Origin of the sequence: Actinomadura decatromicini, assembly GCF_008121305.1 — a bacterium.
Taxonomy (GTDB): Bacteria; Actinomycetota; Actinomycetes; order Streptosporangiales; family Streptosporangiaceae; genus Spirillospora; species Spirillospora syzygii.
Map to the genome: position 1 here is coordinate 56698 of NZ_VSRQ01000014.1, position 82888 is coordinate 139585.

Below are 82888 nucleotides of genomic sequence, written 5' to 3' on the forward strand. Positions count from 1 at the left end.
CGAATCCTCCAGGGCGTCGAGGAGGCGGAACACCTTCTTGGCGTTGTCCTCGTCGAGGGGGACGGTGACGGTCGGCAGGAACTTGCTCTCGGCCGACTCGTAGTCGATCCCCGCGTCCACCAGGGCGGTGCGGACGGCGACCAGGTCACCCGCCTCGCTGACGACCTCGAAGTTGTCCTCGTCGAGCTCGTTGACCTCTTCGGCCCCGGCGTCCAGGACGGCCATCATCACGTCGTCCTCGCTGGTGCCCGACTTCGGGACGATCACGACGCCCTTGCGGTTGAACATGTACGAGACCGAGCCGGGGTCGGCGAGCGACCCGCCGTTGCGGGTGAGCGCCACCCGCACCTCGGATGCCGCGCGGTTGCGGTTGTCGGTCAGGCACTCGATCAGGATCGCGACGCCGCCGGGCGCGTAGCCCTCGTAGGTGATGTTCTGCCAGTCGGCGCCTCCGGCCTCCTCACCGGCGCCGCGCTTGCGCGCGCGCTCGATGTTGTCGTTGGGGACGGAGTTCTTCTTCGCCTTGTAGATGGCGTCGTAGAGCGTCGGGTTGGCGTCGGGATCGCCGCCGCCGGTGCGCGCCGCCACCTCGATGTTCTTGATCAGCTTGGCGAAGAGCTTGCCCCGCTTGGCGTCGAGGGCAGCCTTCTTGTGCTTGGTCGTCGCCCATTTGGAATGGCCGGACATCTGTCATTCCTCCTCTGTCGCCCGGCGCACCAGATCGGCGAAGTAGTGGTGCACGCGGTAGTCGCCTGTCAACTCCGGATGGAACGCGGTCGCGATGAGGCGCCCCTGGCGGACGGCGACGATCCTACCGGCGCTCGGACCGCTCTCGGTGCGTCCGAGGACCTCCACGGCCTCGCCGACCGACTCGACCCACGGCGCGCGGATGAAGACGGCGTGGTACGGCGCGTCCCCCATGCCGGTCAGCTCGACGGCGGACTCGAACGAGTCGACCTGGCGGCCGAACGCGTTCCGCCGCACGGTCATGTCGATGCCGCCGACGGTCTCCTGGCCCGCGACGCCGTCCCGGATGCGGTCCGCGAGCATGATCATCCCGGCGCAGGAGCCGTACGCGGGCAGGCCCGCCTCGATGCGCTTGCGCAGCGGTTCGAGCATCTCGAAGGAGCGGGCGAGCCGCCACATCGTGGTGGACTCCCCGCCCGGCAGGACGATCCCGTCGACGCGCTCCAGCTCGTCGGGCCGGCGCACGCTCAGGGCGCGCGCACCCGCCGCCTCCAGCGCGCGCATGTGCTCTCGCACGTCGCCTTGCAGGGCGAGGACACCGATCGTGGGCACAGCGGTCACGTGGAACCTTCCCGGGGTGTGGAGATCGTCCAACCTTAGACGTTCCGTACAACGTTCCACGACCGCGCGGCTCTTCCCGCCGTCCCGGCGTCCGTCCGCCCGGGAGGGACTCCCCCAGACGCCCGGAAAGGGCGCGTCAGGCGTGCTTGAAGCGGCGGAGCGGCAGTTCCAGCGGGAGGAAGCCGTCCTTGCCCCGGTCGGCGATGCCGCGTCCGAACATGTGCTCCTGGGCGAGCGCGAGCCCGAACTCCTCCGGGTCGAACGGCAGCGGGACGTCGGGCGCGCCCGCGTCGATCGCCCGCCAGAACGGGCGCTCGGCGGGCAGCCGCTCGCCCTGGTCGACGACGACGCCGTCCTCGGCCGTGACGAACACGTCCCGGCGCAGCTCGCCGGACTCGTACCAGCGGAACCAGCAGCCGTGGATCATGTTCTGCAGGACGAGCACCCCGCACCGCGACCCGGGCAGCGCGGCGGCCGCCGTGTCGGCGATCCGGCGCGCGTCGTCGTCGAGGCCGAACAGCCGCCGGTCGCACAGCAGCAGCGCCCGCTCGAACGCGCCGACGAACAGCTCGTCCTCGTACGGCCACAGCGCGAAGTCGAGGACGGTGTCGCCGGTCTCCGTCAGCGTGTCCGCCGGGTACAGGCCGCGCGCGATCGCGGCGGCGGCGTCCGGGTCGGGCACGAGGCCCGGCCGGAACACCTCCGCGGGTTCACCCGCGCTCGCGCACGCCAGCGCGACCGACCAAGCCATGCTCAACCCCTCCCGCGGCCGGGCACCGCCCGAGGAGCCGCGCTCCTCACCGGCCGCGCCGCCAGCGTAAACCCTGTCAGGGGCCGGTGTGGAGAGGGGTCCCCCGATCCGGTTACCAGCCGCGGCCCGCGAACTTCTGGTCGTCGCCGAGGGAGGCCACGTTGATCCCGACCATGGCCTCGCCGAGCCCGCGGGACACCTTGGCGATCACCCCGGGGTCGTCGTGGAAGGTGGTGGCCTTCACGATCGCCTCGGCGCGCTGGGCCGGGTTGCCGGACTTGAAGATGCCGGAGCCGACGAAGACGCCCTCCGCGCCGAGCTGCATCATCATGGCGGCGTCGGCGGGCGTCGCGATGCCGCCTGCGGTGAACAGGACCACGGGCAGCCTCCCGGCCTCGGCGACCTCCTTGACCAGCTCGTACGGGGCCTGGAGCTCCTTCGCGGCGACGTAGAGCTCGTCCTCCGGCAGGTTCTGCAGCCGCCGGATCTCGCCGCGGATCTTGCGCATGTGCGTGGTGGCGTTGGAGACGTCGCCGGTGCCGGCCTCGCCCTTTGAGCGGATCATCGCCGCGCCCTCGGTGATGCGCCGCAGCGCCTCGCCTAGGTTGGTGGCGCCGCACACGAACGGGACGGTGAACGCCCACTTGTCGATGTGGTTCTCGTAGTCGGCCGGGGTGAGCACCTCGGACTCGTCGACGTAGTCGACGCCGAGCGCCTGCAGCACCCGGGCCTCGACGAAGTGGCCGATGCGGGCCTTCGCCATCACCGGGATGGACACCGCGGAGATGATCCCGTCGATCATGTCGGGGTCGCTCATCCGCGAGATGCCGCCCTCGGCGCGGATGTCGGCGGGCACCCGCTCCAGGGCCATCACGGCGACCGCGCCCGCGTCTTCGGCGATCTTCGCCTGGTCGGGCGTGACGACGTCCATGATCACGCCGCCCTTGAGCATCTCCGCCATGCCGCGCTTGACGCGGGCGGTCCCGGTCTCGGGCGCGGCGTTCTCAGGGACGGGAGTGGAAGTGGACACGGGCATTCCTCACTGCACGGACGATAAGTCCCTTCCATGGTATTGCCTGCTCGTCAGGCGTCTCGACCCGCATTGTGTCAGCGCGGGCCCCGCGCCGGTTACGGGATGTACGGTTTCCCGTCGTTGACGAGCACGACCCAGACCTGGCCGGGCGCGAAGTTGACGGGCGTTCCGTCGGCCGTGGTGTAGGTCGTCCCCTGACCCTCGGAGGGGCGCGACCACTTGGCGTTGAACGCCTTGCCGTCCCGCAGGACGACGGCCCGTCCGGTCCCGGTGGTGTGGATCAGGGGCGTGTAGCTGCCAAGGAAATCGTGGAACTTCGACCGGGTCGTCTTGGCGTACTGGACGACGACCGTCCGCCCGCCCAGGACGCCGCCCTCCGCGGCGACGTCGGGCCGTCCGCCCCAGCTCGCGAGCCACCGCTTCTGCTTGGCCGACCACGTGAACCCCATCGTCGCGGCGGGCCACCGCGCCGTGAAGGTCTTGACGGGCCTGCCGCCCGCGGGAGCGTCCCCGAAGCGGAACCCGATGTCGCGCGGCTTGGCGGCCTTCGGAGCCCGCTTCAGCAGGTTCCTCGGGTCGGCGTACAGGTTGTAAGGGATGTGCCGCTCCCCGGAGCGGAAGTACGCGGCGCCCGCCGACTCCTGGGACAGGTCGTACAGCGGCGCCTTGCGCACGTACTTCTTCATCTTGCTCTGGACGCCGGAGAACGCGAAGGCGGGGCGTCCGAACTGCGGCAGGATGTGCAGGTCGGAGATCCGGGCGCTGCGGACCGGTCCAACCCGCTTCGGCAGCCGGGACGAGAACACCGCCATCAGCCGCGTCTCGCCGCCCTCGACCTGCTCGACGTACACGATGTCGGCGGCCGACACCCCGCTCTGCGGCAGCGCCGGGCGGGTGTTCTCGATCTTGACCGCGAGGACGGGGTTGGTCAGCCCCTTGGCGCCTCCGTTGAAGGGGTGCGTCGCGGGGACCGGGGTCGGGCTCTCGCCGGGCGCCTCCGTGCTGCTCGGCGGCGCCGCCGACCTGGGGCCGCCCGAGTCCGAGCAGGCGGACAGCGCGGCGGCGCCGAGCGCGAGCAGGCCGAACCACGCGGCCGCCCGGCCCCTGACGGTGCTGCCCAAGACGGATCGCACGATCTGCCCCTCCCTTGTCCGGTCGCCCAGAGAGTCCTAGAGGGTAGCGAACGCCCGGATGCGTCCGTCCTCGTCCGCGGTACGGGCCCGGACCGGCGGCGGGGTCACGCCCCGGGCGGATCGTCGTCGATCTCGAAGAAGTCGGGCAGCGGGGCGCGCCCGGCGAGCGGCAGCACCCGGATCAGCGGCTTGCGGCGCGCGGCCCGCGCCTGCCGGACGGCGTCGTTGTAGAACCGGCGCGCGTAGGCGACGCGCGCGGCGGACGAGGCCAGCTCGTCCAGCGCCGCCTCCCCGGCGCCGGGGGCCCCGGCGGTGAGCGCGCCGGCGAAGCCGGGCTGGTCGACGACCGCGCGCAGCGCCCGGGACAGGTCGCTCTCGGCGAACTCGCGGTTGTCGGCGTCGGCGGTGCGGGCCTCGTGCGCGGCGGTCGCGAGGACGAGGCTCGCCGCCGGGTCGAGGAGCCGGGACGCGGCGAGCTCCAGCGCGGCGGCGGCGCGCCGGACGAGCGCGGCGTCCAGCGCGGCGCGGGCCGTCTCGACGCGGACGTGCAGCCGGTCGAGCCGGGTGGCGCGCCACGACACGTACACGCCGACCAGGAACACGACGGCGACCCAGAACAGGACGTCGATGATCCAGTCGTAGGACACGGCGTCAGGCCCCGAGGCCGGACTCGACGACGCGGGCGCCCGCACCGGCGAGCGTGACCGTCTCGTACACGCGGAGGACGTCCCTGGCCACGGCCGACCAGTCGTAGGCGCGGACGGCGGCGCGGGCCTCCGCGGACAGCCGCTTGCGGCGCGCCGGGTCGTCCAGCAGGTCGGCCGCCGCGGCGGCGAGGGCGGCGTCGTCGCCCGCCGGGAACAGCGCCCCGGCCCGGCCGCCGAGCAGGACCCGGTCGAACGCCTCGATGTCGCTGGCGAGGATCGGCGCGCCCGCCGACATCGCCTCCGCGAGGACGATCCCGAAGCTCTCCCCGCCGAGGTTCGGCGCGACGAACACGTCCACCGAGTGGTAGGCGCGGACCTTGTCGGCCTCGCTGACCAGCCCGAGGACCACGACCCGGTCGCGCAGCCCCGGCGGGACGCGGGAGAGCGCGTCGTCCGCGTCGCCCGGCCCGGCGATCAGCAGCCGCAGGCCGGGCCGCGCCGGGGCGAGCGCCTCGAACGCGCGCAGCAGCACGTCCAGGCCCTTGCGGGGCTCGTCGATCCGGCCGAGGAAGCCGAGCGCCGCAGGGTCGGCGGGGCCGCGCGGGACGTCCGCGCGGCCGGACCAGCCGGGCAGCGGGTCGGCGAGCGCGTACCGCTCGGTCGCGACGCCGTTCGGGATCAGCACGGCGTCGCCGCCGAGGTGCTCGACGAGGCTGGTCCGGGCGGCCTCCGACACCGCGATCCGGCCGGTGATCTTCTCCAGCGCGCTCTGCAGGATCGGCGACATCACCGACAGCGCCCGGGACCGCTCGTAGGAGGCGTGGAACGTGCCCACGATCGGCCCGTCGGCGGCCCAGCAGGCGAGCAGGCCGAGCGACGGCGCGGTCGGCTCGTGGACGTGCAGGACGTCGAACCCGCCCTCGCGGATCCAGCGCCGCACCCGGCCCGCCGACCGGAACCCGAACGCCAGCCGCGCCACCGACCCGTTGTAGGGCACGGGCACGGCGCGCCCGGCGGACGTCACGTGCGGCGGCAGCCGCGCGCCGTCGTCCGCGGGCGTGATCACCGACACCCGGTGGCCGAGCGCGATCAGCGCCTCGGCGAGGTCGCCGATGTGCTGCTGGACGCCGCCCGGCACATTCCACGTGTACGGGCAGACGATGCCCACCTTCATACGCCGACCTTCATATGCCGCCGACCTTCATGGGCCCCCCTTCGCCGGGCGCCGTCCTCAGCGGTCCTCGTCCGCGAGGTCGGCCACCCAGACCTTCTGCAGCATGTGCCAGTCCTCGGGGTGGGCGGCGATGCCCGCCTCGAAGACCCGCGCGAGGTCCTGCGTCATCGCCTGGATCTTCTCCTGCCTGCCGCCGCCGTCCGGCACCGGGATCTCCGCGTGGACCCGGGCGGCCCAGTACTCCCCCTCGTACCAGAGTGTCACGGGGATGAGGGCGGCGCCGGTCTGGACGGCGAGCGCGGCGGCGACGGCGGGCATCCGGGCGGTCGCGCCGAAGAACTCCACGTCGATGCCGCTGGCGGTGAGGTCGCGGTCGACGACCAGGCACACCGGGCGGCCCGCGCGCAGCCGCTGCGCCATCCGCCCGTAGGCGGACGCGCCCCGGTGGGCGAGCACCTCCATGCCGAGCCCCTCGCGGAACTCGACGAACCGGTCGAACAGCGACTCGGGCCTCAGCCGCTCGGCGACCGTGGTGAACTGGTACCCGCTGTGCACCAGCCACGCGCCCGCGTGCTCGTAGTTGCCCATGTGCGGCAGCGCCAGGATCACGCCGCGCCCCGAGTCGAGGTTGGTGAAGATCTTCTTCTCGCCGGTGACCCGCATCTTGCCGAGGATCCGCGCCCGGTCGTACTCGGGCAGCCGGAACACCTCCAGCCAGTAGCGGAAGTAGGACCGCAGCACCTTCTTGCTGAGGACGCGGACCTCGTCGTCGACGGCGTCCTTGCCGAGGACGCGGCACAGGTTCTTCTCCAGCTGCCGCACCCCGGAGCCGTAGCGGTGCCAGGTCCGGTCGGCGAGCGCGGCGAACGCGACCCTGGCCGCCGTCTCCGGCATCTTCCGGACGACCGTCCAGCCGACCGCGTAGGCGGCGTCGGCCACCTCGTCGCGCAGCGACGGACCGGTCCCGCGCGACGGCGGCCGGGCCGGGGTCACGGGTGCGGCTCCGGCTCCCGCGACGCCGCCGCCGCGGCGTCCCGCGCCTGGGCGTACACGGTGGCGAACCGCTGCCCGACCGTGACCGTGCTGATCCCGGCGAGCACCCACAGCGCGACCGCGAGGATGTAGGGGACGCCGAGCCCGTCGAACCCGGCGGCGACGAGCGCGACGATCAGCCGCTCGGCACGTTCCGCGATGCCCACGTTGCAGGTGTACCCGAGGCCCTCGGCGCGGGCCTTGGCGTAGGACACCACGACCCCGGAGACGAGGCAGTACAGGGCGACTCCGGCGAGCAGGGCCTGGTCGTCGCGGTACAGGCCGATCATCAGCCCGGAGAAGATCGCGGCGTCGGCGACCCGGTCCATCGTGGAGTCGAGGAACGCGCCGAACTTGGAGATCTTCCCGGTGACGCGGGCGACGGCGCCGTCCAGCATGTCGAACAGGACGAACGCGGTGATGACCATCGTGCCCCAGAAGAACTCGCCGCGCGGGAACAGCGCGAGCGCGCCGGCGGCGACGCCGAGCGTGCCGACGACGGTGATGGCGTTGGGCGAGAGCCCGCTCCGCGCGACCGCGTTTCCGACGGGGGTGAGGACGCGTTCAAGCGCGGGCCTGATGTTGTTGAGCATCGCCGTCCGATCTCGTTCTTCCGTGGGGGCGTCGGCCGCGTGACGTCGCGGTCCGCCGCGGCGCGCCCATCGTAGTGCGGAGGCGGGCCCGCGGAGTGCGGAGCCGGAGCGCGGAGGCGAGGGCCGGGCGGCCAGGGCCGGTTCGCCGCCCCGCGCTCCGGACAGATCGCAGTTGATTGCCGTCCACCCCTTGTGATCCCGCCCGTCACGGGAAAAGGTGGTGGTACGGGTGTGACGTCGGTCACGCACGTTGGACGAGGTCGGACGCCGCACTCGGACGTCAGGGCCGGGCCCCAGCGCCGGGGCCGGGCCGGGTACCGCACGCGGGCCTGCCCGCGCGACACGCGCGGAGACCCGTCCGAGGAGGTAGTCATGGCGGACAAGGGAGGCCACCCGGGAGCCCCCGGCAGGGCACCGGAGGCCGGCGGGTGCGACAAGGTGCGCAACGTCGCGTTGGTCGGCCATTCGGGAGCCGGGAAGACGACGCTCGTCGAGGCGCTGCTCGCCGCGACGGGCACGCTGCAGCGGGCGGGCAGGGTCGAGGACGGCACCACCGTCACCGACTACGACGAGGTCGAGGTGCGCCAGCAGCGCTCGGTGAACCTCGCGCTCGCCCCGTTCACGCACGGCGGCGTCAAGATCAATCTCATCGACACCCCCGGCTACGCCGACTTCGTCGGCGACCTGCGGGCCGGGCTGCGCGGCGCGGACGCCGCGCTCTTCGTGATCTCGGCGGTGGACGGCATCGACGGGCTCAGCCGGATGCTGTGGGAGGAGTGCGCGGCGGTCGGGATGCCCCGCGCGGTCGTCATCACGAAGATCGACCAGCAGCGCGGCGACTTCGACGACGTGGTCCTGAGCTGCCAGGACGTCTTCGGCGAGGGCGTCGCCCCGCTGTATTTCCCGGTCGGCTCGGGGGACGGGCCGACCGGCCTGATCGGCCTGCTGACGCAGCGCTGCCTCGACTACGCGACCGGGACGCGCACCGAGTGCGACCCCGATCCGGAGTACCTCGACCAGATCGCCGAGCAGCGCGCGTCGCTGATCGAGGGGATCATCCAGGAGAGCGAGGACGAGTCCCTCATGGACAGGTACCTGTCCGGCGAGGACATCGACGTCAAGGCTCTCATCGAGGACCTGGAGACCGCGGTGGCGCGCGGCAGCTTCTACCCCGTCCTCGCCACGTCCGTCCCGCACGGCGATCACCCCGGCCCGGTGATCGGCATGCAGGAGCTTCTGGAGGTCATCAGCCAGGCGTTCCCGTCGCCCCTCGAACACGGCATCCCGTCCGTGGCCCCGGTGCGGGGCGGCCCCCCGACGGAGGTCGCGTGCGACCCGGACGGGCCGCTCGTCGCCGAGGTGATCAAGACGACGTCCGACCCGTACGTGGGACGGATCTCGCTGGTCAGGGTCTTCTCCGGGACGCTGCGCCCGGACACCACCGTGCACGTCTCCGGGCACGGCATGGCGGACCGCGGCCACGAGGACCACGACGTCGACGAGCGGGTCGGCGCGCTCACGTCCCCGCTCGGCAAGACGCAGCGGACGGCGGCGGCCTGCATCGCGGGCGACATCTGCGCGGTCGCGAAGCTCAGCCGCGCCGAGACGGGCGACACGCTGTCCGATCCCGGCTCCCCGATGGTGATGGCGCCCTGGTCGATGCCCGACCCGCTGCTGCCGGTGGCGATCCGGGCCAAGTCCAAGGCGGACGAGGACAAGCTCAGCCAGGCGCTCGGCCGCCTCGTCGCGGAGGATCCGACGCTCCGGCTGGAGAACAACTCCGAGACGCGGCAGCTCGTCCTGTGGTGCATGGGCGAGGCGCACGCCGACGTGCTGATCGACCGGCTGCGGTCGCGGTACGGCGTCGAGGTCGAGCGCACCGACCTGCGGGTGCCGCTGCGCGAGACGTTCGGCGGGACGGCGAAGGGCCTCGGCCGGCACGTCAAGCAGAGCGGCGGGCACGGCCAGTACGGGATCTGCCACATCGACGTGGAGCCGCTCCCGTCCGGCGAGGGGTTCGAGTTCGTCGACAAGATCGTCGGCGGGGTGGTCCCCCGGCAGTTCATCCCCTCGGTGGAGAAGGGCGTCCGGCAGCAGATGGCGCGCGGCGTGTCCGCCGGATACCCGCTCGTCGACATCAAGGTCACCCTGCACGACGGCAAGGCCCACTCGGTGGACTCGTCCGACATGGCGTTCCAGGCCGCCGGGGCGCTCGCGCTGAAGGACGCGGCGAGCCAGGTGCCGATCCTGCTCCTGGAACCGGTGGACGAGGTCGACGTGCTCATCGCCGACGACTACGTCGGCGCGATCATGTCCGACCTGTCGTCGCGGCGCGGCCGGGTGCTCGGCTCCCAGGCGGTGCCCGGCGGCCGCACCATGATCAAGGCCGAGGTACCGCAGTTGGAGATCATCCGCTACGCGATCGACCTGCGCTCCATGTCGCAGGGAACCGGGACGTTCAGCCGGACGTTCCTCCGCTACGAACCGCTCCCCTCGCACCTCGCCGACAAGGTCGCGGCCGAGTCCAGGGACGGCTGACCCCGCCGGGACGCTCCGGCGCGGGGGCCCCCGCGCCGGAGCGTCATCCCTCAGGCTGACCGCGTTTAGGCCCGGAGGCTGATCGAGAACTCGGCCCGGAGGTTGAGGCCGGGTCCGCGGCGCCGTGGGATCCTTGTTCTCGTCATGAGAAAATCGGGGGACCACGACGCGCCGGGCACGCCCGCCAAGCCCACGCGCCGCAAGGTCATGAAGGGTCTGGGCGTCGCCGCGAGCGGGCTGGCGCTCGGCACCGGGATCAGTGCTGCGCTGCCGCGCAAGGACGACGAGGCCGCCGCGATGGCCATCCCGGAGGCCGGGCCGTGGACGCCCGCCGCGGTCCACGGCCACGTCGACGTCACCTGGTCGGTCGACACGTCGCAGAAGCTGGTGGCGCTGACGTTCGACGACGGGCCCATGCCGAAGTGGACGCCGATGGTCCACGACGTCCTCGACCAGGAGCGGGTCAAGGCGACGTTCTTCCTGGTGGGCGAGCGCCTGGTGCGCAACGCGCGGCTGGTGCACGGGCGGATGGACCGGCACGAGGCGGGCAACCACACCTGGGGGCACGCCGACCTGGCGGTGCTCAGCCACCAGGCCGCCTGCCGGCAGATCCACCGGGCCCACGCGGCCATCGAGCGGATCACCGGCAAGGAGCCGCGGCACCTGCGGCCCCCGTTCGGGCGGCTCGGCGGGACGACGCTGAGCGCCGCCGGGCAGTTCGGCTACAGCCTGACGCTCTGGTCGATCAAGATGCTGGAGAAGACGTACGAGCACGACCCGCCGCAGCTCGTCGACTACATCGTCGACAACACCCATCCGGGGACGATCGTCCTCGCGCACGACACGGGGCAGCCCGACCGGCTGGTGGCGCTGCGGAACCTCGTCCCGATGATCCGGAGGCTGCGCGCCAAGGGCTTCGAGTTCGTCACCGTGTCCGAGCTGATGGCGGCGTCGTCGCCGCCCCCGTCGAAGAAGGGCTCGTCCTGACGGGTCCTCCCGCGCGGGCTCGGCCGGTGGTGAACGGCCGCCGGTGCGGGCCCAGGCTCGCACCGGCGGCGGAATAGGCGGCCGGGGAAAGGCGCGAATTCCGTGCCGACGGACTTCCCCGGCCATTAGAGGAAGCGGTGGATCGCCGCCTTTTCGATTACCGGCGGACGGCGCGGCCCGCTTTCACGGCGTTCCGCGTTTGTCGGGCTCAGCCTCCGCAGGGGTTTCCGAGCTTGTACGAGCTGATCTTGTCATTGAGGCTGTAGCTGCGCAGGTCGCCGATCTTGTTGCGGGGACGCAGCGCCCAGCGCCCGACGCAGACCTTGCGGCCGCGGTAGTTCCGGTTCTCGTAGAAGCGGACCGTCCTGTAGGCGTTGTTGATCACCGAGCTGGCCCGGTCGTTGGCGGCGTCGCCGACGTAGGACCTGTTGCGGTCGCCGCGCCAGGACCACAGCGTGCCGCGAAAATTTGTGTTCCGGTACAGGCACACCCAGTTCTCCGGACACGCGACCTGCATGTTCTGATCCGCCGGGACGACCACGCGCACCGTGCCCGAGTCGTAGACGGCGCTCGCCGTCCGGGCGTTGGCGGGCGCGCCCGGAACCAGCGCGACGAGGGCCGCGGCGGCGGCCGTGGCGGCGAGCGTCAGTCCAGCCTTGCGCATATCTCTCTCCTTTTGGGAGCAGGGATGTGCGATCCATTCAAGTGGCGGGGTCGTCCGGGCGGATATTCGCCGATCCGAACGTCGATCGCGATGTCAGTTTGTCAGGCTTGCGCTCGGCCGATCAACAGACGGAATTCCCGTTCCCGAGCCGGGAGCCGCCGCGTCGGCATTGGACGGCGGCGTCCACATCATGTCCATGCAGTTCCAGGTGATCTTCACTGCGATGACCGCCGGAAATTGAAATGTAACGGACTGACCTGATGCGGTCATTTTCCGCCGCCTTTCGGCGGCGTTTCCAGCGAGGGCGGTTCAGTTGGGGCGTTCCCGGTCCGCAGCGCCGGGACCCCGGTCCGCCGCGCCCGGACGCCGGGCGGCGGGCAGCTCGCACGCCGCCGTTCCGCCGGGCAGCCGGTGCCGGTTCTTCGAGACGGCCCGGTAGACGGCCTCCGCGACCCAGATCACCGGGACCGTCCGCATGGCGACGCCGAGGGCCCGCCAGGGGCCGCCCGCGTCGGTCAGGAGGCGTCCGACGGCCTCGGCGCCGCCGCTGACGCGGCCCGTCCGGTCCACCCAGAGCACCTCGCTGCGGGCGCGCTCGGCGGTCGTGCCGAGCGCCTCCAGGTCGGCGAACTGGTACGCGGTGAGCTCCGCGCGGTGCGGCACGTACCGCTCCAGGAACCGGACGGACGACGTGCAGAAGCCGCAGTCGCCGTCGTACAGCAGCACCGGCCGTTCCCGCCGCGTCACGGCTCGGGCCAGGCGTCGGCGAGGAGCTGCCGGGTGTCGCGCAGCAGTTGCGGCAGCACCTTCGTGTGCCCGACGACCGGCATGAAGTTCGTGTCGCCGCCCCAGCGCGGGACGACGTGCTGGTGCAGGTGCGCCGCGATCCCCGCGCCAGCGACGAGGCCCAGGTTCATCCCGACGTTGAAGCCCTGCGCGCCGCTCGCCTTGCGCAGCGCGGCGAGCGCCCGCTGCGTGAAGACGGCCAGCTCCAGGTACTCGGCCTCGTCGAGGTCGGTGTAGTCGGCGACGTGCCGGTACGGGACGACCATCAGGTGCCCCGAGTTGTACGGGTAGAGGTTCAGCACCGCGAACACCGACCCGCCGCGCGCGACGACGAGGCCCTCCTCGTCGGACATCCGCGGGATCTCGCAGAACGGGCAGCCGTCGCCGGACCCGGCGCCCGTCGGCTTGCCCTCGCCCTTGATGTAGGCCATGCGGTGCGGGGTCCACAGCCGCTGGAAGTTGTCGGGCGCGCCCGCGCCGCCCCGCTCCTCCTCGAAGCGGGGCCCGCGCTCGTCCCCGGCCCCGGACGCGCCCTCGCGCCCCTGCTGCACCACGGACTCCTCCGGCTCTGCGCTCAAGGCGGCGGTCTCCTTTTGTTCACGGCCTGACCAGCAGCATAGAGAGAGACGCCCGGCGCCCTGCAGCCGGGCTCCCTCGCGTGCGCGCGGGCGCGCGCCCGCGGAAAGCGCCCGTCTGCGGCCCCCCGCGTGGCGCAGCGCCGTTCCCTCCGCCACGATGGTCCCCCGACCGAACCGTGGGGAGCGATCATGACCGGGCTTGAGAAGGGCATTACCGGCGACGGCGAGCCGGGACCGGACACCGGCCCCCAGCCGTTCTTCCCCGGACCCAACACCCGCCAGGGAGCGGCGCCGCAGAGCGGGCCGTTGCCCGCGCCGCCCGGCGCCGTCGTCCGGCCGTTCGGCGCGCCGAAGTCCGCCGGCCCGCCGCGGGCGGGCGGGCCGGGACGGCCCGCGCCCGAGTCCAGCGCCCTGACCTCGGGGGCGAACGCGCTGCCGATGACGCTGCAGGGGTCGTCCGGCGACATCACCGCGCCGGTCGAGGGCCGCGTCACGGTCGGGGACGAGGTCATCGGCAAGATCGCCGGGATCGCGGCGCGGGAGGTCGGCGGGATCTCGGCGCTGGTCGAGCGGCCCGGAGCGGGCGGCGTCCGGGTCTCCGTGGCGGGCGAGGAGATCACGCTCGACGTCTCCGTCGCGGTCGAGTACGGCACCGTGATCCAGGACGTCGCGAAGGCCGTCCAGGCGAACGTGGCGCGGGTGACGGGGCTGATGGTCGGGATGCGGGTCGTGGCCGTCAACGTCTCGGTCGAGGACGTCCGCGTGCCGTCCGGTCACGCCGCCGCGCGCGCGTAGCAGGTCTGCATCGCGACTCCCACCGACACGGTCGTGACGGTCACCCGCCGCACGAGCCCCGGCGCGACCCCCCGGAAGTGGAAGGTGTGCGGCCCGCCGCCCTTCACGGTCGTCTGCTGGGACTGCGGCGCGTACCCCTGGAGGGCCAGTTCGGCCCGGACGGCCCCGCTGCCCGCGACGGAGATCGCGACGTCCACCCCGTCGCGGGCGGCCCGGTAGTAGGCCGTCCCGCGCGGGCACCAGCCGAGCGCGGACGACCCGTTCTGCTCGGGGATCTCCGGTCCGCCGCCCCCGCCGCCGGAGCCGCCGTTCTGGCCGCCGGGGTAGGGCGAGCCGCCGTCGCGCCGTGGGACCGCCTTCGTCGGGTCCACCTGGCCGCCCCCGCCCGGCGTCCCGCCGGTCGCCGGGGCGGACGGGCCCGCGCCCGCCGTCCCGGCGCCGCCCTTCGAGCCGTCCAGCAGCGGGAGGAGGAGGACGGCCACGGCGGCGGCCGCGAGCAGCGCCGCGCCGCCGTACCCGGCGATCCGGATCCAGAGGGTCCGGGGGCGCCGCGCCCGTCTCCTCGTCCTCATCACGCCGTCCCTCTCCCACGTGCCGGGCGGCCCGGTCGGATCCGCCGGTCAGATCTGGACGCGGGCCTCGACCGCCTTCACGATCTCCTCGACCGCGTCCGCGATCGGGACGCCGTTCTTCTGCTCGCCGCTGCGGTACCGGAACGACACGGCGTCGCCCGCCACGTCGTCGTCGCCCGCGATCAGCATGTACGGGACCTTCTGCTTCTGCGCGTTGCGGATCTTCTTCTGCATCCGGTCGGACGAGGCGTCGACCTCGACCCGGATCCCGCGCTCGCGCAGCCGCTCGGCGACCTTGCGCAGGTGCGGGACGTGCCCGTCGCCGATCGGGATGCCGACCGCCTGCACCGGCGCGAGCCACGGCGGCATGGCGCCCGCGTAGTGCTCCAGCAGCACGCCGAAGAACCGCTCGATGGAGCCGAACAGGGCGCGGTGCAGCATCATCGGGCGCTGCCTGCTGCCGTCCGACGCCTGGTACTCCAGGCCGAACCGCTCCGGCTGGTTCGGGTCGACCTGGATGGTGGAGAGCTGCCAGGTGCGTCCGATCGCGTCCTTGGCCTGGACGGAGATCTTCGGCCCGTAGAACGCCGCGCCGCCCGGGTCGGGGACGAGGTCGAGCCCGGTGGACTCGGCGGCGTCGCGGAGCGCGGCGGTGGCCTTCTCCCACATCTCGTCCGAGCCGATGAACTTGTCGGAGTCGTCGCGGGTGGACAGCTCGAGGTAGAACTCGTTCAGCCCGTAGTCGCGCAGCAGCCCGAGGACGAAGTTCAGCAGGCGCTTGATCTCGTCGCCCATCTGCTCTTCGGTGCAGTAGATGTGCGCGTCGTCCTGGGTCATGCCGCGGACGCGGGTGAGGCCGTGCACCACGCCCGACTTCTCGTACCGGTACACCGACCCGAACTCGAACAGCCGCAGCGGCAGCTCCCGGTAGGACCGGCCGCGCGCCCGGTAGATCAGGTTGTGCATCGGGCAGTTCATCGGCTTGAGGTAGTACTCGGCCCCGTCCACCTCCATGGGCGGGAAGATGTCCTCCTTGTAGGAGCCGAGGTGCCCGGAGGTCTCGAACAGGCCGCCCTTGGTGATGTGGGGGGTGTTGACGAACTCGTACCCCTCCTCCTCGTGGCGACGGCGGGAGTAGTCCTCCATGACCTTGCGGACGACGCCGCCCTTCGGGTGGAAGACGGCGAGGCCGCTGCCGATCTCGTTCGGGAACGAGAACAGGTCGAGCTCGGCGCCGAGGCGGCGGTGGTCGCGCTTCTCGGCCTCCTCCAGGAACCTCAGGTACTCGTCCTGCTTCTCCCTGGACTCCCACGCGGTGCCGTAGATGCGCTGGAGCTGCGGGTTCTTCTCGCTGCCCCGCCAGTACGCGCCGCCGGAGCGCATCAGCTTGAACGCCGGGATGACGCGGGTGGACGGCAGGTGCGGGCCGCGGCACAGGTCCTTCCAGCGCAGGTCGCCGGACTTGGCGTCGAGGTTGTCGTAGATGGTCAGCTCGCCGCCGCCCACCTCGACGCTCGCGCCCTCGGCCGCCTCCTCGGCGGCGCCCGCGCCCTTGAGGCCGATCAGCTCCAGCTTGTACGGCTCGGCGGACAGCTCGGCGCGGGCCTCGTCGTCGGAGACCGGCCGCCGGGAGAACCGCTGCCCCTGCTTGACGATCTCGCGCATCTTCTTCTCGATGCGCTTGAGGTCGTCGGGGGTGAACGGCTCGGCGACGTCGAAGTCGTAGTAGAAGCCGTTCTCCACGGGCGGGCCGATGCCGAGCCGGGCGTCGGGGAACAGCTCCTGGACGGCCTGCGCCATCACGTGCGCCGCCGAGTGCCGCATGATCGCGCGGCCGTCGGCGGAGCCGATCTCGACCGGCTCGACGGCGTCGCCGTCGCGCAGGCCCGCCGCGAGGTCGCGCAGCTCCCCGTTGACCCGGGCGGCGATCACGGTGCGGCCGTCGGCGTCCAGCGCCTGGCCCGCGGTGGTGCCCGCCGGCACCGCCCGCTCGCCCCCGTCCAAGGTGATGCGCAGCTCGGACACGGATACTCCTCGGGGTGATGGGTAGGGGTCAGCGGGTTCCGATGCTATCGACTCGGGGTGCGCGCCGGACGCATCCGGTTTCATCTGCGGCTCCTCTCGTGGCGGAGGGCCGGGGCGGCGGTCCCGGACGCCGGAAAGGGCCCCGGGATCGCTCCCGGGGCCCTTCCGCGCGTGGTCTGTCGTCCCGTGGTCAGGACATGCCGTCGCGGCGCCGGGAGTGACCCGGCGTCGTCGTCTCGAACGCGTACGGCATGCCTCCACTGTAACCGACGGGCCGCGGCCCCGCCGGGCGTCAGGCGCGGGCGCCCGGGACGGCGAGCTCGTCCATGTCCTCCAGCTCGCGCCCCTTGGTCTCGGGGACGGCCTTGATCACGAACAGGAACGCGAGGACGGAGAACACCGTGTAGATCCCGTAGGCGAGGCCGAGGGAGAACCCGGAGATCCCGGGGAACGTCGTGGTGACCACCCAGTTGGCGAGCCACTGCGCGGCGGCGGCGACGGCCAGCGCGGACGCGCGGATGAAGTTGTTGAACATCTCTCCCAGCATCACCCACACCACCGGGCCCCACGTCGCGGCGAACGAGGCGACGAACACGTTGGCCGAGACGAGCGCGACCGGCCCGGCGAGGCTCCCGAGGTGCGGCTCGCCGTCCACGATGGGGGCGGTCGCGAAGCAGATCGTCAGCAGGCCGAGCGAGACCGCCATCCCGGCGGCGCCGCCGAGCAGCAGCGGACGCCGCCCGACCCGGTCCACCAGCGCGATCGCGACCAGCGTGAACACCACGTTCACCAGCGAGTTGATCACCGAGGTCAGCATCGCGTCGTTCTCCGAGAACCCGACCGCCTGCCACAGCGACGACGAGTAGTAGAAGATCACGTTGATGCCGACGAACTGCTGGAACACCGACAGCAGGATGCCGACCCACACGATCGGCAGCAGGCCGAGCCGGGAACCGCGCAGGTCGCCGAGCCGGACCGGGCGGTCGCTGGCGATCGACCGCTCGATGTCGGCGATCTTGCCGTCCACGTCGCCGTGCCCCATCACCCGGACGAGCACCCGCCGCGCGCGCTCCCTCTGGTGCTTCTTCACGAGGTAGCGCGGGGACTCGGGGATCGACGTGGCGATGAGGGCCCACAGGACGGCGGGCACGATCGCGCTGGCGAACATCCACCGCCAGGCGCCGCCGCCCCACGGGAACGTTCCGGTGGCGCCGCCGTCCGACACGCGGGCGATCACGTAGTCGACGACGAGCGCCGCGAAGATGCCGAGGACGATCGCCATCTGCTGCAGCGAGCCGAGCCGGCCGCGCAGCGCGGCGGGCGCGATCTCGGCGATGTAGGCGGGCGCGATCACCGACGCGGCGCCGATGGCGAGGCCGCCGACCAGCCGCCAGAACGTGAGGTCCACCGGGTTGAACGCGAGCGCCGAGCCGAGCGAGCTGATCACGAACAGCGTCGAGGCGATCAGCATCACCCGGACCCGTCCGATCCGGTCGCTGATCGGCCCGGCGAACCAGGCCCCGACGGCGCAGCCGAGCAGCGCGGCGGACACGACGAACCCGACGACGAACCCGCTCAGGCCGAAGTGCTCCTTCAGCGCGTCGACCGTCCCGTTGATCACCGAGGAGTCGTAGCCGAACAGGAACCCGCCGAGCGCGGCGGCCCCGGCGAGGAGCGCGGCGGTGAAGGATGAGTGGGACGTCCCGTCCCCGTCCCGGCCGGTGTCGCGCGTCCCGCTCTCCTGATCGGTCATGGAAGCGGATCTTCCCCGGCGGCGGGACCTTATGCGAAGGACCTCATGGGCGCCTTCGCGGCGAACGCCGCGCGGCGGCGCGCGAGGTCAGTCGCGGACGGCCGTGCCGAGGACGTGCGGCGACGCCGGGTTGACCCGCGCGGGCGTCGGGAACTCGAAGCGCCGCTCGTCCCGGACGGTGAACCCGGAGCGGGCGATCAGCTCGTCCGTCGGGCGGGACACGTGGCACCCCGCGGCGATGAACGGCCACACCACGTCGGTGCAGCGCTGGACCCGCGTCTTGCCGGGCGTCCAGCCACGCACGTGCTCGTAGTAGCGCAGCTCGCCGCCCGGCCGCAGGGCGCGGCGCAGCTCCGCCAGCGCGCGGACGGGGTCCCGCACCGAGCACAGCACGAGGGACGCGACCGCCACGTCGAACGAGGCGTCGTCGACGTCGAGGTCCTCGGCGACGCCGGGCCGGACCGTCACCGGGACGGGCGCCTCCGCCGCCGCGCGTCCCGCCATGGCGCGCAGCCGCGGCTCCGGCTCGACGGCGACGACCTCGGCGACCTCCGGCGGGTAGTGCGCGAAGTTGGCCCCGTATCCGGCCCCCACCTCCAGCACCCGCCCGGACGCGCCCGCGAGCAGCTCGGCGCGGTGCGCGTCGCCGCCCGCCCTGGCGCACCCGGCGTCGAGCCTCGGGTAGAGCCGGGCGAAGATCGGATGGCTCACGTCGCTCATTCCCGCAGTCTGCGTCGCCCCGCCCGGGACCGCAAGATCACCGAAGTCCGGGCGAGCCGCCGGCCGGCGCTGATACCAGGGGGGCGGGACGGATCTCCCTCCCCGGGGGCAGGCCGGACCGGCGCGCCGCGTTCTAGGCTCGACCGCAAATGAACGACACGAACCGCCGCCCCGCCGCGGACGGCACCGCGCCCGGGGTCCGGCCCCGGCTGGTCGCCGGCGTCCGCGCCGCCCTCGTGCCCGGCCGGGACGACCCGGCGGTCACGCTGCTGCCCGGGTCCCTGGCGCTGCGGATCCCGCTGGTGGCGCTGCTGTTCGCGCTGACGGTCGGCTTCACCGCCGGGTCCATCGCCATCGCGATCGTGGGCTACCGCATGGAGCCGGGGCTCGCCTGGCCGCTCGGCGTGCTGCAGGCGACGCCGCTGATCTTCGCCGTCCGGTGGCCGCTCGCCGCGTGGCGGGTCGCAGCGGCCGGGATGTTCCTGACGGTCCTCGCCCGGCACGGGGAGGGCTTCATGCCCTGGCCGGTCACGGCGATCCTCGCCATGATCGTGATCCTCTTCTTCACCGGGGTGGGCGCCGACCGGCAGACCACGGTCGGCGTCGGCGCGGTGATGATCGTCGGGGTGCTGCTGCCCGCCGTGGTGGCCGGGATGCCCGGCTGGTTCGGGATGATCCTCGCCGGGATCGCGGCCGTCGCGCTGACGTTCGGCGACGCGGTCGGCGGGCGGCACTCGGCGATGGAGGAGCTGCGCAGGCGGGAGGAGCAGCACCGGGAGGACCTCCGCCGCCAGGCCGTGCTGGAGGAGCGCGCCCGCATCGCCCGGGAGCTGCACGACGTGGTGGCGCACCACATGTCGGTGATCGCGATGCAGGCGGAGGCCGCCCCGTACAAGATCCCCGACCTGCCGGACGCGGCCCGGCAGACGTTCGGCGTCGTCCGGGACGCGGCGCGCGAGGCGCTCACCGAGACCCGGCGCGTCGTCGGCCTGCTCCGCAGCGACGACGAGGGCGCCGAGCGGGCCCCGCAGCCCGGCCTGGAGCGGCTGGACGACCTGGTCTCCGCCGCCCGGCAGTCCGGGCTGTCGGTCGCGACGGTCGTGGTGGGGATGCCGCGTCCGCTGACCACGGGCGTCGACCTCTCGGCGTTCCGGATCGTGCAGGAGTCGCTGAGCAACGCGTCCCGGTACGCGCCGGGCGCGCGGGTGCACGTCGAGGTGAAGTACGGCGCCGAGTCGCTGACGGTGTCGGTCGTCGACGACGGGGCGGGCGGCGCGCCGGAGGGGTCGCAGGGCGGCGGGCACGGGCTCGTCGGAATGCGCGAGCGGGTGACGATGCTCGGGGGCAGCCTCGACGTGGGCCCCCTCGACGAGGCGGGCTGGCGCGTCGTCGCCGAGCTTCCCTACGGCGACCCGGACTGATCTGCCTCCCTACGGCGACCCGGACCGATCTTCCGGGGCAATAAAGTGTCCTGGTGACGATTCGGGTGCTGATCGCCGACGACCAGGTGATGATCCGCGACGGGCTCGCGGCGCTGCTGTCCTCCGATCCGGGGATCGAGGTGGTCGGGCAGGCGGGCAACGGCCGGGAGGCCGTGGAGATGGCGCGCGCGCTCGACCCGGACGTGATCGTCATGGACATCCGGATGCCGGAGATGGACGGCCTCGCCGCCACCGCCGAGCTGGTCGGCGAGCCCGCCGCCGAGGCCGACCCCGCGGTCGCAAGGCCGAAGGTGCTCGTGCTCACGACGTTCGACCTGGACGAGTACGTCTACGAGGCGCTCGGCGCGGGCGCCAGCGGCTTCCTGCTGAAGGACGCCTCGGCCGCCGACCTCGTCAGCGGCGTGCGGATCGTCGCGGCCGGGGACGCGCTGCTCGCGCCGTCCATCACCCGGCGGCTGATCGGCGACTTCGCGCGTCGGCGGCGGCACCAGCGGCCGAGCCCGCAGGCGACGGCGGGCCTCACGCCGCGCGAGCTGGACGTGCTGCGGCTGATCGCGCGCGGGCTGTCCAACGCGGAGATCGCGGCGGAGCTGGTGCTGGCCGAGCAGACGGTGAAGACCCACGTCGGGCACGTCCTCACCAAGCTGACCCTGCGCGACCGCACCCAGGCCGTCGTCTACGCCTACGAGAACGGCCTGGTGGGCTAGGGCCGGTCGGCCAGAGCCCGTCGGCTAGCGGGACGGGTCGAGGACGAGCTTGCCGGTCGTCCGGCGGGCGCGCAGGTCCTCGTGGGCGCGGCGGGCGTCGGTGAGGGCGTACTCGCCGCCCGCGACGACGCGGATCCGCCCGGTGGCGGCGAGCCCGAACAGCTCGTCCAGGGCGGTGCGCATCACGTCCCCGGGGAGCTGGAAGACGTGCGCGAGCCACATGCCCGCGATGGTGGCCGAGTGCGTCAGCAGCGTCGCCGGGCGGACGGCCGCCGGCTCCTCCCGCGACGCCATCCCGTAGAAGGCGAGGCGGCCGAAGGGGGCGAGGGCGCGCAGGCTCTGGTCGGTGACGGTCCCGCCGGTCATCTCCAGGACGACGTCGACCCGCCTCCCGCCGTTGGCGTCGACGAGGGCGTCCCTGAGGTCGGGCTCGTTCGCGTCGATCGCGACGTCCGCGCCGAGGTCGAGGGCGAGGGCCCGCTTCTCCTCGGACGAGGCGGTCGCGATGACGCGACCCGCGCCCCACGCCTTCGCGAGCTGGACGGCGAGGCTCCCCACCCCGCCCGCGGCGGCGTGCACGACCACCGACTCCCCCGCCGCCAGGTGGACGCTGCGGCGCAGCAGCACCCACGCCGACGCGCCCTGGATGATCATGCCGAGCGCGGTGACGTCGTCGATGGCGTCCGGGACGTCCCAGGCGAGCGCCTCCGGCGCGACGGCCCGCTCGGCGTAGCCGCCGGTGCCGGTGAGGGCGACGACGCGGCGGCCGTCCGCGACGCCGACGACCTCGCCGCCCGGCACCAGCGGCAGCGCGGACTCCTGGAGGTAGCTGTTCTCGGCCTGGTGGGTGTCGGCGTAGTTGACCCCGGCCCGCGAGACGTCGATGAGCAGGTGCCCCGGCCCGGCGGACGGCTCGGGCAGGTCGGCGACGGTGAGCACCTCCGGCCCCCCGAACTCGGTGATCTGGATCGCTCGCATGTCTCTCCTGTCGCTGTCGGCTCGCGTGTCGGCTCGCGTGTCGGCCGGGACTCTCAGCGGGGCCCGGGGACGCCGCGGAACCGGAACGGCTCGGACTCCCGGCCCGGCACCACGTACCACGCCTCCCCCGTGCCGTCCCCTGCGAGGACGCGCATGAACGCCTCGACGACGTCGGCCACGTCCAGGATCGGGAAGCCGGTCTCCTGGAGGTGCCCCTTCAGCGGGACGAGGATGTCGGTGTCGGCGAAGGACGGGCAGAGCGCGTTCACCCTGATCCCCTCCCCCTCGTAGGCGGGGCCGAGGGCGCGGACGAGCCCGACCACGGCCGCCTTGTTCGCGCCGTAGACGGGGTCGAACGGCGCGGCGGTGAGCCCGGCCATGCTGGCGGTCGCGACGATGTCGCCGCCGCCCCGCGCGCGCAGCGCGGGCAGCGCCGCGTGGACGCCGAACACGACGCCGTCGAGGTTGACGCCCATCGCCCGCCGGTACCCGGCGAGGTCGAACCCGTCGCCGACGCCGCCTCCCGTGGCGACGCCCGCGTTGAGGAACGCGACGTCCAGGCCGCCGAAGCGGTCGACGGCCACCGCGACGGCGGCCTCGCTGTCGGCGGGCTCGCGGACGTCGCAGCGGACGAACGCGCCGTCCAGTTCCGCCGCGAGCACTTCCCCGGCCGCGGCGTCGACGTCGGCGAGGACGACCCGCGCGCCGCCGCCCGCCAGGCGGCGGGCGACCGCCGCCCCGATGCCGTGCGCCCCGCCCGTGATCAGCGCGACCTTGCCGTCCGCCGCGAACGCGGGCATGGGGGCTCCCTCCGGAAGTAACTGACTCGTCAGTTACCCTAGCGGAATGGACTTCGGTTTGAGCGAGCGGGCCCGGGACCACCTCGGCCGCCTCCAGGACTTCATGGCCTCCCACGTCTACCCCGCCGAGCCCGTCTACGCGGCGCAGCGGGCCGAGCTGCGCACGGCGGGACGGGAGCACCACGTCCCGCGGGTCGTCGAGGACCTCAAGGCCGAGGCGCGGAAGCGGGGGCTCTGGAACCTGTTCCTCCCGGACAGCGACGACCCGGCGCACGGCCTGTCCGTCACGGACTACGCGAGCCTCGCCGAGATCACCGGCCGCTCCCCCGAACTGGCGCCCGAGGCCCTCAACTGCGCGGCGCCCGACACCGGGAACATGGAGGTGCTGCACCTGTTCGGCACGCCCGAGCAGAAGGAGAGGTGGCTGACGCCGCTGCTGAACGGCGAGATCCGCAGCGCGTTCGCGATGACCGAGCCGGACGTCGCGAGCTCCGACGCGAAGAACATCTCGACGAGCATCGCGCGCGACGGCGACCACTACGTGATCAACGGCCGGAAGTGGTGGATCACCGGCAGCGCCGACCCGCGCTGCAAGATCATGATCGTGATGGGCAAGACGGACCCGGACGGGCATCCCTACCGGCAGCAGTCGATGGTGCTCGTCCCGATGGACACGCCCGGGGTGGAGGTCGTCCGGCCGCTGCCCGTGTTCGGCTACCAGGACCAGCACGGCCACTGCGAGATCACGTTCACCGACGTCCGGGTGCCGGTGGAGAACCTCGTCGGCGAGGAGGGCGGCGGCTTCGCCATCGCGCAGGCCCGGCTCGGGCCCGGCCGCATCCACCACTGCATGCGCGCGCTCGGCGCCGCCGAGCGGGCGCTCGAGCTGATGTGCGAGCGCGCCTTGACACGCGAGGCGTTCGGCGGGCCGCTCGCCAAGCAGGGCGTGGTGCAGCAGCAGATCGCCGAGGCGCGGATGGCGATCGACCAGGCCCGCCTGCTCACGCTGCGGACCGCGTGGCTGATCGACGAGCGGGGCGCGCAGGCGGCGCGGTCGGAGGTCTCGGCGATCAAGGTGATCGCGCCGCGCGTCGCGCTGGACGTCGTCGACACCGCGATCCAGATCCACGGCGGCGCGGGCGTCAGCGACGTCACCCCGCTCGCCGCCATGTGGGCGGGCCTGCGCACGCTGCGCATCGTGGACGGGCCGGACGAGGTCCACGTCCGCTCCGTGGCCCGCGCCGAACTGGGCAAGTACACCGGGAAATGACCGACGGCGCGAGCAGAACGGCACCGGGCGCGCGGCGGCGGATGCCGCACGCCCGGCGGCGCGAGCAGCTCCTCCGGGTGGCGCTGGAGGAGTTCGGCGCGCGCGGCTACCACCTGACCCAGATGGAGCACGTGGCGGCCGCGGCCGAGGTGTCCAAGGCGCTGCTCTACCAGCACTTCGCCTCGAAGGAGGAGCTGTTCGGCGAGGTCACCGAGTCGATCGTCGCCGAGCTGACCGGACGGCTGAACGCGGCGGTGCTCGCCGAGCACGGCTCCGCCGAGGGCATCCGCGCCATGATCCGGGTGCTGTTCGACTACGCCACCGAGGAGCCCGCCGCGTGGGCCCTGCTGGTCCGGCACATCGACAAGCCGGAGGTCGGGCTGGAGCTGCGCGGGCTCCGCGACCGGCTCGGCGCCGCGTTCGCCGACCTGCTGCTGCGCCGCCGCCGCGCCGACCCGAAGCTGTCGCGGGCCGCGCTGGAGGTGAACGAGCGGCGGGCGCGGCTGCTCGTCCCGCTCATGTACGGGTCGATGCTGTCGATGGTGTCGTGGTGGCTTGAGCACCCGGACACGCCGCGCGAGCGGGCCGAGCAGATGGCGGGCGAGTTCATCTGGCTCGGCCTCGACCGGCTCCGCGCGGGCGAGCGCCTGCCGAAGCCCGGCGGCTAGCCGAACGCTCCGTCAGTCGAACGCTCCGTCAGCCGAAGACGTCGTCGCGGACGAGGTCGAGGGCGGTCAGCACCGCGCCGCGCCGGATCGTGTCGCCCTCGACCGCGCTCGCCCGCACCTCGGTGGGGGCGGGCGAGACGGCGTCGAGCCGGGCGGCGACCAGCCCGGCGAGGCGGTCGCCGCCGTCGCGGCCGATGCCGCCGCCGAGGACGACGAGACCGGGGTCCATGACGGCGACGAGCACGAACACGCTCTCGACGAGCACGTCGGCGAGCGCCTCCGGGCCGAGGTCCCGCGCGACCCCGGCCTCGACCAGGTCGCAGAAGTCCTCGCCGCCGATCTTGAGGAGGCCGACCTCGCCCGCGCCGCCGGACGCGCCGCGCCGCAGCCGCCCGTCCAGGACGATCGCGGCGCCGACGCCGTCGTCCATCCAGAGGAGCGCGAAGTCGTCGCGGCCGGCCGCCGCGCCGCCCCGGTGCTCGGCGATGGCGGCGAGGTTGACCTCGTTCTCCACGATCACCCGCGTGCCGAGCCGGTCGCGCAGCGCCGGGCCGAGGTCGGCCCGGCCGCCGGGGACGTCGCCGCCGGTGGCGAGCCCGGTGCGCGGATGGATGAGGCCCGGCGTGCCGAGGACGAGCGTGTGCGGGACGCGCCCGTCCGCCGCCTCCGAGACCGCTTCGGCGATGAACGTCACGAGGTCCGGCTCCGCCGGGAGGCGGCGGGACACGGCGCCGATCTCGTTCCCGGCGATGTCGGCGACCGTCACGTGGACCGCGTCCCGGCGCAGGTTCACGCCCGCCACGTGCGCGCGGTCCGCGACGAGGCCGTAGAGGCGGGCGTTCGGGCCGCGCCGGTTCGCGCCCGTCTCCCCCGCCACCTCGATCAGCCCGCTCGCGCGCAGCCGCTCGATCAGATCCGCCACGGTCGGCCGGGACAGCCCGGTCAGGTCGCGGAGCTGCGGCGCGGTCAGCGGGCCGCGCTCCAGCAGGAGGTCGAGCGCGAGCCGGTCGTTGATCGCGCGGGCCATCGTCGGGTCGGCGGTCTTCACGGACGCCATATTAGTCAGGGTTCCTGCCTTATACCTCTTTTCATCAGGAAGCCTTCCTGTTAGTTTCCCAGTCATGCATCTCCGTCATTCCGGGGAGACGACCCCCCGGACCCCCCGGAAGAGCCGGGAGCACCGCGCCATCGGCGTGATCTTCATCGCCCACGGAGCCGTCGCCGGGACGCTCGCCACCCGCATCCCCTGGATCCAGGACCGGCTGGACCTCTCCCCCACCGTCCTCGGCCTCGCGCTGCTGTGCCCGTCCATCGGCGCCTTCACCGGCATGCCCACCGCGAGCCGGGTGGCGCACCGGATCGGCGAGCGGCGCGCCGTCCGGCTGCTGATCGCCGCCTGGTGCGCGATCATCGCGCTCCCCGCGCTCGCGCCCGCGCCCGGCTGGCTGTTCGCCGCGATGCTGCTGTACGGCGGCGCCGCCGGGATGAGCGACGTCGTGATGAACTCGCACGCGGTCGCGGTGGAGCGGGCGATCGGACGCCCGGTCATGTCCGGGCTGCACGGGCTGTGGTGCGTCGGCAGCCTCGCGGCGGGCGGCGTCGGGATCCTCGCCGCGCACCACGGGGTGGACGCCCGGCTGCACCTAGGGCTGGTGGCCGCCGTGCTGCTCGGCGTCGGCGTCGCGGGCGGACGCGGGCTGCTCCCCGACCGTCCCGCCGCCGGCGTCCCCGCGCCCCGCCGGTTCGCGTTGCCGAACCGGGCGGTCCTCGCCATCGGGCTCGTCGGGTTCTGCGGGACGTTCGCCGAGGGCGCCAGCGCCGACTGGACCGCCGTCTACCTCACCGAGGTCACCGACGCGGGGCCCGGCCTCGCCGCCGCGAGCTTCACGATCTTCATGACCTGCATGGCGGCGACGCGCCTCGCCGGGGACCGGCTGGTGCGGCGGTTCGGCGCGCCGAAGGTCGTCCGCTGCGGGGGCGGGGTCGCCGTGCTCGGCGGCGTCCTGGTCGTGGCGGCGCGCGCGCCGTGGACCGCGATCACCGGGTTCGCGCTGATCGGCGTCGGGGTCGCGACGGTCGTCCCGCTGGTGTTCGCGGCGGCGGCCGACCGGGGCGCGACGCCCGGCGAGGGTGTGGCGGGCGTCGCGACGATCACCTACCTGTCCGGGCTGACCGCCCCCGCCGTCACCGGCTGGACGGCGGGCACCCTCTCCTACCCGGCGGCCTTCGCCATGATCACCTGCATCGTCGCGGTGATGACGGTGTCGGCGGGCGCGCTCCGCCCCCGTCCGTCCGGCGAGGCCGGGGCACCGGGCGCCCGGCCCGTACCGAGCGAGAGTCCCGCGCTGACCACACAGGACTGCTGACGCCCCTACCGCTCGACGAGGTCGGCGAGGGCCTCGGCGGCGCGGTGGCAGTCGTGGAAGGTGCAGTACAGCGGGACGGGCGCCAGGCGCACGATGTCGGGTTCGCGGGCGTCCGCGATCACGCCGTGCGCCTCCGCGAGCCGCCGCGTCAGGCCGCCCGCGTCCGGGACCCGCAGCGAGAGCTGGGCGCCGCGCGCGGCCGGGTCGGACGGGGTGACGACCTCGGCTCCGGCGACGGGCGCGAGGCGGGACGCCAGGTAGCCGGTGAGGCGCTCGCTCTTGGCGCGCAGCGCGTCCATCCCGACCCGGTCGAAGATCTCCAGCGACGCCAGCACCGGGGCGAGCGCCAGGATCGGCGGGTTGGAGAGCTGCCAGGCGTCGGCGGACGCGGTCGGCGCGATGTCCGGGTCCATCCGGAACCGGACGGACGGGTCCGTGCCCCACCAGCCCGACAGCTTCGGCACGGAGGCGTCCCGGACGTGCCGCTCGTGCACGAAGCATCCGGCGACCGCGCCCGGCCCGCTGTTCAGGTATTTGTAGGTGCACCAGGCGGCGAAGTCGACGTCCCAGTCGTGCAGGCGCAGCGGGACGTTCCCGGCCGCGTGCGCGAGGTCCCAGCCGACCACGGCCCCGGCGGCGCGGCCCGCCTTGGTGATCGCCGGGATGTCCATGAGCTGGCCGGTCAGGTAGTTGACGCCGCCGAGCAGGACGAGCGCGACCGTCCCGCCCTCGCGTTCGAGGTAGGCGAGGACGTCCTCGGTGCGCAGGACGTCCTCGCCGGGGCGGGGCCGCAGCCGGACGACCGTCCCGGCCGGGTCGAGCCCGTGGTGGACGGCCTGGCTCGCGACCGCGTACGAGTCGGACGGGAACGCCGCGTCCTCGATCACGATCCGCGTCCGCGACCCGGCGGGGCGGTAGAAGCTCGCCATCAGCAGGTGCAGGTTCACCGTCAGCGAGTTCATCGCGACGACCTCGTGCGGCAGCGCCCCGACGAGCCGGGCGGCGGGCTCGCGGAGCAGCTCGTGGTACGCCACCCACGGGCGGCGGCCCTGGGTGTGCGCCTCGACGGCGAGCCGCGCCCAGTCGTCCAGCTCCTCGCGGAGCAGGTCGGCGGCGCGGCGCGGCTGGAGGCCGAGGGAGTTCCCGGCGAAGTACGCCGCCTCCGGGTGCGGGCCGCCGGGCGCGGGCGGGACGTGGAACTCGCCGCGCAGCGTCGGCAGCGGGTCGGCCGCGTCGAGCCGCCGCGCCTCCTCTTCGAGACTCACTGCACCGATCCTTCGGTCGTCACGAGGTCGTGGGCCGGGGCGAAGAACGCGTCGGCGTTGCCGCCGAGCAGGAGGGCGCGTTCGGAGTCGTCCAGGCCGGGGCAGGCGCGGATCGCGGCGCCGGGCTCCTGCTCGCCGAGCGGGAACGGGTAGTCGGTGCCGAGCATGACGCGCTCGGGGCCCATGACGTCCACGAGGAGGCGGAGGGCGCGCGGGTCGAACACGGCGGAGTCGACGGAGAACCGGTCCACGTACTCCGACGGCGGGCGCGGCGAGTCGGCGCGGACGAGGTCGCGCCGCCGCCAGGCGTTGTCGGCGCGGCCGAGCAGGAACGCGAAGCTGCCGCCGCCGTGGCAGAAGCACAGCCGCAGCGACTCCGGGATCCGCTCGAACGCGCCGGACAGCATCAGCCCGAGGATGCTGAGCTGCGTCTCGGCGGGCATCCCGCACAGCCACGGCAGCATGTGGCCGCGCATCCGGGACGCGCCGAGCATGTCCCACGGGTGGGCGAGCACGGGCAGCCCGAGCCCGGCGCAGTGCGCGAGGAACGCGACGATCCCCTCGTCGTCGAGGTTGCGGTCGCCGACGTGGTTGCCGATGTGGACGCCGCGGTGCCCGTCCGCCGCCGCCCGCGTCGCGACCTCGCAGGCGAGCGCCGGGTCCTGGAGCGGGACCTGGCAGAGCGGCAGCAGCCGGTCGGGCTCGGCGGCGCAGAACGCGAGGATGCGGTCGTTGACGAGGTCGCACCAGTCGGCGGCGCGGGACGGCTCCGCCGCGTACCCGAACATCAGCGGCGTGGACGACACGGCCTGCGCGTCGACGCCCGCCGCGTCCATGTCGGCGACGCGGCGCGCCGGGTCCCAGAGCGCCTCGCCGACCGGGCGGTACTCGTCGTCGCCGCTCATCATCATCCCGGCGCCGCCGCCGTCGACGCGCAGCCACGGCTCGCCCGCCCCCGCCAGCATCCGGCCCTCGTCCCGGCCGATCGGCGGGAAGACGTGCGCGTGGACGTCGAAGACCCGCCCGCCGGCCGCGCCCCCGGTCAGGCCCCCAGTCACGCCCTCAGTCACGGGGCGCCGTCACCGGGACCATCGCCTGCGGCCACTGCTTCCCCGGGTGGACCGCCCCGCAGTTCGGGCACTTGCGGTCGCCGTCGTAGAAGCCCTGGAACACGGGCGGCAGGTCGTCCACGATCGAGCGGACCTGGAGTTCGGCGCGGTGGACGAGGTGGTGGCACTCGGTGCAGTACCACTCGAACGCCTCGGTCGTGCCCTCCGGGCGCGGGACCTCCACGACCAGGCCGATGGAGCCGGCCTCGGGACGCTGCGGCGAGTGCCGGACGTGCGGCGGCAGCAGGAAGACGTCGCCCTCGTTGATCTGGAGGTCGACGGGCGGGCGGCCGACGTCCTCCATGACGCGGAGGACCATGTTGCCCTTGAGCTGGTAGAAGAACTCCTCCTTCGGGTCGTCGTGGAAGTCGGTCCGCTGGTTCGGGCCGCCGACCACCATGACGATCAGCCCGGCGTCGTCGAACACCTGGACGTTGCCGACCGGCGGCTTCAGCAGGTCGCGGTGCTCGTCGATCCAGGACTCGAAGTTGAACGGCCGTCCGAAGGACAACTGCGGCAGGGTCATGATCCGGTCTCCTTACCAGGGCGGTCAGCGGGGACGTGGGCGACGCACGCCATCTCGATCAGCAGGTGCGGGTGCGGAAGCTGGTGGACGGCGACCGTCGTGCGGGCCGGGCCCGTCTCGTCGAAGTACTCGCCGTAGACCTCGTTGTATCCGCCGAAGTCGTTCATGCTCACCAGGTAGGTGGTCACGTTGACGACGTCGGACAGCCCGCCGCCCGCCGCCTCCAGCAGGTCGCGGACGTTCTCGATGACGGCGCGGGTCTGCGCCCGGATGTCGAGGTCGGTGACGCCCATCGGGTCGGCGGACGCTCCGGCGAACGTCCCGTCCGGGCGGCGGGAGCTGGTGCCGGACACGTACAGGAGGTCTCCGGCGCGCTTGACGTGCGGGAACCGTCCGCGCGGGCGGGCCTTGCCGTCGACGAGGATCGCGTCGCCGCTCAGGTTGCCGGTCACGTGGTCACCTCCACGGAGCCGAGCCCGGCGCCGGTGACGCGGACGTGCGCGTCCTTCGGCAGCGGGACGGCCGCCGTCGCCGCTCCCGCGAGGACGACCCAGCCGGGTTCGAGCGCGATGCCCGCGCCGAGCGCGAGCCGCGCCGCCGCGCGCAGCGACCGCGCCGGGTCCCCGAGGATCGCCGCGGACGACCCCGCCTGCGCCGCGCGCCCGTCGATCTCCAGGAGCAGCCCGACGTTCGACACGTCGCGCGGCGGGTGCCAGGCGCCGAACCCGAACCGGGCGGCGGACGCGTTGTCCGCGATCACGTCCGGGAGGGTGAACTTGAAGTCGCGGTAGCGGGAGTCGAGGACCTCGAAGCCGACCGCGACCCCGGCGACGGCCGACTCGACCTCGGCGGGCGAGCGGACCTCGCGCCCGATCAGGTAGGCGATCTCGGGCTCGACGCGCGGGTGGATCAGCCGGGACACGTCCACGGACGACTCCGCGACCATCGCGTCGGTGAGCAGGCCCCAGATGACGTCGTCCACGCCCATCTGCGCCATCTTCGCGCGGCTGGTGAAGCCCATCTTCACCCCGGCGAGCCGCTCCCCCGCGCGGCGCCGCCGCTCGATCCCGGCCCGCTGCACCGCGTACGCGCCTGAGATGTCGAGCGGCGCCGTGTCGGTGAGCTTCGGAATGGCGGTGAGGTCACGAGCGGCCTCGTCCAGCCGGGCCGCGAGCGCTTCGACATCCACCATCAGCCCTCCTCCTTGCCAAAGGCCACGCGGACGTCGCCGAGCCCGTCGACGCGGGCCTCGAAGACGTCGCCGGGCGCGGCCGGGACGACCGGGCCGAGCGCGCCGGTCAGCACCGTGTCGCCCGCGCGCAGCGGGCGCCCGACGCGGACGAGGGTGTCCGCGAGCCACAGCGCCGCGTTCAGCGGGTGGCCGAGGCAGGCGGCGCCGTTGCCGGTGGAGACCTGCTCGCCGCGCCGTTCCATGACCATCCCGCACAGGCGCAGGTCGACGTCCCTGAGGAGCACCGGACGGTTCCCCAGCACGTACATCCCGGACGAGGCGTTGTCGGCGACGGTGTCGGCGAGCGTGATGTCCCAGTCGCGGACGCGGCTGCCGACCACCTCGATGGCGGGCAGCGCGAACGCGGTCGCGCGGATCAGGTCGGCGGCGGTGTGCCGCTCGTGCGTCAGGTCGTGCTCCAGGACGAGCGCGACCTCCGCCTCGGCGCGCGGCTGGAGCACCGCGCCCGCGGGGATCTCCGCGCCGTCCGGGACGGCCATGTCGGCGAACAGCATCCCGAAGTCGGGGCTGTCCACGCCGAGCTGCTCCTGCACGGCCTTCGACGTCAGGCCGATCTTGCGTCCGGCGAGGCGGCGGCCCTCGGCCAGCCAGCGCTCGGTCAGCCGGTCCTGGACGGCGTACGCGTCGTCCGCCGTCGCGATCAGGTCGCGGACGGGCGCGCACGGGACGCCGCCGGAGTGGGCGCCGCGCAGGCGCTCGGCGGCGGCGTCGATGTTCGTCGTTGTCACTGGGCTCGCTCTCAGATCTGGACGCACACGTTGACGGGCTCGGAGAAGAAGTCCAGGGAGTATTCCCCGCCCTCGCGCCCGATGCCGGAGGCCTTCACGCCGCCGAACGGGGTGCGCAGGTCGCGGAGGTTCCAGCAGTTCACCCAGACGATCCCGGTCTCGACGCGCGGCGCCACCCGGTGGGCGCGGGACAGGTCCCGCGTCCACACCGTGGCGGCGAGGCCGTAGGGGCTGTCGTTGGCGAGCCGGAGCGCCTCGTCCTCGGTGTCGAACGGCGCGACGTGGCAGACCGGCCCGAAGATCTCCTCGCGGACGGCGCGGGCCGTCTCCGGCAGGCCGGTGAGCACGGTCGGCTCGACGTGGAAGCCGCCGTCGCGGGCGTCGCCGAACTCCGGAACGCCGCCGCCCGCGACGACCGTCGCGCCCTCCGCGCGGGCGAGGGCGTAGTAGGACAGGACCTTGTCGCGGTGCTCGGCGGAGATCATCGGGCCGTAGCCGTCGAGCGCGCGGGCGCGGGCCGCGAGCCGGGCGACGAACTCGTCGAAGACCGGGCGCTCGACGTAGACGCGCTCCGTGCACAGGCAGATCTGGCCGGAGTGGGTGAAGCAGGAGCGGACCGTCCCGTCCAGGGCGGCGTCGAGGTCGGCGTCGGCGAAGACGAGCGCCGGGTTCTTGCCGCCCAGCTCGAACGAGACGGGCGTGACGTGGTCGGCGGCGTTCCGCATGATCGCGGCGCCGGTGGCGGACTCGCCGGTGAACGCGATCGCGTCCACGCCCTGGTGGCCGGTGAGGAACTCGCCCGCCGCGCCCGCGCCGTGCCCGTGGACGACGTTGAACACCCCGTCCGGGAGCCCCGCGTCGGCGATCACGTGGGCGAGCAGCGTCGCGGTGGACGGCGTCTCCTCCGACGGCTTGAGCACGACGGCGTTCCCGCAGGCGAGCGCCGGGGCGATCTTCCAGGTGGACAGCAGCAGCGGCAGGTTCCACGGCGAGACGACCGCGACGACGCCGAGCGGGCGGCGCACCGTGTAGTTGAGGGCCTGGCCCGCCCCGACGCTCCAGCCGGGGACCGGCGTCGTGTACGACCGCTCGGGACGCCCGTAGAGCAGGTCGGCGTAGGCGCGGAAGTTGCCCGCGGCGCGCGGGACGTCGACCGTCTCCGCGAACTCGCGGGGCCTGCCCGTGTCCGCGACCTCGGCCTCGACGAACTCCGCGAACCGGGCGTCGATCCCGTCCGCGATGCGGCGCAGGGCCGCGGCCCGCTCCGGTTCGCCGCCCGGCGCGCCCCACGTCCCGGTGAGCGCGGCCCGCGCGGCGGTGACGGCGTCGTCGACGACCTCGCGCGTCGCCTCGGGGACGGCGCCGAGCTCCGTCCCGTCGACGGGCGACACCAGCGGGAACGCCGGGCCGTCCGAACGGAACACCCCGCCGACGTAGTGCTCAGCCTTCATCCGTCCCTCCAGGGAAGCCGTCCGCGATGACCCGATCCTCCGCCCCGGAAGCTATGCCTGGCAAATACCAATCGACCGTGGAGCTATCACGGAATTGAGATAGTCAGGCGCCATGTTCGCGATCGACCCGCTCACCGGGCGCGGCTCAGACCGAGCGGACCAGGTCGACGAGCGCGCCGCCGAGCGCGGAGCGCGCGTCGCCGAGGTCGAGCACGACGTCGAAGTGGTCGCGGTCCGGGACGATCATCAGGTCCCCCGCGTCCCACCGGGCGTGGAATCTCCTGGACTGGTCGAGGAACCCGGCGCCGTCGTGCTCGGCGGCGGCGAACACGGCCGGGCAGCGGCGGCCGGCGGGCAGCAGGGCGGGGCTCAGCGCGGCGGCCCGCGCCTCGTCCAGCCGGACGTGCTCGTTCACGTAGACGCGGGTGATCGGCCGGATGTCGAACAGGCCGGAGATCGGCAGCGCCGCCTTGACGACGTCGCCGGGCAGGCCGAGCGGCTCCTGCCAGCCGCCGACCATCGTCATCCCGGTGAGGTGGCCGCCCGCCGAGCTGCCGCCGACGACGATCCGGGCGGGGTCGAGCCCGTGCTCGGGGCCGTGCCGCCAGACCCACGCGACCGCCGCCCGCACCTGCCGGACGATCTCCTCAAGCGTCGCCTTCGGCGCGAGCGTGTAGTCGGGCACGACGGTCGCGATGCCCTGCTCGTAGAGCGCCCGCGCCATGAAGGTCGACTCGGCGCGGGACAGCGCCATCCAGTAGCCGCCGTGCAGGAACATGAACACCGGCCGGGGTTCGCCGCCACCGGTGCCCCAGACGTCGAGGCGCTCGCCGCTCGCGTCGTCGTAGACGATCCCGGGGCTGCCGGGGAGGCCGTCGACCGCCCGCGCCGACCGGTCCCGGTACTCCTCCATGTACCGCGCGAACAGCTCCTCGCCCGCCTTGCGCCGCACGTTGTAGGCGACGTCCAGTTCCTCGTCGGTCAGTCCGCTGCCCGGCCACCCGCCCATGTCGAACTCCCTCCGGCCTCGGGCACAGCCTCCCGCCCCGGAGTGTCCTGATCAACCATCGGCGGTCCAGACGGGCGCGTCCGACTCGCGGACGCCGCCGTCCGCGCCGAAGACGAGGTAGCGGTCGAAGTCGGCGGCGAACCACCGGTCGTGGGTGACGGCGAGGACCGTCCCCGAGTAGGACGCCAGCCCCTCCTGGAGGGCCTCGGCGCTGGCCAGGTCGAGGTTGTCGGTGGGCTCGTCCAGCAGCAGGAGCGTCGCGCCGGACAGTTCGAGCAGCAGGATCTGGAGCCTCGCCTGCTGCCCGCCGGACAGCGTCTCGAACGGCCGGTTCCCCGCCGGGGCCAGCTCGTAGCGGGCGAGCGCGGCCATGGCGTCGTTGCGGGTCAGCGCGTTCTCCGCCATGACGATCTCGGCGGGCGCGCGGCCGTGCAGGTCGGGCCGCGCGTGCGTCTGGACGAAGTGCCCCGGCACGACCCGCGCGCCGAGCCGGAACCCGCCGTGGTGCGGGACGCCGTCACCGGCCAGCAGGCGCAGGAACGTCGACTTTCCCGAGCCGTTCGAGCCCAGCACCGCGACGCGCTCCCCGTACCAGACCTCGGTGTCGAACGGGCGCGTCAGGCCCGTCAGCTCCAGGGACTCGCAGATGAGGGCGCGCTTGCCGGTCCGGCCGCCGCGCAGGCGCATCCGGACGTTCTGCTCCTTCGGCGCGCTCTGCGGCGGCCCCGCCTCCTCGAAGCGCCGCAACCGCGTCCGCGCCGCCTGGTAGGACGAGGCGACCGCGTCGTTGTTCGTCGCGCGCTGGCGCAGCGTGTGGACGAGCCCTTTCAGGCGCGCGTGCTCGTCGTCCCAGCGGCGGCGCAGCTCGTGCAGGCGCTCGGTCCGGTCGCGGCGGGCCTGCGCGTATCCGGTGAAGCCGCCGCCGTGCACCCAGACGTCACGGGACTCGACGGTGACGATGCGGTCGGCCGCGTCCGCGAGGAGCTGCCGGTCGTGCGACACCAGCAGGACGGTCTTGCTCGTGGCCCGGATCTTCTCCGCGAGCCATTCCTTGGCTGGAACGTCGAGGTAGTTGTCGGGCTCGTCCAGGAGGAGGACCTCGTCCGGGCCGCGCAGGAGCGCCTCCAGGACGAGCCGCTTCTGCTCGCCGCCCGAGAGGGTCGTCACGCCCCGGTCCTTCGCCTCGTCGTAGGGGAGGCCGAGCGCGGCCGTCGTGCAGGCGTCCCAGACGACCTCGATGTCGTAGCCGCCCGCGTCGGTGTAGTCGGTGATGGCCTGCGCGTAGGCGAGCTGGGTCGGCGCGGTGTCGTCGAGCGCCTCCTCCGCCTCGCGCAGGGCGTCGGCCGCCGTCCGCACCCGGCCGGGCGCGACCGACAGCAGCAGGTCGTGGACGGTCCTGCCGTCCCGGACGCCGCCGATGAACTGGCGCATGACGCCGAGGCCGCCGGAGCTCGTCACGACGCCGTCCGACGGCCGGACGTCGCCCGCGACCAGCCGCAGGAGGGTCGTCTTGCCCGCGCCGTTCGGGCCGACCAGCGCCGCCTTGGCGCCGGCTCCGACGCGGAACGAGACGTCGTCCAGCAGGATGCGGCCGTCCGGCAGCGCGTAGGTCAGGCGGCTCACCTCGATGTGCCCCACACAACTCCCTTGAACACTGTTTAGGAAACTGGATCGTTGATCCGGTACCCGCTCAATGTACTAGCCTGGGCGGCATGACGGACAGCGTGTGGCTGCGGGAGGACCGGCCGCGCCGGGAGGCGCCGCCCCTCACCCGCGAGCGGATCGTCGCCGAGGCGGTGGCGCTGCTCGACGCGGAGGGCGCCGGACGGCTGACGATGCGCCGCCTCGCCGAGCGCCTCGGCACCGGGTCCACCACCCTGTACTGGCACGTCACGACGAAGGACGACGTGCTGGAGCTGGCCCTCGACGCGATCTTCGGGGACGTGCCGGTGCCGTCCCCCGGCCCGGACTGGCGCGCCGACGTGATCGCGCTCGTGACGGGCTGGCGGGACGCCATGCTGCGGCATCCGTGGTCGGCGGCCGTCCTCGGCGGGCGCCCGCTGCTCGGCCCCAACGTGCTCGCCCGCACCGACTTCCTCTACGCGGCGCTGGAGCGGGCGAGGCCGGGCGGGCCGTCCCCGGCGGTGGCCGCGTACGCGGTGGCGAACTACACGATCGGGTCGGCGCTGATGCAGGTCGGGGCCCAGGGCGGCGGGCCGGACGCGCGCCGCGCCGCCGACGAGCACCTCGCCCGCGAGCGCGACAGGTACCCGTCCCTCGCCGCCCACGGCCACCTGCCCGGCGACGGCTGGGACGCCGCCTTCGCCGAGGGCCTCGGCTACGTCCTGGACGGCCTGGCCCGCTAACGGACCAGACGCTAGCGGACCAGGCCGGGCAGGTCGCCCGCGTGGTCGCGCAGGTAGGCGCCGAGCATCTCCGGGATCAGGTCGATGGACGCCAGCGCCGCCGCCGTGCACGGCACGAGGTCGGGGTCGTAGCGCCCGTTGGCCGGGTCGGCGAACTCGGGGCCGTGCCTGCGGGACAGGTCCATCGACGTCAGGCGGCACACGTAGAACGTGTTGAGCCGGTGCACTTCGGGCGACTGCTCGGCGCAGGCGAACACCTGCCGGACGGGACCGGCGGTCGCGCCGAGCTCCTCGTCCAGCTCGCGGCGGAGCGCGGCCTCCGGCGAGGCGTCGGTGGGCTCGATCTTGCCGCCGGGGGTCGTCCAGTAGACGGGGCGGCCGGGGCGGGTCCGGCGCAGCAGGACGAGGGCGTCGCCGTCCAGCAGCAGCGCGCGGACGGCCCGCCGCACCCGCGGGGGCCCGGTCACCGGTTCGGGCCGGGTCACCGGTTCGGGCTGGGTCACCGGTTCGGGCTGGGTCACGAGTTCAGGTAGGCGAGGACGGCGAGGACCCGGCGGTGCCCGCTGTCGGTCGGCGGCAGCCCGAGCTTGGCAAACACGGCGCCGATGTGCTTGCTGACCGACCGCTCCGTGATGACGAGCGCGGCGGCGATCGTGGCGTTGTCGAGCCCCTGCGCCATCAGGCCGAGCACCTCCCGCTCGCGCGGCGTCAGCGCCTGGAGCGGGTCGCGGCGGGTCGTCATGAGCTGCGAGACGACCTCCGGGTCGAGCGCGGTGCCGCCCGCCGCGACGCGGGCCAGCGCGTCCAGGAACTCGTCGACCCGGCTCACCCGGTCTTTAAGCAGGTAGCCGACGCCCTCCGCGCCGCCCGCGAGCAGCTCGGCGGCGTACGTCTCCTCGACGTACTGGGAGAGCACGAGCACGGGCAGGCCCGGCAGCCGCTTGCGGGCCTCGACGGCGGCGCGCAGGCCCTCGTCGCGGAACCCGGGCGGCAGCCGGACGTCGAGGACGGCCGCGTCCGGCCGGTGCTCCAGCAGCGCGGGCAGCACGTCGGGGCCGGCGCCGGCGACCGCGACGACCTCGTGGCCGTCGGAGGTGAGCAGCATGACGAGGCCCTCGCGGAGGAGCACGTTGTCCTCGGCGATCACGATCCGCACGGCAGCTCCACGTCGAGCGTCGTCCCTCCACCGTCGGGGCTGTCGATGCGGGTCGTCCCGTCGAGCGCGGCGACCCGGCGGCGGATGCCGGCGAGGCCGCTGCCCCGGGCGGGATCGGCCCCGCCCTTGCCATCATCCCGCACCCCGACCATGAGGCGGCCCGGTTCGCGGCGGACCGTGACCCAGCCGTGCCGGGCGCCGCTGTGCCGCGCGATGTTGGTGAGCGCCTCCGCGACGACGAAGTAGGCGGCGGCCTCGACGGCGGCGGGCGCGCGCGCCGCCGCCTCGCCGTCGCCGAGGTCCAGGTCGATGGGGATCGGCTGCCCCGCGGCGAGCGCGCGGAGCGCCCCGCCGAGGCCCCGGTCGGACAGGATCGGCGGGTAGATCCCGCGGATCACCGTGCGGAGCTGGGTCAGCGCCTCCTCGACGCCCTCCCTGGCCTCCAGGAACAGGGTGCGGGCCGCGTCCGGGTCGGCGTCGAAGCGGCGGTCGGCGAGGCCGAGCCGCAGCGCGGCGGCGACGAGCTGGGCCTGCGTCCCGTCGTGCAGGTCGCGCTCGATGCGGCGCAGCTCGGCGCCGTGCGCCTCCAGCGCCTCGGCGCGGGTCTCGGTCAGCTCCTCGACCCGCTCGGCGAGGCTGCGGCGGGTGGGGCCGAGCAGCACCTCGGCCAGCCGCGCCTGCCAGCGGGCGAGCCGCGGCACCAGCCACAGCAGGAGCAGCACGTCCAAGGCGGCCTGGAGGAACGGCATCGTCAGCGCCCGCGGCCAGCTGTCCAGCGTGATGAACGCGGACGTCGACCCGTCGGGCGCGGCCCACCACCACAGCGGCAGCGACAGCGAGTACGGGATCTGCGGCCACAGCCCCACCGCGAGCACGGCCGCCACCAAGCCGGTGAAGCCGTGCACGGCCATCCAGGCGATGTCGCGCCAGGTGTCCGGGGAGCGGACGAGCCGTACCGCCTCCCCGAGCCCGTCGCCGCGCGGCGGCCGGTACGGCGCGGGGATCTCGCGGCCGAGCACCCGCCCGGCCCGGCGGCGCTCGGCGTTCGCGAGCGCCCGCAGCGGCCGCACCACCGCCGGAAGCCACGGCAGCAGGACGACCATCAGCACCAGCCCGGCCAGCAGCGGGGCGAGCCCCGCCATCGCGGGCAGCGCCGTGCGCAGCGCGCCGACCAACTGCCAGGTCGCGCCCGCGCTGCGCCTTACCGCCCTGCCCACACCGCTGTTCATGTCACCTCCCCGCCACCGTATGCGGCGCCGCCGCGCCGCGCACCCGGGTCAGCCCCCGTGCCGGTGGTGTAGCCCGCTACACCACCGATTCGGGAGCGCGCGCCCATGTGCCGCACCCCCTCCGAAACCTAGGTTCGACCAGGTGAGAGGCGGCATTCCACGGAGGGAACCCATGACGACCTTGACGGCCGAGACCACCCCGGCGACCGGGACGGCCGCGGCGGCGGTGGCGCTGGAGGCGGTCACCAAGGACTACGGCGACGTGCGGGCGCTGCACGGCGTCACCTGGACGTTCCCGCGCGGCGCGGTCACCGCCGTGATGGGCCCCTCCGGGTCGGGCAAGAGCACGTTCCTGCACTGCGCGTCGGGGCTGGACCGTCCGAGCGGGGGCACGGTCCGGATCGGCGGCGTCGACCTCGGGAGGCTCGGCGAGGCGAAGCTGACACGGCTGCGGCGCGAGCGGATCGGGTTCGTGTTCCAGGCGTTCAACCTCGTCCCGTCCATGGACGTGGCGGCGAACATCACGCTGCCGCTCCACCTCGGCGGGACCAAGCCCGACCCGGCCTGGCTGGACGAGGTCGTCCGCCGGGTCGGGCTCGCGGACCGGCTGCGGCACCGCCCGTCCGAGCTGTCGGGCGGGCAGCAGCAGCGCGCCGCGCTCGCCCGCGCGCTGATCACCCGCCCGGAGGTCGTGTTCGCGGACGAGCCGACCGGCGCGCTCGACCCCCGCACCGCGCGGGACGTCCTGCGCCTGCTGCGCGAGGCCGCCGACCTGACCGGGCAAACGGTCGTGCTGGTCACCCACGACCCGGTGGCCGCCGCGTGGGCCGACTCCGTCGTGTTCCTCAGCCGCGGCCGCATCGTCGACGAGCTGGTCGCCCCGACGGTCTCCGCCGTCATGAGCCGCTGGGAGACGCTGTGAGGATCAGGGGAGCCTTCGCCGGGATCTTCGTCGCGCTGGCGTTCGCGGCGACCCTCGTCGGGGCGTGCGGGGTGCTGCTGGAGTCGGCGCTGCGCGCGCACGCGCCGGTCGAGCGGTACGGCGCGGCGGCCGCGGTCGTCACGGGGCCGCACGAGGTCGAGCAGTGGATGAAGCAGCTCGGGTCGGAGCCGGAGCGGCAGAGCCGCCCGCTGACCGAGCGCGCGCCGGTGCCGGTCGCGGCGGCGGCGAAGCTGCGGGCGGTGCCGGGCGTCCGGGACGTGGTCGCGGACGTCTCGTTCCCCGTCCTGCTCGGCTCGGGGCAGGCGGTCACCGGCCACGGCTGGGAGTCGGCCCCGCTCCGCCCGTACCGGCTGGCCGCGGGCCACGCGCCGCAGGCGCCGGACGAGGTCGTGCTGAGCAAGGCATCCGGCGTCCGGCCGGGCGGGACCGTCCAGGTGCAGGTGAACGGGGCGCCTCGTCCGTTCCGGGTCGCGGGCCTCGTCGCGGAGGGGCCGGGCGCCGCGTTCTTCTCGACGGGGACTGCCGCGTCCCTCTACGGGCGCCCCGGCCACGCCGACGCGCTCGCCGTGATCGCCGACGGGGAGGTCGAGGACCGCGCGCTCCGCGCGGCGGCGCCCGGCCTGACCGTCGCGACCGGCGCGGCGCGCGGCGACGCCGAGGACCGGGCGGTCGCGGCGGCGCGTCCCGACATCGTGGAGATCGCCGGCTCGCTCGGCGGCATCGCGATCATGACGGCCCTGGTGGTGGTCGGCGGGCTGATCGTGCTGTCGGTGCGGGATCGGGCGCGCGAGCTGGCGCTGCTCCGCGCGGTCGGCGCGACGCCCTGGCAGGTGCGGGCGCGGATCGTCCGGGAGATCGCGCGGATCGGCGCGCCCGCCGCGCTCGCGGGCGGCGTCCTGTCGCTCAGGCTCGGCGCGGCGATGCACGCCGCGATGGTCCGCCGGGGCGTCCTGCCGGACGGCTTCGGCCTGTCGCTGAGCCCGCTGCCCGCGCTCGCCGGGTTCGCGGTGACGCTGCTCGCCGCCGTCGCGGCCGCGTTCCTCGCCTCGCTCCGGGTGTCCCGGATCCGGCCCGTGCGGGCGCTCGGCGAGACGGCCGCCGAGTCCGCGCGGCTGCCCCGCTGGCGGGTCGTCACCGGCGTGGGATTCCTCGTCCTCGGGGTGAACGCGCTGGGGTTCTCGGCGACCGCGACCGGTCCGGCCGCGAGCGCGTCGGTCGGCGGGCTGGTCATGTCCCTGATCGTCGCGACGGCGCTGCTCGGGCCGCTGGTGGCGCGGGCCGGAAACCGGGTGCTCGGCCGCGCCGCGCGCGCCGTCTCGCCGGTGGCCGGACGGCTCGCGCAGCACTCCGCCGGGGCCGCCGCGCTGCGCGCGGGGTCGATCATCACGCCGGTCGCGCTGGCGGTGGCGTTCGCGGGCGTCCAGCTGTTCGCCCAGTCGACGGTCGCGCACGCGACGCGGGTGCAGGCCGAGGCCGGGGACCGCGCCGACCGGATCATCGTCTCGGCGGGTCCCGGCCTCCCCCGGGACGTCGCCGACGCCGCGCGCCGGGTACCCGGCGTGACCGCCGTGACGCCCGTCAAGCGGACAAGCGTGATCATGTCGGTCAAGGAGCTCGGGGACCGGAACCTCCGCTCGCTGAACGCGCGCGGCGTCGGCCCCGACGCCGCCGCCACCCTGGACCCGGACGTCTCGTCCGGCCGCCTCGCCGACCTGCGGGGCGGCGCCACGGTGGCGCTCAGCCGCGACGTGGCGAGCGGCCTGCACGTCGGGTCGGAGGCGCGGCTGTGGCTCGGCGACGGGACGAGGATCGACGCCCGCGTCGTCGCCGTCTACGACCGGGGGCTCGGCTTCGGCGACGTGCTGCTCCCCCGCGACCTGGTCGCGGCGCACTCGTCCGTCCCGCTGGACGACCACGTCCTCGTCCGCGGGAACGCCGACCTGGGCGCCGTCACCGCCGCCTACGCCGGGACCCGCGTGGTCTCCCCCGGCGACTTCCAGGCGGGCCTGTCGCAGGAGGTCAAGCTCCAGGGCTTCATCAGCTACATCGTCGTCGCCGCGATCGCCGGGTTCATCCTCATCGGGGTCGTCACGACGCTGGCGCTGGCGACGGCGGCCCGGCGCCGCGAGTTCGCGCTGCTGCGGCTGGTCGGCGCGACCCGCCGCCAGGTGCTGCGCATGCTCCGGCTGGAGGCGGCGATCGTGCTCGGCACCGGCGTCGCGGCCGGGACGCTCATCGCCGCCGTCACGCTCCTCGTGTTCGCGACGGCCGTCACGGGGCTGCCGCTGCCGTCCGTCCCGCCGCTGACCGGCGCGGCGATCCTCGGCGGCGTGGCCGGTACCGGCGCCGCCGCGATCATGCTCCCGGCGCGGGCGCTGCTGCGCCGCCGCACGTCCCCGAACCTCACCTGAAAACCGAACCCACCTGAAAATCCATCGCAGAAAGGCATGGGCCATGAGCAACTCCACCCGCTGGACCGTGGTCGGCATCCTCATCGCCGTCAACGCCGTCGCGAACGTGATCCTCGGCAACACGTGGTTCGCGATCGTCGTCAGCTCGGTCACCGGCGTCGGCGTCGTCGCCGTGCTGATCGACTACCTGGCCCGGGGCAGGCGGGAACCCTGAGACCGGCCGCGGGAGCGGGCCCCGCGCCGTTACCATTCCCAGAGCCAAGATCCTGTTGGCCTGCTCTGTACCGGAACGGCGTGAAATGGATGATGTGGAGGTCCGGCCCCTGCCGGGCGACCTGGCGCGGCTGTTCGACCCGGGACCCGCGGGCCCGGGCGACGGCCCGGGCGGCGAGTCCGCCGAGCGGACGCTGGCCGTGCCGCTGCCCGAGGGGGACCTGGTCTGGCCGGACCCCGGCTACCCGCAGCGGCGGCTGCTGATGCGCCCCGCGTTCTGGCTGAGCGAGGAGCCCGTCCAGGGCGAGCTGTGGTGCAGGCTCCGCGCCGAGCACGCCGGCTCGGGCCTCTGGCCGCTGCTGATGGACGAGACCGACCAGCCCTGGGCGTCCGGCCAGATCGCGCCCGAGCCCGTGGACGAGATCGAGAACTACCTCCCGCACGCGTTCATGTCCGAGGTGTGGGCCGACTGGGCGGAGCAGGCGTCCGAGGAGGACCTCGACGACCTCGCCCCCTACGGGCGGCACTGCCCGGGACTCGCCCCGGCGGGCGTCCCGCTGGACGACCCCGACGCCATGGCCGACCGGTACGCCCGCGCCCTCGCCGGGCGCGGGCTGTCCCTCGGCCTCGCCGCCGTCGAGCGGGGCGCGGACGCGATCGCCGCCGTCGGCTGGCAGGGCGCCCTCAACCACAACGAGTGGACGGCGCCGCTCGCCGCCGTCCTGCGCGGCTGGGAGGACAGGTTCGGCGCCCGCGTCGTCGCGCTCGGCTTCAACACGCTGGAGCTGAGCGTCGCGGCGCCGCCGGTCACCGTCCGGCACGCGGTGCACGTCGCGGCCGAGCACTGGACGTTCTGCCCCGACATCCTCTTCCAGGGCCCGGGCACCCTCGCCGGGTACGCCGAGGAGATCCGCGGCAAGACCAACTGGTCGTTCTGGTGGGACTGACCGACCTCCCCAAAAACTGGTCATAAGGCGTAAACGTCCGGGTCACTCGCGGTGGTGCGGGGCTTTTCCACGGTTACGGTGGGACGGGACGAGCACCGGGTGGCGCGCGTGGCACGGACACCCTGGAGCGAGCACCCGGCGACCCGCCGCGGGCGCCGCCCCGTCGCGCGACCGCCGGCAGGACGGGCGGCGGGGACGGGGGGCACCGATGGGACCGCGGGCATGACCGGCGGCGCGGACGACACTCCGATCGCGGAGCTGCTGCGCTCCTGGCGCGAGCCGGTCCTCGGCCGGTGGATCGAGCTGGTCCGCGAGACCGTCCGCGGGCGGCTCTCCGAGGCGGAGGTCCGGTCGGAGCTGACGGAGCTGTACGGGCTCGTCGAACGCGCGCTCGGCGGCGACGCCGCCGCCGGGGACGAGCTGCGGGCCGCGCTCGCGGAGATCTCCCGGGGCCGGGCCCGGCACGGGTTCAGCCCGACCGAGACGGCGATCGGCGTGTTCGCGCTGAAGCAGTCGCTGTACGAGCAGATCCGGCTGACCCGCGACCAGCGGGCCTACTCCGAGCTGATCGACTTCTCGTCCTACGTCGACGAGCTGGGGCTCGCGACGTTCGAGACGTACGCGGCGGCGCGCGAGCAGGTGATCGCCGACCAGGCCGATCAGCTGCTGGAGCTGTCGACGCCCGTGGTGCGGCTGTGGGACCGCGTCCTCGGCGTCCCGCTGGTCGGCACCCTCGACTCCGCCCGCACCCAGATCGCGATGGAGACGCTGCTCCAGGCGCTGGTGACCACCGGCGCCCGGTACGCGCTGATCGACATCACCGGGGTGCCCGCCGTCGACACCGAGGTCGCGCAGCACCTGATGAAGACGGTGATGGCGGCCCGGCTGATGGGCACGCACTGCGTCGTCTCCGGGATCCGGCCGCAGATCGCGCAGACGATCGTGGCGCTCGGCATCGAGTTCGGCGACATCGTGACGAAGGCGACCCTCGCGGACGCGCTGGCGTACGTGCTGGAACGTTCCGGCCTGCGCGTCGTCGGCGAGCCGGAGGGCTGATGGACCGGGTGCCGATTCTCAAGATCGGGGGCGTCCTGCTCGTGTCGATCCAGACCGACCTCCAGGACCAGACGGTCCTCGCGTTGCAGGAGGACCTCTCCGAGCGGATCGTCGCCACCGGCGCCCACGGCGTGATCATCGACATCACGGCGGTGGACATCGTCGACTCCTTCATCGGCCGGATGTTCGCGACGATCGCGTCCATGTCCCGGCTGATGGACGCCGAGACGGTGGTGGTCGGGATGCGCCCGGCGGTGGCGATCACGCTGGTGGAGCTCGGGCTGTCGCTCGGCGGCGTGCGCACCGCGCTGGACCTGGAGGAGGGCATGCGGCTGCTCGGCGCCGGGCTGCCGCAGGCGGGCCCCGCGGGCTCCGCGCGGCCCGCCCGTCCCGGTCCCGCCGTGGCGGACGGGCCGTGACGGCCCCGTCCGGTGGGGAGGTGCCCGTCGCGTCGAGCGACGACGTCGTCCGCGTCCGGCAGGTGGTGCGGGCCGCCGCGGCGGCGGCCGGGCTGTCGCTGGTCGACCAGACCAAGCTGGTCACGGCGGCCAGCGAGCTGGCGCGCAACACCTACGCGCACGGCGGGGGCGGCGCGATGCGGGTGGAGCGCGCGACCGGCGAGGACGGCAGGCGGGGCGTCCGGCTCGTCTTCACCGACGCGGGCCCCGGCATCGCGGACGTGGACCGGGCGCTCAGCGAGGGCTGGTCGAGCGGGACGGGCCTCGGCCTCGGCCTGCCCGGCGCCCGGCGGCTCTGCGACGAGTTCGGGCTGCGGAGCGAGGCGGGCGGCGGGACCACGGTGACGGTGGTCAAATGGACCCGCTGAGCGGCCCCGGATGGACGACCAGCCCGCCCGCGGGCGACTCGCTGCTGGTCCGGGTGGAGGAGCGCAGCGCCGCGGCGGGCGTCCGGCGGCGGATCACCGCGCTCGCCGAGCGGCTCGGGTTCGCCGGGGAGCGGCTGGAGCGGGTGCGGATCGCGGCGACGGAGGCGGCGACGAACCTCGCCGAGCACGCGCGGCAGGGCGAGATGCTGCTGCGCATCGTCCGGACCGGCGGGGCGGCCGCGCTGGAGTTCGTGTGCGTCGACCGGGGGCCGGGCATCGCCGACGTCCCGGTGTCCCGGGTGGACGGCTTCTCGACGCGCGGCACCCTCGGGGTCGGGCTGGGGTCGATCGAGCGGCTCGCCGACCACAGCGGGCTGTATTCGCGTCCGGACGCGGGCACGGTGCTGTTCGCGCGGTTCCAGCCGCCCGGCGAGCCGCCCGTGGAGCCGGCCGGCGCGCCGTTCGCGGGGCTGAACCTGCCGATCGACGGCGAGGAGGAGTGCGGCGACGCCTACACCGCCCGCGTCGTGGACGGCGTCCTCCTCGTCCTGCTCTGCGACGGCCTCGGGCACGGCCCGCTCGCCGCGCGGGCGGCGCGGGCGGCGGTCCGCGCCGCGCACGGCGCGTCCGCCCGGGACCGCCCGGCGGACGTCCTGCGGAGGGTCCACCGGGAGATGGCGGAGACGCGGGGCGGCGCGGTCGCGGTCGCCGCCGTCGACCCGGCCGCCGGGCTGGTCCGGTTCGCCGGGATCGGGAACGTCGCCGCGTGGATCGTCGGACCGGACAGGCGGCAGGGGATGGTGTCCGTGCCCGGGATCGCGGGCGGGCGCGGCGCCCGCGGCGGGCGGATCCGCGAGCACGGCTACGCGCTGCCGCCGGGCGCCGCGGTGGTCCTGCACTCCGACGGCCTCACCGGCCGCTGGCGGCTCGCCGACCATCCGGGCCTGCTCGGCTGCGACCCGCTGCTGATCGCCGCGACGGTGCTGCGCGACGCCGGGGTGCGGCACGACGACCGTTCCGTGCTCGCCGTCGCGGCGTCCGGCGGGGGCGCGCCATGAGCGGGCCCGACGCGACCGCCGAGCTGCTCCGCATCGAGATCACGGACGAGGCGGGCGTGTTCGCCGTCCGGCGGGCGGGCCGGGCGGTCGCCGCCGAGGTCGGCCTCGACCACCAGGACCAGGTGCGCGTCGCGACCGCGCTGAGCGAGGCCGGGCGGGAGCTGCGGTCGTGCGCCGAGACCGTGGCGGTCGCGTTCCGCCTGGACCGGGGGCGGCGGCCCGGCCTCGTCGTCGAGCTGGACCTCGTGCCGCGCACGTCGATGGTGGCCGCGGACGCCTGCCAGGCCGCGGTGGCGCGGCTGATGAGCGTCGTCGAGCGGGAGGACCGGCCGGGCGGCGGCGTCCGCGTCCGGCTCCGCAAGAACATCCCGGCGGGCGCGGCGCCCCCGGCCGAGGAGGATCTGGACGAGCTGCGCGCCCGGCTGCGCCGCCTGGAGCCCGTCCCGGCGCTGGAGGAGCTGCGGACGCAGAACGCCGACCTGATGGCGGCGCTGGAGGACCTCCAGCGGCAGAAGGACGAGATGCGCGACCTCAACGCCGAGCTAGAGCAGACGAACCGGGGCGTGATGGCCCTCTACGGCGAGATCTCCGAGGAGCTGGCGGAGACCAACCGGGGCGTCGTGGCGCTGTACGCGGACCTGGAGGAGAAGTCGGCGCAGCTCCGCGAGGCGGGCGAGGCGAAGAACCGGTTCTGGGCGAACGTGAGCCACGAGCTGCGGACGCCGGTGAACGGCGTCCTCGGGCTGACCCGGCTGCTGCTCGACCCGGCCACCGACCCGCTCACCGCCGAGCAGCGCCACCAGATCACCCTGATCGCCGACACCGGCGGCACCCTGCTCGGGCTGGTCGACGAGCTGCTGGACCTGGCGCGGGCGAAGCGGAGCGCGGCCGCCGCGCACTCGGCGCCGGTGCCCGTCCCCGCGCTGCTGGACGAGCTGGCCGACCTGATGGGCCCGATGGCCGAGGAGGCCGGGCTGGCGCTGGTCGTCGACGCGGCCGCCGCGCCGCCGATCGTCGTCACCGACGCGGAGATGCTGACCCGCATCCTGCGCAACCTCGTCGGCAACGGGCTGAAGTTCACCGAAGAGGGCGAGGTGCGGATCACGGCGCGGTCGGAGCCCCGGCACACCGAGTTCGTCGTGTCCGACACGGGCGTCGGCATCCCGGCCGCCGACCTGGAGCGGGTCTTCGAGGAGTTCTACCGCGTCCCCGGCGGCGCGGCGGGCGGGACGGGCCTCGGCCTGCCGTACGCGCTGCGGCTCGCCCATGCGCTCGGCGGCGACCTGCTGCTGGACAGCGTCCTCGGCGAGGGCACGACCGTCACCCTGCGGCTGCCGCCGTACCGGCGGCTGGCCGAGCTCGACCTCGGGCACGTGCTGATCGCGGACGACGACGCGCCGACCCGGCTCGTCCTGCGCGGGCTGGTCGAGGACGGCGGCGCCCGCGTCACCGAGGCCGCCGACGGCCGCGCCGCCCTGGCCGCGGTCGCCGCCGACCGGCCCGACCTCGTCCTGCTCGACCTGCGGATGCCGGTGCTGGACGGCTACGAGGTCCTCGCCCGGCTGCCGTCCGGGATCCCGGTCGTGCTGGTCACCTCCGCGGACGTGTCGCCCGCCGAGGACCCGCGGCTCGCCCGCGCGGACGCGCTGCTCGGCAAGGACCGCATCAACCCGGAGACGCTCGCCGACGCGATCCGCAGGGCCGGGGACCACGCCGACGGCGGAGGCGGGCGGCCGTGACGCAGACGCTGGTGGTCGACGACAACCACACCAAGCGGTACATCATCGGCAGTTGGCTGCGCCGCGCCGGGCACACCGTGGTCGAGGCGGCGTCGGCGGCGGAGGCGTGGCGGCGGCTCACCGACCACGCCATCGACCTGGTGGTGCTGGACGTCCGGCTGCCCGACATGAGCGGCATCGAGGTCTGCGAGCAGATCAAGACCGCGCCGGACACGAGGTCGCTGCCCGTCATCCACATCTCGGCGCAGGCCGTCGACGTCGAGGACCGCACGCAGGGCCTGCGGCGCGGCGCGGACGCCTACATGGCGGACCCGATCGACCCGGGCGAGTTCATCGCGACCGTCGAGGCGGTGCTGCGCTACTACCAGGCGCGCCGCGCCGCCGAGCGGATGGCGGCCCGGATGGCCGAGCTGACCCGGACGTCCCTCGCCATCAACGCGGCCACCTCGTTCGAGGACATGGCGGCGGTCGCGGCCCGCGGCGCGTTCGCGATCTTCGGGGTGCCGGTCGGGGTGTTCGTGCTGCCGCCGGACGGCCGCTGCCGCCGGACCATCGACTTCGGCGTCGGGCCGTGGCACCGGGGCTGCTCCCCGGAGACGACCGCGCGCCTGGCGGAGGTCGCGAGGCTCGGCGACGACCCCGGCACGGAGGTCACGGAGGTTCCCGAGGACACGTGGCTGGAGCTGCTGCCCGACAGCATGTCGCAGGGCGACATCACGCTCGTGGTGTCCCGGCTCAAGCACGACCGGCCGCCGATCGCCATCGGCGTCACCGCGCGCGGCGCGCGGACGGAGGACGACGTCAACCTGCTCCGCCAGCTCGGGCAGGCGGTGGCGCTCGCGATGGAGGCGCTCCGGTCCTACACCGAGGAGCACTCGATCTCGCTGACGCTGCAGCGCAGCCTGCTCCCGGCGTCGCTGCCCGCGATCCCCGGCTGGTCGCTCGCCGTCCGGTACGAGCCCGCCGGGGACCAGGCCGAGGTGGGCGGCGACTTCTACGAGGTGCTCGACTGCGGCGAGCGGGTCCTCGTCGCCATCGGGGACGTGCAGGGCCACTCGCTGCTCGCCGCGACGGTGATGGCGGAGATCCGGCACGCGCTGCGCGCCTTCGCCGTCGAGGGCCACGACTCCGTCACGATCCTGCGGCTGCTGAACGACGTCATGGAGCGGTACCACGACGAGCAGACCGCGACGATGTGCCTGATGACGCTCGATCCGCGCAGCGGCGCCGCGCACGTCGCGAACGCCGGGCACCTCCCGCCGCTGCACGTGCACGGCGGGCGCGCCCGGTACGGGGGCGGCGGCGGGGTGCTGCTCGGGTTCCCGGCGGGCGGGGTGGCGGTCGAGGAGACGCTGGTGCCGCCGGGCGGCGCGGTCGTCCTGCTCACCGACGGGCTGATCGAGGACCGGGGCATCCCGCTCACCGACAACATGGAGCGGCTCCGCCTCGTCGCCGCCGACGTGGAGGACGAGCTGGAGCGCTTCGGCGACCGCGTCATCGCCGAGTTCGGCCCCCGCGAGGACGACGTCGCCCTCGTCGTCCTGCGCCGCGACGCGGGCTGATGCCGCCGGGCCCTCGGCTCGCCTACTATGCGGCAGACGGCGGCAGGGCGGACGGCGGCGGACGGCGACGACGGATCGGGGCGCGATGCGACGGACCGGAAGGGCGCTCTCCACGGGCATCGCGGCGGGGATCGTCCTCACGCTCGCGGTGGACGGCGCGGTCGCGGTCTCGTGGCGGGCGTCCGGCCGTCCCGAGCGCCGCGACGGCCTCGTGTCGGTGGACCGGGCCGCCGCGCCGCGCGTTCCCGCCGTCGCGCCGCTGACCCGCCGGTACACGCCGCACCTGCTCGTCGCCGGGACGTCCTCGCTGCCGCCCGGCGCCGTCGAGCGGGCGCGCGGGCTAAAGGGCGTCGCGGGCGTCGCCGTCGTGGACGCCGCCCGCGCCATGGTCGGCGGGCAGCGGATGGGCCTGCTCGGCGTCGACCCGTCCGGGTTCCGGGCGTTCGCGCCGGAGCCGACCGCCGAGTCCGACCGGCTCTGGCAGACGATCGCCGCGGGCGGCCTCGCCGTCTCGTTCGAACAGGGCCGCGACGGCGCGTTCCCGCTCGGCACGGTCGTCGAGGCGGGCCGCAGCACCGGGCCGGGACGCGTCCGCGTCGGCGCCCACGCGGCCCTCGGCATCGGCGACGTGGACGCCGTCGTGTCCCGCGAGCAGGCCCGCGCGCTCGGCATGCCGGACGGCAACGCCCTCGTCATCAGCGCCCCGAAGGCCGACACCCGCGCGCTCGCGGCCCGGCTGAAGAAGATCCTCCCGCGCGGCACGAAGGTCGCCGCGCTAGCACCGGCGCGGACGTCGCCGAAGACCGCGAAACGCGCCGGGCCGGAGCTGCCCGGGCGCCCCGACGGCGTGACCGGCGGCCGCTCCCCCATCACCGGCAACATGATGACCCCCACCATGCGGACCGCGCTGCTGGAGATCGCCGGCATGTTCGGCCCGTTCCCGACGATCGGCTGCCACCGCTCCACCGGCGACCCGCAGGACCACGGCGACGGCCGCGCCTGCGACTTCATGGAGAGCACCGGCGGCCGCGCGCCGACCGGGGCCGCCCGCCGGCACGGCGACCAGGTCGCCGCGTACGCGGTCGCGAACGCGCGCCGCCTCGGGATCTCCTACGTCATCTGGCGGCAGCGCATCTGGAACGTGCGGGGCGGCGGCTGGCGGCCCATGGAGGACCGCGGGAGCATCACGCAGAACCACTACGACCACGTGCACGTCTCGGTCCTGAGCTGACCGCGGGAAGGGTCAGCGCGGGAGGCCCTGCTCGCACCAGACGACCTTGCCGTCCGGGGTGCGGCGGACGCCCCAGCGCTGCGCGAGGCGCCCGACGACGTGCAGGCCGCGGCCCGACTCGATCATCTCGTCGGAGTCGTCGTGGTGCCGGATGCGGGGCCGTCCGTCCGAGGAGTCGAAGACCTCGCAGACGAGCCCGCCCTCCCGGACGAGCCGCAGCCTGATCCGCCCGCCCGCGTGCCGGATCGCGTTCGTGACCAGCTCGGACGCCAGCAGCATCGTCGGGTGGACGAGGTCGTCCAGGCCCCAGTGGGCGAGCCGGTCGCGGATCAGGCCGCGCGCCCGGCGGACGGCGGCCGGGTCGGCGGGCAGCTCCCAGGTGGCGTGCCGGTCCTCCGGGATGCGGGCGAGCCGTGCCACGAGCATCGCGATGTCGTCGCGGTGCTGGTCGTCGTAGACGCCGTCGAGCGCGGCCTGGCAGAGGTCCTCCAGCGGGCGCGCGGCGGCGCCGTTCCCGAACGTGCGGCGCAGCCTGTCCAGCCCGTCGTCGATGTCGCGGGCGCGGTTCTCGACGAGGCCGTCGGTGTAGAGGAAGAGGAGCGTGCCGTCCTCGACGGCGAACTCGCGGCTGACGATCGGGCCGTCGCCGCCGACGCCGAGCGGCGGCGCGGGCGGCACCGGCAGGTACTCCGGCTCCGCGCCGGGCGGGACGAGCAGCGGCGGCAGATGCCCGGCGCTCGCCACCTCGCAGCGCCCGCTGACCGCGTCGTACACGACGTAGGCGCAGGTGGCGAAGTGCGGCTCCCGCTCGCCGAGGGTGCGCATCAGCGAGTCGAGCCGCTCCAGCGCCTCGGCGGGCGGCAGTTCGAGGCCGGCGAGGGTGTGGATGGCGGTGCGGAGCCGTCCCATCGTGACGGCGGCCTTCACGCCGTGCCCGGCGACGTCGCCGACGACGAGCGCGACGCGGGCGCCGGGCAGCGCGATCGACTCGTACCAGTCGCCGCCGACCTCGATGAGGCGGCTGCCCGGCAGGTACCGGTGGTGCACCTCGACCGGGGACGGCGCCGACAGCCCGGTCGGCAGCAGGCTGCGCTGCAGGGTGAGCGCGGTCGCGCGCTCCCGCGAGTACTGCCGGGCGCTCTCCACGAAGATCGACGCGCGGTTGGCGAACTCCACCCCGATCTCGACGTCGTAGGCGTCGAACGGGCGGTGCGCGGCGTTGCGGGTGCAGGCGAAGAAGCCGAGGACGCCCGCCGCCGACGTGATCGGCAGCAGCAGCTTCGAGGAGCCCTTCAGCATGTTCCCGACCGGCGGCCGGCCCCAGGCGGCGGCGAGCTCGGCCGACCCGTCGCCGTGCGGCGGGCACAGCACCGCCTCGCCGGTCTCCAGGCACCGCGCGTGCGGCGTGCCGGGCGGGTAGACGAGCGACTCGCCGGTGGGGAACAGCGCGTCCCAGGACGGGTCGTCGTCGTCGAACCCGATCGCCATCCGGCGGAGCTGCGGGCCGTCCGGGCCCTCCGGCTGCTCGTCGGCGTCGAGGTGGCTCTCCAGCAGGAGCAGCGCGCCGGAGTTGCAGAAGTGCGGGACGAGCACGTCCATCAGCCCGCGCGCCAGGATCTCCAGGTCGAGCGTCGAGCCGATGCGCGGGAGGGCGTCGTCCAGCAGGGCGCGGCGGATGACGGCGGGGTCGACGAACCGGTCGGCGAGCGGCACCGGCACCTTGACGACGGCGAGCGCCGCGACGTCCGGCGCGCTCCCGCTCATCGGGTGGACGGTGACGACCGCGTCCAGCGTCACGCCGGACCGGGTCTCCACGGGGAGCATGGCGGTGCGCTCCCGCCCGGCCTTGACCGCCTCCAGGAGCGGCTCCCGCGCGCCGGGGATGACCTCGTCGAGCGGGGCGCCGTCCAGCTCGACGCCATTTCTGGTCAGAACTGCGACGGCGTTGCGGTCGAACTGGAGTATTTTCCCCGACGAATCCGTGCCGAGAATCAGAATTCGGGTGGACGACTCCATCGCTCGATTATGGGACATGGCGGGGTCGCGTGCGGCCGATACGCGACGGTAAAACCGGTCGGCCGCAATCCGGTGCCTCTCGCGGCCCACCCTCCCCTCGGGGAGGGCCGCGGCATTCGTCCAGGTACCGCCGCCGGGTACGGGATTCCGCGGGTTTCGGGTACGGGCTCCGGCGGGTTTCGGGTCAGGGTCTGCCGAACACCTGCGGCGGCGGGACGGGCGCGACGATCTCCTCCCCGTCCATGATCGGCGCGGCGCCCGCGCAGAACGCCGTGAGGTCGCCGCCGTCCAGCAGCCGGGCCCGGACGATCCCGCCCGCCGCGCGGCGGGTCAGCTCGGCGACCGGCAGCGGCTCGCGCGACCCGGCCACGATGAGGTTGCCGAACCGGCGCCCGCGCAGCACGCCGGGGTCGCCCATCAGCAGCGTGTGCCGGAACACCGACCGGACCGTGGCGGCGACGCGGCGCGCGAACGGCAGCCGGAACCCGTCCGCGACGTTGGCGAGGTAGACGCCGCCGGGGCGCAGCACCCGGGCCGCGTCGAGGACGAACTCGCGGGTGGCCAGTTCGAGCGGCATCGACGCCTCGGCGAACGCGTCCATGACGACGAGGTCGTCGGCCTCGTCGGCGAGCGCGGCGACGCCGCTGCGCCCGTCGGTGACCCGGATCCGCAGGCCCGGCACGTTCTTGACGGGCAGTTGCTCCCGGACGAGCCGCACCAGCCCCGCGTCCGGCTCCAGGACGACCTGCCGCGATCCCGGCCGGGTGGCGGCGATGTACCGGGCCAGCGTGCACCCGGCGCCGCCGACGTGGACGGCGTCGAACGCCTGCCCGTCCACGCCGAGCGCGTCGACGACGTCGCCCATCAGCCGCATGTACTCGAAGTCGAGGTAGGTGGGATCGGACAGGTCCACGTAGGACTGCGGCACGCCGCCGATCAGCAGCATCCAGCCGCCGTCGCGGTCGGCGTCGCGGAGCAGCTCGGCCTCCCCGGCGTCGATCCCGTAGAGGTTCGCGCTCGGACCCCGCCTGCCCTTGCGTGCCATGGCCCCACCCTACGGAACCCCTCTCGGGCCGTCAGGTCGGCTCCGGGACGGCGTCCTCGGCGGCGAAGTGGCAGGCGCTCGGGTGGGCCGAGCCGTCCCGCTCCGCCAGCGCGGGCTCGTCGTCCGCGCAGACCGCCTCGGCCTTCCAGCAGCGGGTGCGGAAGCGGCAGCCGGACGGCGGGTCGAGCGGCGACGGCGGCTCCCCTTCGAGCTGGATCCGCCTCGTCCAGCCGGGCGCGTCCGGGTCGGGCACGGGGACGGCCGACAGCAGCGCCTGCGTGTACGGGTGGGTCGGATGCTCGTAGATCTGCTCCTCGTCGCCCGTCTCGATGACCTTGCCGAGGTACATGACGGCGATCCGGTCCGAGATTTGCCGGACGGCCGCCAAATCGTGCGCGATGAACACGTAGGAGAGCCCGAGTTCGCGTTGCAGTTCGGCGAGCAAATTCATCACCTGCGCCTGGACGGACACGTCCAGCGCGGACACCGGCTCGTCGCACACGACGACGTCCGGCCGCAGCGCGAGGGCGCGGGCGATCCCGACGCGCTGCCGCTGCCCGCCCGAGAACTGGTGCGGATACCGGTTGACGTGCCCTGGGTCGAGCCCGACCAGCTCCAGCAGTTCCTGGACGCGCTTCCGCCGCTCTCCCTTGGGGGCGACCTCCGGATGGATCGCGAACGGCTCCCCCACGATGTCCCCGACCGTCATGCGCGGGTTGAGGGACGAGTACGGGTCCTGCAACACCATCTGGATGCGGCGGCGCAGCGCCCGCAACTCCGGCCGGCGCATGGCGAACACGTCGCGGCCGTCGAAGCGGACCGTCCCGGCGGTCGGGCGCTCCGCCGCGAGCAGCAGCCTCGCCAGCGTCGACTTCCCGCAGCCGGACTCGCCGACGACGCCGAGCGTCTCGCCGCGGCGCAGTTCGAGGTCGACGCCGTCCACGGCCCTGACCCGCCCGACCGCGCGTTTCACCACGACGCCGCGGGTCACCGGGTAGTGCTTGGCGAGGCCCTCCACCCGCAGGATCGGGTCGTCACTCGGGTTCGGCACCGTGGACCTCCGCGGCGAAGTGGCAGGCGGCCTCGTGCCCGGGCGCGACCGCGACGAGCGGCGGCCGCTCGGCCGCGCACACCGCCTCGGCGCGCGGGCAGCGCGGGTGGAACGGGCACCCGGACGGCAGCGCGGCCGGGTCCGGCGGCGCCCCCTTGATCGGCAGCAGCGGGCCGCCGCGCCGGTCGAGCCGCGGGACCGACGCCAGCAGCCCCCGCGTGTACGGGTGGGCGGGACGCGCGTACAGCGCGCGGGCGGGCGCCCGCTCCGCGACCGACCCGGCGTACATGACGACGATCCGGTCCGCGACCCCGGCGACGACGCCGAGGTCGTGGGTGATCAGCACCATGCCCATGCGCAGCTCGTCCTGGAGGTCGGCGAGCAGCCGCATGATCTGCGCCTGGACGGTCACGTCGAGCGCGGTGGTCGGCTCGTCCGCGATGAGGACGTCCGGCTCCAGCGCCAGCGCCATCGCGATCATGATGCGCTGCCGCATGCCGCCGGAGAACTGGTGCGGATGGTCGCCGAGCCGCCGCGCGGCGGACGGGATCCGCACCCGCTCCATCAGCTCGATCGCCTTGGCCTTCGACTCCTTGCGGCCGAGGCCGCGCCGCACCCGGTACAGCTCGCGGATCTGGTCCCCGACGGTGAAGACCGGGTTGAGGGCGGTCAGCGCGTCCTGGAAGACCATGGCGACGCGGTCGCCCCGGTACTCGCGTCGCCGCCGCTCCGGCAGGCCGAGCAGTTCCGTGCCGCGCAGTTTCACGGAACCGCGTTCGATCCTCGCGGGCGGGACGTCGAGGATGCCCATCACGGCCTGCGCCGCGACGCTCTTGCCCGACCCCGACTCCCCCAGGATCGCGACCGTCTCGCCCTCGTCGAGGGTGTAGGAGAGGCCGTTCACGGCGTGGACGTCCTGCCCGCGCACCCGGAACCGGACGTGCAGGTCGTCGACCTCCAGGAGCGGGGCGTCCGGGCGCGGCGCCGGGACCGCGGAGCCCTTCGCCGAGCCCTTCGCCGAGCCCTTCGCGCCGGTCGTCGCTTCGGTCATGGGCGTCACCGCAGTCTCGGGTCGAGGGCGTCGCGGACGGCGTCGCCGAGCATCAGGAAGCTGAGCACCGTCGCCGACAGGAACGCCCCCGGGAAGGCCAGCAGGTGCGGGTGGTCGACGACGAAGTCCTTGGCCTGGCCGAGCTGGAGGCCCCAGGACACCTCCGGGTACTGGAGGCCGACGCCGAGGAAGTCGAGCGTCGCCTCCCCCACGATCACGTGGCCGACGTTGAGCGTCGCGACGACGATCACCGGGGCGATCGCGTTCGGCAGCACGTGCCGGGCCATGATCCGCCGGTCGGACGCGCCGAGCAGCCGCGCCGCCTGCACGTAGTCGGCGTCCCGCACGGAGATGACCTGGCCGCGCATGATGCGGATCATCGTCGTCCAGCCGAGCAGGACGAGCACCAGCGTCATCGCCCACATGCCGTGCCCGGGGAACGCGACGAGGATCACCGTGGCGCCGAGCACGAACGGCAGCCCGAAGAACACGTCGGTGAGCCGGGCGATCAGCGCGTCCGCGACGCCGCCGAAGTACCCGGCGAGCGTCCCGAACAGCACGGCGATCAGCAGCGCGACCAGCGTGACGGCGGCGCCGATCAGCAGCGTCGGGCGGGCTCCGTGCACGACCTGCGCGTAGTAGTCGCAGCCCGCGAGGTCGGTGCCGAACCAGTGCGCGCCGGACGGCCCGAGCTTGGACACGTTCGGGTCGCAGCCCTCGTTCGGTCCCTTCGCGGTGAACAACCTGGGCACGGCCGCCATCAGCGTCACCAGCGCGAGGATCGCCGCCGATCCCCAGAACACCCAGCGGCGGCGAAGGTCGCGCCAGGCGTCGTCCCACAGCGAGGCGCGGCCGATCCCGCCGCCCGCGACCGCGACCGCCGCGCCGTCCGGCTCCAGCGCCGTCATCGGGCCCTCACTCATACCGGATCCTCGGGTCGAGGACGCCGTACAGCAGGTCCACGACCAGGTTGACCAGCAGGAAGATCAGGACCAGCACGGTGACCGCGCCGACCACCACCGGCCCCTCCTTGAGCTGGATGGACGTGAACACCTGCTGCCCGATGCCGGGCAGGTTGAAGATCCCCTCGGTCACGATCGCGCCGCCCATCAGGTTCCCGAAGTCGACGCCGAGGTAGGTGACGACCGGGATCAGCGAGTTGCGCAGCGCGTGCCGCCCGACGACCCGCGCCCGCGACAGCCCCTTGGCGTTGGCGGTGCGGACGTAGTCGGCGCGCAGGTTCTCGGCGAGGCTCGTCCGGGTCAGCCGCGCCACGTACGACAGGCCGAGCGAGCCGAGGACGACGCCGGGCAGGATGTAGCTCATCGGCCAGCCGTCGTCCGTCCCGGCGGTCGGGAAGATCTTCCAGTGCAGCCCGAACAGGAGCTGCGCCGTGTACCCGAGGACGAACACCGGCACCGCGATGACGAGGGTCGTCCCGCCGAGGACGAGCGTGTCGGCGAGCCTGCCCCGGCGCAGCCCCGCCCACGTGCCGAGCGCGATCCCGACCGCCATCTCGAAGATCCACGCGGTGAGCGCGAGCTGCGCGGTGACCGTCCAGCGGCCGCCGAGCATCTCCGACACGCTCTGACCCGTGTAGTTCTCGCCGAGGTCGCCGTGCGCGAGCCCCCACATGTACTTGCCGTACTGGATGAGCAGCGGGTCGTTCAGGTTGTACCGCTCGCGGAGCGTCTGCAGGACGTTCTCCGGGACGGGCTTGTCCCCGGCGAGCGCCTGGATCGGGTCGCCGGGCAGCGCGAACACCATCGCGTAGATCAGCAGCGTGGTGCCGATGAACACCGGGACCGCCTGGAGGAGCCGCCGGAGGGCGTAGCGCCACATCGCCGGTTACTTCACCGTCACTTCGTTGACGACCAGGCCGGTCGCCCACGGGGTGATGGTCACGTGGTCGACGCGGTCGGAGCGTCCGCCCTGGCCCGCCCACGTCCACAGCGGGATCATCGGCAGCTCGCGGACGGCGACGTCCTCGGCCCGCTGGTAGAGCCCGAGCGCGGCGGCGCGGTCGGGCGTCCGGTTGGCCTGGGCGATGAGGTCGTCGAACTCCTTGCTCTTCCAGCCCATGCGGTTGCTCCCGGAGCTCCACATGTTCTCCAGGTAGTTCTGGGCGCTCGGGTAGTCGGCCTCCCAGTTCTGCCGGTAGGGGCCCTTCTCCTCGTGCTTGTTCAGCATGGAGAAGTAGTCGGACGCGGGCACCTGCCGGAACTGGATGTCCTTGATCCCGAGGTTCTGCCGCAGCGAGTTCGCGACGATCTGCATCCATTGGGCGTAGGTCGGCTGGGCGTTGGAGAAGTACAGTTCCAGCGTCCCCTTGAACCCTCCGGCCTTCTGGAACAGTTGCTTCGCCTTCGCCGGGTCGAAAGTGCAGGCTTCGCCGCAGGCGTTCGGTCGGTGCCCCTCGATGATGGCGGGGAGGAGCGAGTCGGCGGGGAGGTAGTCGCCGTTGTAGACGGCCTTGTTGATGCCCTGCCTGTCGATCACCATCGAGATGGCCTTGCGCAGATCGGGGCTCGCGAACCGGGGGTCCCAGAGCGGGAATCCGAGGTAGTCCATCGTGCCCATCCTGCGGGGCAGGTACTGCTCGCCGAGCAGCCGCTTCGCCTCGGGCACCTTCGCGGCCGGGATCGTCTGCAGCACGTCGACGCGCCCGGCGCGCAGGTCGGTGTAGGCGGTGTCGGCGCTGGAATAGCTCTTCCAGACGACGCCCTTGTTCTTCGGCTTGCGCGGCCCGGTGTAGCCGTCGAACGGGACGAGCCGCACCTGCCTGTTGCGCTCCCAGTTCCCGTCCATCTTGTACGGGCCGTTGCCGATCGGATGGACGTCGAACGTCTTGAGGTCTTTCAGTCCGGCCTGCGGCATCGGCGCGAAAGCCGGATACGTCAGCAGGAGCGGGAACTGGTTGAACGGGTCGGTCAGCGTGACCTTGAGCGTGCCCTGGTCGACGACCTTCACGCCGGACAGCGTGTCGGCCTTCGGCTTCGCCTTCTCGTCCTCGGGGTTCATGTCGGCGTACCCCTGGAAATGCGAGAAGTAGTCGTTGGCCCCGTAGGCGTTCGGGCCGTAGGCGGCGTTGTTCCAGCCGTCCGCGAAGCTCCGCGCGGTCACCGGCTCGCCGTTGTGGAACTTCTGGCCCGGCCTGATCTTGATCGTCCAGACCTTCTGGTCGTCGCTGATCACCGACTCGGCGGCCAGGTTGTAGGACGTCCCGTCGGGCTTCAACCCGACCAGGTTGTCGAACAGGCCGCTGAGCACGTCGAACGAGTAGCTGCTCGTGGTGTTGCCCGGCACCAGGTGGTCGGGCTCGGGATGGCCCACCGTGAACGTGCCGTCGCTCGCGCCCGCGTCGCCCCCGCCGCACGCCGACAGGCCGAGCGCCGCGGCGAGCGCCGCCGCGGCGAGTCCGGCGGCCGTCCGGCGCGGCCCCCTTCCGGCACCCCTCTGGCTGGTCATGCTCCTCCTCGGTCCCTCGCAGGCCCCTCGCACCGTCGCGCCGCGGGCGCTTGGCCGCCCGCCGCACCTAGATTGCTGGCAGCGTCGTACTCGCGGTGACCGTTTGGATACGCCGCTGACGGAGTCGAAACCGGATCGAGACGTTCTTGATCATTCGTTGACACAGGTCAGCGGCTGAGGAAAATGAAGGTTTGTTCCGAAAGGGGTGGATGGGAGTGGAGGTGCGCGACGATTCACCGGGCGCCGAGCGGGCGGCGTCGGAAGCGGTCGAGATCTGCGCCGACCTGATCAACTTCGACACGACGAACCGGGGCGAGGGCGTGGCGCGGCCGGAGCGCCCGGCCGCCGAGCACGTCGCCGGGCTGCTGGACGAGGTCGGCGTCGCCCCGGTGGTCGTCGAGTCCGCGCCCGGCCGCGCGAGCGTGCTGGCCCGGCTGCCCGGCACCGATCCGACGCATCCGCCGTTCCTCGTCCACGGGCACCTGGACGTGGTGCCCGCCGACCCGGCCGAGTGGACCGTTCCGCCGTTCTCCGGGGAGATCCGCGACGGCTGCGTGTGGGGACGCGGCGCCGTCGACATGAAGGGCGCCCTCGCGATGACGCTGGCGACCGTCCGGCGGCGGCTGCGCGAGGGGCGGCGCACGCGCGGCGACCTGGTGCTGGCGTTCCTCGCCGACGAGGAGTGCACCGGCGAGTACGGCTCCCGGTACGTCGCCCGAGAGCACCGCGAGTTCTTCGCGGACTGCACAGAGGCGATCAGCGAGTCGGGCGGGTTCAGCGTCGAGGCGGGCGGCGCGCGGATCTACCCGATCGCGACCGGCGAGCGCGGCACCGCCTGGATGAAGCTGACCGCGCGCGGGACCGCCGGGCACGGGTCGAAGCCCGCGCCCGACAACCCGGTCGCCGAACTGGCGCACGCCGTGTCGCGGCTGGCCGCGCACGAGTGGCCGGTGCGGCTGACGCCGGGCGTCCGCGCCCTGCTGGACGGCCTGGCCGACGCCCTCGGCACGACCATCGACCACGACCGGCTGGACGCGGAGGCCGCGCGGCTCGGCGGCGTCGGACGCCTGTTCGCCGGGACGGTCCGCAACTCCGCCACCCCGACCCGGCTGGACGCCGGATACAAGGTCAACGTGGTGCCCGGCACGGCGTCCGCGCAGGTCGATGGACGTTTCCTGCCCGGCACCGGCGACGAGTTCCTCGCCACCGTCGACCGGCTCCTCGGCCCGAAGGTCACCCGCGAGTTCGTCAACCACGAGGAGGCCCCGGCGGCCGACCCGGAGGGCCCGACGTTCGCCGCGCTGGCCGCCGCGCTCCGCGCCGAGGACCCGGCCGCCCGCCCCGTCCCGTACGTGATGGCGGGCGGCACGGACGCGAAGTCGTTCCACCGGATCGGCGTCACGAGCTTCGGCTTCACCCCGCTGGCCCTCGGCGCGGACCTCGACTACTCCGGCATGTTCCACGGCGTGGACGAGCGCGTCCCGCTGGACGGGCTGGCGTTCGGCACCCGCGTGCTGGACCGCTTCCTCGACACCCGCTGAGTCACTACCGGCTGAGTCACTACCGGCTGAGTCACTGCGACCTCTGGTAGCTGCGGAACGAGAAGATCGCCAGGCTCACGGCCGCGACGGTCAGGACGAGCAGCCACGTCCCGTGCAGCGCGGCCGAGCCCCAGTCGGGGTCGTCGGACAGCGCGGCGCGGGCGGCGTCCAGCGCCCAGCTCACCGGGTTCGCCGCCGACACGTGCCGGATCCACGGCGGCATCAGGCCCTTCGCCATGAACGCCGACGACAGGAACGTGAGCGGCAGCAGCAGCATCACGTTCAGGCCGATGATCGTGTTCCGGTCGCGCACCAGCAGCGCGAGGGTGTTGGACAGCGCGGCGAGGACGACCCCGACCAGCACGGCCGCCGCGACGAGCACGGGCAGCCCCGCCGCCCCGCCCGGGTAGTGCGCGCCCGCCGCCCATCCCAGCAGGACGATCACCAGCGACTGGAACGCCGTGCTGATCGCCTGCTCGACGACGCCCGCGTTGGCGATCGCGCTGCGCCGCACCGGCGTGACGAGGAACCGGTTCAGGGTGCCGCGCTCGATCTCGTCCATGGTCGCCATCCCGGCGAACGAGTTCAGCGACACCGCGTTCATGATCACGACGCCCGGGACGATGTAGTCGATGTACGACTGAGTCCCGAACCCGGGCAGCTCAACGATCTTCTTGAACAGCTCGCCGAACAGGAACAGCCAGATCATCGGCTGCGCCAGCGTCAGCACGAGGACGGCCGGGTTACGGAGCAGCGCCGTCAGCCGCCGATGGGTCATCCACCAGGTACCGGTCACCAACGCGGTCATCGGGCACCTCCGGCGGCGGGCTCGGGGGTCTGCGCGGCGTCGGCGTGCGCGAACCGGCGTCCGGCGTAGCGGAGGTAGACGTCGTCCAGGGACGGCCGCGCGACGGTCGCCGCCGCCGCCGGGGCGCCCGCCTGGTCGAGCGCGGCGAGCACGGCGGGCACGGCCGCCGCCCCGTCGTCGGCGCGGGCGCTGAGCCGGGGCCCGTCCACGACGACCTCCCGGACGCCGGGCAGGCGGCCGAGCGCCTCGCGGACCAGCGCCTCGGGCGGCGCCTCCGCCCACTCCACGTGGACGGCGTCGCCGCGCAGCTCGCCCTTGAGCCCGTCGGGCGTTCCCTCGGCGACGACGCGCCCACGGTCGACGATCGCGAGCCTCTGCGCCAGCCGGTCGGCCTCCTCCAGGTAGTGGGTGGTGAGCAGGATGGCGAGGGCGTCGTCCCCGGCGAGCCGCGCGATCTCGGCCCACATCGAGGCGCGGGCCTCCGGGTCGAGGCCGGTGGTGGGCTCGTCCAGGAAGAGCACCTGCGGGCGGTGGACGAGCCCGAGCGCGACGTCGAGCCGCCTGCGCATCCCGCCCGAGTAGGTCTTCACCGGCCGGGACGCGGCGTCCTCCAGCCCGAACCGTGCGAGCAGCTCGGCGGCGCGGCGCCGGGCGTCTCCCCCGCCGAGCCCGTAGAGGCGCCCCTGCAGGACGAGGTTCGCGACGCCGCTCGCGTCCGGGTCGGCGCCGGAGCGCTGCGACACCACGCCGATGACGCGCCGCACCCGGTCCGGGCGGCGCAGCACGTCGTGCCCGGCGACGGCGGCGGCGCCCGCGTCCGGCCGGATCAGCGTGGTGAGGATCTTGACGGTGGTGGACTTGCCCGCCCCGTTCGGGCCGAGCAGGCCGAGGATCTCGCCCCGGCCGACGGTGACGGCGAGCCCGTCCAGGGCCCGGACGTCACCAGGATAGGTCTTGACGAGGCCCTCGGCCTCGATGGCGTGCGCCATGGTCGTCTCCGTGATGGTCGTCTCGGTGTTTCGGAAGGCGTGCCGGACGGAGCGACCCGGATAGGCTTGAACTGCGTGCTCGCCGCCCGGGCCGCGCTCCGCGCGGGTTCTCGGCGGTGGGTTCTCCGGCCCGGCGGACGGTGTTGCCGCACCGCCGCCGGGCCTCTCTCGCGCTACTCCCCGGCCGCTCCCCTCTCCGCCAGCTCCCTGAGCTCCGGCGGGAGCTCCCCGGTCTCGTGGAAGGCCCGCCAGAGGTCGAGGTTCGGGAGGGTGCCGTCCTCGATCTCGGCGAGGAAGCCGCGCACCCACGCGATCTCGGCGCGCCTGATCGCGAGGTCGTACTCGGTCTCGATCAGGAAGAGCCGGGGGACGTCGGACGCGGCCGCGAGACCGGCCTCGTCGTCCGCGATCTGCCGCTCCATCAGGTCGAGGCGGCGGCGCAGCAGGGCGGCGGTCTCGTCCGGGCCGAGCGCGCCGAGGACCGACAGCCCGGCCTCGAACCGGGGCCGCTCCCGGACGGGCTCCCCGATCAGCTCCCGGACCCAGTCGGCCAGCTCGTCGCGGCCCGCGTCCGTGATGCGGTAGACGGTCCGCTCCGGGCGGGCGCCCTTGCGGTCGCTGCCCTCCACGGCGAGGAAGCCGTGCTTCTCCAGGTTGCCCACGACGGTGTAGAGCGAGCCCCACTTGATGTCCATGTCGTGCTCCTTGCCGCGAGCGCGCATCAGGGAGGCCATCTCGTACGGGTGCATCGGCCTGGCGGAGACGGTCGACAGCACGGCGAGCCCCAGCAGGTTGCTCACCTTGCGCCGCTTGGCCATCACGCCTCCTCGTGGACGAGTACTCGCAGACGAGTATATGTTCGGCGGACCGGTCCCGTCCAGGCCGGTCGGGGACGGCGCGGGACGGGTAAAGATCGGAACGTGGACTTCACCAGCGCCGCCGGCGAGCTGTACGGCGTCCCGCCCGCCGGGTTCGTGGCCGCACGGACGCGGCTCGCGGGCGAGGCGAAGGCGGCGGGCGACGGGGCGCTCGCCAAGCGGATCGGGGCGCTGCGCCGCCCGACGCTGTCGGCCTGGGCGGTGAACCTGCTCGCCCGCTCGGCCGCCGACGACCTCGCGGACCTCCTCGACGTCGGGGACGAACTGCGCGCCGCCTGGGGAACGGGCGGCGGCCTAGGCGACCTGGAGCAGCGCCGGGCCCGGCTCGTGCGGACGCTGGTCCGCGCGGCGGGCGACCTCGCGGCGGACGCGGGCAACCCGCTGCGCGAGCAGGCGCTCCGCGAGGTGGAGGACACCCTCCAGGCCGCCACCGTGGACGCGGACATCGCCGAGGAGGTCCGCGCGGGACGGCTGGCCCAGCCGCGCAGCCACTCGGGGTTCGTCCCGGCCGGGTTCCCGATGGCCCCGCCGGAGCGCGCCGAGCCGCCCGCCGGAGAGAAGCCGCCGAAGAAGGACAAGAAGAAGAAAAAGGAAAAGGAACGGGAGCAGCCCGCTTCCAACGTCACCCGCACGAGCACCGCCCGCGCCCGGCGGGCCGAGACGCTGGGCAGACGCGCCGAGGAGGCGGAGCGCAAGCTCGCCGAGCGCGAGGCGCGGGCGGACGAGGCGCGGCGGGAGGCCGACGAGGCGTCCGCCAGGGTCGGGCGGCTCCGCCACGAGCTGGACGAGGCCGTCGCCGCCCGGGACGCCGCGATCCGCCGGGCCGAGCGGGCCGAGCAGAACCGGACGCGGGCGGCGGAGGCGGCGCGCGAGGCCCGCGACGCCGCCCGGGACGCCCGCCGCGCCGCCGACCGCGACGCCCGGCACGGCTGACCCGCCGCACCGGCCCCGCTCCGGGCCGGAGGGTCACGATGAAATAAAGTCGGGCCGAACGTCATTCCAGTTACGGAAGATCAGGCGGACGAGGGGAGCGCGCGGTGACGGCACCGGTCGTGGAGCAGCCGACGGACTGGACCGAACCGGGCGCCCATCCCGTGGCGGCGGGCGTGCACCGCGTCCCGCTGCCGCTGCCGATCCCCTCCCTGCACGCCGTCAACGTGTACGTGATCGAGGACGCCGCCGGCCTCGTCGTGATCGACTCCGGCTGGGCGATGCCGGACGCGCGGGCGTCCCTGGCGGACGGCCTCCGCTCCCTCGGCCACCGCCTGGACGACGTGACGCAGTTCCTCGTCACCCACGCCCACTGGGACCACTACTCGCAGGCCCTCGCGCTGCGCGAGTCGTTCGGGACGCGGGTGCGCATCGGGCGGGGCGAGCGTCCGTCCATCGAGGCGTTCGACACGAGCAAGGGCCTGCACCCGCGCCAGGTGGAGCTGCTGCGCCGCTGCGGCGCGGACGCGCTGGCCGCCGAGATCGCCGGGATGGCGGTCCAGCGGTCCGAGCAGGACGTCCCGCACACCCTCCCCGACGCCTGGCTGGACGACGGCGAGCGGGTCGCGCTGGGCGGGCGCGGCCTGGACGTGTTCGCCACGCCCGGCCACACGCGCGGCCACGTCGTCCTGCGGGACGCGGCGGCCGGGCTGCTGTTCGCGGGCGACCACGTCCTGCCGCACATCACGCCGTCCATCGGGCTGGAGACCGAGCCGGAGCGCAAGCCGCTGCGCAGCTACCTGGACTCGCTGCGGCTGGTCCGCGGCATGCCCGACACGCTGCTGCTGCCCGCGCACGGGCCGGTCGCGCCGAGCGTCCACACCCGCGTCGACCAGTTGCTGGAGCACCACGCCGAACGCCTGGACGCCGCCGCCGAGCGGGTCCGCGCGGGCTGCCGGACGGCCTTCGAGGTGGCCGCCGCCATGCCCTGGACGCGCCGCCGCCGCGCCCTGTCCGACCTGGACGCGTTCAGCCGGATGCTGGCCGTCCTGGAGATCGACGCGCACCTGGACGTCCTCACCGACCAGGGCGTCCTGGACGCGCACGAGGACGGCGCGGGGCGCGGCGGGCCCGGCGTCCGCCGCTACGCGCCCCGCGCCTGACCGGCGGGCGCGCTCCGCGTGCCGCCCGGCGTCAGCAGTTCGGCGTGCAGACGCGCCGGGACATCGCCTCCAGGAGCAGCCGCCTGCTCTCCTGGGGCGTCCGCGCGACCTGGACGACGCCGTGGGTGGCCTCGGCGAGCCGCGTCAGCAGGTTCACGTCCACGTCCTCGCCGAAGCCCTGGAGGATCACCTGGACGGGCTGCGTCGGGTCGTACTCGGCTTCGAGGCCGGCGAGGGTCTGCGCGAAGCTCGGCCCGCCCTCGTCGTCGTTGCGGCCGTCGGTGAACACGAGGACGGTGTTCACCATCTCCGGCTTGTAGCCGCGCTTCATCTCGCGGAACGCGGCGAGCAGCGACTCGTACAGCCCGGTGTCGCCGTCGCGCCGCACCCGGAGCGCGCCGAGGTCGGTGAGGATGCGCTGCCGCTGGGTGACCGACCCGACGCGGTCGCCGAGCGGCGCGATCGGCACCCGCTCCGCCCAGTCGCGGGAGCCGCGGAGCCGGGTGGAGAACTCCCAGACGCCGAGTTCGCTGTCGTCGGCGAGCAGTTGCAGCCCGGCCTGCCCGACGTGGGCGGTGGCCTGGAGCCGGTCGAGGCCCGGCGCGACCCGCTCCGCCATCGAGCCGGACACATCGAACAGGACGAGCAGCCGGGTGGGCAGGGCGAGCCGGGCGTACGCCTCCGCGACGCGGCGGACGTCGGCCGTCCCGGGCGGCCGCGCGCCCTCCTGGTCGTCCGGGTCGAATCCCAGTCTCCGCACGTCCTCGCGGGTTTCGCGGGCGAGGAGCACACGTTCGAGCCGTTTCGCCGCCGACACCCGGCCGCGGTCGCGGGTGACGATCGTGAACGGGTAGTCGAGCGACAGCGTGCCCTCGTTCGGGACGCCGCCGTACGCGCGCGGGCCGAGGCCGCGCCGGTTGTGCTCGAACACCGCCTGCTCGGACGCGACCACGACCGCGCCTCCCTCGACGGCGTCCTTCGAGCCGAGCGCCTCGTCCACGGTCGGCGCGGTCGTCTCCCGGACGGCGCGGACGAGCCCGGTGAACACGGCCCGCCCGTCCGGGACGACCGCGAGCAGCCGGTCGGCCATCAGCAGCGCCGCCAGCCCGACCGCGCTCCTCGTCGGGTCCGGGACCTGCGGGCGCGGCCCGGCCGGACCGGTCGGCGGGCGCTCGCTGACGGCGGCGGCGGCCGGTCCGAGCAGCAGCTTCCAGGACGGGTCGGCCGGCGCCGCCGTCGCGAGGACGATCGGGCTGCGCGCCACCGATCCGCCGGTGTACGAGGGCTTGGCGAAGGCCGTCCAGAAGGTCGAGTCGGGGATCCAGGCGTCCGGTCGCGCGCCCTCGTCCCGGCCGGACAGGGACGTGCTCACCGCCGCCGGGTCGACGCCCTGCAGCCGGACCCGCGCGCAGGTGCCGGTGGAGCGTTCGAAGCGGCGGGCCGCGCCGTCCAGGCCGGGCAGGAGCTCCGGGGCGACGGCGACGTCCAGGGTGATGCGGTCCTCGGAGGCGCAGCCCGCGATCTCGGCGAACGCGTAGGCGCCGACACCGGTGAGGACCAGCACGCCCGCGGCGGCGGCGAGGATCGGGACCAGCCGCCGGCGCGGCGAGCGTCCGTTCATCGATGCCTCGTTTCACCCAGGGTCACCATTCACGGAGACGGTCCATTAGATGAAAACGGCGAGAAAGCTGTCAAGATTAGTCAAACTTCTCTTCTGTATCGCTTGAATAACCGCCGATCGCACAGGCACCCGGTTTCGGCGCGAGCGGAATGACAATGGCGTACCGGCTGGAATGTCCGGCGCGGGCCGGACCCCGGGGCGGGACGTCCGAAAGCTGCCCGGTTAGGCTGATCTTCCGATTCTCGGCGGAAGGAGGGGCGATGCCGGTCGCCTCCGAGTTCACTGCGATCACGTCCCCCGGCGAGCTGCGCGAACTGCTCGGCGCGCCGATGCCGCGGGCCGTCACGAAGGAGCGCACGGTGCTGCACGAGCGGGACCGCGACTGGCTCGCGCAGTCGCCGTTCTGCCTCATCGCGACCGCCGACGCCGAGGGGAACTGCGACGTGTCCCCGAAGGGCGACCCGCCGGGGTTCGCGCACGTGCTGGACGACACGACGATCGTCGTCCCGGACCGGCCGGGCAACCGCCGCGCCGACGGCTTCCTCAACATCCTCGCCAACCCGCGCGTCGGACTGATCTTCCTGATCCCGGGACGCGGCGAGACGCTGCGGATCAACGGGCGGGCGACGCTCGTCCGGGACGCGCCGTTCTTCGACGACCTGGTCGTCAAGGGGCACCGGCCGTCCCTCGCGCTGGTCGTGGAGATCGAGCAGATCTTCTTCCACTGCGCGAAGGCGCTGATGCGCTCGAAGCTGTGGAAGCCGGAGACGTGGGAGCCGGACGCATTGCCGTCGCACGCGCGCCTCGTGAAGGAGATGCAGCCCGTCGACGAGACCGTCGAGGAGCTGGAGCACTACTACTCCGAGGCCAACTACTCGAAGAAGCTGTACCAGAGCTGAGCCGGGACGCCTCCCCGCGGCCGGGCGCCCGGCTCCGGGGAGGCGCGCGCCCGCGGAGACGGGCGGACCCCCGCGCCGTCCTCGCGGGGGTCGGCGGCGGGCGGGATCAGCCGCTCTTGCGGCGGAACTGCCGCTGCCGGTCGGCGCGGTCGTGCGTCCCCCGCACCTTCGAGCCGCTCCGGCCGGAGCCGCCGGTGTTCTTGCCCGCTTCCCCGCGCTTGCGCTCCAGGGCCTCCCGGAACCTGCGCTTCACGTCGTCCTCGCCGTTCTCGGGTTCTCCTGACGACTCGGCCATGCGGACCTCCAGCTCTCGGTCATAGGGGCATCCCTAGCCTCACATACCCCGGGCGCCGGGGTCATCCGGGCCCCCGTACGCGCCCGACTTGCAGAGATTCCCGCAGAAACGGTCCGAATGTGAACGTTCTTCTCTAAAGTCTATGCTCGTGGAACCCCCGAACATGCGTGCGGAGTCCCAGGCAGGGACCGCATCCGCCCATCCTCCGTTGGAGTCGCTCGCCGTCCGACCGCTGCTGAACCGCGACTACGAGTCCCGTCCGGCCCTCTTCTACGAGCGGCTGCGCCTGGAGTACGGGCCGGTCGCGCCCGTCGACGTGCTGGGCGTGCCGGTCTGGCTCGTCATCGGCTACGCGCAGACCCTCGACATCCTGCGCGACACCCGCGGCGTCTGGAGCCGCAGGCTGGACTCGTGGCGCGCCTACCGGGAGGGCTCGGTGCCGCCCGACTGGCCGATGCTGCCCCTGGTGGAGACCGGCCACTCGACGTTCATGGACGGCGCCGACTCCACCCGCCTGCGCAGCGCGTGGAGCGCCGGGCTGCGTCCCTTCCAGGACCGCACCCGGCCCGAGGCCAAGGACATGGAGCGGGACGTCCGGCGGCACGCCGACGAGCTGATCACCGTCCTCGCCGAGAACGGCCGGACCGGCTGGGCCGACCTGTCCGCCCAGTATGCGCGCCCGCTGCCGCTGCTCGTCATGGGGCGGCTGCTCGGCGAGACGCCCGGCTACGACGAGCTGATCATGGACCTGTGGCGGGCGATCGACGCGGGCCCGGACTCCGGCGAGGCGTGGGGCCGGGTGCACGCGAAGATGGCCGCCGTGTGCGCGGCCCGGAAGGTCTCCCCCGGCCGCGACCTGCCGTCGTTCATGCTGGCCGCCGTCCCGGACCTGACGGTCGAGGAGCTGACCCGCGAGATGGCGCTGATGGCGGGCGTCGTCGGCGACGTCACCGGCACGCTCATCTGCAACACCATCACCGAGGTGCTGATCGGCGAGACCGGCGCCCGGGACAGCCTGTCGGCGGGCATGATCCAGGAGGCGATCAACCGCGCCGCCGCGGCCCACCCGCCGTTCGCGAACCTGCTGCCCCGCTGGCCCAAGGTCGACGTGCGCGTCGGCCGGTTCCAGATCGCGGCCGGGGACGCGGTGATGGTGTCGCCCGCCGCCGCGCACCTCGACCCGGCGTTCACCGGCGGCGCCGGGCCCGACTCGATCTACAGCTCCCGCGCGCACCTCGCGTGGAGCGCGGGCGGGCACGCCTGCCTCGGCCGCGACCTCGCGACGTCCATCACGACGATCGCGGTGGAGCGGCTGTTCGAGCGGTTCGCCGGGCTTCGGCTCGCGCTGCCGCCCGACCAGCTGCCGTGGCGGTCGTCGCCGATCATGCGGGGGCTGCGGTCGCTTCCGGTCACCTACGAGCTGGGCGCCGACCAGCCCGTGCCGCCCGCCGCGGAGGCGGAGCGGGCCGAGCCCGCCGCCTCCGGCGACGGGACGCGGCAGGAGTCGCTGGTCCGGCGCGTCCTGCGGTTGATCCGCCTGTCCCAGTCCTGACGGCTCGCGCCCGGGCGGATGTTTGGGGGCGTCCGCCCGGGAATGGCCTGTCCCCTACGCGCCACGGAGGACGGACGATGCGAGACCAGAGCGACCAGAGCGACAAGCACAGCCCGAGGCTGGACGACGAGATCGGCCGCGAGACGCAGGGCATGGTCACCGGCGGCCACCCGACGCACGCCGAGGAGTTCAAGGAGACCGAGCCGTACTCCGACGACTACCCCGCCGATCCGGAGACGGCCACCGCGTCCGACCGCGAGGGCTCCCCGCCCGGTATGAGCGCCCAGGACGTGGAGCGCCGCAGCGCCCTCGCCCGGATGCTCACCGGCGTCCGGTATCCGGCGCGGCCGAACGAGCTCGTCCGGCACGCGGCCGAGGCGGGCGCGCCGGGCGACGCCCTCGACGAGCTGCGGGGGCTGCCGAAGCGGGAGTACGAGAACGTCGCCGACGTGGCCGAGGAGCTCGGCTACGGCCGCGAGGAACGCCGCTACTGACGCCCTGAGCGCTTCCTGGCGGCGCGTTCGCGCAGCAGCGGGATCTGGCCTCCGGCGGCGACCAGCTCCCGCTGGCGGGGCGAGAGGCGGTGCCGCGCCCGGTACGCCTCGTCCCGGGTGACGTTGCGGACCTCGATCTCCGCGCCGGACTCCAGCGCGTCGCGGACGCCCGCCACGCGCAGCACGTCCCCCTGCCCGACCCGGCCGTAGTCGCCCTCGTCGGCGAACTCCAGCGGCAGGACGCCGAAGTTGACGAGGTTCTGCCAGTGGATCCGCGCGTAGGCGCGGGCGAGGACGAGCCGCAGCCCCAGGTGGCGGGGCGCGATCGCGGCGTGCTCCCGCGACGACCCCTGCCCGTAGTTGCGCCCGCCGACGACGGCGTGCGGCCCGGCCTCCCGCGCCCGGCGCGGGTAGTCCTCGTCGAGCCGGGTGAACGCGAAGTCGGCGAGCCGCGCGATGTCGCTGCGGAACGGCAGGGCGCGGGCGCCCGCCTGGAGGATCTCGTCGGTCGACACGTCGTCCCCGACCTTGATGACGACGGGGACCTCGAGGTCGTCGGGCAGCGGGTCCAGCTCGGGCAGGACGCCGATGCTCGGCGCCCGCTCCAGCTCGACGCGGCGCGCCTCGTCCTCCGGCGGCGGGGCCTCCAGCAGGTCGCGGCCGGGACTCGACCGCTCCGGCAGGTCCACGGCGGGCGGGGCCGCGCCGAGGTCGCGCGGGTCGGTGATCCGGCCCGTGAGCGCGGCGGCCGCGGCGGTCTCCGGCGAGCAGAGCCAGACCCGGTCGTCGGCGGTGCCGGAGCGTCCGGGGAAGTTGCGCGGGAACGTCCGCAGGCTGTTGCGGCCGATCGCGGGCGCCTGGCCCATGCCGATGCAGCCGAGGCACCCGGCCTGGTGGATGCGGGCGCCCGCCTGGATCAGGTCGGCGGACGCGCCCATCCGGGTCAGGTCGAGCAGGATCTGCCGGGACGTCGGGTTCACGTCCAGCGACACCTCCGGGACCACCTGGCGGCCCCGGACGATCGCGGCGACGGCGGCGAAGTCGCGCAGCCCCGGGTTCGCCGACGACCCGACGACCACCTGGTGGACGTCCTCGCCCGCCACGTCCCGGACCGGCACCACGTCGCCCGGCGAGCCGGGACGCGCGATCAGCGGCACCAGCTCCGACAGGTCGATCTCGTCCTCGACGTCGTAGGACGCGCCCGGATCGGCGGTGATCTCGGTGAAGTCGTCGGCGCGCCCCTCGCCGCGCAGGAAGTCGAGCACCCGCCCGTCGGCCGGGAACACCGACGTCGTCGCGCCCAGCTCGGCGCCCATGTTCGCGATGACGTGCCGGTCCATCGCGGTCAGGGACGCGAGCCCCGGCCCGTGGTACTCGATGATCCGGTTGACGCCGCCGCGCACGCCGTGCCGCCGCAGCATCTCCAGGATCACGTCCTTCGCGCTCAGCCAGGGCGGCAGCTCCCCGGTCAGCCGGACGCCCCAGATCTCCGGCATCGTCAGGTGCAGCGGCTCCCCCGCCATCGCGAGCGCCGTCTCCAGCCCGCCGACGCCGATCGCGAGCATGCCGAGCGACCCGGCGGCGCAGGTGTGCGAGTCCGAGCCCGCGAGCGTCGCGCCCGGCACGCCGAACCGCTGCATGTGCGTCGGATGCGAGACGCCGTTGCCCGGCCGCGAGTACCAGAGCCCGTACCGGCGGCACGCCGACCGCAGGAAGATGTGGTCGGCCATGTTCCGCTCGTCGGCCTGGAGCAGGTTGTGGTCGACGTACTGGACGGACACGTCCGTGCGGACGCGGTCCAGGTCGAGCGCCTCCAGCTCCAGCATCACCATCGTGCCGGTCGCGTCCTGGGTCAGGGTCTGGTCGACGCGCAGCCCGATCTCGGCCCCCGCCGCCATCTCGCCGCTCACCAGATGCGCGGCGATCAGCTTCCGCGCGACGTTATCCCCGCCGCCCCTGTCGTCGCGCGCGACGTTCCGGCCCCCCGTGCCGTCCGTCATGGTCGTGTCCTCCGCTCCTCCCGGGCCGCGGCGTCCCCGGGGACGCTCCCGATGTGCTCCGGCCCCCGCACGGGCCGTTCGGTGGGACGCCCGCACCAGTGGCTCAGCGCGTCCCTGATCGCCGCGGCCCGCCGGTCGGGCGCGGTCTCGTCGGTCGCCCACGCGATGTGGCCGTCCGGGCGGACGAGCGCCGTCGTGCGGGTCGCGGCGCCCGCGAGCGCACAGTGCACGCGGCCCGCCCACCGCTTGGTCGCCAGGTAGGTCACCGCCGGGTCGTTCGCCGCGACGACCAGCACGAACTGCCCGTCGCCGAGCAGCTTGCAGAGCCGTCCGGGGCTGCCCGCGAGGACGACGTCGGGCGCCCGCCGCCCGGCGAGGCGGTGCGCGCCGCGCGGCGCCGGGTAGGCGATGTCGATGCCGGAGACCGCGCCCGCCAGCCGCCGCGCCACCGGCGGGACGCGCACCGCCGCCCACGCGCCGGCCGTCCGGGCGAGACGCAGCCAGCGCGGCTCGACGAGCATGGCGTTCAGCATCGCGCCGCTGCCGCGCAGGACCTGCCGCCCGACCGGGCGCCGCTCCTCGTCGTAGCTGTCGAGCAGCCACGACGGCGCCCAGCCCCACAGCTCCGCGGCGAGCTTCCAGCCGAGGTTCGCGGCGTCCTGCAGCCCGGTGTTCATTCCCTGCCCGCCCGCCGGGGAGTGGACGTGCGCCGCGTCGCCCGCGAGGAACACCCGTCCCACCCGGTAGCGCGGGACCTGCCGCTCGTCGCTGTGGAACCGGGACGTCCAGACCACGTCGTGGACGCCGTGGTCGGAGCCGAGCGCCCGGCGGACCGTGTCGCGCAGCTCGCCCACGTCGACCGGCTCGGAGTCGGGCGGCTGGTGGCGGCGGTTCCAGGCGATGACGCGGTGGCGGCCGTCCCCGAACGAGACGAGGAACGCGAACGCGTCCCCGACCGCGTTCCCGAACAGCGGGGCGGCGGGCGCGTCGCGGAGCCGGACGTCGGCGAGCATCACCGACCGGACGACCGCGCGCCCCGGGAACGGCAGCCCCAGCTCGCGGCGGACCGTGCTGTGCACGCCGTCCGCGCCGACGACGTAGGACGCGCGGCGCGTCGCGATGCCGCCGTCCGCGGTCCGGACGTCGACCTCGACGCCCGCCGCGTCCTGGCGGAGCGCGACCGCCTCCGCGCCGTGCGCGATGTCCGCGCCCGCCGCGAGGACGCGTTCGCGCAGCACCCGCTCCGTCTCGTACTGCGGCGTGACCAGCATGAACGGGAACCGTCCGGGGAGCCGCCGCAGGTCGAGGCCGGTCCTGCCGAGCACCCGCAGGACGTCGGCGCGCGTGCCGGTCGCGATCAGCGCATCGGCGACGCCGCGCGTGTCGAGGAGTTCGAGCGTCCGGGCGTGGACGGCGACCGCCCGCGTCAGGTTCGACTCCGCCGCCGCGCGCCGCTCCAACACCGTGCAGCGGATCCCGGCGGCGGCGAGGTCCCCGGCGAGGAGGAGCCCGGTGGGACCCGCCCCGACGATCAGCACGTCCCCGGCGGGCTTCCCGGTCGGCTTGCCGGTGGGCGGCATCGCGGTCCCCTCTCGGCCTCGGCGGCGGGTCCGGCCCCTGGCGGTGGGAACACTTCCCGAGAACCGGCGGTCCTCACATGCCGGAAGGCCCGCGCCGCAACGGGTTCGGCGGCCCCGCGCGCGGCGCCCCGCGTCAGCCCTGGACGCGCCGGTCGCGGCCGGCCCACTCCTTCTCGCGGAGCTGGAACTTCTGGATCTTCCCGGTGGACGTCTTCGGCAGCTCGGCCACGAACTCGACCCGGTCGGGCGCCTTGAACCGGGCGAGGCTCTCGCGGACGTGCCCGACCAGCTCCGCCTCCGTCGCCGCGTGTCCGTCGCGCAACACGACGAACGCCTTCGGGCGCTCGCCCCACTTGTCGTCCGGGACGGCCACCACCGCGACCTCCAGCACGGCCGGATGCGAGTCGATGGCCCGCTCCACCTCCACGGTGGAGATGTTCTCGCCGCCGGAGACGATGATGTCCTTGGACCGGTCGCGCAGCTCGACGTAGCCGTCCGGGTGGCGGACGCCGAGGTCGCCGGAGTGGAACCAGCCGCCGCGGAACGCCTGCGCGGTGGCCTCCTCGTCCCGGTGGTAGCCCTTCATGACGTTGTTGCCGCGCATGACGATCTCGCCGAGCGTCTCGCCGTCGGCGGGGACGTCGCGCATGTCGGCGTCGACGACGCGCAGGCCGTCCGTCTGGACCATGCCGACGCCCTGCCGGGCGAGCAGCCGGGCGCGCTCGGCGCCGTCCAGGCCGGGCCAGCCGGGCTGCGGCTCGCACACCGAGTACGGCCCGTACGTCTCCGTCAGCCCGTATACGTGGACGATCTCCGCGCCGAGATCCTCCATCCGCGCGATGATCTTCGGGCTGGGCGGCGCGGCCGCCGTCGTGACGGTCAGCGGCCGGGGCAGCGGATGCGCCTCGGGCGCGTTCGCGATCGTCACGAGGACGGTCGGCGCTCCGTTCAGGTGCGTGACGCCCTCGGCGTCGATCAGCCGCCACACCTCCCCGGCGTCAACGGCGCGCAGGCAGATCTGCGTCCCGCCGACGGCGGCGAGCGCCCACGGCGTGCACCAGCCGTTGCAGTGGAACATGGGGAGCGTCCACAGGTAGACGCTGCCGGGCGTGTGCCGCGAGTGGAGCACCTCGCCGAGCGCGTTCAGGTACGCGCCGCGGTGGGTGTAGACGACGCCCTTCGGGTGTCCCGTCGTGCCGGACGTGTAGTTGATGGAGATGGCGGCGTTCTCGTCCTGGACGCCCCAGTACGGCGGGTCGTCCGAGCCGCGCGCCAGCAGGTCGGCGTAGGCGATGCCGCCGACCGCCGGGTCGGGGCCGGCCCCGGCCGCCGGGATCGTGACGACCTCCGGCAGGCCCCCCGCGAGCGGCGCGACGGACGGGTGCAGCCCAGCGTCCACGACCAGCGCCTTCGCGCCCGAGTGGGCGACGATGTAGCGGATCTCGTCCGGGGCCAGCCGCGTGTTGATCGCGACGAGGACGGCCCCGGCCAGCGGCACGCCGAAGTGCGCGACGAGCAGCTCCGGCACGTTCGGCGCCAGGTAGGCCACCCGGTCGCCCGGCCCGATCCCGGACGCCCGCAGCGCGTTCGCGAGCCGGGTCGCCTCCGCCGCGAACTCCGCGTAGGTGGTGCGGCGGTCCCCGTGGACGAAGGCCGTCTTGCCGGGGAACACCTCCGCCGACCGTTCGAGGAACGCGAGCGGCGTGAGCGCCGTATAGCCCGGGCCGTTCTCCATCGGGAGCCTCCGTGCCGTCGGCCGGGGCGCGCGCGCCTCGCGCGCGGGCGCCCTCGGCGCGGGTGTGCCCTGCGTCCCAAGGATCGCACGGCCCGCCGCCGCGCTCCGGGCGTCGCAGGTCAGTTGCGTGTCAGGAGCGAGACGGCCCGCACGGTCGCGTATCCGCTCCATTCCAGCTCGGCGGCGGGCGAATAGCTCGCGAAGTCGACGCGCCAGCCGCCGTCCTCGCCCTGCTGCCGGTCGAGGCGTTCGAGTTCGGCGGCGATGACGCCGTCCTTGAACAGGGACCTGGCCGGGCGTCCCGGATACGGGGCGAAGTCCAGGGGGCGCATCATCTCGTCCTCAAGCCCGCCCTCGACGTGGACGCGCCCGTCCTCCGGCATGTGCGCGCCCAGCAGCTCGACGGTCTCGACGTCCTCGACGGCGTCGGCCAGCAGGAGCGCGAACGCCAACTCCAGGGCGTGCAGCTTCTTCTTCGTCCGGACGGTGTCGAGGCAGTAGCGCGTCGCGCGGTCGAGCCAGGGATGCGCCGCGACCGCCGTGTCGTGGACCGCGACCCGGTGCGCCGTCGCCGCGACGATCGAGGTGATCTGCAGCGAGGACGTCTCAGTGTCGGCGTTCGCCCAGAACGGCGCGCATCCGGCGGGGTCGGGGATGGGCAGCGCGAACGGCACGCCGCCGTCCGGCAGCGACACCGACTCGAGCCAGTCGCAGAGCGCGACCGCCTCGGGGACGGTGACCGGCGCCAGTTCCTCGAACACCTCGAACGCGTGCAGCGCGGAGCCGGGCTGGCTCGTCCTCGACCGGAGGTCGGGTTCGAGGCCGTTGCCGTAGCCGCCGTCGGGGTTGCGGTAGGCGTTCAGCGCGGCGCGCAGCGCGTCCCTGTCGCCCTCGCCGGTCAGCAGCTCGAACCGCCGCCGGTCGAGCATGCGGGCGTGCGTGGACATGAAGTCGATGGCCTTAGTGAGGTTCATCCCTCCAGCGTGGCCGCCGGAGCCCCGGCGGTCTTGTAGCTTTCGGCCATGGCCAGGTGAAATGCGCGGCGGGAGACGCGGCCGCGGTCAGGCGGCGGACGCGCGCAGGGGCAGCCCGAGCGCGCGGAACTGCTCCACCGGACGGTGGTAGCCGCGCTCGATGTGGTGCACGCCGCGCAGCGTCGACGGCCCCTCGGCCACCGCCGCCGCCAGCACCGCCGAGAACCCGGCGCGGATGTCGGGCATCGTCACGTCGCCGCCGCGCAGCTTCGTCACGCCCCGGACCACCGCCGAGTGCAGCGCCGCCGTGTCGTGGTACCGGCACGCCGGACCGCCCAGGCACGTGTCGTAGACCTCGATCTCCGCGCCCATGCTCTGCAGCGCCGGGACGTACGCGAGCCGGTTCTCGTACACGGTCTCGTGCAGCACCGACATCCCGTCCGCCTGCGTGAACAGCACCATCAGCGGCGTCTGCCAGTCCGTCGCGAACCCGGGGTGCGTGTCGGTCTGGACGGCGGCGGGACGAAGCCCGTCCGGCGCCGACGCCATGATCCAGTCATCGGTGATCTCGAACTCGGCGCCCATCCGGGCCAGCGTCGTGATCGCCGTGACGAGCCGGTCCTGCGGGCAGCCGTGCACCCGCACCTCGCCGCCCGTCACCAGGCCCGCGACCAGGTAGGAGAACGCCTCGATGCGGTCGCCGTCGAGCCGGGTCTGCGCGCCGCTCAGCCGCTCGACGCCCTCCACGACGATCCGCCGGTCCGGGGCGAACGAGATCCGCGCGCCCATCCGCTGCAGGAACAGCGCCAGCTCGATGATCTCCGGCTCGGTGGCCGCGTTCCGGATGACGGTCTTGCCCGCCGCCCGGACGGCCGCGAGCAGCACCGTCTCCGTCGCGCCGACGCTCGGGTAGGGCAGCTCGATCTTCGTCCCGACCAGCCGGGACGCGCGGGCGTGGATGCCGTCCGCGGCGATCGTCACCTCGGCGCCGAACGCGCGGAGCGCGTCCACGTGGAAGTCGACCGGGCGCCGCCCGATCGGGTCGCCGCCGACCAGCGGGACGAACGCCTCCCCCGCCCGGTGCAGCAGCGGCCCGAGCATCAGGATCGGGATGCGGTTCAGGCCGGTGAACGCCTTGTCGATGCTCGGGTCGGACACCGCCTCCGGGACGACGACGACCTCCCCGTCGGACCGCTCGACGCCCATCCCGACGTGCTCCAGCATGCCCGCCGTGATGCCGACCTCGCCGACGTCGGGCGCGTTCCCGATCGTGCTCGGCCCCTCGCCGAGCATGGCCGCGACCATGTGCTTGCTGACCGCGTTCTTGGCGCCGCGGACGGTCACGTCCCCGCGCAGCGGCCCGGACGGCTCGATCTGCCACAACTTCTCAGCCACCCGAGCAGCCTACGGCGTCCCGCCCGAACTCACCGCGAACGAGACGAACATTCATCGCGAACGGGACGAACTCCGCGCCTCCTGGATCGCCGGCGGGGTGTCCTCGTCGCCGATCTCTTTCGCGGCGACCTTCTCGAGGAATTCGGTGGCGGCGACCTGGTAGGGGGCGAGGGCGTCCAGGATGTCGCGGGTGTTCTGGATACGGTCCTCGTTGATGGTGAAATGACCGGCGTCCGCGACCGCGTCCTCCTGGTCGTTTCCGGGAATGACGACGCCGACGATCCCGCCCTTGTCGGTGACGAGGGCGCGGTCGCTCGTCAGGCATTTCTGGTGCAGCGGCGGCACCGTTTCCGCGATGACCACGTGCAGGACGATTCCCGCGTCGAGCTGCTCGCGGAGAACGTCCACCATGGCCGCGTCGACCTCGCTTTCCGACAGCACCAGAATCCGGTTGAGCACGAGGTCGTTCCGGGCGATCGCGGCCCGCTCGGTGGCGAGGTAGGTGGTGTCGCGGCCGGTCCACCAATAGTCGTTTCCGGTGGCGCTGAGCGCCGTCATCTCGATCAGCGCGGGCAGGATTCCGGGACGGAACTCCTGCCGCCGTCCGAGCGGCGACTGGCCGTTGGCGAGGTCGCGCATCTCCTCGGTGAACGCGCGCTGCCGCGCCTCGCGGAGCTTCAGCAGGATCGCGCTGTTGCGCCGGTCGATGAGCGTCCACTGCTCGGCGATCTCGCGGATGAAGGCGTGGCAGGCGGGCGGCGCGTCGGCCAGCGATTTCGTGATGGCGAGGGCGGCGGATATCTCCTCAAGGCTTTTCCGGTCCTGGTGGATGCTCTCCTCGCGCCGGAAGAAGGCGTCGATGACCAGGGTGAGATTGACGCTCGCGAGGGTGACGATCAGGGCGAGGCGCCCATTGGTGCCGCCCGCTCCCGCGACCAGCGTCACGCTTCCGAGGACGATCGACAAAAGACCGCCGAACACGAGCCGACCGCGCTGCCACGGGACCGCCGATTTCCGCTCCGCCATCGCTTCGACTCCTCGCGGTTCAGGCGTGCCCGTCCGGCGCCGTGGCGGTCGTCGTCGACGCGCTGTCCCCCCGCGTCCCGCACCCCGCGCCCGCGACAGTTTTTCAGCACCGCGCCCCGGCGTCTGTGCGTTTCGCCACATTGGACCCTAAACAGCCATTCTCCGAATCGGACGCCTCCACCCAAGGCGGGGAGGTCAGGACGCGGGGGCGTTTTCCGTCCATGAGTCGGCGAGCGCGCACAGTTCGTCGAGCGCCGCCTCGACGCGCTCCCGGTCGCCGGTGGCGAGGAAGTCGGTCTGCAGTCCGCCGTACGCGCCGTTGAGGTAGGTGGCGTGGACGCGGGCCCGCTCGGGGTCGAGTCCCCTCGCGACCAGGGCGCCGGCGACGAACTCGGCCCGATCGGTCAGGAACGCCGGAACCCGGTCGCCGAGCCGCCCGGCCGCCGCGAGCCCCTCGATCTCGCGGAGGAGCCGGGTGCGCGCGATGCTCTCGGGCGCGAGGTGGCGGCGCCACGAGTCGCGGACGATCGCGCCGATCCCCCGGGACGTGTCGTCCCAGCCCTCGGTCGCGCGCAACTGCTCGTGCTGGACCTCGTCCAGGCGTTTCAGCAGCGCGGCGAGCAGGTCGTCCTTGTCGGCGAAGTGGTGGGTCAGGACGCGCGTGCTCTGTCCGAGCGCCTGCGCGATGGGCCGCATCGACAGGCCGGACATCCCGTGCTCGGCGAGATGGTCGAGCACCGCGTCGAGGATCTCGGTGCGGCGGTTCGGGTCGCGCGGCCTGGCCACGGCTGGCGTCTCCTTCGGGTCCGGGACGACCATCCTATAGGGAAACGAGTGTTACCTTAATGGCCATGCGCCTCCTCACCCGATCTCCCACGGGCGGGCTCCGCCTGGCCGCGCTCGCGCTGACCGCCTTCACCCTCCAGACGGACGACTTCGTGATCGTCGGCGTGCTGCCGTCCATCGCGCGCGGCCTGTCGGTCGGCGAGGCGGCCGCCGGGCAGCTCGTCACCGTCTTCTCCGTGATCTGCGCCGTCGTCGCCCCGGTCGCGGCGGTCGCCACCGCGTCGTGGCCGCGCCGCCGCCTGCTCCTCGCCGGGATGGCGCTGTTCTGCGCGGCCAACCTCGCGGTGCCGTTCGCCTCGTCCTACGGCGCGCTGATGGGGCTGCGCGTGCTGGCGGCGCTCGCCGCGGCGGTCGTCCTCCCGGCGGTGTTCGCGACCACGGCCGCCCTCGCCCCGCCCGGACGGCAGGGCCGCGACCTCGCCACCGTGATGGCCGGGCTGACCGGCGCGGTCGTCGCCGGGGTCCCGTCCGGGACGTGGATCGGCGCCGCGTTCGGCTGGCGCGCGACGTTCGTCGCGGGCGGCCTGCTGGGCGTCGCCGCGCTGGCCTTCCTGCGGGTCGCGGTGCCGGACGTCCCGTCCCCGCCCGCGGCCGGGGTGGCGGAGCGGCTGCGTCCCCTCGCACGTCCCGGGCTACTGTTCGTGCTGCTCGCCGCCGTCGTCGCGGTGCTCGGGAACCTGCTGTTCCAGACCTATCTGGGCCCGTTCCTGGCGGACGCGGCGGGCGTCGGCGCGACCGGTCTCGGCGGCCTCCTCCTGCTCGCCGGGGCCGGGGGCATCGCCGGAGCGCGGTTCAGCGGCACGCTCGTCGACCGCATCGGGCCCGCGCGGACGTTCACGCTGGCGATCTCCGTCTTCACCACGGCCATGGCGGGCCTCGCCCTGTTCTGGACGGTGCGTCCCGTGCACGTGGCACTCGTCGTCGTACCGCTCGTGCTGTGGTCGGCCGCCGCGTGGGGAGTGCCGCCGCCCGTGCAGGCACGCGCCCTCGCCTTCGCCGGGGACGACGCCGGGCCGCAAGCGCTGGCGCTGGTCAGCAGCTCGGTGTACCTGGGCGCGGCGCTGGGTGCCGGTCTCGGCGGCTGGCTCCTGGACGCATTCGGCTCCGGGCCGCTCCCCGTCGCCGCGGCGGCCTGCGCTCTCTCCGCTCTGGCCTTCTCCGCGCTGGCCGGACGGTCCGTCCCCGATCCCGCCCGGCGGCGAAGCACCGATGCCCGGAAGGCGAAGGTCTGAGCCTTCGTCGCGATGGTGGCCGCGCCGGTGCGAGGTGTGTGGGTTGGCACCGGCGCGACCATGCGCTCGACGTTCGTCGAGCGGTCCAATTCTCCACCATCGCACGTTGCATGATCGTTGTACCCCCGCTTCAACGGAAAGTGCGCACGTCGGGGCACCTGAGCGGAATCCCCTGTGCGGCACCGGCTCCCACGGACGCCGCTTCGCGCGGGGCACCTATCCTGGTGCGATGATCAACGCGGCGCCGGACTGGGAACGTCGGATCGACGAACTCTGGGACACCTTCGACGAATACGAGCCCGATGAGTTCCTCGCCAAGGTCAAGGAACTGGCCGGCGAGCTCCCGGACGGAGACGCGACGGCCCAGTACGAACTTGCCTCGGCTCACGACTCGATCGGCAACGAGGCCGAGGCCGCCATTCATTACCGGCAGGCGTTCGCCGCCGGTCTGACCGGCCCCCGCCGGCGCCAGGCGACCATCCAGTTCGCCAGCACTCTCCGGAATCTCGGCCAGGCGGAGGAAAGCGTCGCTCTCCTCACCGCGGAACGAGACGCCGCCTCCGACGAACTCGACGACGCGGTCACCGCGTTCCTGGCGCTGGCGCTCACCGATCTCGGACGCGACCGCGAGGCGGTCTCCCTGACGCTCGGTGCGCTCTCCCGCCATCTGCCGCGCTACAACCGCTCACTCTCCAACTATGCGAAAGCGCTGCTGGATAAGTAACAAGCCTCATAAATGAGAAAGGCCCCGCCGGTATCGGCGGGGCCTTTCTCATTAATATGTGTCCGGCGGTGTCCTACTCTCCCACACAGTCTCCCATGCAGTACCATCGGCGCTGAAGGGCTTAACTTCCGGGTTCGGGATGGGACCGGGTGTTTCCCCTCCGCCAAAACCACCGAAC

The 82888-nt window shown here is 74.0% G+C and carries 77 protein-coding genes, 1 rRNA gene and 1 pseudogene (1 of these 79 cut by a window edge); 28 read left to right on the plus strand and 51 right to left on the minus strand.

Annotated features, from left to right (window positions below):
- The 9 genes from FXF68_RS40700 to pgsA all read right to left on the minus strand — a co-directional run.
- Positions 1 to 687 carry the 5' portion of a YebC/PmpR family DNA-binding transcriptional regulator gene (locus FXF68_RS40700; RefSeq protein ID WP_067894429.1) on the minus strand. The gene continues 69 nt to the left of window position 1, outside the view, so only the first 687 of its 756 coding nucleotides appear in the window; the start codon lies at positions 685 to 687; the stop codon falls past the left edge of the window.
- Positions 688 to 690: 3 nt separating this feature from the next.
- Complete coding sequence (gene pdxT / locus FXF68_RS40705) at positions 691 to 1308, minus strand: pyridoxal 5'-phosphate synthase glutaminase subunit PdxT (RefSeq protein WP_148768171.1); 618 nt, start codon at positions 1306 to 1308, stop codon at positions 691 to 693.
- Positions 1309 to 1444: 136 nt separating this feature from the next.
- Positions 1445 to 2059: a DUF6928 family protein gene (locus tag FXF68_RS40710; RefSeq protein WP_148355977.1), complete on the minus strand. Its 615-nt coding sequence runs from the start codon at positions 2057 to 2059 to the stop codon at positions 1445 to 1447.
- A 112-nt stretch (positions 2060 to 2171) separates the two neighbouring features.
- Complete coding sequence (gene pdxS, locus FXF68_RS40715; protein ID WP_148768172.1) at positions 2172 to 3095, minus strand: pyridoxal 5'-phosphate synthase lyase subunit PdxS; 924 nt, start codon at positions 3093 to 3095, stop codon at positions 2172 to 2174.
- 92 nt (positions 3096 to 3187) lie between these two features.
- Positions 3188 to 4225 carry a DUF3048 domain-containing protein gene (locus FXF68_RS40720; RefSeq protein ID WP_148768173.1) on the minus strand — a complete coding sequence of 346 codons (1038 nt, stop codon included), beginning with the start codon at positions 4223 to 4225 and terminating at the stop codon, positions 3188 to 3190.
- A gap of 104 nt (positions 4226 to 4329) precedes the next feature.
- Positions 4330 to 4872: a hypothetical protein gene (locus FXF68_RS40725; protein WP_148768174.1), complete on the minus strand. Its 543-nt coding sequence runs from the start codon at positions 4870 to 4872 to the stop codon at positions 4330 to 4332.
- Between the two features lie 4 nt (positions 4873 to 4876).
- Positions 4877 to 6046, minus strand: a complete 1170-nt coding sequence (locus FXF68_RS40730) for a glycosyltransferase family 4 protein (RefSeq protein ID WP_148768175.1) — start codon at positions 6044 to 6046, stop codon at positions 4877 to 4879.
- A gap of 57 nt (positions 6047 to 6103) precedes the next feature.
- Positions 6104 to 7039, minus strand: coding sequence for a phosphatidylinositol mannoside acyltransferase (locus FXF68_RS40735; protein ID WP_281292271.1), 936 nt, complete (start codon positions 7037 to 7039; stop codon positions 6104 to 6106).
- A complete protein-coding gene (gene pgsA, locus FXF68_RS40740; protein WP_148768176.1) occupies positions 7036 to 7671 on the minus strand; it encodes a phosphatidylinositol phosphate synthase in 636 nt (211 codons plus the stop codon). Before pgsA ends, FXF68_RS40735 begins: the two co-directional genes overlap by 4 nt.
- 372 nt (positions 7672 to 8043) lie before the next feature.
- Between pgsA and FXF68_RS40745 the strand changes: the two genes are divergently transcribed.
- Together FXF68_RS40745 and FXF68_RS40750 are read left to right on the plus strand one after the other, a co-directional pair.
- Entirely contained in the window at positions 8044 to 10209 is a 2166-nt protein-coding gene (locus FXF68_RS40745; RefSeq protein ID WP_148768177.1) for an elongation factor G-like protein EF-G2, read from the plus strand.
- Between the two features lie 144 nt (positions 10210 to 10353).
- A complete protein-coding gene (locus FXF68_RS40750) occupies positions 10354 to 11196 on the plus strand; it encodes a polysaccharide deacetylase family protein (RefSeq protein ID WP_148768178.1) in 843 nt (280 codons plus the stop codon).
- 208 nt (positions 11197 to 11404) lie between these two features.
- On the opposite strand, the gene FXF68_RS40755 is transcribed toward FXF68_RS40750, so the two are convergent.
- From FXF68_RS40755 to FXF68_RS40765, 3 genes and pseudogenes are all read right to left on the minus strand, one after another.
- Entirely contained in the window at positions 11405 to 11860 is a 456-nt protein-coding gene (locus FXF68_RS40755) for a peptidase inhibitor family I36 protein (RefSeq protein WP_148768179.1), read from the minus strand.
- 411 nt (positions 11861 to 12271) lie between these two features.
- Positions 12272 to 12607: pseudogene (locus FXF68_RS40760) on the minus strand (thiol-disulfide oxidoreductase DCC family protein); the annotation flags it as partial.
- Entirely contained in the window at positions 12604 to 13224 is a 621-nt protein-coding gene (locus tag FXF68_RS40765; RefSeq protein ID WP_425458667.1) for an HIT family protein, read from the minus strand. The gene FXF68_RS40765 and the pseudogene FXF68_RS40760, both read right to left, overlap by 4 nt.
- Before the next feature lie 189 nt (positions 13225 to 13413).
- Here FXF68_RS40765 and FXF68_RS43520 point away from each other — a divergent pair, with 189 nt between their 5' ends.
- Complete coding sequence (locus FXF68_RS43520) at positions 13414 to 14019, plus strand: Asp23/Gls24 family envelope stress response protein (RefSeq protein ID WP_222870337.1); 606 nt, start codon at positions 13414 to 13416, stop codon at positions 14017 to 14019.
- Here FXF68_RS43520 and FXF68_RS42895 read toward each other — a convergent pair.
- The 4 genes from FXF68_RS42895 to FXF68_RS40790 form a co-directional block, all read right to left on the minus strand.
- Positions 13998 to 14591 carry a hypothetical protein gene (locus FXF68_RS42895; RefSeq protein WP_187438371.1) on the minus strand — a complete coding sequence of 198 codons (594 nt, stop codon included), beginning with the start codon at positions 14589 to 14591 and terminating at the stop codon, positions 13998 to 14000. The genes FXF68_RS43520 and FXF68_RS42895 overlap by 22 nt on opposite strands.
- 48 nt (positions 14592 to 14639) lie before the next feature.
- On the minus strand, positions 14640 to 16616 hold the full coding sequence (thrS, locus tag FXF68_RS40780) for a threonine--tRNA ligase (protein WP_246179219.1): 1977 nt from the start codon (positions 16614 to 16616) through the stop codon (positions 14640 to 14642).
- Positions 16617 to 16908: 292 nt separating this feature from the next.
- Positions 16909 to 18369: a sugar porter family MFS transporter gene (locus FXF68_RS40785; protein WP_148768182.1), complete on the minus strand. Its 1461-nt coding sequence runs from the start codon at positions 18367 to 18369 to the stop codon at positions 16909 to 16911.
- Positions 18370 to 18456: 87 nt separating this feature from the next.
- The gene (locus FXF68_RS40790) at positions 18457 to 19089 is read right to left on the minus strand and encodes a class I SAM-dependent methyltransferase (protein ID WP_148768183.1); all 633 of its coding nucleotides are present in this window, start codon (positions 19087 to 19089) and stop codon (positions 18457 to 18459) included.
- Between the two features lie 149 nt (positions 19090 to 19238).
- Here FXF68_RS40790 and FXF68_RS40795 point away from each other — a divergent pair, with 149 nt between their 5' ends.
- Positions 19239 to 20510 carry a sensor histidine kinase gene (locus FXF68_RS40795; RefSeq protein WP_148768184.1) on the plus strand — a complete coding sequence of 424 codons (1272 nt, stop codon included), beginning with the start codon at positions 19239 to 19241 and terminating at the stop codon, positions 20508 to 20510.
- Positions 20511 to 20563: 53 nt separating this feature from the next.
- Positions 20564 to 21238 carry a response regulator gene (locus tag FXF68_RS40800; protein ID WP_148768185.1) on the plus strand — a complete coding sequence of 225 codons (675 nt, stop codon included), beginning with the start codon at positions 20564 to 20566 and terminating at the stop codon, positions 21236 to 21238.
- Positions 21239 to 21262: 24 nt separating this feature from the next.
- Here the strand turns inward: FXF68_RS40800 and FXF68_RS40805 are convergent, their stop codons facing one another.
- Both FXF68_RS40805 and FXF68_RS40810 read right to left on the minus strand, forming a co-directional pair.
- Positions 21263 to 22216 (minus strand): quinone oxidoreductase family protein, encoded by a 954-nt coding sequence (locus tag FXF68_RS40805; protein ID WP_148768186.1) that lies wholly within the window; start codon positions 22214 to 22216, stop codon positions 21263 to 21265.
- A gap of 53 nt (positions 22217 to 22269) precedes the next feature.
- A complete protein-coding gene (locus FXF68_RS40810) occupies positions 22270 to 23016 on the minus strand; it encodes an SDR family oxidoreductase (protein ID WP_148768187.1) in 747 nt (248 codons plus the stop codon).
- Positions 23017 to 23062: 46 nt separating this feature from the next.
- Here FXF68_RS40810 and FXF68_RS40815 point away from each other — a divergent pair, with 46 nt between their 5' ends.
- Together FXF68_RS40815 and FXF68_RS40820 are read left to right on the plus strand one after the other, a co-directional pair.
- On the plus strand, positions 23063 to 24286 hold the full coding sequence (locus FXF68_RS40815) for an acyl-CoA dehydrogenase family protein (RefSeq protein WP_148768188.1): 1224 nt from the start codon (positions 23063 to 23065) through the stop codon (positions 24284 to 24286).
- Positions 24283 to 24954: a TetR/AcrR family transcriptional regulator gene (locus tag FXF68_RS40820; RefSeq protein WP_148768189.1), complete on the plus strand. Its 672-nt coding sequence runs from the start codon at positions 24283 to 24285 to the stop codon at positions 24952 to 24954. Before FXF68_RS40815 ends, FXF68_RS40820 begins: the two co-directional genes overlap by 4 nt.
- Before the next feature lie 28 nt (positions 24955 to 24982).
- Here FXF68_RS40820 and FXF68_RS40825 read toward each other — a convergent pair whose 3' ends face one another.
- Positions 24983 to 26011 (minus strand): ROK family transcriptional regulator, encoded by a 1029-nt coding sequence (locus FXF68_RS40825; RefSeq protein WP_148768190.1) that lies wholly within the window; start codon positions 26009 to 26011, stop codon positions 24983 to 24985.
- Between the two features lie 64 nt (positions 26012 to 26075).
- Here FXF68_RS40825 and FXF68_RS40830 point away from each other — a divergent pair, with 64 nt between their 5' ends.
- Positions 26076 to 27320, plus strand: a complete 1245-nt coding sequence (locus tag FXF68_RS40830; RefSeq protein ID WP_148768191.1) for an MFS transporter — start codon at positions 26076 to 26078, stop codon at positions 27318 to 27320.
- A 5-nt stretch (positions 27321 to 27325) separates the two neighbouring features.
- On the opposite strand, the gene kynU is transcribed toward FXF68_RS40830, so the two are convergent.
- The 9 genes from kynU to FXF68_RS40875 all read right to left on the minus strand — a co-directional run bounded on the left by kynU (position 27326) and on the right by FXF68_RS40875 (position 36298).
- Positions 27326 to 28585, minus strand: a complete 1260-nt coding sequence (gene kynU, locus FXF68_RS40835) for a kynureninase (protein WP_148768192.1) — start codon at positions 28583 to 28585, stop codon at positions 27326 to 27328.
- Entirely contained in the window at positions 28582 to 29643 is a 1062-nt protein-coding gene (locus tag FXF68_RS40840; RefSeq protein ID WP_246179220.1) for an amidohydrolase family protein, read from the minus strand. Before FXF68_RS40840 ends, kynU begins: the two co-directional genes overlap by 4 nt.
- 4 nt (positions 29644 to 29647) lie before the next feature.
- Complete coding sequence (locus FXF68_RS40845; protein WP_148768193.1) at positions 29648 to 30220, minus strand: 3-hydroxyanthranilate 3,4-dioxygenase; 573 nt, start codon at positions 30218 to 30220, stop codon at positions 29648 to 29650.
- Positions 30217 to 30672 carry a RidA family protein gene (locus FXF68_RS40850; RefSeq protein WP_246179221.1) on the minus strand — a complete coding sequence of 152 codons (456 nt, stop codon included), beginning with the start codon at positions 30670 to 30672 and terminating at the stop codon, positions 30217 to 30219. The genes FXF68_RS40845 and FXF68_RS40850 overlap by 4 nt, the downstream gene beginning before the upstream one ends.
- The gene (locus FXF68_RS40855; RefSeq protein WP_148768194.1) at positions 30669 to 31412 is read right to left on the minus strand and encodes a 2-keto-4-pentenoate hydratase; all 744 of its coding nucleotides are present in this window, start codon (positions 31410 to 31412) and stop codon (positions 30669 to 30671) included. The genes FXF68_RS40850 and FXF68_RS40855 overlap by 4 nt, the downstream gene beginning before the upstream one ends.
- Positions 31412 to 32200, minus strand: coding sequence for a 2-keto-4-pentenoate hydratase (locus FXF68_RS40860; RefSeq protein ID WP_148768195.1), 789 nt, complete (start codon positions 32198 to 32200; stop codon positions 31412 to 31414). The genes FXF68_RS40855 and FXF68_RS40860 overlap by 1 nt, the downstream gene beginning before the upstream one ends.
- A gap of 11 nt (positions 32201 to 32211) precedes the next feature.
- Positions 32212 to 33651, minus strand: a complete 1440-nt coding sequence (locus FXF68_RS40865) for a 2-hydroxymuconic semialdehyde dehydrogenase (RefSeq protein ID WP_148768196.1) — start codon at positions 33649 to 33651, stop codon at positions 32212 to 32214.
- A 145-nt stretch (positions 33652 to 33796) separates the two neighbouring features.
- Positions 33797 to 34660, minus strand: coding sequence for an alpha/beta hydrolase (locus FXF68_RS40870; RefSeq protein ID WP_187438372.1), 864 nt, complete (start codon positions 34658 to 34660; stop codon positions 33797 to 33799).
- A gap of 51 nt (positions 34661 to 34711) precedes the next feature.
- Positions 34712 to 36298, minus strand: coding sequence for an ABC-F family ATP-binding cassette domain-containing protein (locus FXF68_RS40875; RefSeq protein ID WP_148768197.1), 1587 nt, complete (start codon positions 36296 to 36298; stop codon positions 34712 to 34714).
- Between the two features lie 74 nt (positions 36299 to 36372).
- Between FXF68_RS40875 and FXF68_RS40880 the strand changes: the two genes are divergently transcribed.
- Complete coding sequence (locus FXF68_RS40880) at positions 36373 to 37026, plus strand: TetR/AcrR family transcriptional regulator (protein WP_148768198.1); 654 nt, start codon at positions 36373 to 36375, stop codon at positions 37024 to 37026.
- An 11-nt stretch (positions 37027 to 37037) separates the two neighbouring features.
- Here the strand turns inward: FXF68_RS40880 and FXF68_RS40885 are convergent, their stop codons facing one another.
- Genes FXF68_RS40885 through FXF68_RS40895 form a run of 3 tightly spaced genes read right to left on the minus strand, consistent with a single transcriptional unit; the run spans position 37038 to position 39411 of the window.
- Positions 37038 to 37547 carry an NUDIX hydrolase gene (locus FXF68_RS40885; protein ID WP_222870338.1) on the minus strand — a complete coding sequence of 170 codons (510 nt, stop codon included), beginning with the start codon at positions 37545 to 37547 and terminating at the stop codon, positions 37038 to 37040.
- Positions 37544 to 38182 carry a response regulator transcription factor gene (locus FXF68_RS40890; protein ID WP_148768199.1) on the minus strand — a complete coding sequence of 213 codons (639 nt, stop codon included), beginning with the start codon at positions 38180 to 38182 and terminating at the stop codon, positions 37544 to 37546. The genes FXF68_RS40885 and FXF68_RS40890 overlap by 4 nt, the downstream gene beginning before the upstream one ends.
- Positions 38170 to 39411 (minus strand): sensor histidine kinase, encoded by a 1242-nt coding sequence (locus FXF68_RS40895; RefSeq protein ID WP_222870339.1) that lies wholly within the window; start codon positions 39409 to 39411, stop codon positions 38170 to 38172. Before FXF68_RS40895 ends, FXF68_RS40890 begins: the two co-directional genes overlap by 13 nt.
- A 172-nt stretch (positions 39412 to 39583) precedes the next feature.
- Here FXF68_RS40895 and FXF68_RS40900 point away from each other — a divergent pair, with 172 nt between their 5' ends.
- From FXF68_RS40900 to FXF68_RS40945, 11 genes are all read left to right on the plus strand, one after another.
- A complete protein-coding gene (locus FXF68_RS40900; RefSeq protein ID WP_148768200.1) occupies positions 39584 to 40333 on the plus strand; it encodes an ABC transporter ATP-binding protein in 750 nt (249 codons plus the stop codon).
- Positions 40330 to 42765 carry an FtsX-like permease family protein gene (locus FXF68_RS40905; protein WP_148768201.1) on the plus strand — a complete coding sequence of 812 codons (2436 nt, stop codon included), beginning with the start codon at positions 40330 to 40332 and terminating at the stop codon, positions 42763 to 42765. Before FXF68_RS40900 ends, FXF68_RS40905 begins: the two co-directional genes overlap by 4 nt.
- A gap of 43 nt (positions 42766 to 42808) precedes the next feature.
- Positions 42809 to 42979: a hypothetical protein gene (locus FXF68_RS42900; protein ID WP_187438373.1), complete on the plus strand. Its 171-nt coding sequence runs from the start codon at positions 42809 to 42811 to the stop codon at positions 42977 to 42979.
- A gap of 85 nt (positions 42980 to 43064) precedes the next feature.
- The gene (locus FXF68_RS40910) at positions 43065 to 43925 is read left to right on the plus strand and encodes a DUF4253 domain-containing protein (protein ID WP_148768202.1); all 861 of its coding nucleotides are present in this window, start codon (positions 43065 to 43067) and stop codon (positions 43923 to 43925) included.
- 222 nt (positions 43926 to 44147) lie between these two features.
- Positions 44148 to 44981, plus strand: a complete 834-nt coding sequence (locus tag FXF68_RS40915; RefSeq protein ID WP_148768203.1) for an STAS domain-containing protein — start codon at positions 44148 to 44150, stop codon at positions 44979 to 44981.
- Positions 44981 to 45400 (plus strand): STAS domain-containing protein, encoded by a 420-nt coding sequence (locus FXF68_RS40920; protein ID WP_246179222.1) that lies wholly within the window; start codon positions 44981 to 44983, stop codon positions 45398 to 45400. Before FXF68_RS40915 ends, FXF68_RS40920 begins: the two co-directional genes overlap by 1 nt.
- The gene (locus tag FXF68_RS40925) at positions 45397 to 45807 is read left to right on the plus strand and encodes an ATP-binding protein (RefSeq protein ID WP_148768204.1); all 411 of its coding nucleotides are present in this window, start codon (positions 45397 to 45399) and stop codon (positions 45805 to 45807) included. Before FXF68_RS40920 ends, FXF68_RS40925 begins: the two co-directional genes overlap by 4 nt.
- Entirely contained in the window at positions 45795 to 46865 is a 1071-nt protein-coding gene (locus tag FXF68_RS40930; RefSeq protein ID WP_148768205.1) for an anti-sigma regulatory factor, read from the plus strand. Before FXF68_RS40925 ends, FXF68_RS40930 begins: the two co-directional genes overlap by 13 nt.
- A complete protein-coding gene (locus FXF68_RS40935) occupies positions 46862 to 48604 on the plus strand; it encodes an ATP-binding response regulator (RefSeq protein ID WP_148768206.1) in 1743 nt (580 codons plus the stop codon). Before FXF68_RS40930 ends, FXF68_RS40935 begins: the two co-directional genes overlap by 4 nt.
- Positions 48601 to 50166, plus strand: a complete 1566-nt coding sequence (locus FXF68_RS40940) for a fused response regulator/phosphatase (RefSeq protein WP_148768207.1) — start codon at positions 48601 to 48603, stop codon at positions 50164 to 50166. Before FXF68_RS40935 ends, FXF68_RS40940 begins: the two co-directional genes overlap by 4 nt.
- An 85-nt stretch (positions 50167 to 50251) precedes the next feature.
- Positions 50252 to 51397: a VldE C-terminal domain-containing protein gene (locus tag FXF68_RS40945; protein WP_148768208.1), complete on the plus strand. Its 1146-nt coding sequence runs from the start codon at positions 50252 to 50254 to the stop codon at positions 51395 to 51397.
- Between the two features lie 12 nt (positions 51398 to 51409).
- Here FXF68_RS40945 and FXF68_RS40950 read toward each other — a convergent pair whose 3' ends face one another.
- From FXF68_RS40950 to FXF68_RS40980, 7 genes are all read right to left on the minus strand, one after another.
- A complete protein-coding gene (locus FXF68_RS40950) occupies positions 51410 to 53413 on the minus strand; it encodes an ATP-binding SpoIIE family protein phosphatase (protein ID WP_148768209.1) in 2004 nt (667 codons plus the stop codon).
- Positions 53414 to 53597: 184 nt separating this feature from the next.
- On the minus strand, positions 53598 to 54458 hold the full coding sequence (locus FXF68_RS40955; protein WP_148768210.1) for a spermidine synthase: 861 nt from the start codon (positions 54456 to 54458) through the stop codon (positions 53598 to 53600).
- A gap of 31 nt (positions 54459 to 54489) precedes the next feature.
- Positions 54490 to 55509, minus strand: coding sequence for an ABC transporter ATP-binding protein (locus tag FXF68_RS40960; RefSeq protein ID WP_148768211.1), 1020 nt, complete (start codon positions 55507 to 55509; stop codon positions 54490 to 54492).
- Positions 55493 to 56560, minus strand: coding sequence for an ABC transporter ATP-binding protein (locus tag FXF68_RS40965; RefSeq protein WP_148768212.1), 1068 nt, complete (start codon positions 56558 to 56560; stop codon positions 55493 to 55495). The genes FXF68_RS40960 and FXF68_RS40965 overlap by 17 nt, the downstream gene beginning before the upstream one ends.
- Positions 56561 to 56565: 5 nt before the next feature.
- Positions 56566 to 57483: an ABC transporter permease gene (locus FXF68_RS40970; protein ID WP_246179223.1), complete on the minus strand. Its 918-nt coding sequence runs from the start codon at positions 57481 to 57483 to the stop codon at positions 56566 to 56568.
- On the minus strand, positions 57476 to 58402 hold the full coding sequence (locus FXF68_RS40975) for an ABC transporter permease (protein ID WP_148768213.1): 927 nt from the start codon (positions 58400 to 58402) through the stop codon (positions 57476 to 57478). The genes FXF68_RS40970 and FXF68_RS40975 overlap by 8 nt, the downstream gene beginning before the upstream one ends.
- Before the next feature lie 6 nt (positions 58403 to 58408).
- A complete protein-coding gene (locus FXF68_RS40980) occupies positions 58409 to 60028 on the minus strand; it encodes a peptide ABC transporter substrate-binding protein (protein WP_148768214.1) in 1620 nt (539 codons plus the stop codon).
- A 209-nt stretch (positions 60029 to 60237) separates the two neighbouring features.
- Between FXF68_RS40980 and FXF68_RS40985 the strand changes: the two genes are divergently transcribed.
- Positions 60238 to 61569 (plus strand): M20/M25/M40 family metallo-hydrolase, encoded by a 1332-nt coding sequence (locus FXF68_RS40985; protein ID WP_148768215.1) that lies wholly within the window; start codon positions 60238 to 60240, stop codon positions 61567 to 61569.
- 31 nt (positions 61570 to 61600) lie between these two features.
- On the opposite strand, the gene FXF68_RS40990 is transcribed toward FXF68_RS40985, so the two are convergent.
- From FXF68_RS40990 to FXF68_RS41000, 3 genes are all read right to left on the minus strand, one after another.
- Positions 61601 to 62377, minus strand: coding sequence for an ABC transporter permease (locus tag FXF68_RS40990; protein ID WP_148768216.1), 777 nt, complete (start codon positions 62375 to 62377; stop codon positions 61601 to 61603).
- Positions 62374 to 63366, minus strand: coding sequence for an ATP-binding cassette domain-containing protein (locus FXF68_RS40995; RefSeq protein ID WP_148768217.1), 993 nt, complete (start codon positions 63364 to 63366; stop codon positions 62374 to 62376). Before FXF68_RS40995 ends, FXF68_RS40990 begins: the two co-directional genes overlap by 4 nt.
- 173 nt (positions 63367 to 63539) lie before the next feature.
- A complete protein-coding gene (locus FXF68_RS41000) occupies positions 63540 to 64184 on the minus strand; it encodes a PadR family transcriptional regulator (protein ID WP_148768218.1) in 645 nt (214 codons plus the stop codon).
- A gap of 102 nt (positions 64185 to 64286) precedes the next feature.
- Here FXF68_RS41000 and FXF68_RS41005 point away from each other — a divergent pair, with 102 nt between their 5' ends.
- Entirely contained in the window at positions 64287 to 65177 is an 891-nt protein-coding gene (locus FXF68_RS41005) for a hypothetical protein (RefSeq protein WP_148768219.1), read from the plus strand.
- A gap of 104 nt (positions 65178 to 65281) precedes the next feature.
- On the plus strand, positions 65282 to 66337 hold the full coding sequence (locus tag FXF68_RS41010; protein ID WP_148768220.1) for an MBL fold metallo-hydrolase: 1056 nt from the start codon (positions 65282 to 65284) through the stop codon (positions 66335 to 66337).
- 31 nt (positions 66338 to 66368) lie between these two features.
- On the opposite strand, the gene FXF68_RS41015 is transcribed toward FXF68_RS41010, so the two are convergent.
- A complete protein-coding gene (locus FXF68_RS41015; RefSeq protein WP_148768221.1) occupies positions 66369 to 67958 on the minus strand; it encodes a substrate-binding domain-containing protein in 1590 nt (529 codons plus the stop codon).
- A 260-nt stretch (positions 67959 to 68218) separates the two neighbouring features.
- On the opposite strand from FXF68_RS41015, the gene FXF68_RS41020 reads away from it, so the two are divergent.
- The gene (locus FXF68_RS41020; RefSeq protein ID WP_148768222.1) at positions 68219 to 68857 is read left to right on the plus strand and encodes a pyridoxamine 5'-phosphate oxidase family protein; all 639 of its coding nucleotides are present in this window, start codon (positions 68219 to 68221) and stop codon (positions 68855 to 68857) included.
- 106 nt (positions 68858 to 68963) lie between these two features.
- Here FXF68_RS41020 and FXF68_RS41025 read toward each other — a convergent pair whose 3' ends face one another.
- Positions 68964 to 69152: a DUF5302 domain-containing protein gene (locus FXF68_RS41025; protein WP_148768223.1), complete on the minus strand. Its 189-nt coding sequence runs from the start codon at positions 69150 to 69152 to the stop codon at positions 68964 to 68966.
- A 208-nt stretch (positions 69153 to 69360) separates the two neighbouring features.
- Here FXF68_RS41025 and FXF68_RS41030 point away from each other — a divergent pair, with 208 nt between their 5' ends.
- Positions 69361 to 70704, plus strand: coding sequence for a cytochrome P450 family protein (locus FXF68_RS41030; protein WP_222870340.1), 1344 nt, complete (start codon positions 69361 to 69363; stop codon positions 70702 to 70704).
- Between the two features lie 77 nt (positions 70705 to 70781).
- The gene (locus tag FXF68_RS41035; protein ID WP_148768224.1) at positions 70782 to 71198 is read left to right on the plus strand and encodes a DUF2795 domain-containing protein; all 417 of its coding nucleotides are present in this window, start codon (positions 70782 to 70784) and stop codon (positions 71196 to 71198) included.
- Here the strand turns inward: FXF68_RS41035 and FXF68_RS41040 are convergent.
- From FXF68_RS41040 to FXF68_RS41070, 7 genes are all read right to left on the minus strand, one after another.
- Positions 71192 to 73198 (minus strand): aconitate hydratase, encoded by a 2007-nt coding sequence (locus tag FXF68_RS41040; protein WP_148768225.1) that lies wholly within the window; start codon positions 73196 to 73198, stop codon positions 71192 to 71194. The genes FXF68_RS41035 and FXF68_RS41040 overlap by 7 nt on opposite strands.
- Entirely contained in the window at positions 73195 to 74778 is a 1584-nt protein-coding gene (locus tag FXF68_RS41045; protein WP_148768226.1) for an FAD-dependent monooxygenase, read from the minus strand. Before FXF68_RS41045 ends, FXF68_RS41040 begins: the two co-directional genes overlap by 4 nt.
- A 133-nt stretch (positions 74779 to 74911) precedes the next feature.
- The gene (locus FXF68_RS41050) at positions 74912 to 76513 is read right to left on the minus strand and encodes an acyl--CoA ligase family protein (protein ID WP_148768227.1); all 1602 of its coding nucleotides are present in this window, start codon (positions 76511 to 76513) and stop codon (positions 74912 to 74914) included.
- A 119-nt stretch (positions 76514 to 76632) separates the two neighbouring features.
- Positions 76633 to 77487: a hypothetical protein gene (locus FXF68_RS41055; RefSeq protein WP_148768228.1), complete on the minus strand. Its 855-nt coding sequence runs from the start codon at positions 77485 to 77487 to the stop codon at positions 76633 to 76635.
- A gap of 87 nt (positions 77488 to 77574) precedes the next feature.
- Complete coding sequence (murA, locus tag FXF68_RS41060; protein ID WP_148768229.1) at positions 77575 to 78882, minus strand: UDP-N-acetylglucosamine 1-carboxyvinyltransferase; 1308 nt, start codon at positions 78880 to 78882, stop codon at positions 77575 to 77577.
- Between the two features lie 51 nt (positions 78883 to 78933).
- Entirely contained in the window at positions 78934 to 79908 is a 975-nt protein-coding gene (locus FXF68_RS41065; RefSeq protein WP_148768230.1) for a hypothetical protein, read from the minus strand.
- A gap of 195 nt (positions 79909 to 80103) precedes the next feature.
- Positions 80104 to 80694: a TetR/AcrR family transcriptional regulator gene (locus FXF68_RS41070; protein ID WP_148768231.1), complete on the minus strand. Its 591-nt coding sequence runs from the start codon at positions 80692 to 80694 to the stop codon at positions 80104 to 80106.
- 65 nt (positions 80695 to 80759) lie between these two features.
- Between FXF68_RS41070 and FXF68_RS41075 the strand changes: the two genes are divergently transcribed.
- Together FXF68_RS41075 and FXF68_RS41080 are read left to right on the plus strand one after the other, a co-directional pair.
- Positions 80760 to 81986 (plus strand): MFS transporter, encoded by a 1227-nt coding sequence (locus FXF68_RS41075; RefSeq protein ID WP_148768232.1) that lies wholly within the window; start codon positions 80760 to 80762, stop codon positions 81984 to 81986.
- A 229-nt stretch (positions 81987 to 82215) separates the two neighbouring features.
- Positions 82216 to 82710, plus strand: coding sequence for a tetratricopeptide repeat protein (locus FXF68_RS41080; protein ID WP_148768233.1), 495 nt, complete (start codon positions 82216 to 82218; stop codon positions 82708 to 82710).
- A gap of 60 nt (positions 82711 to 82770) precedes the next feature.
- Here FXF68_RS41080 and rrf read toward each other — a convergent pair.
- A 5S ribosomal RNA gene (gene rrf / locus FXF68_RS41085) occupies positions 82771 to 82887 on the minus strand.
- Position 82888 lies beyond the last annotated feature (1 nt).

Excerpts from the sequence above, each read along its gene's own strand:
- FXF68_RS40820 (WP_148768189.1), top strand. The coding sequence starts at position 24,283 with ATGACCGACGGCGCGAGCAGAACGGCACCGGGCGCGCGGCGGCGGATG.
- FXF68_RS40980 (WP_148768214.1), bottom strand. The coding sequence starts at position 60,028 with ATGACCAGCCAGAGGGGTGCCGGAAGGGGGCCGCGCCGGACGGCCGCC.
- FXF68_RS40870 (WP_187438372.1), bottom strand. The coding sequence starts at position 34,660 with ATGGGCGGGTGGCCGGGCAGCGGACTGACCGACGAGGAACTGGACGTC.
- FXF68_RS40730 (WP_148768175.1), bottom strand. The coding sequence starts at position 6,046 with ATGAAGGTGGGCATCGTCTGCCCGTACACGTGGAATGTGCCGGGCGGC.
- FXF68_RS41035 (WP_148768224.1), top strand. The coding sequence starts at position 70,782 with ATGCGAGACCAGAGCGACCAGAGCGACAAGCACAGCCCGAGGCTGGAC.
- FXF68_RS41000 (WP_148768218.1), bottom strand. The coding sequence starts at position 64,184 with ATGGCCAAGCGGCGCAAGGTGAGCAACCTGCTGGGGCTCGCCGTGCTG.
- FXF68_RS41040 (WP_148768225.1), bottom strand. The coding sequence starts at position 73,198 with ATGACGGACGGCACGGGGGGCCGGAACGTCGCGCGCGACGACAGGGGC.
- FXF68_RS40990 (WP_148768216.1), bottom strand. The coding sequence starts at position 62,377 with ATGACCGCGTTGGTGACCGGTACCTGGTGGATGACCCATCGGCGGCTG.
- FXF68_RS40985 (WP_148768215.1), top strand. The coding sequence starts at position 60,238 with ATGGGAGTGGAGGTGCGCGACGATTCACCGGGCGCCGAGCGGGCGGCG.
- FXF68_RS42900 (WP_187438373.1), top strand. The coding sequence starts at position 42,809 with ATGAGCAACTCCACCCGCTGGACCGTGGTCGGCATCCTCATCGCCGTC.
- FXF68_RS43520 (WP_222870337.1), top strand. The coding sequence starts at position 13,414 with ATGACCGGGCTTGAGAAGGGCATTACCGGCGACGGCGAGCCGGGACCG.
- FXF68_RS40790 (WP_148768183.1), bottom strand. The coding sequence starts at position 19,089 with ATGAGCGACGTGAGCCATCCGATCTTCGCCCGGCTCTACCCGAGGCTC.
- FXF68_RS40810 (WP_148768187.1), bottom strand. The coding sequence starts at position 23,016 with ATGCCCGCGTTCGCGGCGGACGGCAAGGTCGCGCTGATCACGGGCGGG.
- FXF68_RS42895 (WP_187438371.1), bottom strand. The coding sequence starts at position 14,591 with ATGAGGACGAGGAGACGGGCGCGGCGCCCCCGGACCCTCTGGATCCGG.
- FXF68_RS40965 (WP_148768212.1), bottom strand. The coding sequence starts at position 56,560 with ATGACCGAAGCGACGACCGGCGCGAAGGGCTCGGCGAAGGGCTCGGCG.
- FXF68_RS40830 (WP_148768191.1), top strand. The coding sequence starts at position 26,076 with ATGCATCTCCGTCATTCCGGGGAGACGACCCCCCGGACCCCCCGGAAG.
- FXF68_RS40935 (WP_148768206.1), top strand. The coding sequence starts at position 46,862 with ATGAGCGGGCCCGACGCGACCGCCGAGCTGCTCCGCATCGAGATCACG.
- FXF68_RS40920 (WP_246179222.1), top strand. The coding sequence starts at position 44,981 with ATGGACCGGGTGCCGATTCTCAAGATCGGGGGCGTCCTGCTCGTGTCG.
- FXF68_RS40845 (WP_148768193.1), bottom strand. The coding sequence starts at position 30,220 with ATGACCCTGCCGCAGTTGTCCTTCGGACGGCCGTTCAACTTCGAGTCC.
- pgsA (WP_148768176.1), bottom strand. The coding sequence starts at position 7,671 with ATGCTCAACAACATCAGGCCCGCGCTTGAACGCGTCCTCACCCCCGTC.
- FXF68_RS41065 (WP_148768230.1), bottom strand. The coding sequence starts at position 79,908 with ATGGCGGAGCGGAAATCGGCGGTCCCGTGGCAGCGCGGTCGGCTCGTG.
- FXF68_RS40900 (WP_148768200.1), top strand. The coding sequence starts at position 39,584 with ATGACGACCTTGACGGCCGAGACCACCCCGGCGACCGGGACGGCCGCG.
- FXF68_RS41055 (WP_148768228.1), bottom strand. The coding sequence starts at position 77,487 with ATGAACCTCACTAAGGCCATCGACTTCATGTCCACGCACGCCCGCATG.
- FXF68_RS41020 (WP_148768222.1), top strand. The coding sequence starts at position 68,219 with ATGCCGGTCGCCTCCGAGTTCACTGCGATCACGTCCCCCGGCGAGCTG.
- FXF68_RS40750 (WP_148768178.1), top strand. The coding sequence starts at position 10,354 with ATGAGAAAATCGGGGGACCACGACGCGCCGGGCACGCCCGCCAAGCCC.
- FXF68_RS40970 (WP_246179223.1), bottom strand. The coding sequence starts at position 57,483 with ATGAGTGAGGGCCCGATGACGGCGCTGGAGCCGGACGGCGCGGCGGTC.
- FXF68_RS40995 (WP_148768217.1), bottom strand. The coding sequence starts at position 63,366 with ATGGCGCACGCCATCGAGGCCGAGGGCCTCGTCAAGACCTATCCTGGT.
- FXF68_RS40795 (WP_148768184.1), top strand. The coding sequence starts at position 19,239 with ATGAACGACACGAACCGCCGCCCCGCCGCGGACGGCACCGCGCCCGGG.
- FXF68_RS40855 (WP_148768194.1), bottom strand. The coding sequence starts at position 31,412 with ATGGTGGATGTCGAAGCGCTCGCGGCCCGGCTGGACGAGGCCGCTCGT.
- FXF68_RS41080 (WP_148768233.1), top strand. The coding sequence starts at position 82,216 with ATGATCAACGCGGCGCCGGACTGGGAACGTCGGATCGACGAACTCTGG.
- FXF68_RS40805 (WP_148768186.1), bottom strand. The coding sequence starts at position 22,216 with ATGCGAGCGATCCAGATCACCGAGTTCGGGGGGCCGGAGGTGCTCACC.
- FXF68_RS40930 (WP_148768205.1), top strand. The coding sequence starts at position 45,795 with ATGGACCCGCTGAGCGGCCCCGGATGGACGACCAGCCCGCCCGCGGGC.
- FXF68_RS40865 (WP_148768196.1), bottom strand. The coding sequence starts at position 33,651 with ATGAAGGCTGAGCACTACGTCGGCGGGGTGTTCCGTTCGGACGGCCCG.
- FXF68_RS40895 (WP_222870339.1), bottom strand. The coding sequence starts at position 39,411 with ATGAACAGCGGTGTGGGCAGGGCGGTAAGGCGCAGCGCGGGCGCGACC.
- FXF68_RS41025 (WP_148768223.1), bottom strand. The coding sequence starts at position 69,152 with ATGGCCGAGTCGTCAGGAGAACCCGAGAACGGCGAGGACGACGTGAAG.
- FXF68_RS41075 (WP_148768232.1), top strand. The coding sequence starts at position 80,760 with ATGCGCCTCCTCACCCGATCTCCCACGGGCGGGCTCCGCCTGGCCGCG.
- FXF68_RS40945 (WP_148768208.1), top strand. The coding sequence starts at position 50,252 with ATGCGACGGACCGGAAGGGCGCTCTCCACGGGCATCGCGGCGGGGATC.
- FXF68_RS40825 (WP_148768190.1), bottom strand. The coding sequence starts at position 26,011 with ATGGCGTCCGTGAAGACCGCCGACCCGACGATGGCCCGCGCGATCAAC.
- FXF68_RS41050 (WP_148768227.1), bottom strand. The coding sequence starts at position 76,513 with ATGGAGAACGGCCCGGGCTATACGGCGCTCACGCCGCTCGCGTTCCTC.
- FXF68_RS40710 (WP_148355977.1), bottom strand. The coding sequence starts at position 2,059 with ATGGCTTGGTCGGTCGCGCTGGCGTGCGCGAGCGCGGGTGAACCCGCG.
- FXF68_RS40785 (WP_148768182.1), bottom strand. The coding sequence starts at position 18,369 with ATGACCGATCAGGAGAGCGGGACGCGCGACACCGGCCGGGACGGGGAC.
- FXF68_RS40950 (WP_148768209.1), bottom strand. The coding sequence starts at position 53,413 with ATGGAGTCGTCCACCCGAATTCTGATTCTCGGCACGGATTCGTCGGGG.
- FXF68_RS40880 (WP_148768198.1), top strand. The coding sequence starts at position 36,373 with ATGACGGACAGCGTGTGGCTGCGGGAGGACCGGCCGCGCCGGGAGGCG.
- FXF68_RS40815 (WP_148768188.1), top strand. The coding sequence starts at position 23,063 with ATGGACTTCGGTTTGAGCGAGCGGGCCCGGGACCACCTCGGCCGCCTC.
- FXF68_RS41015 (WP_148768221.1), bottom strand. The coding sequence starts at position 67,958 with ATGAACGGACGCTCGCCGCGCCGGCGGCTGGTCCCGATCCTCGCCGCC.
- pdxS (WP_148768172.1), bottom strand. The coding sequence starts at position 3,095 with ATGCCCGTGTCCACTTCCACTCCCGTCCCTGAGAACGCCGCGCCCGAG.
- FXF68_RS40755 (WP_148768179.1), bottom strand. The coding sequence starts at position 11,860 with ATGCGCAAGGCTGGACTGACGCTCGCCGCCACGGCCGCCGCCGCGGCC.
- FXF68_RS41045 (WP_148768226.1), bottom strand. The coding sequence starts at position 74,778 with ATGCCGCCCACCGGCAAGCCGACCGGGAAGCCCGCCGGGGACGTGCTG.
- FXF68_RS40975 (WP_148768213.1), bottom strand. The coding sequence starts at position 58,402 with ATGTGGCGCTACGCCCTCCGGCGGCTCCTCCAGGCGGTCCCGGTGTTC.
- FXF68_RS40915 (WP_148768203.1), top strand. The coding sequence starts at position 44,148 with ATGACCGGCGGCGCGGACGACACTCCGATCGCGGAGCTGCTGCGCTCC.
- FXF68_RS40745 (WP_148768177.1), top strand. The coding sequence starts at position 8,044 with ATGGCGGACAAGGGAGGCCACCCGGGAGCCCCCGGCAGGGCACCGGAG.
- FXF68_RS40955 (WP_148768210.1), bottom strand. The coding sequence starts at position 54,458 with ATGGCACGCAAGGGCAGGCGGGGTCCGAGCGCGAACCTCTACGGGATC.
- FXF68_RS40910 (WP_148768202.1), top strand. The coding sequence starts at position 43,065 with ATGGATGATGTGGAGGTCCGGCCCCTGCCGGGCGACCTGGCGCGGCTG.